109 protein-coding genes, 1 tRNA gene and 3 pseudogenes (1 of these 113 running past the window's edge) are annotated in these 115,343 nt (G+C 66.8%); 43 read left to right on the top strand and 70 right to left on the bottom strand.

Going from position 1 to position 115,343, the window contains the following annotated elements; translation table 11 throughout:
• A protein-coding gene (gene ctaD, locus A9310_RS03505; RefSeq protein ID WP_055476897.1) for a cytochrome c oxidase subunit I crosses the window boundary here: on the top strand, positions 1 to 1,419 show its 3' portion. Its footprint begins 372 nt before the window's first position; the window shows 1,419 of its 1,791 coding nt (coding positions 373–1,791); its start codon lies off the left edge, out of view; its stop codon occupies positions 1,417 to 1,419.
• Positions 1,416 to 1,691, top strand: coding sequence for a hypothetical protein (locus A9310_RS03500; protein WP_055476898.1), 276 nt, complete (start codon positions 1,416 to 1,418; stop codon positions 1,689 to 1,691). Before ctaD ends, A9310_RS03500 begins: the two co-directional genes overlap by 4 nt.
• A 357-nt stretch (positions 1,692 to 2,048) precedes the next feature.
• On the opposite strand, the gene A9310_RS03495 is transcribed toward A9310_RS03500, so the two are convergent.
• A complete protein-coding gene (locus A9310_RS03495; RefSeq protein ID WP_055476899.1) occupies positions 2,049 to 2,981 on the bottom strand; it encodes a M56 family metallopeptidase in 933 nt (310 codons plus the stop codon).
• A gap of 4 nt (positions 2,982 to 2,985) precedes the next feature.
• On the bottom strand, positions 2,986 to 3,357 hold the full coding sequence (locus tag A9310_RS03490) for a BlaI/MecI/CopY family transcriptional regulator (protein ID WP_055476900.1): 372 nt from the start codon (positions 3,355 to 3,357) through the stop codon (positions 2,986 to 2,988).
• Between the two features lie 162 nt (positions 3,358 to 3,519).
• Between A9310_RS03490 and A9310_RS03485 the strand changes: the two genes are divergently transcribed.
• A complete protein-coding gene (locus tag A9310_RS03485; protein ID WP_055476901.1) occupies positions 3,520 to 5,766 on the top strand; it encodes a cation-translocating P-type ATPase in 2,247 nt (748 codons plus the stop codon).
• On the opposite strand, the gene A9310_RS03480 is transcribed toward A9310_RS03485, so the two are convergent.
• Positions 5,704 to 7,767, bottom strand: a complete 2,064-nt coding sequence (locus tag A9310_RS03480) for a cytochrome c oxidase assembly protein (RefSeq protein ID WP_223258964.1) — start codon at positions 7,765 to 7,767, stop codon at positions 5,704 to 5,706. The two genes, A9310_RS03485 and A9310_RS03480, sit on opposite strands and share 63 nt — an antisense overlap.
• A 55-nt stretch (positions 7,768 to 7,822) precedes the next feature.
• On the opposite strand from A9310_RS03480, the gene A9310_RS03475 reads away from it, so the two are divergent.
• The gene (locus tag A9310_RS03475; protein ID WP_055476902.1) at positions 7,823 to 8,482 is read left to right on the top strand and encodes a DUF5134 domain-containing protein; all 660 of its coding nucleotides are present in this window, start codon (positions 7,823 to 7,825) and stop codon (positions 8,480 to 8,482) included.
• A gap of 92 nt (positions 8,483 to 8,574) precedes the next feature.
• On the opposite strand, the gene A9310_RS03470 is transcribed toward A9310_RS03475, so the two are convergent.
• Together A9310_RS03470 and A9310_RS24970 are read right to left on the bottom strand one after the other, a co-directional pair.
• Positions 8,575 to 8,916, bottom strand: a complete 342-nt coding sequence (locus tag A9310_RS03470) for a DUF3703 domain-containing protein (protein ID WP_055476920.1) — start codon at positions 8,914 to 8,916, stop codon at positions 8,575 to 8,577.
• Positions 8,903 to 9,253, bottom strand: a complete 351-nt coding sequence (locus tag A9310_RS24970; RefSeq protein WP_078111946.1) for a helix-turn-helix transcriptional regulator — start codon at positions 9,251 to 9,253, stop codon at positions 8,903 to 8,905. The genes A9310_RS03470 and A9310_RS24970 overlap by 14 nt, the downstream gene beginning before the upstream one ends.
• A 212-nt stretch (positions 9,254 to 9,465) precedes the next feature.
• Between A9310_RS24970 and A9310_RS03465 the strand changes: the two genes are divergently transcribed.
• From A9310_RS03465 to A9310_RS03445, 4 genes and pseudogenes are all read left to right on the top strand, one after another.
• A complete protein-coding gene (locus A9310_RS03465) occupies positions 9,466 to 10,185 on the top strand; it encodes a TetR/AcrR family transcriptional regulator (RefSeq protein WP_254661161.1) in 720 nt (239 codons plus the stop codon).
• Positions 10,182 to 11,052: pseudogene (locus A9310_RS03460) on the top strand (3-hydroxyacyl-CoA dehydrogenase). The gene A9310_RS03465 and the pseudogene A9310_RS03460 overlap by 4 nt, the downstream one beginning before the upstream one ends.
• A gap of 1 nt (position 11,053) precedes the next feature.
• Positions 11,054 to 12,859, top strand: a complete 1,806-nt coding sequence (locus A9310_RS03455) for an oleate hydratase (RefSeq protein ID WP_065629396.1) — start codon at positions 11,054 to 11,056, stop codon at positions 12,857 to 12,859.
• Between the two features lie 626 nt (positions 12,860 to 13,485).
• Positions 13,486 to 14,505 carry an IS481 family transposase gene (locus tag A9310_RS03445; RefSeq protein ID WP_065629394.1) on the top strand — a complete coding sequence of 340 codons (1,020 nt, stop codon included), beginning with the start codon at positions 13,486 to 13,488 and terminating at the stop codon, positions 14,503 to 14,505.
• Here the strand turns inward: A9310_RS03445 and A9310_RS03440 are convergent.
• Together A9310_RS03440 and A9310_RS03435 are read right to left on the bottom strand one after the other, a co-directional pair.
• Positions 14,461 to 14,721, bottom strand: coding sequence for a hypothetical protein (locus A9310_RS03440; RefSeq protein ID WP_065629393.1), 261 nt, complete (start codon positions 14,719 to 14,721; stop codon positions 14,461 to 14,463). The genes A9310_RS03445 and A9310_RS03440 overlap by 45 nt on opposite strands.
• Positions 14,722 to 14,820: 99 nt before the next feature.
• Complete coding sequence (locus A9310_RS03435) at positions 14,821 to 15,027, bottom strand: helix-turn-helix transcriptional regulator (RefSeq protein ID WP_238995120.1); 207 nt, start codon at positions 15,025 to 15,027, stop codon at positions 14,821 to 14,823.
• 368 nt (positions 15,028 to 15,395) lie between these two features.
• On the opposite strand from A9310_RS03435, the gene A9310_RS03425 reads away from it, so the two are divergent.
• The 3 genes from A9310_RS03425 to A9310_RS03415 all read left to right on the top strand — a co-directional run bounded on the left by A9310_RS03425 (position 15,396) and on the right by A9310_RS03415 (position 17,273).
• Positions 15,396 to 16,406 carry a hypothetical protein gene (locus tag A9310_RS03425; RefSeq protein WP_065629391.1) on the top strand — a complete coding sequence of 337 codons (1,011 nt, stop codon included), beginning with the start codon at positions 15,396 to 15,398 and terminating at the stop codon, positions 16,404 to 16,406.
• A gap of 124 nt (positions 16,407 to 16,530) precedes the next feature.
• Complete coding sequence (locus A9310_RS03420) at positions 16,531 to 16,902, top strand: hypothetical protein (protein WP_058253460.1); 372 nt, start codon at positions 16,531 to 16,533, stop codon at positions 16,900 to 16,902.
• A 101-nt stretch (positions 16,903 to 17,003) separates the two neighbouring features.
• Positions 17,004 to 17,273: a hypothetical protein gene (locus tag A9310_RS03415; protein ID WP_058253459.1), complete on the top strand. Its 270-nt coding sequence runs from the start codon at positions 17,004 to 17,006 to the stop codon at positions 17,271 to 17,273.
• A gap of 188 nt (positions 17,274 to 17,461) precedes the next feature.
• On the opposite strand, the gene A9310_RS03410 is transcribed toward A9310_RS03415, so the two are convergent.
• Entirely contained in the window at positions 17,462 to 17,698 is a 237-nt protein-coding gene (locus A9310_RS03410) for a helix-turn-helix domain-containing protein (RefSeq protein ID WP_058253458.1), read from the bottom strand.
• Between the two features lie 125 nt (positions 17,699 to 17,823).
• The gene (locus tag A9310_RS03405) at positions 17,824 to 18,201 is read right to left on the bottom strand and encodes a hypothetical protein (RefSeq protein ID WP_139104528.1); all 378 of its coding nucleotides are present in this window, start codon (positions 18,199 to 18,201) and stop codon (positions 17,824 to 17,826) included.
• Positions 18,202 to 18,286: 85 nt separating this feature from the next.
• Here A9310_RS03405 and A9310_RS03400 point away from each other — a divergent pair, with 85 nt between their 5' ends.
• The 3 genes from A9310_RS03400 to A9310_RS03390 all read left to right on the top strand — a co-directional run bounded on the left by A9310_RS03400 (position 18,287) and on the right by A9310_RS03390 (position 21,884).
• Positions 18,287 to 20,077: a DNA cytosine methyltransferase gene (locus A9310_RS03400; protein ID WP_254661160.1), complete on the top strand. Its 1,791-nt coding sequence runs from the start codon at positions 18,287 to 18,289 to the stop codon at positions 20,075 to 20,077.
• A gap of 107 nt (positions 20,078 to 20,184) precedes the next feature.
• Complete coding sequence (locus A9310_RS03395; protein WP_065629389.1) at positions 20,185 to 20,853, top strand: type IV toxin-antitoxin system AbiEi family antitoxin domain-containing protein; 669 nt, start codon at positions 20,185 to 20,187, stop codon at positions 20,851 to 20,853.
• Complete coding sequence (locus tag A9310_RS03390; RefSeq protein ID WP_065629388.1) at positions 20,853 to 21,884, top strand: nucleotidyl transferase AbiEii/AbiGii toxin family protein; 1,032 nt, start codon at positions 20,853 to 20,855, stop codon at positions 21,882 to 21,884. Before A9310_RS03395 ends, A9310_RS03390 begins: the two co-directional genes overlap by 1 nt.
• Before the next feature lie 81 nt (positions 21,885 to 21,965).
• Here A9310_RS03390 and A9310_RS03385 read toward each other — a convergent pair whose 3' ends face one another.
• Together A9310_RS03385 and A9310_RS03380 are read right to left on the bottom strand one after the other, a co-directional pair.
• On the bottom strand, positions 21,966 to 22,916 hold the full coding sequence (locus A9310_RS03385) for a nuclease-related domain-containing protein (RefSeq protein ID WP_139104527.1): 951 nt from the start codon (positions 22,914 to 22,916) through the stop codon (positions 21,966 to 21,968).
• 545 nt (positions 22,917 to 23,461) lie between these two features.
• Positions 23,462 to 23,716: a hypothetical protein gene (locus A9310_RS03380; protein ID WP_065629386.1), complete on the bottom strand. Its 255-nt coding sequence runs from the start codon at positions 23,714 to 23,716 to the stop codon at positions 23,462 to 23,464.
• Between the two features lie 118 nt (positions 23,717 to 23,834).
• On the opposite strand from A9310_RS03380, the gene A9310_RS03375 reads away from it, so the two are divergent.
• The 8 genes from A9310_RS03375 (at position 23,835) to A9310_RS03340 (ending at position 27,760) form a co-directional block, all read left to right on the top strand.
• Positions 23,835 to 24,509, top strand: a complete 675-nt coding sequence (locus A9310_RS03375) for a DUF6349 family protein (RefSeq protein WP_139104526.1) — start codon at positions 23,835 to 23,837, stop codon at positions 24,507 to 24,509.
• 123 nt (positions 24,510 to 24,632) lie between these two features.
• Positions 24,633 to 24,881 carry a helix-turn-helix domain-containing protein gene (locus tag A9310_RS03370; RefSeq protein ID WP_065629384.1) on the top strand — a complete coding sequence of 83 codons (249 nt, stop codon included), beginning with the start codon at positions 24,633 to 24,635 and terminating at the stop codon, positions 24,879 to 24,881.
• A gap of 302 nt (positions 24,882 to 25,183) precedes the next feature.
• Positions 25,184 to 25,414 carry a redoxin NrdH gene (locus A9310_RS03365; RefSeq protein ID WP_065629383.1) on the top strand — a complete coding sequence of 77 codons (231 nt, stop codon included), beginning with the start codon at positions 25,184 to 25,186 and terminating at the stop codon, positions 25,412 to 25,414.
• Positions 25,415 to 25,493: 79 nt separating this feature from the next.
• Complete coding sequence (locus A9310_RS03360; RefSeq protein ID WP_065629382.1) at positions 25,494 to 25,907, top strand: hypothetical protein; 414 nt, start codon at positions 25,494 to 25,496, stop codon at positions 25,905 to 25,907.
• Positions 25,904 to 26,326 (top strand): hypothetical protein, encoded by a 423-nt coding sequence (locus A9310_RS03355; RefSeq protein WP_065629381.1) that lies wholly within the window; start codon positions 25,904 to 25,906, stop codon positions 26,324 to 26,326. Before A9310_RS03360 ends, A9310_RS03355 begins: the two co-directional genes overlap by 4 nt.
• A gap of 3 nt (positions 26,327 to 26,329) precedes the next feature.
• The gene (locus A9310_RS03350; protein WP_065629380.1) at positions 26,330 to 26,893 is read left to right on the top strand and encodes a DnaB-like helicase N-terminal domain-containing protein; all 564 of its coding nucleotides are present in this window, start codon (positions 26,330 to 26,332) and stop codon (positions 26,891 to 26,893) included.
• Positions 26,894 to 26,910: 17 nt separating this feature from the next.
• Entirely contained in the window at positions 26,911 to 27,123 is a 213-nt protein-coding gene (locus tag A9310_RS03345) for a hypothetical protein (protein ID WP_065629379.1), read from the top strand.
• Positions 27,124 to 27,166: 43 nt separating this feature from the next.
• A complete protein-coding gene (locus A9310_RS03340) occupies positions 27,167 to 27,760 on the top strand; it encodes a thermonuclease family protein (RefSeq protein ID WP_065629378.1) in 594 nt (197 codons plus the stop codon).
• 7 nt (positions 27,761 to 27,767) lie between these two features.
• Here the strand turns inward: A9310_RS03340 and A9310_RS25495 are convergent, their stop codons facing one another.
• The 3 genes from A9310_RS25495 to A9310_RS03325 form a co-directional block, all read right to left on the bottom strand.
• Positions 27,768 to 28,313: a hypothetical protein gene (locus A9310_RS25495; RefSeq protein WP_139104525.1), complete on the bottom strand. Its 546-nt coding sequence runs from the start codon at positions 28,311 to 28,313 to the stop codon at positions 27,768 to 27,770.
• Positions 28,314 to 28,742: 429 nt separating this feature from the next.
• Complete coding sequence (locus A9310_RS03330; RefSeq protein ID WP_065629376.1) at positions 28,743 to 29,318, bottom strand: hypothetical protein; 576 nt, start codon at positions 29,316 to 29,318, stop codon at positions 28,743 to 28,745.
• A gap of 17 nt (positions 29,319 to 29,335) precedes the next feature.
• Positions 29,336 to 29,812, bottom strand: a complete 477-nt coding sequence (locus tag A9310_RS03325) for a hypothetical protein (RefSeq protein WP_139104524.1) — start codon at positions 29,810 to 29,812, stop codon at positions 29,336 to 29,338.
• 250 nt (positions 29,813 to 30,062) lie between these two features.
• Here A9310_RS03325 and A9310_RS24965 point away from each other — a divergent pair, with 250 nt between their 5' ends.
• The 3 genes from A9310_RS24965 (at position 30,063) to A9310_RS03310 (ending at position 37,072) form a co-directional block, all read left to right on the top strand.
• Positions 30,063 to 30,422 (top strand): hypothetical protein, encoded by a 360-nt coding sequence (locus A9310_RS24965; protein ID WP_083207242.1) that lies wholly within the window; start codon positions 30,063 to 30,065, stop codon positions 30,420 to 30,422.
• Positions 30,423 to 30,427: 5 nt separating this feature from the next.
• Positions 30,428 to 36,649 (top strand): MobF family relaxase, encoded by a 6,222-nt coding sequence (gene mobF, locus A9310_RS03315; RefSeq protein WP_254661159.1) that lies wholly within the window; start codon positions 30,428 to 30,430, stop codon positions 36,647 to 36,649.
• Positions 36,650 to 36,754: 105 nt separating this feature from the next.
• Complete coding sequence (locus tag A9310_RS03310; RefSeq protein ID WP_139104523.1) at positions 36,755 to 37,072, top strand: hypothetical protein; 318 nt, start codon at positions 36,755 to 36,757, stop codon at positions 37,070 to 37,072.
• A gap of 68 nt (positions 37,073 to 37,140) precedes the next feature.
• On the opposite strand, the gene A9310_RS03305 is transcribed toward A9310_RS03310, so the two are convergent.
• The 30 genes from A9310_RS03305 to A9310_RS03165 all read right to left on the bottom strand — a co-directional run bounded on the left by A9310_RS03305 (position 37,141) and on the right by A9310_RS03165 (position 71,154).
• The gene (locus A9310_RS03305) at positions 37,141 to 38,160 is read right to left on the bottom strand and encodes a DUF2971 domain-containing protein (protein WP_083207241.1); all 1,020 of its coding nucleotides are present in this window, start codon (positions 38,158 to 38,160) and stop codon (positions 37,141 to 37,143) included.
• Positions 38,161 to 38,227: 67 nt separating this feature from the next.
• A complete protein-coding gene (locus A9310_RS03300; protein ID WP_065629419.1) occupies positions 38,228 to 38,623 on the bottom strand; it encodes a PLD nuclease N-terminal domain-containing protein in 396 nt (131 codons plus the stop codon).
• Positions 38,624 to 38,648: 25 nt separating this feature from the next.
• On the bottom strand, positions 38,649 to 39,080 hold the full coding sequence (locus A9310_RS03295) for a hypothetical protein (RefSeq protein ID WP_139104522.1): 432 nt from the start codon (positions 39,078 to 39,080) through the stop codon (positions 38,649 to 38,651).
• Between the two features lie 194 nt (positions 39,081 to 39,274).
• Positions 39,275 to 39,691, bottom strand: coding sequence for a hypothetical protein (locus A9310_RS03290; protein WP_035755709.1), 417 nt, complete (start codon positions 39,689 to 39,691; stop codon positions 39,275 to 39,277).
• Positions 39,692 to 39,906: 215 nt separating this feature from the next.
• Positions 39,907 to 45,642 (bottom strand): DEAD/DEAH box helicase family protein, encoded by a 5,736-nt coding sequence (locus A9310_RS03285; protein WP_254661158.1) that lies wholly within the window; start codon positions 45,640 to 45,642, stop codon positions 39,907 to 39,909.
• 41 nt (positions 45,643 to 45,683) lie between these two features.
• Positions 45,684 to 46,268, bottom strand: coding sequence for a hypothetical protein (locus tag A9310_RS03280; protein WP_065629370.1), 585 nt, complete (start codon positions 46,266 to 46,268; stop codon positions 45,684 to 45,686).
• 283 nt (positions 46,269 to 46,551) lie between these two features.
• Positions 46,552 to 46,821 carry a hypothetical protein gene (locus A9310_RS03275; RefSeq protein WP_139104521.1) on the bottom strand — a complete coding sequence of 90 codons (270 nt, stop codon included), beginning with the start codon at positions 46,819 to 46,821 and terminating at the stop codon, positions 46,552 to 46,554.
• Between the two features lie 119 nt (positions 46,822 to 46,940).
• Positions 46,941 to 47,873, bottom strand: a complete 933-nt coding sequence (locus tag A9310_RS03270; RefSeq protein WP_065629368.1) for a hypothetical protein — start codon at positions 47,871 to 47,873, stop codon at positions 46,941 to 46,943.
• Between the two features lie 114 nt (positions 47,874 to 47,987).
• Complete coding sequence (locus A9310_RS25490; protein ID WP_139104520.1) at positions 47,988 to 48,167, bottom strand: hypothetical protein; 180 nt, start codon at positions 48,165 to 48,167, stop codon at positions 47,988 to 47,990.
• 20 nt (positions 48,168 to 48,187) lie between these two features.
• Positions 48,188 to 48,595 carry a DUF4913 domain-containing protein gene (locus A9310_RS03265; protein WP_065629367.1) on the bottom strand — a complete coding sequence of 136 codons (408 nt, stop codon included), beginning with the start codon at positions 48,593 to 48,595 and terminating at the stop codon, positions 48,188 to 48,190.
• Positions 48,595 to 50,529 (bottom strand): type IV secretory system conjugative DNA transfer family protein, encoded by a 1,935-nt coding sequence (locus tag A9310_RS03260; protein ID WP_065629366.1) that lies wholly within the window; start codon positions 50,527 to 50,529, stop codon positions 48,595 to 48,597. The genes A9310_RS03265 and A9310_RS03260 overlap by 1 nt, the downstream gene beginning before the upstream one ends.
• Entirely contained in the window at positions 50,526 to 51,227 is a 702-nt protein-coding gene (locus A9310_RS03255) for a hypothetical protein (RefSeq protein WP_065629365.1), read from the bottom strand. The genes A9310_RS03260 and A9310_RS03255 overlap by 4 nt, the downstream gene beginning before the upstream one ends.
• 39 nt (positions 51,228 to 51,266) lie before the next feature.
• Positions 51,267 to 51,812, bottom strand: coding sequence for a hypothetical protein (locus tag A9310_RS03250; protein ID WP_065629364.1), 546 nt, complete (start codon positions 51,810 to 51,812; stop codon positions 51,267 to 51,269).
• A complete protein-coding gene (locus A9310_RS03245; RefSeq protein WP_065629363.1) occupies positions 51,809 to 53,833 on the bottom strand; it encodes a transglycosylase family protein in 2,025 nt (674 codons plus the stop codon). The genes A9310_RS03250 and A9310_RS03245 overlap by 4 nt, the downstream gene beginning before the upstream one ends.
• Complete coding sequence (locus tag A9310_RS03240) at positions 53,826 to 54,224, bottom strand: hypothetical protein (RefSeq protein WP_065629362.1); 399 nt, start codon at positions 54,222 to 54,224, stop codon at positions 53,826 to 53,828. The genes A9310_RS03245 and A9310_RS03240 overlap by 8 nt, the downstream gene beginning before the upstream one ends.
• Positions 54,221 to 56,185 (bottom strand): hypothetical protein, encoded by a 1,965-nt coding sequence (locus A9310_RS03235; protein WP_065629361.1) that lies wholly within the window; start codon positions 56,183 to 56,185, stop codon positions 54,221 to 54,223. Before A9310_RS03235 ends, A9310_RS03240 begins: the two co-directional genes overlap by 4 nt.
• Before the next feature lie 20 nt (positions 56,186 to 56,205).
• Positions 56,206 to 57,264, bottom strand: a complete 1,059-nt coding sequence (locus A9310_RS03230) for a hypothetical protein (protein WP_065629360.1) — start codon at positions 57,262 to 57,264, stop codon at positions 56,206 to 56,208.
• 28 nt (positions 57,265 to 57,292) lie between these two features.
• On the bottom strand, positions 57,293 to 58,789 hold the full coding sequence (locus tag A9310_RS03225) for an SCO6880 family protein (RefSeq protein WP_065629359.1): 1,497 nt from the start codon (positions 58,787 to 58,789) through the stop codon (positions 57,293 to 57,295).
• Positions 58,790 to 58,832: 43 nt separating this feature from the next.
• A complete protein-coding gene (locus A9310_RS03220; protein WP_139104519.1) occupies positions 58,833 to 60,287 on the bottom strand; it encodes a hypothetical protein in 1,455 nt (484 codons plus the stop codon).
• Positions 60,288 to 60,340: 53 nt separating this feature from the next.
• Complete coding sequence (locus A9310_RS03215) at positions 60,341 to 61,243, bottom strand: hypothetical protein (RefSeq protein WP_065629357.1); 903 nt, start codon at positions 61,241 to 61,243, stop codon at positions 60,341 to 60,343.
• A 4-nt stretch (positions 61,244 to 61,247) separates the two neighbouring features.
• Complete coding sequence (locus A9310_RS03210) at positions 61,248 to 61,934, bottom strand: hypothetical protein (protein ID WP_139104518.1); 687 nt, start codon at positions 61,932 to 61,934, stop codon at positions 61,248 to 61,250.
• Complete coding sequence (locus A9310_RS03205; RefSeq protein WP_011161191.1) at positions 61,880 to 62,149, bottom strand: hypothetical protein; 270 nt, start codon at positions 62,147 to 62,149, stop codon at positions 61,880 to 61,882. Before A9310_RS03205 ends, A9310_RS03210 begins: the two co-directional genes overlap by 55 nt.
• 25 nt (positions 62,150 to 62,174) lie before the next feature.
• Complete coding sequence (locus tag A9310_RS03200) at positions 62,175 to 62,465, bottom strand: hypothetical protein (RefSeq protein WP_065629356.1); 291 nt, start codon at positions 62,463 to 62,465, stop codon at positions 62,175 to 62,177.
• Between the two features lie 43 nt (positions 62,466 to 62,508).
• Entirely contained in the window at positions 62,509 to 63,138 is a 630-nt protein-coding gene (locus tag A9310_RS03195) for a hypothetical protein (RefSeq protein WP_065629355.1), read from the bottom strand.
• Positions 63,139 to 63,143: 5 nt separating this feature from the next.
• On the bottom strand, positions 63,144 to 64,511 hold the full coding sequence (locus A9310_RS03190; protein ID WP_065629354.1) for a hypothetical protein: 1,368 nt from the start codon (positions 64,509 to 64,511) through the stop codon (positions 63,144 to 63,146).
• A gap of 17 nt (positions 64,512 to 64,528) precedes the next feature.
• The gene (locus A9310_RS03185; RefSeq protein ID WP_065629353.1) at positions 64,529 to 65,365 is read right to left on the bottom strand and encodes a hypothetical protein; all 837 of its coding nucleotides are present in this window, start codon (positions 65,363 to 65,365) and stop codon (positions 64,529 to 64,531) included.
• Complete coding sequence (locus A9310_RS03180; RefSeq protein ID WP_065629352.1) at positions 65,362 to 65,787, bottom strand: hypothetical protein; 426 nt, start codon at positions 65,785 to 65,787, stop codon at positions 65,362 to 65,364. Before A9310_RS03180 ends, A9310_RS03185 begins: the two co-directional genes overlap by 4 nt.
• A 245-nt stretch (positions 65,788 to 66,032) precedes the next feature.
• Positions 66,033 to 67,682 (bottom strand): cutinase family protein, encoded by a 1,650-nt coding sequence (locus tag A9310_RS03175; RefSeq protein ID WP_254661157.1) that lies wholly within the window; start codon positions 67,680 to 67,682, stop codon positions 66,033 to 66,035.
• 1,922 nt (positions 67,683 to 69,604) lie between these two features.
• Positions 69,605 to 69,955 carry a hypothetical protein gene (locus A9310_RS03170; protein ID WP_139104517.1) on the bottom strand — a complete coding sequence of 117 codons (351 nt, stop codon included), beginning with the start codon at positions 69,953 to 69,955 and terminating at the stop codon, positions 69,605 to 69,607.
• A 227-nt stretch (positions 69,956 to 70,182) separates the two neighbouring features.
• Positions 70,183 to 71,154 (bottom strand): ParA family protein, encoded by a 972-nt coding sequence (locus A9310_RS03165; RefSeq protein ID WP_065629415.1) that lies wholly within the window; start codon positions 71,152 to 71,154, stop codon positions 70,183 to 70,185.
• Between the two features lie 3,344 nt (positions 71,155 to 74,498).
• Here A9310_RS03165 and A9310_RS26545 point away from each other — a divergent pair.
• Complete coding sequence (locus A9310_RS26545) at positions 74,499 to 76,280, top strand: MarR family transcriptional regulator (RefSeq protein WP_350339599.1); 1,782 nt, start codon at positions 74,499 to 74,501, stop codon at positions 76,278 to 76,280.
• A gap of 617 nt (positions 76,281 to 76,897) precedes the next feature.
• Here the strand turns inward: A9310_RS26545 and A9310_RS03150 are convergent.
• Both A9310_RS03150 and A9310_RS03145 read right to left on the bottom strand, forming a co-directional pair.
• Positions 76,898 to 78,109 (bottom strand): hypothetical protein, encoded by a 1,212-nt coding sequence (locus A9310_RS03150; protein WP_065629348.1) that lies wholly within the window; start codon positions 78,107 to 78,109, stop codon positions 76,898 to 76,900.
• 18 nt (positions 78,110 to 78,127) lie between these two features.
• Positions 78,128 to 79,426, bottom strand: coding sequence for a hypothetical protein (locus A9310_RS03145; RefSeq protein WP_139104515.1), 1,299 nt, complete (start codon positions 79,424 to 79,426; stop codon positions 78,128 to 78,130).
• A gap of 332 nt (positions 79,427 to 79,758) precedes the next feature.
• On the opposite strand from A9310_RS03145, the gene A9310_RS03140 reads away from it, so the two are divergent.
• Genes A9310_RS03140 through A9310_RS03130 form a run of 3 tightly spaced genes read left to right on the top strand, consistent with a single transcriptional unit; the run spans position 79,759 to position 84,864 of the window.
• Complete coding sequence (locus A9310_RS03140) at positions 79,759 to 81,585, top strand: dynamin family protein (protein WP_065629346.1); 1,827 nt, start codon at positions 79,759 to 79,761, stop codon at positions 81,583 to 81,585.
• Complete coding sequence (locus A9310_RS03135; RefSeq protein ID WP_065629345.1) at positions 81,582 to 83,006, top strand: GTPase; 1,425 nt, start codon at positions 81,582 to 81,584, stop codon at positions 83,004 to 83,006. The genes A9310_RS03140 and A9310_RS03135 overlap by 4 nt, the downstream gene beginning before the upstream one ends.
• A gap of 31 nt (positions 83,007 to 83,037) precedes the next feature.
• A complete protein-coding gene (locus A9310_RS03130; protein WP_065629344.1) occupies positions 83,038 to 84,864 on the top strand; it encodes an Hsp70 family protein in 1,827 nt (608 codons plus the stop codon).
• Between the two features lie 60 nt (positions 84,865 to 84,924).
• On the opposite strand, the gene A9310_RS03125 is transcribed toward A9310_RS03130, so the two are convergent.
• The 3 genes from A9310_RS03125 to A9310_RS03115 all read right to left on the bottom strand — a co-directional run bounded on the left by A9310_RS03125 (position 84,925) and on the right by A9310_RS03115 (position 87,060).
• Positions 84,925 to 85,824, bottom strand: coding sequence for an SHOCT domain-containing protein (locus A9310_RS03125; protein ID WP_065629343.1), 900 nt, complete (start codon positions 85,822 to 85,824; stop codon positions 84,925 to 84,927).
• Positions 85,825 to 86,025: 201 nt separating this feature from the next.
• Positions 86,026 to 86,217 (bottom strand): hypothetical protein, encoded by a 192-nt coding sequence (locus A9310_RS03120; protein WP_065629342.1) that lies wholly within the window; start codon positions 86,215 to 86,217, stop codon positions 86,026 to 86,028.
• 186 nt (positions 86,218 to 86,403) lie between these two features.
• On the bottom strand, positions 86,404 to 87,060 hold the full coding sequence (locus A9310_RS03115) for an MspA family porin (RefSeq protein ID WP_065629341.1): 657 nt from the start codon (positions 87,058 to 87,060) through the stop codon (positions 86,404 to 86,406).
• Positions 87,061 to 87,336: 276 nt separating this feature from the next.
• On the opposite strand from A9310_RS03115, the gene A9310_RS24955 reads away from it, so the two are divergent.
• The gene (locus tag A9310_RS24955) at positions 87,337 to 88,386 is read left to right on the top strand and encodes a hypothetical protein (protein WP_139104514.1); all 1,050 of its coding nucleotides are present in this window, start codon (positions 87,337 to 87,339) and stop codon (positions 88,384 to 88,386) included.
• Positions 88,387 to 88,471: 85 nt separating this feature from the next.
• Here A9310_RS24955 and A9310_RS03105 read toward each other — a convergent pair whose 3' ends face one another.
• Entirely contained in the window at positions 88,472 to 89,170 is a 699-nt protein-coding gene (locus tag A9310_RS03105) for a hypothetical protein (protein ID WP_065629340.1), read from the bottom strand.
• A 183-nt stretch (positions 89,171 to 89,353) separates the two neighbouring features.
• Here A9310_RS03105 and A9310_RS03100 point away from each other — a divergent pair, with 183 nt between their 5' ends.
• Both A9310_RS03100 and A9310_RS03095 read left to right on the top strand, forming a co-directional pair.
• Positions 89,354 to 89,794 carry a hypothetical protein gene (locus tag A9310_RS03100; protein WP_065629339.1) on the top strand — a complete coding sequence of 147 codons (441 nt, stop codon included), beginning with the start codon at positions 89,354 to 89,356 and terminating at the stop codon, positions 89,792 to 89,794.
• A 20-nt stretch (positions 89,795 to 89,814) separates the two neighbouring features.
• Positions 89,815 to 90,375 (top strand): RNA polymerase sigma factor, encoded by a 561-nt coding sequence (locus A9310_RS03095; RefSeq protein WP_065629338.1) that lies wholly within the window; start codon positions 89,815 to 89,817, stop codon positions 90,373 to 90,375.
• 18 nt (positions 90,376 to 90,393) lie between these two features.
• Here the strand turns inward: A9310_RS03095 and A9310_RS03090 are convergent, their stop codons facing one another.
• Complete coding sequence (locus tag A9310_RS03090) at positions 90,394 to 92,346, bottom strand: MucR family transcriptional regulator (protein WP_175401066.1); 1,953 nt, start codon at positions 92,344 to 92,346, stop codon at positions 90,394 to 90,396.
• Positions 92,347 to 92,401: 55 nt separating this feature from the next.
• Positions 92,402 to 92,827 (bottom strand): Rv3235 family protein, encoded by a 426-nt coding sequence (locus A9310_RS26540; protein WP_368072713.1) that lies wholly within the window; start codon positions 92,825 to 92,827, stop codon positions 92,402 to 92,404.
• Positions 92,828 to 93,202: 375 nt separating this feature from the next.
• Here A9310_RS26540 and A9310_RS03075 point away from each other — a divergent pair, with 375 nt between their 5' ends.
• Complete coding sequence (locus A9310_RS03075; RefSeq protein WP_139104513.1) at positions 93,203 to 93,703, top strand: lipoprotein LpqH; 501 nt, start codon at positions 93,203 to 93,205, stop codon at positions 93,701 to 93,703.
• A gap of 403 nt (positions 93,704 to 94,106) precedes the next feature.
• Positions 94,107 to 94,634, top strand: coding sequence for a hypothetical protein (locus tag A9310_RS03070; RefSeq protein ID WP_065629333.1), 528 nt, complete (start codon positions 94,107 to 94,109; stop codon positions 94,632 to 94,634).
• Between the two features lie 173 nt (positions 94,635 to 94,807).
• On the opposite strand, the gene A9310_RS03065 is transcribed toward A9310_RS03070, so the two are convergent.
• Complete coding sequence (locus A9310_RS03065; RefSeq protein ID WP_065629332.1) at positions 94,808 to 95,125, bottom strand: hypothetical protein; 318 nt, start codon at positions 95,123 to 95,125, stop codon at positions 94,808 to 94,810.
• 134 nt (positions 95,126 to 95,259) lie between these two features.
• Here A9310_RS03065 and A9310_RS03060 point away from each other — a divergent pair, with 134 nt between their 5' ends.
• Positions 95,260 to 95,586, top strand: a complete 327-nt coding sequence (locus A9310_RS03060; RefSeq protein WP_058253253.1) for a hypothetical protein — start codon at positions 95,260 to 95,262, stop codon at positions 95,584 to 95,586.
• The gene (locus A9310_RS03055; protein WP_065629331.1) at positions 95,583 to 95,795 is read left to right on the top strand and encodes a hypothetical protein; all 213 of its coding nucleotides are present in this window, start codon (positions 95,583 to 95,585) and stop codon (positions 95,793 to 95,795) included. The genes A9310_RS03060 and A9310_RS03055 overlap by 4 nt, the downstream gene beginning before the upstream one ends.
• 96 nt (positions 95,796 to 95,891) lie before the next feature.
• On the opposite strand, the gene ligD is transcribed toward A9310_RS03055, so the two are convergent.
• The 9 genes from ligD to A9310_RS03015 form a co-directional block, all read right to left on the bottom strand.
• Positions 95,892 to 96,827, bottom strand: coding sequence for a non-homologous end-joining DNA ligase (ligD, locus tag A9310_RS03050; RefSeq protein ID WP_083207235.1), 936 nt, complete (start codon positions 96,825 to 96,827; stop codon positions 95,892 to 95,894).
• A gap of 238 nt (positions 96,828 to 97,065) precedes the next feature.
• Positions 97,066 to 97,272 carry a hypothetical protein gene (locus A9310_RS03045; protein ID WP_044508856.1) on the bottom strand — a complete coding sequence of 69 codons (207 nt, stop codon included), beginning with the start codon at positions 97,270 to 97,272 and terminating at the stop codon, positions 97,066 to 97,068.
• Between the two features lie 116 nt (positions 97,273 to 97,388).
• Positions 97,389 to 97,667, bottom strand: coding sequence for a hypothetical protein (locus tag A9310_RS03040; protein WP_139104512.1), 279 nt, complete (start codon positions 97,665 to 97,667; stop codon positions 97,389 to 97,391).
• 97 nt (positions 97,668 to 97,764) lie between these two features.
• Positions 97,765 to 98,898 (bottom strand): DUF1524 domain-containing protein, encoded by a 1,134-nt coding sequence (locus A9310_RS03035; protein WP_083207234.1) that lies wholly within the window; start codon positions 98,896 to 98,898, stop codon positions 97,765 to 97,767.
• Positions 98,899 to 98,982: 84 nt separating this feature from the next.
• Positions 98,983 to 99,064: transfer RNA gene (locus A9310_RS25810), tRNA-Leu, on the bottom strand.
• Positions 99,057 to 99,725: a helicase associated domain-containing protein gene (locus A9310_RS03030; RefSeq protein ID WP_005179528.1), complete on the bottom strand. Its 669-nt coding sequence runs from the start codon at positions 99,723 to 99,725 to the stop codon at positions 99,057 to 99,059. The genes A9310_RS25810 and A9310_RS03030 overlap by 8 nt, the downstream gene beginning before the upstream one ends.
• Entirely contained in the window at positions 99,725 to 100,414 is a 690-nt protein-coding gene (locus A9310_RS03025) for a helicase associated domain-containing protein (protein WP_005179533.1), read from the bottom strand. Before A9310_RS03025 ends, A9310_RS03030 begins: the two co-directional genes overlap by 1 nt.
• Positions 100,415 to 100,471: 57 nt before the next feature.
• Positions 100,472 to 100,660 carry a hypothetical protein gene (locus tag A9310_RS03020; RefSeq protein WP_005179548.1) on the bottom strand — a complete coding sequence of 63 codons (189 nt, stop codon included), beginning with the start codon at positions 100,658 to 100,660 and terminating at the stop codon, positions 100,472 to 100,474.
• The gene (locus A9310_RS03015) at positions 100,657 to 101,373 is read right to left on the bottom strand and encodes a helix-turn-helix domain-containing protein (protein WP_254661155.1); all 717 of its coding nucleotides are present in this window, start codon (positions 101,371 to 101,373) and stop codon (positions 100,657 to 100,659) included. Before A9310_RS03015 ends, A9310_RS03020 begins: the two co-directional genes overlap by 4 nt.
• 831 nt (positions 101,374 to 102,204) lie before the next feature.
• On the opposite strand from A9310_RS03015, the gene A9310_RS26190 reads away from it, so the two are divergent.
• Positions 102,205 to 102,762 (top strand): hypothetical protein, encoded by a 558-nt coding sequence (locus A9310_RS26190; RefSeq protein ID WP_005179554.1) that lies wholly within the window; start codon positions 102,205 to 102,207, stop codon positions 102,760 to 102,762.
• Positions 102,763 to 102,905: 143 nt separating this feature from the next.
• Here the strand turns inward: A9310_RS26190 and A9310_RS03005 are convergent, their stop codons facing one another.
• The 6 genes and pseudogenes from A9310_RS03005 to A9310_RS02980 form a co-directional block, all read right to left on the bottom strand.
• Positions 102,906 to 103,247: a hypothetical protein gene (locus A9310_RS03005; RefSeq protein WP_005179558.1), complete on the bottom strand. Its 342-nt coding sequence runs from the start codon at positions 103,245 to 103,247 to the stop codon at positions 102,906 to 102,908.
• Between the two features lie 312 nt (positions 103,248 to 103,559).
• Positions 103,560 to 104,150, bottom strand: coding sequence for a cadmium resistance transporter (locus A9310_RS03000; RefSeq protein WP_005179560.1), 591 nt, complete (start codon positions 104,148 to 104,150; stop codon positions 103,560 to 103,562).
• Between the two features lie 93 nt (positions 104,151 to 104,243).
• A pseudogene (locus A9310_RS02995) lies at positions 104,244 to 105,441 on the bottom strand (MFS transporter).
• A gap of 73 nt (positions 105,442 to 105,514) precedes the next feature.
• Entirely contained in the window at positions 105,515 to 106,045 is a 531-nt protein-coding gene (gene lspA, locus A9310_RS02990; protein WP_065629327.1) for a signal peptidase II, read from the bottom strand.
• On the bottom strand, positions 106,042 to 108,006 hold the full coding sequence (locus A9310_RS02985; protein WP_006902503.1) for a cation-translocating P-type ATPase: 1,965 nt from the start codon (positions 108,004 to 108,006) through the stop codon (positions 106,042 to 106,044). The genes lspA and A9310_RS02985 overlap by 4 nt, the downstream gene beginning before the upstream one ends.
• Positions 108,003 to 108,392 carry a helix-turn-helix transcriptional regulator gene (locus A9310_RS02980; RefSeq protein WP_005179570.1) on the bottom strand — a complete coding sequence of 130 codons (390 nt, stop codon included), beginning with the start codon at positions 108,390 to 108,392 and terminating at the stop codon, positions 108,003 to 108,005. The genes A9310_RS02985 and A9310_RS02980 overlap by 4 nt, the downstream gene beginning before the upstream one ends.
• Positions 108,393 to 108,507: 115 nt before the next feature.
• Between A9310_RS02980 and A9310_RS02975 the strand changes: the two genes are divergently transcribed.
• The 3 genes from A9310_RS02975 to A9310_RS02970 all read left to right on the top strand — a co-directional run bounded on the left by A9310_RS02975 (position 108,508) and on the right by A9310_RS02970 (position 111,128).
• Positions 108,508 to 110,283, top strand: a complete 1,776-nt coding sequence (locus tag A9310_RS02975; RefSeq protein ID WP_254661154.1) for an MMPL family transporter — start codon at positions 108,508 to 108,510, stop codon at positions 110,281 to 110,283.
• Complete coding sequence (locus A9310_RS26185; RefSeq protein ID WP_254661153.1) at positions 110,280 to 110,771, top strand: MMPL family transporter; 492 nt, start codon at positions 110,280 to 110,282, stop codon at positions 110,769 to 110,771. Before A9310_RS02975 ends, A9310_RS26185 begins: the two co-directional genes overlap by 4 nt.
• Positions 110,772 to 110,903: 132 nt before the next feature.
• The gene (locus A9310_RS02970) at positions 110,904 to 111,128 is read left to right on the top strand and encodes a hypothetical protein (protein ID WP_223374213.1); all 225 of its coding nucleotides are present in this window, start codon (positions 110,904 to 110,906) and stop codon (positions 111,126 to 111,128) included.
• A 612-nt stretch (positions 111,129 to 111,740) separates the two neighbouring features.
• Here A9310_RS02970 and A9310_RS02960 read toward each other — a convergent pair.
• On the bottom strand, positions 111,741 to 112,118 hold the full coding sequence (locus A9310_RS02960; RefSeq protein ID WP_065629326.1) for a helix-turn-helix transcriptional regulator: 378 nt from the start codon (positions 112,116 to 112,118) through the stop codon (positions 111,741 to 111,743).
• Between the two features lie 124 nt (positions 112,119 to 112,242).
• Here A9310_RS02960 and merA point away from each other — a divergent pair, with 124 nt between their 5' ends.
• From merA to merB, 3 genes are read left to right on the top strand one after another with little or no spacing between them, the layout of a single operon-like run.
• Positions 112,243 to 113,679, top strand: coding sequence for a mercury(II) reductase (merA, locus tag A9310_RS02955; RefSeq protein WP_007240196.1), 1,437 nt, complete (start codon positions 112,243 to 112,245; stop codon positions 113,677 to 113,679).
• Positions 113,680 to 113,703: 24 nt separating this feature from the next.
• Positions 113,704 to 114,255, top strand: coding sequence for a MerR family transcriptional regulator (locus tag A9310_RS02950; RefSeq protein WP_005179589.1), 552 nt, complete (start codon positions 113,704 to 113,706; stop codon positions 114,253 to 114,255).
• Entirely contained in the window at positions 114,197 to 114,838 is a 642-nt protein-coding gene (merB, locus tag A9310_RS02945) for an organomercurial lyase MerB (protein WP_005179592.1), read from the top strand. The genes A9310_RS02950 and merB overlap by 59 nt, the downstream gene beginning before the upstream one ends.
• Before the next feature lie 119 nt (positions 114,839 to 114,957).
• Here merB and A9310_RS26180 read toward each other — a convergent pair.
• Positions 114,958 to 115,343, bottom strand: a pseudogene (locus A9310_RS26180) (transposase); the annotation flags it as partial.

Genomic DNA, 115,343 nt, shown 5'->3' with positions numbered 1-115,343 from the left:
GGCTTCTGGCTGTTCGTCTTCGGCTCGACCATCGCGATCGCCGGCTTCATCACCCCCGGTGGTGCCGCCGACTTCGGCTGGACCGCCTACACCCCGCTCAGCGATGCCATTCACTCACCCGGCGTCGGCTCGGACATGTGGTTTCTCGGACTGACAGTGTCCGGCTTGGGCACCATCCTGGGCGCGGTCAATATGGTCACCACGGTCATCTGTCTGCGCGCACCGGGAATGACGATGTTTCGCATGCCGATCTTCACGTGGAACATCCTGGTCACCAGTGTCCTGATCTTGCTGGTGTTCCCGCTGCTCACCGCGGCACTGCTCGGCGCCGAAGTCGACCGTCAATTCGGCGCGAATCTGTTCGATCCGTCCAACGGCGGCGCCATTCTCTGGCAGCACATGTTCTGGTTCTTCGGCCACCCCGAGGTCTACATCATCGCGCTGCCGTTCTTCGGCATCGTCTCCGAGATTTTCCCGGTCTTCAGCCGTAAACCGTTGTTCGGGTACTCAGGACTGGTCTACGCCACCCTCGCCATCGCCGCCCTATCGGTCGCGGTGTGGGCACACCATATGTATGTCACCGGCGCCGTGCTGTTGCCGTTCTTCTCCTTCATGACGTTCCTGATCGCGGTGCCGACGGGCGTAAAGTTTTTCAACTGGATCGGCACAATGTGGCGGGGCCACATGACGTTCGAGACACCGATGTTGTTCTCGGTCGGCTTCATGGTCACCTTCCTCTTCGGCGGACTCACCGGTGTGCTCCTGGCCAGCCCACCCATCGACTTTCAACTCTCCGACAGCTACTTTGTGGTGGCCCACTTCCACTACGTCCTCTTCGGCACCATCGTGTTCGCCACCTACGCCGGCATCTACTTCTGGTTCCCGAAGATGACCGGACGTCTGCTCGACGAACGCCTGGGCAAGATCCATTTCTGGCTGACGTTCATCGGCTTCCACCTCACCTTCTTGGTGCAACACTGGCTCGGAGCAGAAGGCATGCCCCGCCGGTACGCCGACTACCTGCCCTCAGACGGCTTCACCACGCTCAACATCATCTCCACCGCCGGCGCGTTCGTCCTCGGCATCTCGACCTTGCCGTTCCTGTGGAACGTCTTCCGCAGCTACCGCTACGGCGAGGTCGTCACCGTCGACGATCCATGGGGCTTCGGCAACTCCCTGGAATGGGCCACCAGTTGCCCACCGCCGCGCCACAACTTCACCGAACTCCCCCGCATCCGGTCGGAGCGTCCAGCGTTTGAACTGCACTACCCGCACATGGTGGAGCGGATGCGCGCCGAAGCTCACGTCGGCACACGGCACGGTGAACCCAGCGAGACCGCAGAAGAAGTCCGCCGTGCGCCGCTGACCACCGGAGACCATGAAGCATCTACAGATCCCGACCCGGAGAGCCGACCGTGAACAACTCCCCCTTCCCTGCCCTCGACCAGGCCGCCGTCCCGCGATCGCGCCGCCCGCTGACCGTTCCTCGATGGTTCGCCATCCTCGCAGTCGGCTACACCGCGTTGATGACCTTTGCGTTGACCCTGCTCGCGGGTTCTGTCCTCGCTCAGGGCACTCCCCTGCTGCTGTGGCTGATCGCGGCGACCGCGGCAGCCTGCGCGGCCCGCGGAGCAGCCGCGATCGCGGCCCGCACAGCACAACCAGCGCGCGGCCGTGCGCTGCGGCGGTAGCCGGTCGCGTCATCCATCGGCCCAACTCTGCGTGATCAGAGCCTTGCCTGCGGGGCGTGGTGCTGCACAGCGCCACGTGGGCCATGTCGAGACTGCACGCCCCGATGCATAGCTGACGCGATCCCGGTATGACCCTGGTGACGTGGATTATGCATCCTGTTGCGACAGTCTCTCGGCTGGCGGGTCCGATGGCGAAGATGCACTCTGGGCCTCGCGGGGGCGGCGCGCGCGGGGCGTGCGCGCAACACCATGAGACACGCGCCGGTGAAGGTCGTCGTTACCGGTGGCGCAGATGAACGAAACGTCACCGGGTTTGCGACACTAACTGCTGAAGAGTGAACGTGGCGGTGCGGGGACTCACGCGGTGAGCCCATGCGCAACAACTGAGAGCACCGGAAGTGCTGCAACGGTACACAATGCGGCACCCAGAAGTGGCAGTACACTCGCCGCTGCGTACTTCGATTTGGTCGGCTCGATCACGCCATTGTCGAGCATGCGCAGCCGGTAGCGCGTGGAGTGCTGCATGGGGGTCCCGGGGCCTACGCCCTGACCGGTGACATGGGCCAGTGCGCTGCGTACCGCAGCCGTGCTGGTGACCCGGGCTGCCGACATGTCGGCATCCACTTCGATCAGGGCCGCGACCGCCGCTGGCGCCCGCCGAAACAGCGGTACGAAGGGCAGAGCACGTGCCATGACGTCGCAGACCGCCAGGACCCGGTCGTGACGAGACCTTAGATGGGCGAACTCGTGTGCCAGTACTGCTGCCCGCGCCTCGGCCGGCACGCGTGTGCGCAGCGCGCTGGTGGCTACCACGAAACCGCTGCGTCCGCCGACGCAGTAGGCCATGGGGTGGGGATGATCGATCCAGAGTACGTCGGGGGTATCGGGTTCGGTGCTGCCTACCACCGCAACGACGTCGCGATGAAGGCGTTGCACACGTTGCACATCGCGCGTGTGACGAGCGCACGACATCGCGGTGCGAGCGACCACGGCGAACAGCACGACGGCGACGGTGATGCCATACACCTGGCTGAAATCGTCGCGCACCGCATGCAGGACAGCGCCAGCGCACCGAGCCAACGTGTCGACGAAACGCTCCGCAGGCGGCGCATCGGGCCATAAGGCCGACAGCGCCGACAGGAGAAGCAGTCCCACCGCAGTGGCAATGCTGCTGACCCATGCGGTGATCACTACCCGCGGTGACCATCGCTGTGGCAATCGGTCGAGAACGTAAGGACCCAACACACCCAGCACGGCCGCGCCCACCAGGTGGGCCAAAGCAACGCTCACACTCTCAGCGCCTTCTCGGACGATCCGTCCGCGTCCGGGACAAGTGTTCGCTAAGGACCTCGCGCTCCTCGGGGGTAACCATCCGCGCGAAATGCATCAGGACCGCCGTGGAATCGCCGCTGGCATCGAGCACCCGTCGCAGTGTCTGCGACGTCGCCTCCTCCCGCGACTGCAACGGGAAGTACCTGTAGGCGCGGCTGATCTTCTCGCGTCCGGCGAAGCCCTTCTTGTGCAGATTGGTTACCACGGTCAACACCGTCGTGTACGCCAGATCGCGATCGGCCAACGCATCGACAATGTCGTGCACACTCATCGCCGCAGAAGCGCCCCACAGCACGTCCATCACTGCGCGTTCCAACGAACCCAATTGAGTCACCGTCGCCTGCCTGATCGCCTTGTCTTTGCTGCCAGTCTAGAACAAACTACCCTGCTTAGTAGCCGAAGGTGGCTTCGCCAGGTTGGCCGCCACCATCTGACACACTTTTCGCATTTCCTGCGGTGCCATGACTCACCTCACCGCCTACTGAAAGCGCCACTCGTGACCGACCTCGTTGACGACACGTACTCGACCCGCCGCATCCAACTCGATGTAGGTGGCATGACCTGCGGTGCGTGCGCAGCCCGAGTGGAACGCAAACTCAACAAGATTGACGGCGTACGCGCCTCGGTGAACTACGCTACTCGGCGGGCCACCGTGGAACTCGATAGCCACGCAGGCGTGGCCGATGCGATCGACGCTGTTCACACGGCAGGCTATTCGGCTACGGAACTGACCGAGCAGGCTCCTCCTGTCAACGAGGATGCGTCGACGGCGAAGGCGCTGTTCACCCGACTGATCGTCGCGCTGGCCCTGTTCGTGCCGCTGGCCAACCTCTCCGTAGTGCTCGCCGTCATCCCGGACCTGCGTTTTCCCGGGTGGCAAGCGGTGTTGGTGGCGCTTGCCGCACCAGTCGTGACCTATTGTGCGTGGCCGTTCTACCGCACCGCGGTGCGTACGTTGCGGACCGGTGTGGCCACGATGGACACGCTCGTCTCCCTGGGAGTGCTGGCCGCGACCGCCCTGTCGATGTATTCGATGTTCTCGGCCGATGCGATGTCTGCCGCGGGTCAGGGGGTGTGGTCAGCGATCTTCTCCAGTGACTCGATCTACCTCGAAGTTGCCGCCGGCGTGACGGTCTTCGTGCTGGCGGGACGCTACTACGAAGCGCGTGCCCGCACACAAGCTGTCCAGGCATTGAGCGCGCTGGCCGCGCTACGCGCAACCGAGGCCCGCGTCGAGTGTGCAGGGGGTACGAGCATGCTCATACCCCTGGCGGAACTCAAAGTCGGTCAACGACTCATCGTGCTGCCGGGTGAGACCATTCCCTCGGACGGGCATGTGATCGAGGGCACAGCCAGTGTGGACCTCAGTGCGATGACCGGAGAGACGACGCCGGTGCAAGTATCAGCCAACCACCGCTCCACCGCAGTCGGGGGCACTACCTGCCTCGACGGGCGATTACGGGTGGAAGTCACTGCAGTCGGTGACGACACACGCCTTGCGGAGATGATCGCGCTGGTCGATAGCGCACAGATGGCCAAGGCCCGCGCTCAACGGGTCGCTGACCGTATCGCCGCGATCTTCGTACCATGCGTCATCGCCCTGGCTGTGAGCACTGTCGTGGGCTGGTCACTAACCGGAGCGTCCTGGGAGCACGCCGTGAGCGCCGCGGTGGCCGTGCTGGTCATCGCCTGCCCGTGCGCGCTGGGCCTGGCCATGCCGATGGCCCTGGTGATCGCCACCGGGCGCGGCGCCCAACTGGGAATCTTCCTCAAAGGGCATTCCGCATTGGAACTGTCCGGGACGATCGATGTGGTGGTCTTCGACAAGACCGGCACTCTCACCAATGGGCGACCTCAGGTCAGCGGCGTGTACACCGTCGACAACAACAGCACGGAGTTGATCCTTGGCTGGGCCGCGACACTCGAGCAGCACACCAGCCACCCCATCGCTACCGCTATCGCCGCAGCGGCCGGTCCGCAGTCCCTTCCTGCACCGGTCGAGGTGGTCACCGACGTCGGCAGTGGCGTGCGTGGAGTGATCGACGGCCTGAGGGTGCAGGTGGGCTCGCCGACGTGGATTGCCCGTACCGCTGCGGTGCCTGCCGCGCTCGACGCGCAGCGCGCTGACGTCGAACGCTCTGGTGGCACCGCGGTGTACGTCGCGGTCGACGATGCAGTTCGGGGCCTCATCGACATTCGCGATAGCGCCAAACCCTCTGCTCGCCAGGCAGTCGATGAGTTGCACCGCATGGGACTTCGCACGTTGTTGGTCACCGGCGACAACGCCGGCGCAGCGCAGCGCGTAGCAGCGCAGGTCGGCATCGATGACGTGACCGCCGGGGTGCTCCCGGCTGAGAAAGTGGCCATCATCGACGACGCGCGCAGGAGCGGTGCCTGTGTGGCGATGGTCGGTGACGGCATTAACGACGGGCCCGCTCTGGCTTCGGCGGATCTGGGCATTGCTATCGGTGGCGGTACCGATGTCGCTATCGGCGCCGCCGACATCGTGTTGGTGCGCGACGATCTCACCACCGTCGCGTTGGCCCTGCACCTCGCCTCGGCCACCCGACGGACGATGCGCACCAATCTGGCATGGGCGTTCGGTTACAACATCGCCGCACTGCCGCTTGCTGCCGCTGGACTGCTCAACCCCCTGATCGCCGGGGCGGCAATGGCCTTGTCATCGTTTTTCGTCGTCTCCAACAGCCTGCGTCTGCAGAACTTCGCGCGTGTAGACCACTGAGGGTGACAGTTGCTGGGTCGGTGCCAGCTGAGACACCATCGCTGCGACGGTTCGAGAGTCGCTGCCATCAATGGCGACGGACTCGGGCAGATCGGGCCGGCGTTCGGCACGCACCCACTGCACCAACAGCACCAGGCAGACCACCACCATCGGAATCTCGCTGATCACTGCGGCCACCACACCGCCCGCCCACTGCGTGCGCGCGAGGTCGGGACCCCACGGCAGTTGCAACTGGCTGTAGAAGGATTCACCGATCACCGTCGTGGAGGTCATCAGTGCGATACCAAAAATGGCGTGAAAAGGCATGACGGCGAACAGCAGACCTAGGCGCGCCAGAATCGGCAACTGCTTGGGGCCCGGGTCGATCCCCACAGAGACCCAAAAGAACAGGTACCCAAGGGTGATAAACAGCACGCTCATCAAGACGTGCCCCCAGTGGTAGCGGACGAGTACGTCGAACACCGGTGTGAAGTACACCAGAAACGACGAGCCCACAAACAACGCGAACGCGACAACTGGATTGAGCAGTAGGTGCACGCCTCCAGAGCCGAGCAGAGTCAGCAGTCCCCGCCGGCACGCCGCTCCACCAGTGTTACCTGCCGTTGGCAGCACCCTCAACAGCAACGTGATCGGTGCGCCACCCACCAGCAGAATAGGTGCGATCATGGTCAAAGCCGTGTGTTCGGCCATGTGCACGCTGAACAGAGCATTGCCGTAGGCCTTCAATCCGGAGCTGGTGGATACCACCACCACAGCGCAGCCCGTGACCCATGACGCGGTCCGCCGTATCGGCCAGCGATGTCCACCGCCCCGCTCCCGCCTGGCGGCTACGACATATCCCACGGCGCTCACCACCGCTGCCACACCCACCACAAGATCAACACGCCACAACGACACCAGCGACCCGACACCGGGCGGGCCAGGAAGCGAATAACCCAGGTACACGTCCCACGCAGTGAATGGGTGGGCAATCAACCCGGGTGCGACCCGGGTGTCCATCACCGCCCAACACGCCACCGCTGCCAGCGCAGCCCCCGCGGCAAGGGAAGAAGCAGTTGCCGACATCGGCACACCCCGGCGCAGGCGCACAACATCGGCGATCACAAGCACCGCCAGTACACCCACCAACAGCCCCGCAGCGCGACCGAAAGCCGACGACCACACGCCCGGAGTCCGCAGCAGCACCACCACACACACCGCGCCCACCAGAGCTGTCACATCGGCGCCCAAGACGACATAGCTGACACGTCGGTCGGCCGCCCTGTCGATGGTCGCCGACCCCAAACCACGAGCCCTAAACCGGTCGGCCCACCGCAGCCCCACCGACACCGCCAAGCTCGCCGCGAACACAATCACCGCGCCGGTCGTGTAATCGTGGTCAGGCCCCTGCGCGGCATTACCGACCACAGGCAGCGCGAGCACCCCGACCGTCGCGGGAACCACCAGCGCCACCTGGACCGACCACCGCAGCGACACCGAACCGACCAGCACCACGACACCCGCTGCCGCCACAACCAGCCACGCCAGCGCCGGCAAACTCACACTGAACGCGTAACCAACCTTGCCGCTGGACACCATCGCGCCCACGGACACACCAGTGGTGTCCGCGGCCGACGTAACCGCCATCAGCACCGCAACAACCACACCAAACCCTGCAGCGCGGCGGACGCGGCGAAACACCGGATACACCGCAGCGTCAATGAACCCCTGCGAGTCGGGAGACGCGGTGAGCACCACCGAAACTAACCCTCCGAGGACCGCCGCAGCCAACGCAAAGCCAGCAAAATTGCCGACCACATCGGCCACAGCCGTACCCATCCCCGGGTAAGGATCCGCACTCTCGACATAGCGAGTGGCCCCGGACGCCCAGGCGTACACCGCCAACACCAGCATCAGCCCACCGACCAGCAACGGCGCCACCACCCGAAGAGGAACTGCGCGCAGCAGTCGCGACTGGATTGACGAGGTGTCAGCCTCCGGCAACGCCTTTGATTCGCCCACCAACCGTATGCTACTACTGCGCATAGTAGTTAACTCACATGGATCGAGGGCCGCGGTGATCGACGACCTACTCCTGCGGTGGATCGTCACCGCCATGTTCGCGATCGGAGCGATCGACAGCATTCGCACCCTAGCCGCCCACCGCAGCGACCTGCGGCTCTCAGTCGTGCACTGCCTCATGCTCCTGATGTCGCTGGCGATGATCGTCATGGCGTGGCCACAAGGCAATCAGCTCCCACTGCTGCCTCTGATGCTGCTCTTCGCTCTCGCCACAGCAATCGCGGTCGTCTTCGCGGTGCCGAAGACGACCGCGCGGCGGCTTTACGTCTCTACCGCAGTGATGATGGCCTCGATGGTGTGGATGTATGCGGTGATGAGCCGGCACAATTCCACATCCGCCGTTCCCGCTGCCACCGCCCCCGCACACCACGGAGGCCCGTCGGGGGCCGACGCCATCAACGAGATGACACCGCTGCACGGCCCGTCATCAGATCCCATGTGGATGGGGTCGGTCACCTTGCTACTCGTGCTCGGCTTCCTCGCGCTCACCCTCTACTGCGCAGCCCGGTCAATTCAGCTGCCACGCACCGCGGCCCCAGCGCCACCACTGTCAAACGCTGTAGCGACGCTTCGCCGCCCGCATCTAGAGTTCTCGTGGATATGCCACACGTTAACCGCCGGTGGGACAGGAATCATGTTCGCCGCTCTACTCTGACAGGCCACCCGAGCCTCAGAGTGAGCGGTCATTCCCGATATCGCTACGGCCGCCGCGCAGCGCATGCTCATCACTGTCGCGTCTGCGGCTGTTCATGACCGTAACGCAGAAGCGATATCGCCGGGAACCGGCATCGGGCGCATCAGACCGGCGGCAACACGTCCGGTGTTGCCCTCGGGGTAGCGTCCGCTCAGCGATCCGGGAGCGGAAACGATGATGCGCACCACCTGGCCGAGCGCTTCGCGCCGATCATGTTGGTGCACAGCGAATCTGAACATCGAAATGTGGTTCTGAGTATGCAACCACGGGTCCGGCTGGGACACGATGTGGGCGCGTTCAAGATGGTGCCAGCGCTGCTCTGCCACCTCGGCGGCGGCGGCCGCTGCCATCTCTGCCCGGTAGAGGTCACGGGCTGCCTCACTAATGCGAGCCATCGCCAGCCTCCTCGGCGCAGCACGGATCATCCAACGCAAGTACCAGCCCGAGTAGATCGTCGAGTGCATGACCAATCCGGCTATTAGCCAGTTCATACCGACTCCGTCGACCCTCAGGTACCGCGACCACCAAACCGCATCCCCGTAGGCAGGCCAGGTGATTCGACAACGTTTGCCGCGACACCCCAATCGCCTCAGCCAAGTCCGCCGGATAGGCTCCACCATGGCGCAACCGAACCAACACCTGCGTTCGCGTCGAATCGGATAGTGCGTATCCAAACCTCGTCAACGCGTCATGCTGCGCTTCTACCACCGTGCTCACGCCAAAATGATACATGACTCGATGTATTCACGCACATCTGAACAGTAAAGGTCAGGACTTCCGTCCGGCTCGATTAAGGCATAATCCTTTGCCTGTGCCTGACATAGCCCAACATTATCGGCTGTTATCTAGGACGAGTCGAAACAGATGAGAGAACCGAGACACTCATGACCGGTCAATCGCACGTATCGGACGTGCGCGTGCGGACCCTACGACAGCGAGGTCGCATGGGTTGCGCGCTCCTCGATAATGAGTACGCTCATTCTTGTGGACGAAAGGGCGATCTCATGACGGCGCCGCAGGTCCTGGGCCGTCGCGAAAGGAACATGCAGCTCAAGCACGAGCGAATCTTCGCCGCGGCGGCTGAGCTGTTCGCCGAGCGCGGCTTCGCGGCCGCGACGACGCAGGAAGTGGCCGACCGCGCCGGAGTTGCAGCGGGCACCGTGTTTCGATACGCGGCGTCCAAGAGCGAACTGCTTCTCATGATCTATAACCGCATGTTCCGTGAGGCCATCGCTGAAGGCGTCGGCTCCGCGGCGAGACCGATGGACGCCGTGGACGCGGTCCAATCGATTGTCATGGCGGTTTTCGACGCGTCGATGGCGTCGCCGGAGAACAGTGCTGCGTATCAGCGAGAGCTGCTCTTCGGCCCCGCATCCGAGCGATACCGTGCCGAGGGACTCGCGATCGTCGCCGAAATGGAGGACACGATCGCGACACGACTGCTCGCTGCCGCCCCCGAGATGGATGCCGACTCCGCGCGACTGACCGCAGCCTCCGTGTTCGCGGTCCTGCACCTGGGCATCGCGCGCTCATCGACCCAGGCACATCCAGGGCGCGATGCCCGCCAAGACCTGCACGATCAGGTCCACCTCATTCTCGCCGGGCCGGCGTCGTCGAAGACGCAGGCTGGTGCCAACCAACAACAGAAGGGCAACCAACGATGACTGATATCACTCATGTGACCGGTTCTAGGGACGGGAGTGCTGGGCTCCCAGATCGCCTTCCAGACCGCCTACAGCGGTTTCGCGGTGACGGCCTACGACATCAGCGACGAGGTGTTGGAGAAGGCGCGGCAGCGTTTCGCCGGCCTCGCCGACACCTACCGGGTGGACGGTGTCGCGGGCGATGCCGGAGGCAAAGCTGTCGCAGCGCTGGATCGCGTCCGCTACAGTGCCGACCTGGCCGACGCGGTGAAGGACGCTGACCTCGTCATCGAGGCGATCCCGGAGATCCTCTCGCTCAAGCAGGAGACCTACGAGAAGCTCGGGAAGGTCGCGCCCGAGAAGACGATCTTCGCGACGAACTCGTCGACGCTGCTGCCCAGCGATCTCAAGGACTTCACCGGACGTCCGGAGAAGTTCCTCGCGCTCCACTTCGCCAACCAGGTGTGGAAGTACAACACCGCCGAGGTGATGGGGACCGCCGACACGGACCCGGCCGTCTTCGACGAGATCGTCGCCTTCGCCGGAGAGATCGGCATGGTGCCGATCCCAATCCACAAGGAGAAGGCCGGCTACGTCCTCAACTCCCTCCTGGTGCCCTTCCTCAACGCGAGCTACGCACTCGCGGCCGGCGGTTATGCCGAGCCAAAGGACATCGACAACGTGTGGCGGATCGCCACCGGAGCCCCGCTCGGCCCCCTCCAGATCACCGACATCATCGGTCTCACCACTCCGTACAACATCCTCTCCAACGCGGGACCGGAGGCGAAGCCCCTCGCGGAGTGGCTGAAGGCGACCTACATCGACCAGGGCAAGCTCGGCATCGCGACCGGCCACGGCTTCTACGACTACACGAACACGGGAGAGTGACATGTACTACAGCAGCGGCAACTACGAGGCCTTCGCCCGCCCCCGTAAGCCCGAAGACGTCGAGAAAAAAACCGCCTGGTTCGTCGGGGCGGGTCTGACCTCGATGGCGTCGGCGGTGTTCATGATCCGCGACGGACAGCTCCCCGGGAACAGGATCACGATCCTGGAACGGCTCGACCTGCCAGGCGGGGCGCTCGACGGCATTCGCAAGCCCGAGAAGGGCTTCGTCATCCGCGGCGGCAGGGAGATGGAGGACCACATGGAGTGCCTGTGGGACCTCTTCCGCACCATCCCGTCGCTCGAGGTCGACGGGTCGGTGCTCGACGAGTTCTACTGGCTCAACAAGGACGACCCCAACTACTCCCTCAACCGCGTCACGCACAACCAGGGCGAGGAGTTCGTCACGAACAACGAGTTCGGGCTGACCGACAAGGCACAGAAGGACATGGTCAAGGTCTTCCTCGCCTCCCGCGAGGAGATGGAGGACAAGCGCATCGACGAGGTGTTCGGGGAAGACTTCCTCGACAGCAAGTTCTGGCTGTACTGGCGCACCATGTTCGCGTTCGAGAACTGGCACTCCGCCCTGGAGATGAAGCTCTACCTCCACCGCTTCGTGCACCACATCGGCGGCCTGCCCGACCTGTCGGCGCTGAAGTTCACCAAGTACAACCAGTACGAGTCGCTCGTGCTCCCGATGTACAAGTGGCTGCTCGACCAGGGCGTGAGGTTCGAGTTCTCCACCGAGGTCACCGACATCGACTTCGCCTTCGACGGCGACCGCAAGCAGGCCACCCGCATCCACTGGATCAAGGACGGAGTCGAAGGCGGCGTCGACCTCGGTGCGGACGACCTCGTCCTCGCGACGATCGGCTCGCTCACCGAGAACTCCGACGACGGCAACCACCACCGCGCCGCGAAGCTCGACGAAGGCCCGGCGTCGGCCTGGGACCTGTGGCGACGGATCGCAGCCAAGCATCCCTCCTTCGGGCGTCCCGACGTGTTCGCCGGCGACATCCCCAAGACCAAGTGGGAGTCCGCGACCGTCACCACCGTCGGCCCCGAGATCCCCTCCTACATCGAGAAGATCGCCAAGCGCGACCCGTTCGCAGGCAAGGTCGTCACCGGCGGCATCGTCACCGCGAAGGACTCCGCCTGGCTGATGAGCTGGACCGTGAACCGGCAGCCGCACTTCAAGGCGCAGGCGGATGACGAGATCGTCGTCTGGGTGTACGGACTGTTCGTCGATGTCCCCGGCGACTACACGGGCAAGACGATGCAGGAGTCGACCGGCGAGGAGATCACCCAGGAGTGGCTGTACCACATGGGCGTGCCCGCCTCGGACATCCCGAGGCTGGCTGCCGACGGTGCCAAGACGGTGCCCGTCATGATGCCCTACGTCACCTCGTTCTTCATGCCCCGCAAAGCCGGCGACCGTCCCGACGTCGTGCCCGAGGGAGCCGTGAACTTCGCGTTCATCGGACAGTTCGCCGAGACGACCCGCGACACCATCTTCACCACCGAGTACTCCGTGCGCACCGGCATGGAAGCCGCCTACCAGCTGCTCGGCATCGACCGCGGAATCCCCGAGGTGTTCAACTCCACCTACGACCTCCGCTTCCTGCTCAAGGCCACCGCACGCCTCCGAGACGGCAACGAAGTGGAACTGCCCGGCCCGAAGTTCGTCGGCAATCGCATCATTGAGCGCCTCGACCACACCCAGATCGGCCAGCTCCTCACCGACTTCGGCTTGATCCCCGAAGTCGCCGACACCGTGAGGCGGAACCGCTCCGACGACGCGATCTCGTAGCCTCACCGAGGACCTGGATCAGGTACTTCGGCCCGTTCGCCTTGACGTAGTCCAGCAGCCAGTTCAGAGTGTGGCTGAGCTGGACACGGCCGTTCTGGTTGTTCCCGGAACCCTTGATGTCGATCGACTTCGCCTCCGCATATGCCTTGATCGACTTCTCCAGTACGGCTCGGATCATGAGGAAAGTGGCGTTGGGAAACTTCTGCACGTCGACCTCGGATAGTTCGCCGAGCAGCAGTTTCAACCCTTCGGGGTAACTCGCGGGAGCCTTGATCTGCCCGAGGTCGAGGTTCCTGAGCTTCTTCTTGGCCGGCGGCTTCGGCGGAGGCTGTCCGGGACCGGGCGATCCCGTGGGCGGGGTCGGGGTAGCGCCAGGGCCTCCGGAAGGCGGGTTTCCCCTCCACCCGGATTCGTCCCTGTAGTTGGGGTCGTGGGGCCAGACGGAGCTGCTTCGGCTGCGTCGGCAACGATCTGACGCAGTTCCTTCATGAGTTGCGTGTAGCGAGGACTAGATGTACTGACCCGGGACGTTAGGTACGGCGTTCGGCGAGTCGACGTGACATAGGGAAGACCTCCGAGTGAGGTGTGGAGCTGTCTAGGAACCGCTCCTCAACCCGGAGGTCTTCGTGTCTCACCGTAATTCACCGTTGTCCCCGACTGGCCGGTTGCGTCTGGCTCGGTGTGTTGTCGAAGATGGGTGGCCCTTGCGCCGCGCGGCTAACCGGTTCAACGTGTCGGTCACCACGGCCAAGCGATGGGCGGATCGCTACCGCGAATCGGGGCCGGCCGGGATGGGTGATCGGTCCAGCCGGCCCCGATCGTGTCCGCATCGCACCCGCCGGCGCCGGGAACGCCGGGTCGTCGGGTTACGCGTCTCCCGTCGCTGGGGGCCGGCCCGGATCGCGTTTCACCTGGGGTTGAACGTCTCCACGGTGCACCGCATCCTGACCCGGTACCGATGCCTGCGGTTGTCGTGGATCGACCCGGCGACCGGGGCGCCGGTACGTGCCCGCCGGCGCGAGGTCCGCCGGTATGAACGTGAAGCGCCCGGAGACTTGATCCACGTCGACATCAAAAAGCTCGGGAGAATCCCCGACGGAGGTGGACATCGCGTACACGGCCGCGCCCAGGGCGCCCGCAACTCCAGTGCCCACCGCGAGCCTGGGCGAACCCGCAAAGTTGCTGGCCGCCCGAACCTGGGGTACGCGTATCTGCATCACGCCGTCGACGACCATTCCCGCTACGCCTACTCCGAGATCCTCGCTGATGAGAAGAAGGAAACCGCGACCGCGTTCATGACTCGGGCGTTGGCGCACTTCGCCTCGATCGGTGTCACCACCGCGCGAGTGATGACCGACAACGGCTCTTGTTACCGGTCCCGGGTATTCCGGGACTTGTTGGACGAAAACGGGATTAGACACAAGTGGACCAGACCGTACCGGCCGCAAACCAATGGCAAGGTCGAACGATTCAACCGGACCCTGCAGGAGGAATGGGCCTACGCCCGTCCCTACCTCAGTGAAACCGAACGCGTCGCAGCCTTCCCCGAGTTCCTTCGCATCTACAATCACGAACGCGGCCACACCGCACTCCGAGGCAACTCACCCGCCGACCGCGTACCCAACCTGGCGGGTCAGTACAGCTAGCGATGCGGACGTCCCGTCACACCGTTCCACGCTTGTCGTCGAGCACGCGCCTGTCCGGTCGTTGTGTCCATTGGCTTCGATTGCGACGTGTCCGCCGGCCACATAGAACATCGCCATCCGATAGCCAGCCTCCATGGCCTTGGCACCCGACTCACCGCCAAACTCACCGCCAGGGGTGAAGAGGTTGACGATGGTGTTGGTCAATCCGGTGAACATCAGGTTCCTCCTGCGTCGGTTTGTTGCCTGCTGTGCGGCGTTGTCCCAGGTCGTCGACTCGCAGTTACCTTCTCACGAAGGTCCGACAGTCTCGCCGAATCAGTCGGGCAGCAGGTGCGAGGCGGCAATGCCGAAGTGGTCGGCGATCCGGTAGAGCGTTCCGATGGTGATGTTTTCGCGTCCGGCCTCGATCGCCGACAGGTGGGTTCGGTGCACGCCAACAGCTTTGGCTACTTCGGCCTGCGTCTGACCGCAGCTGGTTCGCGCGTCGCGCACACGCTTGCCCAGCTCCTGAAGTCTCTCCACGGTGTTGACTATATCCCACACGCATGTAGACTAAAACCATCACCGCTGATGATGGGGTGAACCTTCGCTGCCGACTCGGGCAGAAACAAAAGTGGTCCGTGGGTGCTGGAACACCCACGGACCCGACGCACACCACGGAAAGGGCCGTGACATGCACCAATGCGCCACTCTAATCGAACAAGCCTCGGGCTATCTTGCCGCCGACCACACCATCCGCCGCATCACCCCGAGCGCCCGGGCGAGCGCCGCAGCGGCGATCCTCGCCCACTACCCGCCGACCTCGGCGTTCGATGATGGATTCCGGCAGCGGCTTGTTGAGTTCACTCCCCCCATGGCATCTGCCGATCACCGAAAGGGGATGTAGAACAATGGAGTTCACAACTCTCGGAGTCCTGGCCGACGCAACCCCCCTCAAGCCGGAAGCCCCTGAGGGCCTCATGCAGCTGGCGTCCGACCTCGGATGGGGGGCCTCGATCCTCGGGGTGGTCATCCTGCTGGGGGCAGGCCTGCGGGCCGCCATCGCGAAGCAAACGGGCGAAGTCGCCGCCACCGTCGCTCCACTTGCGATCGGCGGTGTCATCCTCTCCTCCGTCGGGGCCGTTCTGACTCTGGTCGGCCCCGACCCGGATCAGGACAGGCAGCCAACCACCGACGCGCCCCCCGCGCCGACGCCGCCGGCCCCCGCCCCGACCGAGCAGAACCCGATCGAGCAGACACCGTCGGCACCCGAGGCGCCCACCGACTACACGACGCTGTGGATCATCTGCGGAGCCGTCGCGGCCAGCCTCATCGTCATCGCTGTCGCGGTTCTCGCCTACCACAAAGTGAGCCAAGCACGTTCTCGCCGAGACGTTCTCGTCAAGAGCACACGCGCTCAGTGGGTCAAGGCGGCCGACGTCCTCGGCATCATCGACGCCGACTACGCCGCCTATCACGCCGACCTCGCAGACCGGCTCTTCACCCGCCCACTCCTCGACGACACCAACGACCCCCACACCGCGGCGTTCCTCGACGCCTACACCGCCGCCCGCGCCGCCGCCTACGACTCCCGGCCCCTGGACAGAGACCTCGCCGAGCGAGCCGTCACCACCGCCCTGGCAGCCCGCGACGCATGGAACACCGCCTCACGCCACGCCCGCGACACCGGCCTGAGCCTCCAACCCGCCAAACGCGAAAAACTCACCCGAGCACGCAAACTGCTCGACCAGGCGCTCGACCCCACCATCACCGACGCCTACCGCGACAACCTGCTCGACCGCATCACTACACTCATCGCCGAAGCCGGCGCACGACGCATCCCGCCGGTCCGGGCGCTCGTCGCCGAGTCCGTGCAACGCCAACTCGACACCCAGGCCAAGCGCCCGCAACTGCAACGATGACCCAGCTGACGGGCGATTCGGGCGCGCGATGCACGCCACGGCGTCGGTGCGGCATGTTATGCACACACAAAGACAACACCCGAATCGCTCTCGAAGAAGGGCCCTTCGACCTACAAGGAGAAACATGAACTGGGTGATCTGGTCCCTCAACGTGGCCGTCATAGTCCTCGCGATCGCCGTCATCGCCTTATGGAGATTCCCCATCGGCAACTTCGGTTGGTTCCAACGCCTACTCCGCGCCCGGAAGCGAGCCCTCGCCGAAGGCCACACAGAAGACTGGCATGACGACGCCTGGTACGACGCACTCGCCGCACACGGTATGCGCATCAACGATCCAGACGCCCCGCTCGCACCCGCCGGCCACGAGGCAGAGTTCACCAGGCGCCACCCTGGGCCGACACCGCCGCCGCGGCAGCCCGCAAGCATGGTCAACCCCATCCTCGCGCTCATCGCTGTAGCCATCGTGGCCACGGTCAGCACGCTGGCGCTCAACTAGACCATCAGGAGACCACCATGTGGACTTATCAGTGACCAGCAACAGGTTTGCTCTCAAAGGCCACGCGAACTGTCACCCACCCCGCGAGGAGAGATCCCCTCATGAACTTGCCTTCGGCCCACAGCGTCCTGACACCCCGTGAGTTCGCGGCTCTCCTGCGCGTTGACGCCCGAGCCCGTCGACGACGAGTCCGTCTCACTCATAACCTCGACTACGAGACGTTCTACGCCGGGCTCGCCAGCTCGATCGACGACCAGCCCGACAACGTCGAGTTGGCCCGTAAAGTGCTCACGCTCTGGAACAAGGACCAGAACTGGTTGCGAGCACGTCGCACACGAACCTTCGCGATCGCCTCGACCGGCGACATCTGACCACCGATCACCACCACCGATCACGAAGGACGTTCTTCTGAGTTGCCACACCCAAACCGAAGATCGTTCCTCACAGGATAGGAGGGGAGGGCGGCGAGCTCCCCCGAATGTGCAGCCCCCTCCCCTCCGTCCTGGTTACGCGCGACGGCGACCAGCCGGTGTGGGTCTTCACTGAGGGTCGTGGAGGGTTAGTGCCCGATCTGGTGAAGTAGTTGCGAGATCGGCACTTTCAGCGCTTCGGCGATGCGCGCCAGGGTGATGATGGTTGCTCGCCGCGATCCGTCTTCCACGCCGCGTAGCATGTTGCGCTCGACGCCGGCCTCGAGACCCAGGGCCCGCTGACTGAGGCCCAGTTCCTCGCGGCGAGTCGTGATCGCTTCTCCGAGAGCGCGTAGCAATGCAGGTTCGTCGATGTCGACGGCCATGACGGCTCCTCCTCCCCTGTCGCCCGCCAGGTCGGCGGGCGCACTCGGCGTGGCTGAGCCTACCGGCGAGGTCGCCACGGGCGGCAGCACGACGGCGGTGCGCCCGGTCGGCGCGGGACAGCTGCTCACTGCGCGGGTTTCACGATCGTCAGAGTCAGCTGGTCGTCGTCGATGTGCTCGTCGAACTCCTCGACAGCCGGCCAGTGGTCACAGACGTACTGGTCGCGCTCGGAATCGTCCATCGCTGCCCACTGCTCGGGCAGCGGGCCGACGTAGCGCTGCACCCGGCGTACCAGATACGACCGCTCGACAACCTCGGTGCGCGCCAGTTCGGGCATCGCTTGCTCGACCAGCCCGACGAGGGCGGCGGCCGCGTCATGTTCAGCGTCGACATTGCCTGCGAGGTCGCAGGCTTGGCGCCACCGCTCGATGCCTGCGGCGATTGCTCGCGCATGAACGCTCATCGGTGTTGCCGCGCAGGTGTTTTCGGTGGTCGTGGCCATGTGCTGCTCCTTCTTTCCTCCGTACCTCAGTGGCTGCCTATAGGCTACCGTTAATGGTAGTCTATAGGCAACCACTAAGGATGGAATGAGCGAGGAAACGACGATCATGGGGCACATCATCTCGAAGACAGCGGAACACCGACCGGCGCTGCGCCGCAGACGATTCCGCCACGACAATCCGACCGCGCTGGACTTGTTCTCAGGATTTGGCGGATTCACCCAGGGCATCGAGGCCGCCGGTTTCGACACCATCGTCGGGGCCAACCACAACCGCTACAAGGTCGAGGTGCACGAGGCCAACCATCCGCACGTCGAGCACTGGATCGCTGATCTGATCAACACCGACTCCGACACCTACCACTCGGTGCGTGAACTCCCGGCAGCCGACCTACTGGTCGCCGGGGTGACCTGCACCAACCACTCCCAGGCCAACACCCAGCGTGCCTACGAACAGGGACTGACGTTGTTCGACCTCGACGACCCCGAGTTCGAGGAACGCGCCACCCGGTCCGAGCGGGACCGCGCAACGGCCAACTGCGTGCTGCACTACGCCGATCAGCACCACCCCCTGCTGATCCTGGTCGAATGCACCACCGAATTGCAGTCCTGGGGACCAGCGGTCCCCGGCCGACGCAAGGTCGGCGACGGGTCGACGTATCGGTGGTGGCTGCGCGAGATCACCAAGCTCGGCTACGAACACAAGGTGCTCTACCTCAACTCGATGTTCTTCGGCGTCCCCCAGAGCCGGGACCGGCTCTACATCGTGTTCTGGGACCGCACACTGCCCGCCCCCGACCTCGACCACCGCCCCCAGGCGTGGTGCGGTCCCTGCGATGAGGCCGTCGAGGCGATGTGGGCGTGGAAGACCGGCGTGCCCGCCAGCGGATCGGTGCGCTACGGCAAGCAGTACAACTACCGCTGCCCGCGCTGCTTCGGCGAGGTCTCCCCCACCGCCACACCCTCGCTGACCGCCTTGGACCTCACCCACCTGGGCACCCGGATCGGCGAGCGGACCAAACCGCTGGCCCCGGCGACCATGGCCCGCGCCGAGCGGTGCCGTCAGAAGTTCGCCGAGTTCCCCGCCGTGCTGATGCCGGCCAAAGCCCAACGCGGCGTGGAACGCCACCCGCTGCAACCGATGGCCACCCAGACCTCGCAGCAAGAGACCGCGCTGCTCAGTACCGGCGCCATCATGGTCGCCGCCGGAAATACCTTCGAGCGCCCCGGATCGCAGTGCCGGACCCGAACCCTGGGGCAGCCGCTGTGGACCCAGACCGCCACCAACGCCACCGGCCTGCTCACACCCCCAGTCGCCATGGCCATCAACAACTTCCAAGGCGCACCACGCGGCCTCGACGAGGCCCTGCCCACCCAGGGCGGCTCGGAAACCCTGAGCATCGTGTCCTCGGGTGTGGTGCCCTTCCGCAAACACACCACCCCGACCAGCCACGCCCAGGCCATGCCGACAGTCACCGCCGAACAGAGACCCGGCCTGCTCACCGCGACCGGCGACCCCGCCCTGCTCGCAGGCTGGTTCAAACAGAACGGCAGCACCGGCACCGAAACCGCCGCGCACCCGCTCACCGACCCACTGGGCACCCTGACCAGCCGCGACACCACCGCCCTGCTGGCCTCCCACTGGCGCGACGCCCTCGCCGAGATCCCGCTCGATGAGTGCTTCTTCCGCATGATGACCCCGCACGAGGTCGGCCGCGGCTGCGGATTCGACCCCGACTTCGGCGACCACAAAGGCACCTTCACCGTCTGGGGCAAAGGCCGCGACCAGATCGACGGCTACGGCAACGCCGTCACCCCACCCGTGCCCCTGTGGATCGGCACCCGCCTACGCGAAGTCCTGCACCCCACCAGCGGATGACGACGTCGACCGCCCCGGCACACCGTGACCACCGGGCCGGGGCACGCGGCCCAGGCAGGCCGCGCTCGGGAAACTTCGCCGACCACACCCGTTGCTATTATTGCTGCATGATCGACGCTGGCCGGTGGGGCGCGATCCGCGACCTGGCGGATCGCCAGTTCGGGCTGTTCACCACTGCTCAAGCCCGCCACCTCGGCGTGGCGCCGTACGTCCTGGCTCGCCTCGCTTCGCGTGAGGCCATCGTCCGGATTCACCACGGCGTCTACGAGGTCCCCGAGTCCTCGGCCTGGACCACGGTCGGTGACTGGGCGGCACAGTGGTTGGCGCTGCACCCCGCCGCCGACATCGAGGACCGCCGCACGCGCCCCGACAGCGTCGTGAGCCACGCCGCCGCCGCCCAAGTCCTGCGCCTGGGCACGATCACCGCATCCGGTCTCGAGCTGAGCAGCCCGCACCGCATCAACGTCCGCGACCCGTCGGTGCGCACCTGGCGCCGGCCGATCGGGGAACGCGGCCGCGACTGGGACCTCGTCGACGGGCTACCGGTGACCACCCCCGCACGCACCGTGGCCGAACTGCTCCTCACCCACGGCGACGGCGGACACCTCGGGACCGCGCTACACACCTGCCTGAGCGAGTCGCTGGTCGACGCCGACGAGCTGATCGCGGCATGTGATCGGGCCGCTCCGCGATGGAACTACGCCTCCGGTGCTGAGCTGTTCGCCGCGCTGCTCGATCAGGCCCAGATGCCGGCCGAACCGGTGCTGGTCGGCTGATGCCCTATGCGTCCGAAGAGGCCTTCCGCGCCGGGCTGAAAGCCCGCCTGTCGGCCGAGGCTCGGACGAGCAGGTTCAGCCGTGACGAGCTCGCTCAGACCGTGACCCTTCAGTTGTTCCTGGCGCGGCTGTTCCGCTCCCCCGACGCCGACCAGTGGATCCTCACCGGCGGTACCGCCCTGCAATTCCGGGCGCCGACGCAGGCGCGGCCGACTGCCGACGCCGACCTGGCCACCCGCCTCGACGCCGAACACATGCAGCACTCGCTGCGCCAGGCCGCCCACCCCGGACCCGGCGACTTCGGCGAGTTCGACATCACGATCACCGCGACCCGCAGCCCCGGCTTGTTCGCCGGACGTATCCGCTACAACATCGCCGGACAACGGTTCTCCGACGCCACGCTCGACCTCGCCACCCACCGGGAGATGCTGCTACCGCCCGAGACGATCAGCCCGCGCCCGGCGCTCGCGCTCGACGAACTCGACCCCATGCCCGTGATTCGGATGCAGGCCGCCGCCGAAGCGGTCGCCGACAAGGTCGCGGCCCTCTACGAGCTGCACGGACCTCGCGGCGACAGCCCCTCGACTCGCGCTCACGATTTGGTCGACCTCGCCATCCTCGCCCGCACCCAGTCGTTCGATGCCGAGCAGCTGCGCGCCGCGATCCGCCACCAAGAACAGCGCCGTGGACTGACGGTCCCGGTGCCGTTGATCCTGCCCAACCCGACCTGGGAACGTGACTACCCCCAACGCGCCGCGCACAGCGGCCTACCGGCGCACCTGCACCAGGCCGACGCCGCGCTCGCGGCCGCCAACAGCCTCATCGAACCAATCCTGGCGGGTACGGCTGGGCACGGCCGATGGAACCCCGACGACGGTGCGTGGACTTCGGAGAGACCACGCTCGATCGGAGAACTGCTCGGCGACACTCGCGCTCCACACGCGGCGCCCCGCACACCCGCCCCGGAGACGTCCAGCGGGCCGCCGGCGCCGAGCACGGAACGCTCCCGCGACTACGGGCCCGAGCTGTAGCCGCGAACGTCGAACGAGGGTGTCCAGTCGCGTAACGCCGCTCGACGACGTGCCTGCTTCGGGAAGTCCAGTGTGGTGGCCTTACCACCAGGACTTTCGTTTCCATCCGGGCCGCTCTTTGTTCAGCGCGTCGTGTTGCATGCGGAGTACCTGATCCTGGCGGCGTTGCCGACGTTTCTGCTCGAACTGTTGCTGTTGTCGGGCGAGATCCGCTTTCTTCTTCTGCTTCTTGGACTTTCGGCTGTCCAGCCAGTCTTGGGCGACCTGCTGGCGTGCTTCGCGGCGTTGCTGCTGGGCCGCGCGCTGTTCATCGCGTGCCCGCAGGAGGGCCTGGTGTTGTTCGACCCTGTGGGCTTGCGGTGTCCCCGGCTTTTGCTCGAGGACGCGCGTCATGGTGATCGTTTGCCACTGCTGGTACTGCTGGACGTGAACGGCGTTGCCGTTTCGTGGGATTCCCGCCGCCAGCCACGTGATCACGTCGTCGAGACCGTCTGCGGCGAGGCGCATAGGTGGGTGGTGACCAGCCAGCGTGTTGTCGACCGTGAGGCGCCCGGGTCGGCTGGCATGAACGAGGATTGCCGCGTTGACTTTCGCCGGCGCCACGATGGTCGCGAATTTGGCAACGGCATCGCCGAAACTGCTCCGGATCAGGCGTGGGTTGTCGGCAGGACCAGCGAGGATAGCGTCGCCGTACCAGCGGTAGTCATCGGGCATCCACAGTTCCGAGTCGATCAGAAACACCCGGTCACCACAGACGAGGGCATGGTCGATATCGGCGTGCTCGGTGCCTGGATATCGGAGACCGTGAACGATCTGGACCCCATCTGTTGCATGGAACCGTGCCAACTCCGCGATGAACAGATCGTGCGACTTCTGCTCGCCGACCAACCCTTTGAGCAACGCTTCCTCGTCCATCGAGGACCGCAGCGCTGAATTCGACACAAGCCCCTCGCCGGGGTTTCCGTAGACCCGTTGCGCAAGAATCTGCACGTCGATAGACGCCTGACCAGGCTGTCCAGAAGGAGTCGACACGTTCGTACCGTAGCGGACGCGGTCCCCTGCATGCAGCGACCTGATGGTGAGAACTCAGGTGGACGGCTCCCGGTAGATCGGGCAGCCGCACGAGGTGTTGCAGGCGAAGCTCCAGGTGGGGTGGGCGGCGTGGGTGTGTACTCCCCAGGGGTGCCCGCATTCGCAGTCGGGAAAGAACTGGCGGTCCCAGCGGTCGCAGAGGTCCTCGACGATGAGCGTGCTTGACGGGTAGCGTGGGGTCGACCTCGACCGGGCAGCCGAGGTAGCCCAGGTCGTGGTTGATGACCAGCCCGTAGTCGAAGGTGTTCTGCCCGCAGCGCCCACACCAGTCCTCGCCGGTCGGCACGGGTTGGCCGTCGGGTCGACCGGCGCGACGCTGCTCCCACAGCTGACGCAGGGTCGCGATTTCGGCCTCGAGGCGACGTTGCTCCTCGATGCGCTCGGCGGTGCCGTCGAGCAGATCGAGCAGGTCGATGTCGTCGTGGTCGGACGATGTGCGGCGCGTCATGGGGTGTCCTCTCAGATGACGTCGTGGCGTAGCGGCGTCAGTTGGCGGCGTAGATCGGTGTGCGGGCCAGGAACAGGCATTCGCGGTTCTCGTCATCGGCCAGGACGATCCCGATACCGGTGGTGAGGATTTCGGCGAGACCAAGCGCCCACTGGGACCACGTCAGATCAACCATGGCGTGCACGTGCTCGATGGGTACCAACTCGTGATGTCCGCTCTGGAGCACGTTGGTGGCGCGGATGATCTCGCGTGCGCTCGGGCTGGCGGCGATGTTGCTGTAGCTCCACGACATGCGAGGCTCCCTTTGTGTCGAATGTTGCTGTGGTGGTGCATGTTCTGGGCGTCTAACCCGCCGTAGTTCTGCACCTTATAGGGTTCACAATATGCACCCTATGGGGTACAGTCAAGTCATGACCACAACCACTCTCCCGACGACGCCGACCGCGCCGTCCTCGCAGGGCCTACAGCTCGACATGTTCGCCGAGGCGGCACGCGATGAGCGTGCGCACGCCGAGCGCACAACTGGTGTCCCTCGCTTGTATGCCCTGCGGTGCACCACGATTGCCGACTACGAGCACGCGATGACGCAGTGGAGGAAGGCATGGCCTGATCTCGCCTGCCTGCGAGACTCGCACGGCTGGCACGTCGCGATCGGTGAGTACGCGAGCAGCCGCGAACCGACCGACACGTGCATCCCGATCACCCTGCAAACCGACCTCCGATGCAACCGGGCATCGCACCGCGGTTGCCTGTGCGTGGGTGATCTGGTCTCGCGCAGCTTCTGCCGAGGATGCGGCTGGCATTCCGAGGTCGTCGACGACGACACCGACGCGGCGCTGTTGGGCCTGGACCACTGCTTCCCGGGATGGCGCGACGACCCGATCGTGCCCTCGGCGCCCTACGACGACGGCCCCAAGCGCCGCACCCGCATCAACTGGGAAACCACCGTCACCGAGCTACACGGCACCGATCGCCCCCAGGGCTATCCGATGATCACCCGCCGCGGACCGCACGGGTGGCGGGCAGTGCCTGGCCGATCGTTGTGGGGAGGCTACGACGTCGCCGCCGAAACGCTCGGCCGATGACCGACACCACCGATCGTGGCGTGCCCGGCCTGCGTTGCCGGGCACGGCACGCACTCGCCTTCGGTCGGCTCTGGCAAGCTCGACACCACACAACCACCCACCGCCCCCGAGAGGCCCGCGTCCATGTCGAGCGACCCGTCCGCCATCAGCGTCGACGAGACCGCCGTCATGGCCGCTGTCGGTGCGGCGATCGTCGCCCGCCGCACCGAACTCAAGATCAGCCAGCAAGCCCTGGCGCGCACCGTCGGCACCAGCCGGACCTTCCTGCGCGGCATCGAGGCGGGTGAGCGCGCGCCGACCGTGGTCACCCTCACCCGGATCGCTCGCGCCCTGCACACCMCCCCCAGCGCACTCATCACCACCATCCGCTGACCCGGCCCCGCCACTCTCAGCTCGCCCGCGGCCATCCCACGAGGGCCAGAGCCCTCTTGCCTACCGGCGCAGTCACGCAACTCCCTGCAATTCCGAAGTTATTCGGTGCGCGTTTCTGTGGAGATTTCCGAACGTATAAAAAGAATCCCGGAATAGACGAGGTGGGGGCATTCAAAGGACCCCTAACAGCATGTCTCGGTGCATTTCTTTGAACTTTGAACGACGTTGCAGCCCTTGCCTATACAGCCCATTAGGTATAGAATAGAAGAAAGCAAACAGCCACCGAAAGAAAGGTTTCAGAAATGACGATCACCGTGTACACCAAGCCCGCCTGCGTCCAGTGCCACGCCACCTACAAGGCGTTGGACAAGCAGGGTTTGACTTATCAGGTGGTCGACATCAGCGCCGACGACGAGGCTCGCGACTACGTGATGAGCCTGGGCTACCAGCAGGCCCCGGTCGTGGTTGCCGGCGACACGCACTGGTCGGGGTTCCGCCCAGACCGAGTCAAGGCTCTCGCCACCGCAGCCTGACCCGCCAGTCCCCCCAGAAACGGGGTGTCGCACTTGCCGTCGACGACACCCACCAGCACACCGACCAAGGAGAACCAGGATGAGCCGTCCATCCGACTACCGCGCCATCAACCACACCGGCCAGTGGAGCTTCGGTGGTCTCGCGATCACCGCCGACAATGCCTCCCTGTGGGCAACCCCCGCCGCCGCGGATCCCGCCGACACGTCAGCACCCCAGGTGCAGACCAGCCTCGCAAACGTCGACGACGATCTCGTCATCACCATCGACGTCCCCGCCGGACACATTCACGCCGTCACCGTCACCGACGCGGGCCTTCAGATCACCATCGCCGACATCGGCCCGGACTGCTGCCGCATGTGCGGAGAACACTTCAGCAACCCGCACACTCCTGGATGCACGGTTGGAGCCGCCGACGAGGCCGCGCTCGCCGCCCAGGACGACACAGCCATGCTCGCCGCCCTCCGTACCAATGCCGAACGGAGGCCCCGATGAGCTACACCCTCGACGCCGCTCTCGCCGACATCACGGCCGCCACCGGGCTGGTGTTCACCCGCACCGCTTTCGGCGCGCAGCGCAGCGGGCACCTCGCCTACACCCGCACGCGCGACGCCGTGGTGATCATCGACGACAACTGGCAAGCACTCATCGACAACGGCGCCGGCGTCTTCGTGCCGAGCAACCCGCACCGCCCGCCCGTCCACCCGATCGTCATCGCCGTCTACGAAGACGGCGACCTCACCCGCCTCCCGCTCACAGAGGTGAACACCCGCCTCGCCGACATCGATGTGCTTCCCCATCTGCTCGACCAGGCCCTCGAACTGGCCGAGCGCGCCCGCCGAGAGTGCGGCCACTACCTCAACTACGACTACGACGGCCGCGGCGACACCGAACGACGCCACCAGGTGATCTGAACCATGCCCGCCGAGACCCCACCCGACCCGTCGGCGAGCGCCGCCCACCACGACGCGGTACTCACCGACGGCCACGGGTGGGCCAGCGACACCGGCCACGCCGAGGTCCTGTTCCTCTCGGCGCTGCTGTGGGCCACACCCGCCCACCACGACGACCTCGCCGCCATCGTCGGCCTGGTCCGCGCCGAGGACTTCTACGTGCCCGCCCACGGCGCACTGTTCACGATCATCGCCGAACTCATCGCCGACGGCGCCCGCCGCGCGCACGACGCCACCACCGTCGCCCACGAACTACGTCGCCAGGGACGTGCGGCCACCCTCGGCGCCGAGCACCTCACCCGTGCGCTCGTCGCGGCGACCGCCGCCGGCGCCGACGGTATCCAGGCCCGCCACTACGCGGCGATGGTCGTCGCCGACGCCTACCGCCGCCGCTACCGCGCCGCCGGAGACGGCATCACCCACGCCGCCGACCACCTCCCCGAGGCCGAACTGTGGGACTACATGTGCGCCCACGGCATCGCACTCCGCGAGCACCGCACCCGCCTGTCAGCCCTGCGCCCGAACTGAACCGAAAGGACACCGCCATGCCCACCGACACCGACACCCGTTACCCGGCCGCCGATCTGGCCAAGCTCCACGCCGACGCCTACACCCTGCGCCACGTCGACAACCTCACCTGGGACCAAGTCGCCGCAGCACTCGACGAACCCGTCGCGGTGGTCAAGGACTGGGCGCAGACCTACATCGACCGCACCGACGCCGCCGCCGCCGAACAGCAAATGTCGCTGTTCGACTGACCCATCCAACTGCCCTCGCTCGACGTCGTTCGGAGCCCGCCCCATGCGCACCCTCGCCCGTTTCGTCTCCCGCACCGTGCTGCGCCTCGCGGTGCTCGCCGCACTCGTGGTGGCAGCGTTCGTGGCCCTCAGTGGTGTCGTCGACGCCCTCCCCGCACCCGCCGACCTGTGGACACGGGCGACCACTGTTGCCGAGCCGTCGCGACCCTCAGGCGACACCATGCCCGCAGTAGTCACTCGCGTCGTCGACGGCGACACGATCGTCGTCTCCACCGACACCGATCCCGCGCTCACCGTGCGGCTGCTCGGCATCGACACCCCCGAGGTCCGCAAACCCCACACCCCGGTCCAGCCGTGCGGCCCGCAAGCCAGCGACCGCACCCGCACCCTCGCGCCTGCTGGCACCGCCGTGCGTCTCGAGTACGACCCCACCCAAGACCACACCGACCGCTACGGCCGCGCCCTGGCCTACGTCTGGATCGGCGACACGATGCTCAATTGCACACTCGTCGCCGAAGGGTGGGCACGCACCTACGTCTACAACCACCAACCCGGCCGCCACGCCGACGCCCTCGCCGACGCCCAACGCGACGCGCAGACAGCCCGAGCCGGTGTCTGGGGCCAGTGCCCGCGATAGCCGAACCTCAGACGCGCACAGGGATGGGCACCCGCAGCGGCGGTGCCATGGTGATCCACCGTCCGGTCCGGACCCGATGCGCCAGCACGAGCGCGACCACGCACGCCGCAGCAACACCGACTAACCCCCAGAAAGCCAACGCGTAGCCCTCGCAGATGTTGTATGCCGCGTGCGCCAACGCGAACCCGATCACGAGCCGGTAGTCACGCCACCGCCAGACCATGTACGCCGACACCACTGCCCACAGGGCCATGCTCACCCAGAGGCCGGCCCCGTAGTACACGTGATAGGCCAGCCGCATCGGAACGAGCACGCACAACGCCGCGATCAAGCCTGCGCGAGTCGACGGCAGCCACATCGCCAGCGCCGCGATCGGCACCGCGACAACGAACACTTCCTCACCGAACCCGGCCCTCAGTCCCGCGATGACCGCGGCCGCCAACGGACGCTGCGCTGCCGTGCTCGCGTCGTCGACGGCAAGCGCTGGCAGCGCGAGTTCGACGAGCCACCGAACGCCGAGAGTGGCGTACACGCTCAGTACGTACACGCTCACGCACGCCAGGTAGGTCGAGCGCGACAATGGCGCTCGGCGTGTCCACTTCGGCCAGGTCCACCACGGCCGACTGGCGGTATCGCTCAGCACCAGAGTGCCGAGGACAAACACAAGCACTCCGGCGATCGGCCACACCCATAGGTTCTTCTCGTTAGACCAGGCAAACGGTTGCGAGGTGGGTCCTTCGCCGAAGCCAGCAACCGCGGAGTAGATGCTCACGCCGAACGCGGCGAGGTATGACCCCGCGGCGACCACGAGCGCACCGCCACGCAAAGCGTTGAACCGCTGACGCTCGCTCAGTCTCTGCGAGCCAGTCGATTTGAGTTCGAGCATCGAAGTTTCCCAATCTGGGCTCGGGCGGGGGTACGGCGCAATGCTGTGAGGAGCACGGTGTGAGCGCCGGGCACTAACACAAGGCGGGTTGTTGTTTCAGAACAGGCCGAGTTGGTCGGCGGGTGTGGACGGTACGGGTTGGAACAGTCGGTGTGCGTGGTCGGGGTCGCCGCCGTCGCGTAGGTAGGTGCGCAGCATGATCGAGCGCGCGGCGCGGTCGATGGCGGTGGTTGGTCGTGATCCGCGGTGGCGGCCGAGGCCGACGGCGTAGGTGAGGTTGTTGGTCTGGGTGCCGATGCGCACGTGGGCGGAATCGACGCGCACGCACAGTGGTTCGTTGCAGTAGTGCTCGCCGATGTCGGCGGCGTCGGCGCCGAGGTCGGGGTGCACCAGCAGCAGTGCGAAACGGTGCGCACTGATCGCTCGTTGGCGGTTGTTTCGGCGGAAGGTGAATCGGCCGTACCCGTCGGGGGAGCTGATCGCGCCGATCCAGTACCAGCAGCCACGGGGTGTGAGTACGACGTGCTGCCAGAAGTGTTGCTCGGCGCGAGCATCGGGCATCAGCGTCGGGTCGGTGACCACACCCGGCGACGGTGTCGCGGTGCCGACCGCCAGGTGGGTGGCCGGCACCGCGAACAGGCCGAGTTGATCGTGGTCGGGGTCGACACTCATGGCCGAACCGTAGAACCCTAGGCCGACATCACCGCGGGATCAGAGGGCTCGGCGCGGGTCTCATCGGGGGCCGCATCCGGATCGCCGGGGGTCGGTGCTGGCTCCGAGCTGTTGGTGGCTTTCTTGGTCCCGACGGACAGGCCCGCCTCACGCAGCAGCGTCTTGGCCTTCGCGGCACTGATCTCCACGAGATCGGCCGCTCCACTAACACTTCCTACCCGCTCGGCGATCGCGGCGAGCGCGGCGGCTTTCGCCTTCGCTGACCGCTCGGTGATCACGCGCAGTTCCGCTTCGGCAGCGGCGAGTTCGGAGTCGGCTTGCAGGAACTCGGCGATGTTGGCCTCGTTGGCTTCCATCACCCGCAACTCGGCTTCGAGTTTGCGTTCGAGTTTCTCGCGTTCCTCGGCTCGACGCGTCTCCAACGCCCCGAGGGTTCGTTTGCGCGCAGCAGCACGCGCCTGACTGGCAGTGAGTTTTGAATTGTTCGACGGCATACCCGACACGATAACGCCGGCCAACGCCCCCTCGCCGCCGCCACACGCCCACTCTCGGTGCACTTTTCACCCTCACTCCCCCTCACCTCGCCACCATTTCCGCCTTCCCGCTTCCGCCCCTCAGCCTTCTCACCTGCACCACACCCCGAACCGGCTCACACCACACCTCACCCCACACCTCACCCCACGAACCTACAACCGCTTTAACTCCAACACACCTCTTGCATTCCGGATTCGTCCGACGAAATTAATGTGCCAGAATGCAGCCATGGCCGCTGCCGGGACGTGCGATCACTGCGGTGGTGTGCTGCCCGGAGACGGCGCGCCGCGGCGCGGTCGGCCGCGCCGCTGGTGCTCGACGGACTGCCGTCGCGCGGCGTGGGTCCGCCGCCACGACCGGCCCGCCGCGACTGGGATGACCGCCCAGGATGCGGTGGCCCAGGTGCTGGCCTCCCCCACCGCCACCGCGGAACTTCTCGGGACGTTGGCCGAGCGGATCGAGGGCGGCGACGAGGTTGCCAGCGGAGTCATTACCGAGCTGGTCCGGGCGCACCGCGCCAGCATCCATGCGGTGGCCCGGACCAACGAGCTGCGCCCATTCCGGCGGTGACCTGAGTGACCGCAACCATCCACAAGCTCACCGCCGGCGACGGGTATGAGTACCTGACGAAATCCGTTGCGGCGATGGACGCCACCGACAAAGGTCGGGTCTCACTGGCCGACTACTACAGCGCCAAAGGTGACTCGCCGGGGCAGTGGATCGGGTCCGGGCTGGCCGGGCTGAGCGACGTCGGATCGAGCCTGGACGTCGCTGATGAGCTCGCCGAAGCACGCACCGTCGAGGCGGGGTCGATGGTGTCGGCGGCGCAGATGAAGGCACTGTTCGGTGAGGGTCGCCACCCCAACGCCACCGCGATCGAGCAGCACGCCGTGGCCTCCTCGGACTGCCGCGCTGCCCAGGCGTTGGCGGCGACGAAACTGGGCAACGCCTACGCCGTCTACAACGAATTCCCGGAGTTCCTACAGGAACTCGCGGTGGTATTCCGTGACCACAACCTCGCCCGCGGCGAGCGGTGGGATGCTGTCATCGACGACGACACCCGGGCGGCGTTGCGCACGGAGTTGGGCCGCGAGCGATTCACGAAAACCTACCGTCGGCCGCCGCGGGATTCGCGCGAGCTGTCGGGCTTCATCGCGCAGGAAAGCCGTCGGCGTCAGTCGGCGGTTGCCGGGTACGACATGACGTTCAGTCCGGTGAAATCGGTGTCGGCGTTGTGGGCGGTTGCGCCGCTGCCGATGGCCGAGAAGATCGAGGCCGCCCACCGTCAGGCGGTCGCTGATGCGCTGGCGTTCATCGAACGCGAAGCGTGCCTGTCGCGGTTGGGAACCGACGGCATCGCCCAGGTCGACACCGACGGTCTGATCGCCGCAGCCTTTACCCACCGCGACTCCCGAGCCGGGGACCCGGACCTGCACACCCACGTCGCCATCTCCAACAAGGTGCGGGTGCGTGACGCTGCCGGGATCACCCGGTGGATGGCCCTGGACGGTACCCCGTTGTTCAAGGCCACCGTGTCGGCGTCGGAGGTGTACAACTCGCGCATCGAGCTGTACCTCCAGCGCGATTTGGGGGTGTCGTTCAGCGAACGGTTCTCGGCCGATGTGCGCAAGCGACCTGTCCGCGAGATCGACGGTGTGTCCGCCGAACTGATGGCCCGGTGGTCGTCGCGGCGTGCGGCGATCGAGGACCGGATCGGTGAACTGTCGAAGCAGTTCCTCGCCGATCACGGCCGTGAACCCACCACCGGTGAGGCGTTCGATCTGGCCCAGCAGGCCACCCTGGACACCCGCGAAGCCAAGCACGAACCCCGCTCCTATGCCGAGCAGCGGCAGGCGTGGCGGGCCGATGCGCGACGCATCCTCGGCGGCGATCGGGCGATCAGCGACCTCGTGCACGAGGCCACCAATCCTCGCCCCCACACTCGCGAGCATCCGGAGTTCACTGACGAGTTGTGCACCGAGCTCGCCGGCAATTGCGTCGAGAACATCTCGGCCACGCGCGCCCGCTGGCAGCGTCCGCATCTGCGCGCCGAAGCCGAACGTCAACTGCGTGCCCGCGACTTCGCCGGCATCACCGACACCGACGAACTCGCCGCCGCCGTCGAGCGCATCGTCGACACCGCACTGGCCGCTGACACCAGCGTCGCGGTGTCCTCTGACGCCCTCGACGGCGACCTCAACGAACCCGAGGTGTTGCGTCGCGCGAACGGCGAATCAGTGTTCGTGCGACACGACGTCGCGCTGCACACCAGCACTGACATCCTCGCCGCCGAGCACCGGATTGTGGCCGCCGCCAAGCGCTCCGATGGCCGCCGACTCGACGAGACCACCGTCGAGATCGCGTTGCTCGAGCAGGCCGCCAACGGCCGCGAACTCAACGCCGGACAGGCCGCCATGGTGCGCGAGCTGGCGACCTCCGGGCGCCGTGTGCAACTGGTCCTGGCGCCCGCCGGTACCGGTAAGACCACCGCCATGCGCACCCTCGCACGGGCGTGGACCGACAGTGGCGGAACCCTCATCGGCTTGGCCCCCACCGCTGCCGCCGCGGCGGTGCTGCGCGAGGAACTGGACACCACCACCGACACTGCCGCCAAACTCGTCCAACTCGCCACTGCGGAGCGCGAACTCGCCCAGACCCGCGCCCTGGCCGCCACACCACGCTGGCGCACCATCGGTAAACCCGAGCTCGCCAACAAGGTCGCCGCCGCCAAGAAAACGCTGGCCGACCCGACATATCAGAACCTCAAACTGCCCGACTGGTACACCCAGATCGGCCCCAACACCCTCGTCGTGGTCGACGAAGCCGGGATGGCCTCCACCTCCGATCTCGATGAGGTCATTCGGTGCGTGGCCGCCCGCGGTGGCAGTGTGCGTTTGGTTGGCGACGACCAGCAGCTCGCGTCCATCTCGGCCGGCGGTGTGCTGCGCGACGTCGCCCACGAGACCGGCGCTCTCACCCTGAGCCAGGTGGTGCGGTTCTCCGATGCCGCTGAAGGTGCGGCGTCGCTGGCGCTGCGTGACGGTGACCCCGCCGCCCTCGGTTTCTACGCCGACCACGGCCGCATCCACGTCGAATCCGATGCTGCCGCCGCCGATGACGCCTACCGGGCATGGGCACGTGACCGCGCACAGGGCCGCGACACCGTGATGATTGCCGCCACCCGCGACACCGTCAACGCTCTCAACGAACGCGCCCGCGCCGACCGCCTGGCGGCCATCGACCCACACCTGCACGGGCCGGAACTGCGGCTGTCGGACGGGTTGTCGGCCAGCGTCGGCGACATCATCAGCACCCGCAGCAACCGCCGCGACCTACGCGTGTCGGCCACCGACTGGGTCCGCAACGGCGACCGGTGGCGGGTCACCCACATCGGCGCCGACGGCACCCTGACCGCCCAGCACCTCGACCTCAACCGGCACGTCCAGCTACCCGCTGACTACGTCGCCGAACACACCACCCTCGGCTACGCCTCCACCATCCATGCCGCCCAGGGCATGACCGCCGACACCTGCCACGTCATCGGCTCCGACGCCCTAGACCGCCAGCTGCTCTACGTCGCGATGACCCGCGGCCGCCACGGCAACCACATCTACCTGCCCACCACCGAAACCGACCCACACAACGCCACCACCCCCAAGGCCCGCCACCCCCAGACGGGGCTGGAAACCCTGGCGGCGATCCTCGGCCGCGACGGCGCCCAACAGTCGGCGACCACCGCCCAACGCGAAGCCGCCGACCCGTTCCTGCGCCTGGCCCGCGCCGCGGCCGCCTACGACCACGCCCTCGGTGCCGCCGCCGAACACACCCTCGGCGCCAAGGCGCTGCGCGACCTCGAACACGACGCCGACGCCCTCTACAGCACCCACACCGGCACCCCCGCGGGCACGCTCACCGCGTGCGCGGCCTGGCCCACCCTGCGCACCCACCTCGCCACGCTGGCCCTCGGTGGCGACGACCCGATCGCGCGGCTGCAGGCCGCGATCACCCACCGCGAACTGGCCACCGCCGCCGACCCGGCCGCCGTGCTCGACTGGCGACTGGACCCCACCCAACACCACTCCGCAGGCGGCGGGCCCCTGCCCTGGCTGCCGCGGGTCCCCGACGGGTTCGACGACCCCCAGTGGGCGCCCTACCTCACCCGCCGCGACGCCCTCGTCACTGACCTCGCCGCCGCCGTCACCGAACGCGCCACCGCCTGGGACGCCACCACCGCCCCCGTATGGGCCCGTCCGCTGCTACTGGCTGACCCCGAACGCGGCCGCGAGCTCGTCGCCGAACTCGCCGTGTTCCGCGCAGCCCGCGGCGTCGACGACACCGACCGCCGTCCTGCCGGACCGCGACCAGATTCCATCGCCCTGGCACGGCGGCACGCCGCGCTGACCGAGCGCGCCGACGCGCTCATCACCACCACCGCCGAGGCCGCCCGCTACGCCGACCTCGCCCGCGACCTCGACCCCCACCTCCTCGCCGACCCGTACTGGCCCGAACTCGCCGACCACCTGGCGCTGGCCGCCCGCGCCGGCCTCGACGTGCATGCCCTGGCCCACGACGCCCTCGCCGATAACCCGCTGCCCACCGAAATGCCCGCCGCCGCACTGTGGTGGCGCCTGTCCGGACAGTTGGCCCCCGCCGCCGCCGAAGCCACCAACACCGGACTGCGCCCCAACTGGGCCGACATGCTCGTCGGGATCGTCGGCGACCGCGCCGCCGACGCGATCCTCACCGACCGCGCCTGGCCCGCACTCGTGGCCGCGGTCAACGCCGCCGACCCCGCCCAGTGGAACCCCCACGAGCTACTCGACCTCGCCGACACCCTGCTCCACCACGGCGCCGACGACGACGACCACCACGCCGTCCGCCTCGACGAATACGCCCGCCTGCTCACCTGGCGAGTCGAACTGCTCGTCACCCACAGCAGCCACGCCACCGACGCTGTACCTCCGGCCGACGCTCCCCCCACCCCCGACGACGAAGCCGCCGCCGAAGCCGCCGCCGAAGCCGCCGGACTGTCCGACCCCTGGGCCGATACCCTCACCGGCCAGCCCACCGTCGACACCGACCACGAGCTCGCCGCGGTCGACGAGGACTACCTCGCTGCGCTCACCGCCACCGAACCGCCACCCGAACCCGGCGTGGACCTCGGCGCCGAGGAGTTGGACCGCTACGAGGACCTGGACTTCGACGACTTCGCCGCCGACGTTCTCGCTGCACCCGATCGGTTCGCCGCGCCGAGTGACCTCGCCGAATGCATCGCGCTGCGTTACGAACTGACCGCCCAGCTTGCCGAACTCGACACCGACATGGCGCAGCTACGCGAAGCGATCAACACCGGCACCAGCGCCCACCAGCAAGCCATGGCGCCGCACGTGCTCGCGTTGCGGGCCGCCGCCGATCACCAGTTCGCCGCGGCCTCCGACACCGCCGGCCACCACCACGACCTGATGATGGCCGAACAACTCATCGAAGATCTCACGAACCAGGCCACCGCCCTGCGCCGCACCGCCGCTCAACTGCGCGCCGCCGACACCACCGACCTCGACCCCCTCAGCGACGACGAGGCCCCCGACCTCGCTGCACTACGCGCCGAGGCCGACGCCACCGCTCTGGACTGGCGCATCACTGCCGCGGTCGCCGACCGCGACGCCCTCGCCGCCGTCTACGCCGACGCCAACACCCGCCTCGAGGAAGCGATCGCCGAATCCGGTGGTGTCCGCGTCACCGACACCGACGTCGAACTCATGCGCCTACAAGCCAGCGAACTCGACGAACTCAACCTCGCCGACCTCCGTGCCCGCCGCGCCGACCTCACCACCCGCATCTACCGAATCGACAACCGCCTCAACCACGTCCACGCACTCACCCACACCGCCCACCACCACCGCGACACCTACCTCATGCCCACCCCGGCCACCGGGCCTGTCGCTACCCCCGACGTGGTCGCACCGTCGGCGACCCAACCCGCCACCGAAGCCACCGCCACCGCGGTCGTTGAAGACGTCGATGCCGAGCTGCGCGACTGGCTGCGCGCGGACCCCCTCCGCGCCATGAGCGACGACCAGCTCACCGCGCACCTACGCACCCTCACCCGCCGCCACACCCTCGCAGTCGACGATCTGAGGACCAGCCGGCCAGCGCCCGAGCGGACGCCGCGGGTGCGCGCCGAGCACGCCGAACTCGCCGACACCGTCGACCGCATCACCACCGCCCGCACCGCAGGACTCGCCCTCGCCGACGCCGCCGACCGCGTCACCGACGCACGCACCGAGCTGGCGGTACTGCCGCCGGCCGGGCGCGGCCGCAAAGCGCGCGCCGAGCACGACCAGCACCACCAGCGTCTCGCCGAGGCGGTAGCCGCGGCCGAGCGTCAGCATCAGTACCTCGCCGCCGCCCACGAACAGACCCGTCGGGACGTCGGTGTTCCCGAACACCAATGGGACGAACTGACCGCCCGCGCCGCCGACACCGCCACGCTTGCACGCGAACTCGCAGCCGCCGAGCAGACCGATGCCCGTGCCCGCCAGCTCCACCAGACGGCCATCGACGATCGCGACGCCGCAGCCGCCGCCATAGCTCACGCCCGAGCCGAAGTGGCCCGCCGCCACGACCTTCCCGACGAGGCCCGGGCCGTCGAAGACTCGATCCGCACGGCACTTGACCACACAGGAACCCAAGCTGAACCTACGACCGTCCCTTCCGCGTCGGCCGCGCTGCCGCCCCGCACCAGCGATCTACCGCCGGACACTGCGCCTCGCCGAGACTCCGGATACGACATCTGAGCTGAGCTGACGGCGAAGATCCTGCTGTAAGCCATCGCGTACACGCGCCGTGTCTGCATCCCCAGCTAACCTCTCGGGCAGCCGAAACACCCGAAGGAGCGCGCAATGACCGAACCCGTGCCTGTACCCGTTCTTAACGATGGAGGCGACTGGTGGATGCTGATCGAGGTTAGATACACCGACAGTCCGGACCCCGTCCAGAACTACTGCAAGGTGCTGCAATGGGAACGCACCGTCGACCCGCACGGCCAGCCGATGATCGCCGCCTGGCTGGCCGGCTCCCCGCCAGTTCGATCTGACCGCGACGTGACACAGGGCAGGACGGGGGTGCGATACATCCACAGAAGGCAGTTCGTCCGCCTCACCCGAGACGACATTGAGCGTCTCAGACAGACCACCCAGTGGCGCACTTTCGAGTTCTGAAAGCTCCCCCGGCGCAACACCGAGGGAAATCGTCATTGACTACGCGGCACTTGGGGCTACCTCTCCGGTTATCCCCGGAATGGAACCTCGGACCCCCTTACTACACGGGGGTCGTGCCCCTGCATCTTCAATAGCTCACGGGCCGCGGCTATCTGGCCATCCTGTACTGCATGTGGGCCTACAATCAGTGCTCCGATTGTAGGATGCGTGTGATCATCGAACCGCAAGTTGACGCCCACCTCAAGGTAAGGCACTAGACCGGAACGGCCCGAACGGACGTTCACCGGATATTTCGCCTCGCTGATCGCCCAGAGCCGCCACTCCTGTTCCTCAGCGAATGCATCGTCCTTTACCGTCGCGATCTCACGGAATACCTGCTCAGCCAGAAACTGAAGATGCGGTGCATCACCCTCTCGAATGAGTCCTCCCATTCCGGTGGTATGCCAGCGAGCGATCGTGGACGACACAAAGAGTTCTGCTCGGCGCTCGGCCTCTGTTTCGCCGTAGCCGACTTTGCGCAGCTCGGTGCGGAAGGCGGTTGTCCCCATCGCGGTTGACTTGGGATGGAAGGCGAAAGTGTGACCGGCCAGCGCATCCCAGGTAAAACCGATCGCGAAGCCGCCCGTACCGCCACCGTAGCCACGCCACTGTGACAAGAGGTCGGGCTCCGCGCTCAACGACACCGCGAAGCACCCAAACTCCCAGTCGTAGACCGACAGATTCGCAAAGGCGTCCGCGACCGCAGTGAACGCGTTCCCCAGAACGTCGTCGACGCCGGGCCGGCTGGCCGCGCGACGGAGGTGGCGGTGAAAGATCTTGGCTCCAAAGAGCAGTTCTTGCTCGTCATTCATGTAGCGGGCATCCGATGCCCACAATTTCGCAGCCGACGCATGAACTGCCGAGTCCGGGTATTCGATCGGCCATCCCCCCGGAGCGATGATCCCTGTTAGCGCAGCGGAATCGGTGTAGTGGTACAGCAGATCTGGTCCGAGTTCGTCATCAGGTAGGGATTCGTTAGGGCCGGATTGCGCAGCGAACAGCTGACTTATCGGAAAACTGCTCTCCGCTGTGGGATCACCGAACACCATCGCCTGATTATGACGTACCTACCCCGCACTGGTGGTTGCGATCCGCCATGCGCATCGATTCTGACCCTCACGTGGAGGCCGGCGGCGGGCCCATGTCGTCTGGGCGGTCAGATCGGTCGGCGGCGCGTTGCTGCTTGCGGGCGGTCTGGCGTTGCTGTTCGGCTCGATCGCGCAACTGCTGCAGGAATTCCCGGTCTGCCTCAGGATCTTGCGGGACGTAGCGGCCCGGGTGGTCGTATTCCGGGAACTCGCTGGCCGCACTCGTGTGCTGCCGGTGTGGTCGCTCATCAGTGGCCGGGCGTCCGACCGCCAGCCACACCAGCGCACCGACCAACGGCAGCATCACCACCAGGATTACCCAGGCGAACTTGGGTAGCCCGCGCACGGCGGCGTCGTCGGTGTTGATGATGTCGATCAGTGCGATCACTAGGATCACCAGGTAGATCAACCCGAGATACGGCACGTCCACTCCCTCTTCGTCACGCCGGTCACCAGACCTGCTGTATCCACAGCGGATGTCCGTTCAGGCTCTTGGTTCGGTCAACGTAGACCGCGATCACGACCCTCCCGCCTGGGTGGGCGGCGGCCTCGGAGATGACCTGATGACCGGTCACGTCATTCCAGCTGGCGGCCTTGTCCGGACGGTAGTACGCCCCGGCGCGATAGCGGGAGTCGGTTTCCAGGATGACGCCCCAGTAATCGTTGCCCAGGACGGCGTTGATGACCCGACCGGCGCCGAGGTGGGCGGCGGCCACGGTGTCGGCGTGGCTGAGTTCGATCACCACCATCCCCGGTTGCGACGTCTCGACGATCCGCGCGGCCTGCGCCGGCGGACTGGACAGCACCACCCCACCGGTAGCTACCGCGAGACTGAGCGCCGCACCCGCCACCCCCGCGCGTATCCCCGACCTCGTCAGCATCGTGTATTCCCTTTAATAACCCCGACCTTTGTCATCGCGAATGGTAGTGCCAGGACGTCCACCCCGTCGACGCCTCAGTCGGAACGCGGTGAACGTCACTGTTTGCCAGCACCGCCCGCCCGACAGCGTCGTCCGTCCGATCGACCGAACGACAAAGGGTCGCACAAGCAATTCCTGCGCGACCCTTGGTGTCGTCAGCGGACTTTACGTAGGTAGACGTCGCCGGTGGGGACGCCGCCGGCGAACAGAACACCTTTGTAACCGTGTGGTGTCTTGCGTAGTTCGATGCGGGAGTACCAGTGCGCGACTGGGTCACCGGCGATCGAGACGATGCCGCCGTTTCGGGTCTGGGTGATGTGGCTGTTGGTGGCATTCCACGGCCCGACGCCGTAGATGTCTTGGAACAGACGGTTGCCGATCACTCGCGCGTTGGATTCCGGGTAGGGGATGACGCCGTACATGACCAGCTGGTACTTATATCGGCCGTCGTCGATCTTCGCGTGCGCTTGCCCACTACCTAGGCCGAGACCCGTGGCGAGGCCGGCGGTGATGAGAAGTCCGGCGACGATGGTCTTGACGGCGGTGGAGAGTCGAGCTGTTTGCAAAGGCATGAAGTCACGTCCTGTTCGGTATCGGTTGCTGGTGATGGGTGCGCGGGTGGTTTGGCGGTTCGCTTCTATCACGAACCTGGGACAGGCGTGGCCGGGTCCGAGGCGGCCTGCTCGACCTGCTTGCCAGGCCGGGCCGAGAACCGCATCGGGGGTGCGACAGCGAGCTCGCACCCGCCATCGTCTGCGTCTGAGCGCGGTGAACGTCACTGTCGCGCTCACAGGTCCAGGTCCGGGTCGCGTTGGGGCTGTGGCCCGTTATCGAGTGGGTCGTGTGGCGGGGGCTGCGATCCGGTGTTCTCTGTGCGTTCTGCCTCTGGTGGGGGTCGGGTGTCGGCGAGCAGTGTCCCGATCCCCGGTTCTGCTGTGGTGGTGTCCTTCTCGTTCTTCTCGGCCTGGTAGAGCTCTGCTCGGTGTTGGTGGGAGCGTTTCATCACGGCGACGTAGTCGGCGGCATGGTCGAGTCCTGCTTCTTCGACCATGACCGGTGTCGGGTTGAGTTCCAGACTCCAGCCGGGTTCACGACCGGCGCTACGCATCCGTTCCTCGGCGGCCTGGCGGGCGGCGACAGCTTCCTCGGACTGTTGGGCCCGTTCGATCTCCATCCGCAGTTGTCGTAGCCGAACCTGTTTGGTCTGCAACTCATCCGCCCGGGCGAACGGTGCGTCGATACGCGGCGCATTGACCTCGACTTCGCGACGGTAGCTGGCGATGTCGGCGACCAGTTGAGCACGGGTGTCGTCGAGTCCGGTGTACAGATTCTCCAGACGGGTGGCGAGCCCAGACGCCGTGGCGGTGCGCCGCTCGGCGGAGGTGAACACCTGAGAGGCGTCCACAGTGAACCCCGGCCGCCCAGGGCAATCGAGCCACACATGCACTTTGTCCTGGGCGAACTCGCGTGAGGCGTGCGCTTGCAGCCCCGACGGTATTGACGCGATCGGCATGGATTGCTTCATGCCAGCACCTTTGAGCTCGTGGTAGACCGCGGTGACCCGCGACAACAGCGCCTCGGACCGTTCCGGACGTTTCGACCGGGGCCGGTCTCCGGTGACGACGAACTCCTTGCCGGCGTCAATCCACTCCTGGTGACCGGCCAGCAGAAGATCGAGTTTCTCGATGCTGCCTTCCAGCCGTGGGATGGCCCGGTCCGCTGCGGCCACGACCCGCCGCGCGTGGGAGCGGGAGTCGGCGTGGGCGCTGGCCAGTGCGGACAGGCTTTTCACCTCGTCTTCCAGGGTGGCCATTTCGAGGAACCGTTCGTCGCCGGTCGCGGCGGCTTTGGTCGCCGCGGCCGCCTCAGACAGTGAGTCGTCGGCGATGTCGTCGACTTCGGCGACGTCGTCGAGTTGCCCGCGTTTGGCCTGTTCGATGAACGCCGCCTTGGATTCGACTTTCGACCACATGACGGTGTCGGTGGTGCCTGCGGTGACGTAGTTCAGAATCTCGATCTGCGGATTCTGGTTGCCTTGGCGGATGATCCGGCCTTCGCGTTGCTCGAGATCGGCGGGTCGCCACGGCACGTCCATGTGGTGCAGGCCGATGAGGCGGCCTTGGACGTTCATGCCGGTGCCCATCTTCGAGGTCGACCCGACCAGCACTGCGATCCGACCAGCGCGGCAGTCGGCCTGCAACGCCAGTTTCTGCGACGGCGACTTGGCGTCGTGGATGAACGCGATCTTCTCCGCGGGCACCTGATACTGCTCGACGAGAAGGTCTTTGAGGTTGGAGTACACCGACGGGCCGTCGGGTCGCGGGGTGCCACGGTCACAGAACACCAGCTGCAACGCTCCTCGGATTGGGGACCGCTCCCCTTCCTCGGTGAGGTATTCGTTGTCGGCGGTGGCGTGGTAGATGCGGGCGACTTGTTCGGCCACGGCATCGGCGCGGGTGTTTCCCGGATCCGGTTCGAGGTTGGCCAGCGCCGGGTCGAGGGCGACGTTGCGGCCGTCGTTGAGGATCTTGAGCACGTTGTCGATGTCGGCGCGTCGCGGGTCGAGATGGTCGGCCCGATAGTCGAGGTCGGCGATGAAATCGCGCCGCTCTTGACCGGGGGTGCTGGTGATGATCTGCCGCCCGTCATGGGTGGGCAGATTGGCTGGGACCTGTTCACGGACAACGACGTCGGTGTACTGGGCGGCCATGGCGAACATCTCTTTCGGGTTCGCGAACGCCGACACCTTCGACACGACACGCAGTTTGGTGCCGGTGGCGTTGGGAATCGTCTCCGAGCGGGTCGCGGTGAACGACGCCGCCCAGTCGGTGATCGAGCGGACCCCGGCCGCCTCCAGCACATCCGGGCGTAGGTATTGCTGCATCACCCACGACTCGGCGAGCGAGTTCGCGATCGGGGTGCCGGTGGCGAACGTCGCGACCCGCTCAGCGCCCGGGGTAATGACCCGCCCGGCCGCGGCCGCCTGGTGTTGGCGGCGTTCACGCAGGTAGTCCAGCTTCAACGACAGGTCCTCGGCCTTGTTCGACCCGGTCAGTGACAGCGAGTCGATCGTGCACTGGCGGCCCTTGTTTTTGTACTCGTGGGCCTCGTCGACGAACAGATAGTCCGCGCCGGTGTCTTCGAACAACACCCCGTGGTCCTTCTTGGCCTGATCGGTCGCGGCGTCGAGTCGTTTCTGGAGCTGCTTCTTTGCCTGTTCGATCTTCTTGACCGTTGCCTGGGTCATGTCGCCCGCGCTCGCAGACAATTCGGCGTCGAGTTCGGCGAGCTGGCCGGCGATGTAGTCGACACGGCGTTGCGGGTGGACCCGGATCGCGGAGAACACCGAGGCTGGGATGATGACCATGTCCCAGTCGCTGGTCGCGGTCTGGGCGGCGAACACGCGACGGTCCTCAGGCGACATGCCTTTGCGTCCCACGAGCACGTTGGCCGCGGGGTACCACATCTTCACTTCGCGGCCGAACTGCTCGATCAGATGGGTGGGCACCACGATCCACGGCTGATTGACCAGGCCGCGGCGTTTGAGCTCCATCGCCGACATGAACATCGTGCCGGTCTTGCCCGCGCCGACCACGTGATCGAGCAGCACCGTCGGCTCGGCGAGAATCCGCGCCACCGCATCGCGTTGGTAGGGGTGCGGCTCGAACACCGGGGACAACCCGGGCAGCACCAGCCTGGACCCGTCGTGCTCGGGGCGGACCCAGGTGTTGAAGCGGCGATTCCACTCAGCGACGAGGCGGTCACGGCGCTCATCATCCGACCACAGCCACGACCGGAACTCGGTGGAGATCTTCTCCGCTTGGACCTGGGCGAGGATGGTGGCCTGGGCATCGACTTCCGGTGCCCCCTCTTCCTGCGCCGGCCCCGAGTTCTTGACCACGATCGACCGTTGGTTGAGCAGCATCTCGGTGAGGTCGATCGCATCGAGCGCCTTGTTCCTCCTGTCGGCATTGTCGGCGCCGTACTCGGTGCGCATCAGCGCGCTGTTGCGTTCGTCAGGTGGCACCTCGACGCCCCACGAACCGGCCGCGCGCGTCACTCGGGCACTCGTGGCGCCGAAGGTCTCGCGCACGAACGCTTCGTAGTCGCGCGGCTCGATCCAGGTCGGTCCGAGCTTGACCGACCCGATCTGGGAGGGTTGCTTGTCGTCCGGAATCACCTGCGCCAGTGCTTGTGTTAGCTCTGCCCAGTCCCGGTTCCCGGGATCGGTGCGGGCAGCTTCGGCGGCGCGGGCGTGTTTGGCGCGCACGTTGCCCGACAACGCTGTGGGTGCGGGTATCAGATCTTCGGGCATGTCGGGATCGGCGTAGACCAGCCCACGGATCGACTCGCGCGCTTGGGCGGCGGGTTGGTCGAGCAGTTCGGCGACACGGTCGAGATCGACTCGCCCGCGTTCACCGAGACTGATCGCGACGGCTTCGGCCGGGGTGTCCGCGCGTGACACCGGGACCGGGGCGACGACGACGTCGCGGGAGAACACCGCGGTCTTGCTGACCGTGCCGGTCTGGTCGTCGTAGCGTTCCAACGCCAGCACGCCGGCCATCCCCGGATCGGCGCGGACCGCCTCGAGATGGGTTTGGCGCCGCGAGGGTGCGCTGACCTGCCATGCCTTCTCATCGAGCTCGGCCGCCACGTCCTCGGGCAGCGGGCCGGGATAGTCGGCGCCGTCGGCGTCGCGATTGGCAGTACGCCACTTGCCTTCGAGTTCTGCGAACTTCTTCGCGGCTTCCTCGGCGGTGCGTTCCTTGCCGCCCACCAGCTTCGCCCGGTTCACCGGGCCGTAGGTGTTCAGGTATGCGTCGTAGACCTCGTTGAGGTCCGCGCGCAGCGCATCCCGCTCGGCGCGGCTGCTCTGGGTGCGCTGGGCGGCGATCGTGGCCGCGAACAGATCGCGCAGCCGCAACAGGTGCCGGGTCTCGGTGGTGCGGGTCGCGGGCACCTTCATCGGCTCATCGCCGTCGATTCCGCGGCGGGTGAACACCCCGGTGGTCTCGTCGTAGTTGACGTGCCCGATCGGGATGTCCTCGCCGTAGAGGGCGGCGGCGTCCAGGGCGCCGGCGGTGAACTCCATCCCGGCTGTGGCGGTGTCGTCGGCGAGAAACAGTCCGTCGCCGCGTTCCAGTGCGGCGTCGACGATGTTGGTCAGTCGGTCGTCGAGGTCGGCGGCGACATCGCTGCCGGTTTCGGCGGACACGACGAGCATCCCGTCGCGGTAGAGCCCGCGATCGACACGCATCGTGCCCAGCACATGCTCGGGGTGGGTGGTGAAGTAGCGGTTCACCCCGATCTCGGTGGTCTCGCCGGTCCGGTCGGTGAGGGCTACGAGGTCAGAATGCAGCCAGTCGGCGTCCGCAGGTGCGGCGACGTCGGGTTCGCGGCGGCGGAACACCAGCACGTCGGTGACGACCTGGGTGCCGGCGACCCGTTCGAATGCGGTCGAGGGCAACCGCACCGCGCCGACGAGATCGGCGACGGCGTGCATGTCGCGGCGCGCCTTGTCCGAGGCCGCGTCCAAGGTCCCGGCGGTGGTGATCGCCATGACGTAGCCGCCGGGGGCGGTGAGGTTGAGCGACTTGAGCAAGAAGTGGTTGTGGATGCGGTGGCGGGCCGGATTGTGGATCGGGTCGTGCACCGTGAACCCACCGAACGGCACATTGCCGATCACCGCGGCGAACGAGCCGTCCGGGACGCGCGTGGTCTCGAAACCCTCCAACCGCACCTGGGCGTCGGGGTAGAGAAGATGGGCGATCTGGGCGGTCGTCGGGTCGAGCTCCACCCCCACCATCTGCGCGCCGGGCGGTGCCAGACCGATGAACGTGCCGCTGCCACAACCCGGTTCGAGCACCAGCCCGTCGTCGAAACCAGCGCGAGTCATCGCCGACCACATCGCTTGGGCGATCGCCGGATCGGTGTAGTGGGCGTTGAGTGTGGAGGCCTTCGCCTGACGCCACTGCTCCGAATCCAACAGGGCGCGCAACTGGTCGCGTTCGGGTGCCCACTCCGGCTTGGACTCGTCGAAGATGTCGGCCGCGGCACCCCACCCCGACCACTGCGCCAGGACCTCGTGCTCGGCGGGCGTCGCCGGGCGTCCGGTGCGCGCTGTCTCGGTGAGGACCTCGAGTGCGGCGATATTGGCGCGGGCGCGGGACTTGGCCCCGGAGGGCACCAGCACCGTCCCCGGATGGGTGAACCGGGTCGCAGCCACCACCTCGGTCGGTGCCGGGGTGGTGGCCTCGTCGAGGGCCGCGATGCTCGGCGGCTCCGGTTCCGGTGCCTCCGAGTCGGGGATGGGGTCGGGTTCGAGGCCGGCCACCACATGGTCGGCCTTGACGTAGACGACCGAGCCGTCCGGGCGGCGTGCGGGGGCGACTCGGGTGCTCGCCCACGCTGTCAGCGGCAACCCGGTCTCGGACTGCGGCACCTGCGGCAGTGCGTCGTCGGCCTTCGGTGGCAGCGGCGTGCCGCCGGGGTCGACGACGGCCGGGTCAGTGGGGATCCGCAAATCGTCCAGAGACTCAAACAGCAGTCCCTGGCCGTCGTCGACTACCTCCGCACGCGCTCGGCGTCGGCGCGATCCTGATCGGCCAGCGCTGCGTCCACCATCGCGGTCAGCTCCGGAACCAGCGGATGTGCCGGCCCGTCGGGCACCGGCAGTCCGTCGGTCAGACGTGCTTCCAGCAGTTGCTCGGCCCACACCTGAAACCGTGGTGTCTGATCCGGCCACACCTGCTCGGTCAGTCGTTCGGTCTCTCGGCTCGCCTCGATCGCCCACTGCGTCAGCCACCGCTGCATCCCGGTCATCGTGTCCGGGTTCGGCTCGTCGTCCGGCTGATCGTCGTCCTCGGGACTGCTGAATCCCTCCCACAGCGTCGCCAGCACCGTCTCCTCCGCCGAGTACCGGGCCTGCTGATACAGCCGCTGCGTCGTCAGCACGTCCGGGTCGTTGCCCCCGTGCTGGTCCCTCCACGCCGCGATCGTCGCCAGCTCGGTCTGTGACTGCGTCTGAGCGATCTCGGCCTGCAGCCGTGTCACTTCCGCGGTCAGGAAGTCCTCGAACTGCGTGCGGTCCATCTGCGTCAGTTCCTGGGCGTACCGCTCGGTCAGTGCCGTGCGCAGATCGTGAAACATCGGTGTCCTCCTCGGTGTGGGTATCCATAGTGCTCTGCGGTGCCGACATCCGCTGCCCGGATGGGTCGGTGTCGGCGAGTAGATCGAACAGATTGGGGGTGTTGTCCTCAGGGGTGGCGTTGCGTGCCATGCGTCGAGCTCCTACCAAAGTGAGGTCCACTCCCCGCCCGGACTGCGCCGGTGCAAGGGTGGGTGGCTATCGTTTCTCACTGGTCAGAGGCTCGATCTCTGACCGATCAGTGCCCTGGCAGGTGTGTCCAGCACCTGCCAGGGCCTGAATCAGTCAGATGGTCTCGCCCCAGAAGTACCACCGGTTATCCGGCGCGGACCAGAAGCACGGAGACACCCGGATGTAGGCACCCTTGTGGTTGTCGCACAGCGATTGCGAGGCGAACGGCCCGACGCGGTAGTTGGGCCAGTCCGGGCTGTCTCCGGACACCGGGGGCAGGGCTTCGGCGGCGCCGGCTCCTACGAGTGAGCCCAGGGCAATTGAGGCCCCGGCGCTCACCGCAACGGTCGCCGCGACGAAGCGGGTCGTCATGTTTTTGGTCATGGTGTCTCCAATCGGTAGCTGGTGAATTGTTCTGTGTTGGTGCTGTTGGCGGTGCATCACTCGTCGTGGGCGGCGCACGCGAATCAAGTTGCACAACAGGCATTCCCGTCTCGACCTGATCAGTCAACGTGATGCCCATTGGCCGTCTCAGTTCTTAGCGGTTGCTCCCCCTTGACGTGATCGTCGGAATCGGAGCCGCCGGACGTCCCCGAACCGCCTGCCGACGTGCCGCTCGAGTTGCCGTCCGCCCCGTGTCCGGCAAGCCCGCCTGAGGAACCACCACCGGTTGTTCCGTCTGAGGTCTTGCCGGCCATGCCCCCGGTAGCGCCGCGGCCGGACATCGTCACCGAGCCTGCGGCGCAGCCGCGCACACAAACGTCGCGGTCGAGATCGGCGGTCGCGTAGCTTTCGTAGTCGGCGGCCGGGAGGTACCGAGCGACGTTGACCGTCCGGTAATCCAGACGCCCACGGTGACGGCCTCGCATGCGGGGTCCGCAGACGATGCTCAGTGAGACCGCCGCCGCCACGTACAACCATGGCCGCGCGGAGCGAAGGTCGGCGGTGATGTCAGCAGACAGCGCTGGTGTGTGATCGTTGAGCAACGCAGACAGTGAACTGGACATCCACCACGAGGTCGCCGGGAGCGCTTGCCCGACACCGATGAACGCAGCCGCCGCACCCGCGGCGGCCAGGGCGACCGCAAGGGCACCGACCAGCCGCGAGCACTGGCCTTTCGCAGTCTCGACACACCAGATCGCTGCGTAGGCAACGGGTACGGGTAGGACGAGCATCTGTGCGAACCACACAGTCAACGCCGCGATGGTGTTGAGCAGAGCCCCGTCGGATTGCAGATTGTCGGGGGTGATCGAGAAGTAGCTGGCCGCCACAACTGCCAGCAGCGCACCCGCGACGACGGCGCCGCTCCAGTGCAGTAGCCACCCCATCTTGGCTCGACGGAGGGTGTCGTCGGTGACGTCATCACGGCCAGCCAGTTGCAGTGTCGGACCCGCAAAGGTGGTGCCGCACCCGCCAACAGCAGGAAAGACGAACATGGGTATCGGTCCTCTCAATGGATGGTGGCGGTGGTGGGAAGAGCCGCTTTGGTGGCTCTCACATGACGGTGGAGGGCCAGCTCGTAGATGCGATGTGGGGCGGTCGAATCGTGGTCAGCGGTCATGGTGCGATCCCTCGTCGAGGTCAGGTTTGCGGTGGTGATCAGGTGGTCGTGGTCGGCGGCGTTGGCGGAGGACTGCTCTGGTGACGACGACGGCGCCGGTGATGGCCAGGACCACCAGCAGCACGACGCAGCCGACGAGCGCCCAGTGCACTAGCGGCGTTGGTGGCATGACTGGCTTGTCTCGTCGTGTTACGCGGCGGTGGTGTGGTCGGCGGGTGGGTCGAACCATCCGGGCGGGGGTGGGGTGCTCGCGTCGGTGAGTGTGTCTGTGGTGGTGTGTTTTTCGGGGGTGCATAGGTAGAGCGGTCCGTTTTCGGCGGTGAGGGTGCGCCAGTGGGCGTCGAGGTGGGCGGTCCACCACGACGACAGTGCGGCGGGGTCTTCGCTCAGGCGGGCGGTCTCCCACGCTTTCCACAGCTCCTCGAGGCGGATGACGACTTCGTCGTGGCGCCACCACTGCGCGCACCAGCGGGTGTCGCGGTCGAAGCGTCCGGCTTTGATGTGGCTGAGCCAGTTGGTGAACCAGTCGGCGCCGGAGGTGAACCGCCAGTGCGCGCGGGGATCGTCGTCGGGGGTGTCGGTGTCGTGGGTGGTCATCAGAAGGTCCTTTCCCGGGTGGTGGCGGCGAGGGGCGGTGCAGCGGTCAGTGCTGTTTGCTGGGCTGCGCGTTCAGTCGCGCAGGCCTTCTTGGAGGCGTCGATCAGCTCGGCGTAGGGGCCGAGCCAGTAGGAGTTCTTGGTGGTGACGACGGTGCGGTTGCCGGAGGTGGCCAGCACTGCGCGCTCGGCGGGGAGTGCTTTGAGGTCGTCGATACCGAGAATGGGTTCGCTGGACCAGGATTCGCTGGTGCTGGTCGATCCCAGACCGGAGTTGGAGTGCGAGCGGCTGCGGCGACGGACGTCGCGTTGGCCGATCATGCGGCTCAGGCCCGAGAGGTAGGACTCGTTGTTCGATGATCCGGCGTAGATGTAGACGTTCGAGGAGTCCACGAGCATGTCGAGTTTGTCCTTGGACCACACTTTCGCGGCCTGGGCCAGCGATTGCAGCATCGTGACGATGACGATGCCCTGGCTGCCGAAGTGGGAGTACCAGTCGGGTAGTTCGGGCAGCTTGCACACGTTCGCGGCCTCATCGAGCACTGCCACGACGGGCACCGGCAGACGTCCACCGTTGCGCCGTGCTTGGGCGACGGAGGCTTTGAAGATGGTGTCGGCCAGGGCGGTGGTCAACGCGGTGGCCGATCCTGCCCCTTCCATCGACAGGGCATACATGGTGTCGGTGGAGGTGACGAACGCTTGCGGATCGAACTTGGGCAGGTCGTGGCGAATGTCGTTGCTGCCGACGGTGTTGTCGCCGTCGAACCGCACACGTTGGGGCGGGAGGACCGATCGGGCGTAGGCGGGCACGGTCATGACGTTGATGAACCGTCGCGCCATGTCGTAGAGGCCGTCTTGCTGGCGGGGGTTGAGGTTGGCGGCGGTGTCGATCTTGGCCGCGGCGTCGTGGTGGCCGTGGCGGGTCAACACCTGGCGGGCGACTTTGAGTTTGGGGTCGGTGAGCCAGCCGTCGACGTGTTTGAGGTCTCCCCCACCGACGGCTGCGGCCAGAATGTGCAGAGCGAGCAGTTCTTTGGCGCCGCCGTCGAAGTAGGCGTCCAGGCGTGATCCTTCGGCGGTTTCGGCGGCGGCGAAGATCGCGGCGAGCTCTCGGGCGTCGGAGAGTTCGTGCACGCACCAGAACGGGTCCCACCACCACTGCTGGCCCTGAGTACCGGCGATGTGCTGGAGGTCCGAGAGCCAGATGGTGCCGCGGGTGCGTGGCGGTTCGCGCCGTTGGGTGCGATAGGCCCACAGTGCGCGCAGCCCTTGTCGGCTGATGTCGGCCTTGGCGGCGGGAGCGGTGTCGAGGTCGTTGCGGTCACGGACCCAGCGGGTGGCGTCGTAGATGTCGGGCTTGTTGGAGGTGGCGAACACGGCGCCAGGCGCCTGGCAGATCATCGGGATGGCGTAGCCGGTGGTCTTGCCGCATCGGGGTCCGCCGATGACGAGTCCGACCCACTCCCAGCTCATGTAGAGCGCGGAGGTGCCCGCGCCGATCAGCGATCCCAGCACCAGCCCGTAGTCGAGGTGCCCGGTGATGGCGTCGCGGCCGCGGAGGCGCTGCGCGGAGTGCTTGGCGTCGCGGGCGGTGATGGCGTGCAGTTCCCGGGGACGAGGAAGAAACTGTGCCACCTGGTCGAACTCGCGCAGCACGGCGGTCGCGGCGCGATGACGTCCCACCACGACCGCGATCGCGGCGGCGGCGATGACCGCGACCACCAGGAGCACGGTGGAGGCCACCGGCCACTGGAAGGTGCCGTCGACGGCGGCGGTGGCCGGGTTGATCAGCACCGGGCCGGGCTGGCCGGTGAGCCAGCACCCGGCCCGCCAGCACACGTAGATGATCCCCAGCAGCGCGAACACGGCTGCGGCGAGGTAGTAGCCGACCATGGATTCGTGTTGGCCGCGGTCGCGGCGATGGGTGGTGCTCACAGCTGGGCTCCGGTGTCGAGGGTGACGCTGGCCCCGATCTCGTGGACCGGGGTGGTCTGCCAGTCGCTGTCGCCGGCGGCGATCAACGCGGCTTCGGGGGCGGGTTCGGTGTCGGCGATGAGTTCACTCATCGAGCGGTGTCCGCCCGCGGCCGCGGCGTCGTCGACGTCGATGGCATAGTTCGCGGCCGAGGTCGACACCTGGTCGAGCAGATCGGTGTCGGCGACCTCGCCGAGGTCCTTGTCGCGGTCGCGGCCGCCGATGCTGTCGGGGTCGACGCCGGCCTCACGCAGCCGCTCATCCCAGGCGTGCGCCCATTGCTCGGCGCGCTGCGCGGTGGCGTTGGTCTGGGCTTGCCGGGCGGTGTCACCGTCGCGGGCGGCCTCGGCCGCGGCTTCGCGCGCCAGATCAGCGGCGGCGTGTGCCCCGGCCCAGCGGGCCATCAAATCCGGTGTCAGCGGGTGAGGTTCGGCGCTGGTGTCGGTGTAGCGGGGCTGGTGGGCGCCAGTGTGGCGCGCGAAGTTCAGGCGCTGCTGGGCGCGGGTCTGCCGGGCACGTCGTTTGTGCTGCTGGTTGCGGACCTCACGCAGCGCTTCGTCGGCGCGACGTCGGGAGTGCCGCATGATGGTGCGGATTTCGTCGAAGATGTCGTCGACTTCGCGGCTGTTGTCCTGGGGGACGCTTTGTGGGTCGAGCATGGTGTGCCTTCCTTCGAGGGGTGATGGGAGGTAGGTGGGTCAGGTGTCGGCGCGGGGGTAGGTGGCGACCTTCCACTGGCCGTCGACGCGGACGAGGTCGGCGGTGACGGTGAACTTCCGGAACGAGGTCACCGTGGCGTCGATGCCGAGCACGGTCTGGATGACGGTGCCGCGCGCGCTGGCCTTGTCCGGTGAGATCAGCACTGCCGAGGCGTTGTCGACGCGGGCGGTGATGACGTCGAGAGATTGCTTCCATGCGCCCCACTGGGCGCTGGGACGCACCGTTGCCGAGCTGTCGGCGGAGTCCAATGCCTGGCCGGTGAGGGTGGCGCGGGTGCGGCGCAGCGCATCGGTGGGTGAGGTGTCTGCGGCGGGTTGCCAGCTGAACATGGTGGTGACCGTGGTGGTGAATACCCCGATGGGTTCGGCGCGATCGGGCAGGCCGGGCGGGCTGCTGTAGTGCTCGCCGTGGTCATGGTCGTGTGCGGGTTCGGTGGTGTCGTCGCTGCCGGAGCATCCGGCCAGTGCGGCGATCAGCACGATTGCGAGGACGACCAGGAGGTGGTGGTGTCGGTGGTGGTTCATCGGTTCTTCTCCGGAAGTCCTTGATCGGCGAACTGTTTGGCGTAGGCGATGACTTTCTGGCCGTACGGGCGGGTCTGGGTGTCGTAGTCGCCGCCGGTGGGTGTTCCGCCGGCGTTGAGGACCGCGCCGACTCCGGCGTTGTAGGCGTAGGCATAGAGAATTTCGCGGCCTTCGGCGGGTTCTTTGACTCGCCCGGAGGCGATCGCGGCGTCGATCTGTTTGGCGTTGGCGCAGGAGAACCGTCCGGCGGCCATGACGGCGTCGCCGATGTCGGTGGCCGAGGCGCGGCCGTTGCCGTCGTCGTCTTTGGCCCAGGACGGGTAGGTGTAGTCCATGAACTGCATCGGTCCCTTCGCGCCTCTCGGGGACACCAGGGAGGCGTTGAACCCGGTCTCTTGCTTGCCGATTCCGCCGAGGAATGCCGAGCTGATCTGCGGGCACAGCAGTCCGGCTTTGCGGAACCATGGCTCGTAGGCCGGTGGGACCCGTCCGGCGGCGAGGTTGTCGACTCCCCCGCCGTGCTGGTCCTCGACCGGGCCGCAGTCGGCGCTCTCGTCGGCGCTGATCCCGCCGGTGATCCCGGGTGCGGTGTAAACCTCATTGCCGCGGGGCATGCCGTGGCCTTCGACGGTGGCGTGGACGTGGTCGAAGTGGTTCTGGGTGGGGTCGCCGCGGTCGTCCATGACGTTGGACTTGCCGACCACCGGGTAGTAGGTCTGGCGCCAGATCGTGTACTCGAGCTTGAAGTGCTTCTTGTTGTCGAGGATGTACTTGTTGACGGCGTTGCCGAGCGCGATCCCTTGCGCGGAGGTGTAGTTGGGGATCATGACGTCGACGGCGCGGCCAGACGGGTGGTCGTTGTAGCCGCCGCCGTCGGCGCGCCAACCGCCGATGGTCTGGATCTGGGGGAACTTGGCGGCGATCGCGCGGGCCAGGCGGATCGTGTCGACCTGGAAGTGCGCTTCGGAGCCCTTGGACTTCGGCAGCGGCGGCAGCGGACCCGACGGCCCGGACGGTGCGGGCGGGCCGCTGGGGGCGCCTGCCGGTGGGGGCACCGCGGCGGCGTTGAGGAACGTGCCTGCGGGTGCGGGTTTCTTGCCGGTGACCCCGGCGGTCTTGGAGGTGGTCGGCCAGGCGCCCCAGCCTTGGGAACCCAGGACCCGGTTGGCGACCTCCATCTGCTGTTCGCGGGTGGCTTTGTCGGCGGTCGGCGCGTACTGGCCGCCGCCGGCGCCGGTCCAGGTCGAGGCCGAGAACTGCAATCCGCCGTAGTAGCCGTTGCCGGTGTTGATCTTCCAGTTGCCGCCGGATTCGTGCTTGGCCACGGCATCCCAGTCGGCGGCGGTGACGACGTCGGCGGCGGGGATCACCCGGGGTGCGGTGAGCACCCGCGGTCCGCCCGGTTGGGCGGGCGCTCGCCCGGCGGGGGCGGCTCCGGGTTCGGGGCTGGTGGACACCCACCCGGCCGGGTCGACCGAGTGGCCGCCGGTGAAGTCGCGGTGCCCGCCATCCCACACCTCGAAATGCAGGTGCGGGCCGGTGGATTGGCCGTCGTTGCCGAGCTTGGCGATGTGTTGTCCGGCGGTGACTTTCTGGCCGGCTTTGACCAGAACGCCGTCGGCGAACATGTGCCCGTACACCGTGGACCACACGTGGCCGTTGATGTTGTGGGTGAGCACGATCCAGTGCCCGAACCCCGAGGCGGTCCCGGCGGCGGTGACGGTGCCGTCGGCGGCAGCGTAGATCGGCGCGCCGATCGCCCCGGCGAGGTCGATACCTTCGTGCATCGCGCCATCGCGCGGGCCGTAGCCCGACGTGATCTGAAAGTCCTTGACTTTCATCGGCTTGACCTTGGCGCCGGGTGAGAGGGAGGCGTCGGCGGGTTGGTCGACACCGCCGGTCAGCGGCAGGCAGGAGTCGTCGTCGCCGGCCACGGAGATGATGAGAGTGCACGAGGCGAAGAACCCCATGACCAGTGCCAGCAGCGGCACCAGCAGTTTGGAGGCGTTGCCCTCACCCACGAGGCAGGTCCCGGTCGGCGGCGGTGTCGCGGTCGAGGTCGCGGACGTGTTCGGTCAGCGCCTTGTTCATCGAGCGCACGACCTCGAGGCGGGTAGCCCATTCGCGGTCTCGGGCGGTGACATCGCGGCCGACCCCGGCCGCCCGGCACCACCGCATGACGCTGTTGGTGCCGGCGCCGATGCTCGCCGCGACGTCGGCGGCCGCGGCGGTCAGCGACAGCGAGGTGCGGGCGAGCAGCTCGGCCACCGCACGCACCGCCAACCGCCGGACTTCCTCGGGGTGGGCGGTGCGGCGCGGGTTGGGTTCGACAACCCAGTCCTGCACCTGTTCCCAGGCGCTGGGTAGCGGGTCGAGCGGGGCGGCTGTGCCCGGGTCGCTGTCGGTGCTCATGCCGCGGCTCCGGACTTGGCGCCGCGGCCGCGGTTGAAGCGCTTGTTGGTGTTGTGCATCTCGGTGGCGCGCTCGGTGGCGGTCAACCGCATCTGCACCGGGATACCGGGCTGCTCACCCTCTTTGATCAGGAATTTGCCCATACCCGGCGGTACGGTGTTGGTTTCGGTGCCGGTGGCGCGGACCCCGTCGGCCCAGTCGGTTTCGTTGATCTCGGAGACGACGGGGTCGTCGATGCCGCGGGGGGTGGTGGCCCACTCGGCGAGGGTGGCGGCTTCTTTCTCGTTGAGGTTGACCTTGCCTTCCATCAGCGAGGCTTCGTCCTCGGGTAGCGGGAAGCACACCTTGACCCGGGCGCGGTCGAGGAAGCCCATGGCGCGCTGGCGATCTTCCATCGAGTCGAACGCCTGGAGGTCTTTGACGGTGTGGGTGGTGAACAGGCTGCCGGTGCCCTGTTCGCGCTGGACGCGGGTGACTTCGTCGACCCGCCAGACGATGCCGTTGCCGACACCGAGCACCAGCGAGAACTCGTCGCACACCAGGTCGTAGTTGCGGGGCTCTTGCAGGCCGTGATCGGAGAGCAGGTGGGAGGCTTCGACGGCGGAGAATCCGTCGGACCAGCACGCCAGGAGTACCGCGGCGCGCAGCTTGCGGGCGTTGGCCGGTAGCCGGGACATGTCCACGCACACCCCGAGGGCGTCGATGTCGATGGGTTCTTTGGTGGGGGCGTTGAAGATCTCGCCGAACTGTCCCGACACCAGCTGATCGAGCGACTGGCGCAGGTTCTCGGTCAGCAGCAGGTAGCGGTCGACGGCGATCGCGTCATGCGGGCGACGCCCCAGGGCGCCGGAGGCATCGAGGAGGTCCTGGTGGGCGCGACGCAACTCCGGATTGGTGTCGGCGTCGCGGGCGGTGGCGTCGATGAGAGTTTGCGGGACCTGGCGCAGCAGGTTGAGCACATCGCCGGGCAGGGGCGCATTGGTCAGGGTGAACTCGTTGGCCGTGCCGTAGAGCACCCGCAACGCGGTGGTCAGCAGCGTCTCCTCGTGCGGGGCGATCGGCCGTCCGGAGCTGATCTCGAGTAGCCCGGTCGCTGCGGTGACCTGGCGGGCCCGCATTTCGCGTTCGGCGAGTTGGCGTGCGGCGGTGGGCAACCGGGCGATGAGGTTGCCGAAGGTGCCCACGGCCAGGGGGTTCATCGGCGAGTCGAACCCGACGCTGGTGACCTGCGGGGTGACCGGTGTGATGCCGTCCTCGCGGTACTGAACCCGGCCGTCGCTGTCGTGGAGGACCATCTGGCGCATCATGTTGACGAAGTCGGGGCGGTGATCGCCCATGATGAGCGGGCGGACCCCGGTGGCCAGGTCGTGGCACACAATGCGCCGGTTGAGGGTGCTTTTGCCGAATCCGTTGAGCCCGAACACCATCGCTGAGGGTGCGGTGATCTGGCCGGCCTCGAACCAACCGATCTGATCGAACCCGACGGGCTGTCCGGTGTCGAGGTGCGAGCCGACGGGGGCGCCGTCCAGAGGTGCCGAGGCGCCGATGGGAAACGGGTAGAACCCCGGCACGTGCGCGGTGGTGCCGCGCAGCTCGTTGGGGCGGCGCACATGGGCGACGCGGCCGCCGCCACGCCCGTCGAAGCCCCGGTTGGTGCGGATCAGGGTGGGCACGTCGAACTGGATCGGGCGGGCGACGGCGGCTTCGTGGCGTTCCCGGCGGCGGGTGTCGTTGTCGAGCTTCTGGCGGGCGAGGTAGCCGCTGATCCCACCGCTGCGGGCGGTGTCGAGCAGGTCCTCGCGGGTGTCGTCGTCGTAGAACGTGGTCGGCTTCGTCGAGCGTTCCTTGGTGCTCGGCCGGGTGGCCGAGGCCGCACCAGCATTCAGGCGCAACGTCGACGGCGTGGTGTCGCCGCCGGTGGCGGCGGTGGTGGCGGCCTTGTGGAGGTCAGTGACAGTCATGGTGGGTGTCTCGCAATCGGTTAGCGGTGGCGGTGGCGCAGGGCTTCGTCGGTGATGTCGCCGTGTTCGGGCAGCAGCACCCCCAGCCCGGTTCCGGCGGCGAACAGTTCGGCGTGGCGGTCGTAGCCGTTGCGCACGCCGAGGCGGGCGAACAGCGGCAACCGGGTGCGTAGGGCGTCCACCGACGGCGTGCGGGGACGCGGCTCGGTGATCGTCAGCGTGGCGCCGAAGCGCTGCAGCACGGGCTCGAAGGTGAGCCGAATGGGGTCGTCGGGGTGAATGGTGTCGGCGATGCAGGTCGCCCGCCAGGTGATCGCCAGCCGGGTGCGCGGTGTGGTCGGATCACGCTCGAGAAGCTGGGCCAGGACCGAACCCATCGCGTGTGGCGGTTCCAGCACGTGCGGGGCGATCACCCACGTCGCCGACAGCAGGTCGTTGTGGCAGAACACATCCCGCACCCGGTGTGGTGTCGAGTCCGGTGCGATGTCGGCGAACGTGGGCGAGGCGTCATCGGCCAGGCCGCCGCGGTAGGCCCGTACCCCGACCGCGGCGACCTGCGCTGCGGTCAGCGGCGTGGTGTCCAGCCCGGCGGCGTGCAGGGACCCGATCAGAGTGTGCAGGCGTCGGCCCACTTCCACGGCCATCTCGTCGGGGGTGGTCTTCATTGCCGAGGTGGCCGCGACGAAGGTGACCGCGAGATAGGTGTCGGTGGCGAGGTCGGCGACGTCGAGGTGGTGATGGCCCTCGGGGACAATCCACTGCCGGTGGGCGATGTCGGTGCGGGGGAAGGTGTCGGCGACGGCGGTGACCGCGACGACATCCCAGGCGTCGGCGCCGAAGTCGATGCGGGTGTAGTCGCACAGTTGTTGCCAATCGCGCAGCGTCGCGCCGGTCGCGGTGAGGATCACCGTGTAGTGGCCGGTGGCGTGGGCGCGGATCAGACCGTAGTCGTGGCCGCCGGCCGAGCGGTGCTCGGTGATCGACAGGACGGTGTTGATCTGGGGCAGGGATGCCGCCGAGGAGGACAGGCGGGCGCGCGAGCGCTGAAGCAGCGAGGTCAGGGCGGGAAGCGTCGGCATCGCGGGGGTGGTCCTTTCTGGCCCGGGTTTAGGCGGCGAGCTTGTCGGAGACGGTGCTCTCTTCGGAGAGCACGACACCGAAACCCAGTCCGGCGCAGAAGGTGACGAGTTGTTCGTCACGGGTCGGTTCGAGTGGGGTGGCCGCCGAGAGGCCCAGATCGGTGACGAGGGTTTCGATCTTCTGGGTGTCGGCACCGATGGGGCAGGTGGCGGTCACGATCATCGACACCCGCGTCACGCCGGCACCGCGGGCCTGTTCCTGTCGGGCGCCTTCGGCGCTGTCGAGGCGCACGAGTGCGCGTTCGGGCAGTTTGCCGACGTTGGTGCGCACGGCCTGGCGGGCATCGTTGTGGTCCTTGTTGACGATGGTGGTGGCTTGGGCCGGGGTGTAGGGCTGGTAGACGAAGGTGACGCGTTTGCGCGGTACGTCGCTGTTCGGGGACAGCRGATCGGCGAGCACATTGGAGTCGAACGGCGCCTCGGGTTCGTTGCGCATCGTCCACGACATCGACTGCGCCGCATCGTGAAGCAGGCGGCCATGCTGGTCAGACGCTGAGGTCGGTCCGCAGTCTTCCCACCGCAGGCGCATCGGTTCACCGCTCATCAGACCGATTTCGAGGTCGAGCTCGTCGGCCGGGGAGAAACTGCGGCGGGCGATGGCGCAGATTTCGCGTTCGAGCATCGGCCGTACTCGCAGACCGGCGGCGTGGCAGTAGTCCCGAATCCGGCCGAGGCGGCGCGCCAACTCGTTGCCCATGTCGGTGGCGTCGCGTTTGCGGTGCATGGTGTCCGCGCGCCAGGTCAACCCGATCCTGGCTTCCAGGCGCACTTCGGCGGTCGGTACCGCTTCGGTGGCCTCGATGATGATCTTGCGGGCCAGCGCCGGAGCGGTGTCTTTGAGTCGCGACCGCACGATGCTGGAGGCCCGCATCCCTGATTCGGGAAGGGTTTCCATGGTGACCGTGGCGGCCACGAAGTCTGGTGATTGCCCGAGGAAGGTGAGCATGTCGCCGAGGCGGGCGACCCAGCGGTCTCGCACGGGCTGGTCATTCCACTCCCCGCCCTGGGGCCAGGTCCGCAGGACCAGGGTGTAGAAGTTCCTCGACGACAACTTGATCAGGCCGAACGGTGCCGATCCGTCGCCGGGTGAGAAGTTGAACGTCTCGGCGGTGGCCAGCGGTCCCGGTGGTGGGGTGCCGTCGGGGATCATGGTGAACGGCCCGGACCGCACCAGGGTCTCACCGGCACGGCGCGACTTCGACACCGCCCGTGCACCCATGCCCAGCTCCCACGCCGACCGGCCGCGCAGCGACACCACCAGCGGCACGAACAGCACAGCCAGCGTGAACGGCAGCCCGAAGAACTTGATCACCCCGGGCAGCGGCAGCATCAGCCCGACGACGGCGATGAACAGGAACCCGAGCAGCACCATCGTCGAGAACATGGTGAACCCGAATGCGCCGGAGGACCGGAACGCCGCCGCGGGGCGGTACAGCAGTCGGCGGGTGCCGGCTTTGTCGGTCATGACAACCTCTTTCGACAGTCAGAGAGAGATGGGTCGGTGGCGGCTAGTGCGCCATGGCGTGTTCGTTCCAGCCCGAACGCATCGGCGGTGGACTGCTCAGGGACGGGTCAGAGCTGGTGGTGGCTTCGACCTCGGATTCGACGCTGTCGCTGACGGTTTGCATTGCTGCCCCGGCGAGTCCGCCGGCCGATCCCATCGCGTCGCCCAGGCCGGAGGTGGGACCGCCGCCTCCTCCCCCGCCGCCGGAGCTGGCCTGGCCGCCCTGGCCACCGGAGAGGGCGGGTTGGGCGCCCGGCCCGCCGCCACCGGATGGCGGTGGTGGTGAGGGTGCCGATGCCGTGGAGATACCGCCCGAGGGTCCACCGCCGCCGCGACCGGCGATCGAGGACATCCCGCCCGCGCTCGCGCCGCCGCTGGCCCCGGCGGTCGCCCCACCCGAGGCGGCCGCGGCCGCGACCTTGCCCGCCGCGACACCGGCACCGATGGCCGCACCCGCTGCTGCGGCACCTGATCCGCCGCCGCCCATGCTTGCCACGGCGGGGGCGATCAGGCGCATGAGCGCGGGTAACACGAACGCGCACAGCATCATCAGCACCATGCCCAGGACCACCTGTTGGGCGTTGTCTTTGGAGGCTCCGGCGCGAAAGGCCACGAAGTAGGTCAGCGCGCCCACGGGTTTGAACAGCAGGAATGCCACCGACCACGCGACGAGCCGCTGGTAGCTCTGCGAGCCGGGTCCGGTGCCGGAGAATGCGGCGGCCACCGGTAGCGCGGCGACGACCAGCAGCAGCATCGCCTCGCGCACCACCAGCAACGCCAACTGCAAGAAGGCTCCGAGGAATCCAACGAGGGCGAAGATGCCGATGGCGGTGGTGCCCAGCGCGGAGTTGGTCAGCAGGTTGAGTTTGAGGAAGTTCTTGATGACGTCGCCGTTGCCGCCGCCGGCGGTCACCGATTCGCTGACCAGCCAGTTGGAGATGCCGTCGGCGATGCGGCCGCCCACGGTCAGTGCCAGCGGGATCGCGGCGGTGGCCATCGCTGAGCGGAAGATCAGTTTGAAGCCCTCTTCGGCGTCATCGGCCAGGGAGCGTTTGCGGTCGATCATCATCCGCAGGCCGAAGAACATCAGCGAGAACGTCAAACCCACGATCTGGATTTGCAGGGTGTGGTCGTGCACTTCCTGCATGAGGGAGGACTTGTTGTCCAACTGGGGGTTCGGCAGTTTGATCCACCACGCCATCGCCCACGTCAGAACGGTCTGGTAGCCCTCGAGTAGCGAGTTGACGATCTTCTCGAATGTTCCGCCGACCACGCTGCCGGCCACATTGCTCGCGGCGTTGCCCGCGGCGCCGCAGACGGTCCGCGTCAACGGTCCCAGGGCGTCGCACAGCGGGTTCGCTGCGGCCGTGCCCGCACCGGCCCACGAGGACACTGTCGCGGCGATCAGCGCCACCACGACCGCGGCGTGGGTGCGTCGGCCGGTCAGGGCAGCGCGCACACGCCCCAGTCGGCCGGAACGCGGTTCCCGGAGGTGAGAGTCGTTGCGGTGGTTCACCATGGGGTCCACCCATCGCCGGTGGTCGAGATGAGCAGTCGGCTCGGTTCGTTGCCGGGTTCGGGGACCACCCATTTCCACTGACCGTCGCGCCAGACCATGTCGACGCCGACCGAGATGGCGGTGAAGCCGTCGTCGCGGTTGAGAGGTTGGGCGAACTCGACGTGGGCGAAGTCGGTGGAGTATGTGGTGACGCGGACCGCGACCGGCACATCCCGGATCTGCGCGGGCAACTCAGGGTTTCCGGCATAGACCTGCGCGCCGTTGGTGCGCAGGTTGTCGGCCTCGGGACGGGCGGCCTCGGAGACCACGGCCGCGCGATCGAGCAGGGCGACGTTCTGGTCATCGGGTGCCCAGGTAGCGCGCTGGCCGATCTGCCAGGCCGCCAGCGCCGCGCCCTGCGGGGTGTGGGCAAATCCGGTGGGTACACCGTCGGTGCTGATCGCGGTCGGACCATCGGAGGTGGAGAATGGGATGGTCGCGCCGTACACGCGCTGCCACATCAATCCCTTCGGCGGTGGGAGCACGGCCTCAGGGTCAGCGGTGTCGGCGGGATCGGTGGTCTGTGGGAGGACCTGGCCGAGCGGGTTGGTCGGGGTTTCCACCCGGCGGCCGCGGGTGTCGGTGGTGGGCACCCCGAACGCGTCGTCGGGCAGCCGGGTCACCGGGGTTTGCGGCGGCAGCGACGTCGGTGTGTCCGTGGCGGTGACCTGTGGCGGCGGTGCTGACGAATCGCCATCATCGCCGCGGATGGCGACCAGCACGGCCGCGCCGATGACCATGGTCAACACCAGCAGCGACAGCACCAGCGTGGTGCTCTTGTAGCCACCGGACTGGCGCAGTGAGTGCACCGCTGCCAGTCGGCCGAGGTCGTCGTCGCGAGGATCGGGGGTGCTCATGGGGTTACGCTCCTGTCAGTGCGACCATGTCGGTCGGCGTGGCCGAGATCGCGTCCACCGGTGAGGCACCCGCCGCGGCGTCGGGCAGCAGCAGTCGCCAGTCACCGAACGCCGGTGCCCACACGACCGTGGTGTGATTGACCGTCATCGAGCGGTCCGGCAGCCGGGTGTAGATGTCGACGGATGCCTTGTCGGGGGTGAACGCGGTCAGTTTCCAGCCCTGCACCTGCGGCGCCTGACCGGCTGGTACGCCGGACGTGGTCGACAGCTGAATGCGGTTGGTGATGAAGTCATCTCGCGCTTGTCCCGGTGCGAGGAGTTCACGCACAACCTGGGGCCACTGGTCATCGAGCGCGACCGACAGACGCACGATGGCATTGACCGCCGCCAGCCCAGCGCCCGGAGGGGTGCGGTCGAACCCTCCCGGGGCGATGACATCGGACATCTCGTGGGGGCCTTCGGCGGCTTGGGGAAGGCGCATCCCGTTGAACTCCACCCACCGCAGATCGGTGGGCGGCGCGGTCAGCGGAATCTGTTGCGGCGTCGACGGCGTGGCCGTGTCGGGCTCTGATCCGCACCCGGCCAGCAGGCCGATCACCGTGCACACCAGGCCGAGGAGGGTGATCGGTGTGGTGATCAGCCGAATACCAGCACCGCCGCCGCGATGTTGCCGGCGATCGCGACCACCCACACCCCGAAGATGATCTTGGTGAACCACTCCCCCGCGGGGATCTGGGAGAACGGATGCTCGCGCACCTTGTCGAAGGCGATCGAGGCGCCCAGAAAGACCAGGTGCAGCAGCGCGAGCATGTTGGCTACGAACACGAACCAGCCGCCGATCAGGGTGATGTTGCTCATCACCTCGGGGGGTAGTTTCGCGTAGGCCACTGTCATGGTGGTGTTCATCGCTGTAGCTTTCGGTCCGCACGGCTCACTGCCCGCCCGCGGCCTGCAGGATCGTGGCGCCCGTCGCGATCACCATCGTCCCGACGATCGCGCCGATCGCGATCTTCACGCCCTTGCTGTCGCCGCGATCGGTGATCTTGTCCCATGCGATGAAGCCGCCGCCGACGACGATCGCCACCGCGCAGGCGAAGTAGGCCAGGAAGGTGGCCCACCCGCCGAAGGTGTTGAGCCGATCCGACAGGCCGGGAATCGGGATGGGGTTGAACGCCACGTAGGTGGTGGTGGCTGTGGCCGTAGCCAGGGTGGACTGGAGCATGATCTCTTCCTTCTCGTGAGGTGGAGGTTGTGGAATTGAGCCGTTACGGGGTTGTGCCGTTGTCGTTCGACATCACCGCGACCGCGGCGTCTCGCAGGCCCTGGCCGACGGCGGCGATGTCCGGGGCGACGACGGTGCGCGGATCGGCCCGCCGCGCCGCCGGCGCGGGATCGGGGCCGGTCGAGGGCAGCTCGTTGAGCGGGGTGTCGACGAGGAAGTCGTGCCAGGAGATGTGCCACACGTTCGCGAAAAGGCCCGACCCGACCAGCAATTCGCGGTCGCGCCGGAGCCGGGCGGTCGGCTTTCCCTTCCGCCCGGCTACCAGCACCAAACCCAGCAACTGCACATGGGCTGGCGCATTGTTCGTCGCGTACTGGCGGGCGGCCAGCGACGCCGCGGCCAGGCCGCGCGCCGATTCTCGCGCAACGAGTACCGCGAACGGTGGCTCGTCGGCCCGCCCGGGCCACAACTGGCCGGAATCGCCGACATGGTCGAGCTGGGCCGCGAGCGTGGATACACCAGCACCGCCGTGGCAGCCCACGGCCGCCACCAGATGCGCCGGTAACCGGGTCGTGCGCCGCCCCAACATCTCCGATGCGCTCGGCGGCAAAATCGACGCACCCCGAATCGCTCCGGCGTTGTGCGCCGACACCTTCTCCACACTCGCGGCCATCGTTGTTATGCCCCCTTCGGCGTGAGCTGCGGGAAGGTGACCTTGAGACCCGGGACGGCCTTCTCTGCCTGTCGGGAGAGGTCGACCGCGGCGTCGGTGACGGTCGTGCGCACCTGATCGGCGGCACCGCCCAGTGCCTTGTAGGGGGCGTCGGCCTGCTCCGCGGTCCAGTTCGCGGTGTAGGTCTGGCCACCAATGGTGGTCTCGGCGTTGACATCTCCACCGACGTTGACCTGGTAATGCACCGCCGGTAGACCAGCCTTGGTCGCCTGGTCGGCAGGAAGGTGCAGCTCGAACTGGTTGGCGCCGGGGTTGGGCAGCGGCGCCGGTTGCGGGCGCGGTGGCTGCGGGGCGCGTCGGTTCGGGTCGGGCTGGCCGGGCAGTCCGGGCTGACGCGGGTTCGCACCCGGATCTCCGGCGCCCAGGGCGTGCGCGAGGAGTCCACCGGCCGTTCCGCCGGCCACACCACCGACGATCGCCGCGGGGATACCCAGGGCCGCCGCACCGATCGCCGCACCCGCGGCCGCACCGATCGCCGCACCCGGGCCGGTGTTCGCGCCTGGGAAGGGCACCACCATCGCCGAGCCGATGGCCGCGCCCACGCCGGTACCGATCAGCGCACCACCCACACCGCCGGTCACCGCGGCGGGCACGCCGAGGGCGACCGCACCCGCGGTCCCGCCGAGAGCCACACCGATGATGGTGGCCGCGGCCTGGCGGGACGCTTCGTCTTCGGGGACGCCGACCGAGATGAGGCCCTGGGCGATCTTCGCTTCGCCATAGGCCGACCACTCGTTGATCGAGACCCGCTGACGGTCGGTCAGCCAGGGAGCATCACGTTTGAGCTGGTCTTCCTCGACGAGGAAGTTGCCCACGCGCAACGTCTTCGGGGGCGGGGCAATAGGCCTGACGGGCGCGACCGGGCGGGGCAAGGTGTAAGCCCGCGGCGGTGCCGGGTTGTAGACGGTGTCGTAGTTGGGCTGGTTGTACGCCTGCGGATCGGAGTAGGGCCGATACGGCGCTTCCCGGGGCGGTGCCGGAATTGCGCCCGGACCGGGGTTGTAGTTGTAGCTCGGCGCAGTCTGCTGCGGAGGTGCGACCGGTGGGGTTGCGTCGTCGCCACCGCCGCCGACCCCGCCCTGCTCGAATCCATCGTCGGTCTCGCCCTGGTCGACGCCGCCCTGTTCGTAGGCTGCGGCCGGGCTGTCGACCAGGAGTGTGGCGCCGAAGGAGCCGGAAACCATCAGCGCGGCGAGCACTGTCCCGACGAACGGGGTGACGGGTGGGGCGGTGCGGTGCCGGCGTTGTGCCCGCGACCGCCGGGGCGGGGTGTCGAACCGCGGAGACGTGACCGCTGGTGAGGTGAGGTACATGGGAGGGGGTGACCTTTCTATTTCTTGTTTCGTGTGACAGACGCGATGTAGGTGCGTTCGCCGATCTGGGTGGTGGTGATGTTCTGGACATCGGGGTCGGGGTCGCGGGTGCCGTCGGGCAGGATCAACGTGACCTCTGTGCGGTAGGTGTTGGCGCCGGTCTCGGTGATCGACAGGCAATACCGCGCTTGGGGATTGAGCGTGTCGATGCTCGATTGCAGATCGACCGCGCTGCCGATGCCCTCAACGGTGGATGAGGCCAGTGCCCGCGCGGCCGGCCCGGAACGCCAGTGAAAGTAGGCGTAGTTGAACGCCTTGATCACGTTCGGCCCGGACGTCAGGTCACCCGGGTCGCGGCCGGTGGTGGTCGCTCCTTCGGTGGTCGAGGGGCATTCCACTGCATCGGAGAACGGGTCCGGGGTGTCCATCGCGGCGACCGGATCGGTGATGCCGTCGCCTCCCCCGCCGCCAACGACCGCCTTGATCGAGAACACGATCACCAGCACCGCAACGACGATCACGCCCACCGAGGCGCCCACGATCAGCAACCACCGACGTTGCCCCCGTGCCGGAGGAGTCGGAGGTGGAGTGCTTCGAGCGACAGTCGGTGTGGGATAAACAGTCTCGACGTAAGGGTCGTCCTCGACATCCTCAAACTCGACGACCTGGGGCTCCTCGTGGGCGGCGTAGCTGTAGCGGTTGTCGTCGAGGGGTTCGACGTCATCGATGGGTGCGGTGATGTCCTGCTCAGCAGGCGCCGGCTCGTCGTTCCACTCGGTGGGCTGGTCCGGGTGAGATTCGGCGGTGTGCAGCCAGGACTGCACACTCGGATCGTTCTGCCAACCGGTACTCATCCGAACCTCACCTCGCCCCCGGGGCGGTATGCGCGGGTCCAGCGATCGCAGGCGGCGAGGTGCCAGTGCAGAGGGTGTTCATCGCCGAACACACCGCGCCGGACCGCGGTCAGCGAGAACGGGTCGATGGTGTGCAGCGTGTTGTCGAACACGTCGCGGTAGGTGGCGCCGACCAGAAGCTCTTCCGGCAACGAACCGTTCGAACCGACCACCAGCACAACGCTGTTCGCGTCGAGACGGTAACCGCGGTCACCGGGCAGTACGCACCGCGCCCGTTCGTCGTACGCCTCTTTGAGACGCGTGATGCTGTGGCCGTTACCCATCCCCCATCGAGTCGACGCGCAACCGTTCTCATCGGTCAGGATCACCGAGATGGCCGGGTCGGTGACTGCCGTGACCAGATCGACGGGACTCAACCACACCGGCTCACCTGCATGCGGGCTGATAGGACGGCCCGGGTAGTCCGGGTTGTGAGAGGCACGTCCCCCGAACGGGGGTCGGATTGCACTGTCACTGAACATGTACTCGCTCCTTCCGGAGTGATTCGCTGAGTGCGTAAGTGGAAGAGAAAGGGCCTAGCTGGCGGTGGTGGTTCGACCACCACCACAAGCGCGGCACAACCCGCGCCCGCACACGCGGGAAGGGTTGGCCGAGAGGACGATCAGACTCATTGCGAGGCCCCGCTGAGGAACGGCGGCAACCCGGACGCGCCGCCGGGAGGCGTGGTTTGCGGGACCGGCGAGGCCCCCGAGGGAACTGTCTCGGACGGAGCCGATGGTGACGAGGTGTCGAGCTCCCACGGATACGCTGGTTCCGACGCCGCAGCGCTCGGCGGCAACGACGTCGTGGTCAACGACGGAAGTGTCGACGAACCAGCAGACCCCTCCCCGAACAGCCACGAGAAGTCATCGCCGCCGCTGCCGCTATCGGGCGAGTTCGACGACCCGCCATCCTTGCCGGCGATGTCGCGTGCGGCCGCCACAATCCAGTCCCCGATCAACTTCGTCGGGGGCTGGCCTGTCGGTGTCGCCGAGACCTCCGAGTACGAGGCGTGCTGCTTGGCCGCATCCCAGTACTTCAACAGCGAGGACACCTTGAACAGGTCGGAGTTCGCTTGGAACTCGGACTTGAACGCGGTAAACGCCTCGGAGACAAGACGTTCCTGGGTTGCCGGTGGGACCAGCGTGACCGCGGCCTGGCCCAGCTTCGCGCCCAGAATGCCGACGATGGCCAGCGGATTCGCAGCACCCGCCGTAGCGATCGCAGCGATGGTGCCGGGGGTGGCGACCGTCTGCACAACGGTCTTCACGGCGTTGAACCCGATCGTGCCCACCTTAATCACCGCCGACAGCGCGTCCTGCACACTCGGCAATGGCGTACGAGGGTCCGAGGCCACCGCCAACCGCTCCGACAGCGTCTGGCGCGGTAGGTAACTCAACGATTCGAGGTTGTTCTCCGACGCCTGGACATCCTCATTGACCACCGGCACCGCGGTCTTCACTGCGGTCAATGCCAGCGCTTCGGCGATCGTCGACAACGACCCGATCGGATCGTCCGGGTTGAGTTCCGACTGACCCGCGATGTTGGTGACCAACCGCGCCAGCGGAGCATTCGCCGGGGCATCGCAGGCGAGATCGCCAGGCGTGCACGCGGACAGATAGCGCCCCGCGATGGCCTCATACGACGTGTCCTCGACATCGCCGACCGGAGCGATACCGCCACCCGGCGCGTTGGTCGTCGACACCGCCACGACCTTGGATACATTCGCGCCGCTGGTCCCCGGCACCGGGTCAGGAGAAGTTTGCCCCGGCTTACCGGGGAACAACGGTGCACCCTCAGGTCGGCCGGGATCGCCGAGATTGGCCAGCAGAGCCAGCTTGTCGGCGCCGATCGCTGCTTTGCCACCGACGATGTCGTTCAACACGATCCGCGTGACGTGAGCGCCCTGGGAGTAGCCGACCAGACCGAACTTCGTGGCCGGGCACGCGGCGGCTTTGTCCTTGATCCAGGACAGTGTCTTGGCGACCGCGCCCTGAACGGACTGCTCGTACGGGACCTTGCCGCCCGCTACAGCACCACCGAAGCCGGCGTCATACGGCACATACGCACGGTCCATATCACCGCGGGCGGCCGTGATCGCCGGATGAAGTACCTGAGACAGGAAGCCCGCATCCTTCGACGGATCGGCGTCTGGCGACGACTGGCCGGTGCCCTGCACCGCATACACCATCAGACCAGGGCAGCCCCCCGGCTGCGCCGGCGCGGCAGACACGTTCCCGACCCCGACATTGGCCAGGGCGATGACGGCCGTCGCCATGACTGCCAAGGTCGTCGCCCAGATCGAATGTCGCGACTCCTGTCCACCCCTCTGGACAGGACGATGCATCTCTACACTGGTCACCGGGACAGCCCCCCATCGACAGACAGGGAGCTGTCTCCTCGGGTGACCACGCGTGAGCCGTTCGACGGCAAATCAATCGCGCTCGCGCGTAGTCGCCAACCACCACTCCGGAGAGGGACTGTTCGACGGCAATCTGACCGTCCCTCTCCGGAGCCTGGGACCTGTGCCATCGATCGAAAGTCGACAGCGACACGCCCAGACCAATCTGGCCCACGAGGATCGGGCTCAAGAAGGTTCGTCATGCGAGTTCCTTCACTCCAAGGGTTTCCTCGAAGCTGTAGGAGCAGCCCACCCAGACGACCGTTGTCAGCGCATACCCGCAGGTACACTGAGCAACGCCCGCCTCGATGCCCGCACTTACCGCATCGAGCTGGTAATCACCCGGTCCGGACGCCGTTCGAGTCGCCAAACTTTGCAGCGTCCGGCCGGGGTCAAACTTCGAGACAGAGACCCTGTGCCTACGTGGTGTACATGGGTCTCGCCAGGTGCCAAAGCCGCTCAATCGGCAACTTAAACCGTGCAGTAACCGATCAAATATCGAGCGTCGATACCAACTATAACCCGACAGTAGACCGATTGAAAACCGAAGTTAGACGATCATTGGTGGCATACCGTAGGGGGCACGCCCCGGAACGGTCTATAGCGCCTAGAGTGCGGGTGTGGCCGATGCTTTGCGCTTTGGGCGCCTCGTGCAACGGCGCCGGCAGGAACTGGGAATGTCGCAAGCCGATGTAAGTCTCGCCGGCGGGCCGAGTGACCCGACTATGCGACGCCTTGAGCAAGGTTTAATGGCCAAGCCGAGGTTCGTCACGTTGACCAAGCTGGACGCTCCGCTGCGGTGGTCCCCCGGAAGCGCCGCGCGCGCTTTCGAGGGAGGTGACCCGGTACCTCTGCAGGACGAACCCACGACCGATCTGGCCCCGGGTACGAATGATCCGGTCTCTTCTCGCCCCACACGTCCTCTGACGCCCTCTGCTTACGGCGTGTTCATTCGAACCGACGCGCTGGCCGAACTCGCTCGGAAGGTGCGCGCAGTCGATGACCTGTCGCCTTCGCTCGACGAGGACCAGCGCGTTGTGGTTGCGAATCTTCGTCATGCGACCGACAGGTTGACCCGAGCGTGGATAATCAGGCAAGCAGAAATAGCGCGTCGTGATGACACTCTCGCTGATCTAATCCTTGTTCTTGACGATCATCTACGCATGCCACCACCGGAAGGCGAGTCCACCTCTGACAGCGATGACCTCAACTACTTGAGGTGGCTAGCCGGCTACCCGGTGTCAATGCCTCAGGTTCGGCGATACGAAGCGCGGTTCGCTGAGTTCGTAGCGAGTCAGTCAGAGCAAGCTGACTGACACAAACTTGGAGTTCTCCTCAGGTGTTGCTAGGTGCGGTGGCCCAGCGGGCCGGGTTGGTCTACTGCAACCTCCAACCCGACCCGCGAGCACGATCCGGCAAGACCAGTCTTTAGGCTGCGCAGTCATTGGACATCGCGCCGCGCCACAAGACGCCATTGGTGGTGGCAAACCGACGTTACACCGATATTAGACCAAAATAAAGGGCGTGCACTCTGCGCGTCCGTCGAAGCGGGTGAGTCCCAGGCTGGCCCGCAACGGTATGGACTGGCAATTCCCTGCGTGCCCGTTGCTTCGTTCTGATACGTACCCAGATATCAGACGCCCTTCGGCGACCCTCACCTATCGAACTGCGTTTGGTCGCGCGGACCCATCACCCCTCCCCCGCGTGACTGCAGGGACGCCGCGGGTTTGGGTGTGCAGCTCGTGCCTGCGAACCGCCAGCCGGCAGGGATGAACCGTCCGAGGATTGGGTGTACCGGCTTACTCCGAATCCACCGACTGAGACTGGAGGTGGGCTTCTAGAGCCGCCCTGCACAGCTGCGAGCGATTCTCGGCACCAACTTCGACAACTAAGCGATCGATGACAGTCAGGTTGCGACCAAGCATCCGGAACGTCAGCGAAGATCGCTCTTCGTCTGGTCTGGCTTCGATTCGTACGAACAGCCCATCGTCGTGGTGCTGGCGTTTGAGCTTCTCTACTAACGCCGGCAAGCGGTCGTGATTGGCGACAATCGCGTCCATCAATGTCCCGGCAATGGTTGTTTCGTTCTGTTTGTTGTGTGCCTTGGTGGCTGTGCAGAGTGGCGTGGGAAGCGACAGGGTGACTGACACCAGCATCTCGTCTGGGCGGGTTTCGACGCGTTTCGGGCGTCGGGCACCTCGCGAGACAGGCCGAGTGGACGCTGCCGGTTGCGGTCGATTGTGCGGTAGCGCTGGGCCGTCGGGTACTGCTGGGGTCGCCGCCGGTGCCGCTGTAGGAGCGGTTGGTCTACGGGGCGGCGGCCCCGGGACGCTACCGGTCCTCGCGAGACCGGTGACAGGCTTGCGATCGGTGGTCATCAGGCAGATGCTCCTTCGTGTGCCGGCTCCGCGGAGGAATCTTGTTCGGTCTCGCGTCGGTCGATCTCCTGGAGGATCTCTTGGGCGAGGAGGACGTAGTCTTCTGCGAGAGACGGCGCGGTGCCTGGCACACGGTCGGGCCGCCTGCCTTCCTTGAGGGCCTTCCAGTACGGCTCGGCGTTGTCGACTTGCTCGGCCAGCTCGTGGGCAAGCAAGCCCTTCTCCCGTACCTGAACCGAGGTCATGGTGCTATGGCGCACAACAGAATTGAACAGCGGGGCCACTCCTCCGAGCGCTGCGTCTAGCTTGGCCCGCGCCTCTCTACGAATGGCTTTCGCAGCGGCCTCGATACCGAAAAGCACGGCGCCCAGGACCTCGATGTCGGGGTTTGTTGATCTGGCACTAACCAGTTCGTCAGCGAGTTTTTGCAGGCCGTCGATGCTCGAGTCGTCCGGTTTCGTCGGGATGACGATCCAACGTGTTGCAGCCAGCGCTAACCGTAGAAGATGGGGTCGTGTAGGTGGGGTATCGATGATGATGAGGTCGTAATCATCTGCGATGGGGCTTAATGCATCTGCGAGTTGCCTGTGTGAACCTGGCGAACGCTGAGAACGACCGATCAGTATCGCTTCAAGATCGTCGAGTCCGCTCCCACCTGGAAGTACGTCCAAGTTGGGTCGGTAGTTGACAAGACTGGGTCGTAGAGGCTTCTCCTGCATGATCGCGTCGAAGATCTGTTGTCCGGAGTCGCCTGACCCATCCATCTCGTAGCCGAGGTCGCGTCCCGCGTTGCCCTGCGGATCGAGCTCAATGAACAGGACGTGCCAACCGGCGGCAGCGGCCAAACCAGCGACATTTGTCGCCGTTGACGTCTTACCGACGCCACCCTTGCCGTTTGCGATCGTGACAACCCGAGCTAGTGCGGGTTGAGATAGGTGTTGCACTGAGTCCTCCAATGGGGTGGTGCGCATGGACCGCAGGAAGGCAGTGCCTCCCGGGCGCATTGGGGTCCGCTATGCGCAGAGGATAACAGCGCACATCGGTTCGCGCGGTGTACGACACGCTACGGACGACTTGGCGTTCTACCGCGAGGTCTCCCGTGCGCGACGCCGCAGATACTCACTTGAGCGTGGCAATGATCGAGGCGTTAACAACGACGATGTCGCTGGTCGGCGGGCAACATCTACGTCCTGCGTTACGTATAGACATAACTGCTTGGACAGAGCTGCCATGTATGTGTTCAGTAGTTTGGTATGTACATCGATCTACATGCACCGCATCAGCGGAGCTGGTAGATGGTGAAACATCTTGACACACAACGCTTGCGACGTGGGACAAGATATGGCGATGCATGCGGACATGAGTGCTCTGTGCCGCATAGAGCGCCTTGCCAGCGTCCGCAAGCAGCCCAGTACGTAGCACTTCACAGCACCGTGTACTGAGTGCGACATGGTGTCTCGCAGTTGAGTGGGTACGTGTCTTACTGCTCCGCAGCGTATGGGGGTAAGGACGCTGAGGCCCATCCCGTACATCGGTGCGGCACTTCACGCTGTATGTATGGCGCGCCGAACAGTGCAGGGTACGGACCGGTACACGTAGGAACGTATTTGCTGGCGTGTGGTCTGACTGGTGGCGCCCATTAACGCAGAAGATCCGGGCGGCCACCATCGAGGGTGCACTGTCTCGAGTGTTGTAGTTCGTGCTATGAGGCCCATTGCTTGGCGTAGCGCGTAGCTCCGTGACCACAGTGTTGTCGCGATTCACCTAGACGGTCTCGTCAACTGCACTGAGCGCGTGACTGCGCGCAGTGCAGCGTGAAGTAATGCGTGCATTATTACGAGCTGAACAGGCCGTTTGTGCGCACGGCAGTCGCCATCGACGCGGTCGGTAGCCACGTGTGCGGGGAACGAAAGTCGGAGACCAGGATCGCGGATACGATACCCAGGGACGAACAGAAGCATCGTGTCTGCACCCGGGAGAGATTCGCGCTCTCGACTAGACCCGTGAAAGACCAAGGCGCCGGGTGACATAGCCACACAGCACGGCTGTCGGCCAAGTGGCTTGTGAGCCGACAGCTCAACGAAGCGGTCCCCGCGCAGACTTGCGCGTCTGCGTGACCTGACCCGGTGGGACGGGTTTTGACCGTTCGCGACACGGGTGCACAGAGCCATAAAGACATGAGACCACAGCGCAGCTCGTTCACGACGAGTTTCGTCCCACCAATGATGACCGGGGGATGGCATCCGCCTTGCTCGATCGCTCGTCTACCTCGACGCAGCCATCCGCCAACATGTAACAGCGGCCCTCGAAGTCTTTGGAATGGCCGGGCGGACCACATTGTTGGGTCACGACACAGACATCGGCCGCTCTTGTGGGTCCACAACTGAACCGGGCTGACTTAGGACGACCTGATGGCTGACCGGGGAACCAGTGCCACAACTACATGCGGCAGCTCAGGCGGGCACCTACAATCCGTGCTCTACGTAGATCACCGAGTCGTCTCACTCCCCCGGGGGCACCGGTGTCGCCGCCGGCCCCTCGAGTTCCGCCGCTAGGCCCAATGCCACAAAGCTCTCGGCACTTCGGGAGACTCCCTGAGTTATGGCTGCGGTGGGGTTCCGAGAACTGATCCGACGTCGTCACCAACCGGATGACACCCGTATGGGTCGGCGGTATGGGCCGGCGGGAGAATGTTCGACTCTGAAGGTGGGCCATCGTGTATCGACGACCCGTTGGGGCTGAGGATCAAGAATGAACGCTTAGTGCGGCTGACAGGAGTCCTGGCAATCGCGCTGAGACCGACAGACTTACGTAAACGGCTCCAGATCGCACCGTGACGAGCTGCCACCCATTTTGGCCCTAGGGGATAGGACAACTCAGTTTCGTCGTTCTGCGGGAAACTGGGAGGCAGCTTCGATTTGCGCAGGTCACGGTGCTCAAATGTTGTCGTGATCCGATAATCGTAGTCACGCGCTGGCTCTCGACCGGCACCGCTGGCCGGTGGGGGAGCGGAGAACCGCGGCGGAGTAGATCTTTCAGACCCATCAACGAACTACTGCTGATGGCCCGCTTGAGGCGCGCCTGTGCCTCAGTCGGTACCGCTTCTACCGACAGGCCGACGGCTTGTCGATTGCCTGCCGGTTAGCCCGCTCGATGTTGCTGCTGCGAGGGCTGCGCAGCACGAACTGCGTCCAGCAAGCGAGTGAACTCGCTTGCCAGAACACTCCCGTCTGAAAGCCCCAAGAGCACACCTTCCGCGCGGGCAACGGCTGTGTCTAAGCCAGCCACTGACGAGGGCTCCGCGGCGGACTTGGGTGACGCGGACGAATCGAACGCCGCAAGGTCGCGTTCGAGCATCTGCGCCATCTCGCGATGATGCTGAAGTTGCGCGGAAATTCGTCGAGCGGCGTTCTCGGCGGAGCGCCGGCAGGCATCCGAGCAATAGATCCGAGGCCGACCACGACCCGCGGTCCTACGAAACTCCTTTCGGCACTGCGGGTCAGCGCAGTACGCCGTCACTACCGGAGCTTTGGTCGACCGGTTCTCGATAGCTGCCGGAACTGGCGTGGGTGCGCCAAGGCGCCCACGCCGGCCGTCAGCGGACCGATCCATCCACCCAGTGTGGCATAAATTCGCGCGAAAATACAGCCGAACAACGCCCATGACCTGCGGAGATGAGAGAACCGCCCTACTTGATGTCCCCTGACCCGCCGTCCAACACCAACATAAAATCGCGCGGAAATGGCGCTCATACAATTACACCGATGTGATTCGAGCCAGCAAGGGGGTGTGATGACTGCAGGACGCGCAGGTAGCGCCGGTCCTAGCGTGGCCACTGCACCGCGGCTCGATCGTCCCTGCGGAAGATCGTGCTCGAGCTTGCGCAGTTCTTCAGCCCAGCGCCACGGTCGGTCCCTACTACCGACGAGGGTCGATCAACGCCGGCGCCGCGCCTTCGGCGCGAACCAGATCTTTCCTACCCTGCGCCAGCTTCGTGCTGCGCGCCTAGCATCGCCAACCCAGAAGGGAGCCTCCGAACCTTCCGAACGCTGACATCTGAATAACGCGCGAGGTCCAACACAAGGACCCCCCGATTACCAGTCGGAGGGTCCTTGATCTGAAGTTTCGAGACTGAGTTACCAGCTCGGTCTCACGGGCTCTCGCCCATCCCCGAAGGGACTGTCTTGCCGGACAGATCTCAGGGTAGCGTGCGCCCTCTCGGAGTGCCCGCAATCCCTGTGCTCCGCGTGTCGCACAACCACACGCGGGGAATCGACTGCATTCGTCCGCAGCACTCACCCACTAGTGGGTGGACATGCTGAGTGAATGGAGGCAGTGGTCGCCCCGCTCCACAGTGCGTGTCGACGCAACAAATGAACACAGATACCGATCAGCACCATGGCCAGAACGAATGCCACCGGTGCCTATCGCGACGTATCTAGCGGACCGCCATTCCCGGTACACGCTGCTCGCATTCGACCTGGATGCAGGACCGTACGGTCCCGAGGCCGTTGCTGTGGATGCCAACGTACTTACCGGCGTCCTAACCGACTTGGGTGTGAGCCACCTGCAAGTGCAGTCGGGGCCCTCAGGAGGGCGGCACATCTGGGTGCGCGTCATTGACCCAGGGATACCCGCGGAAAAAGTCGCCGACCTTGCTCGTAGGCTGCGCGCACACCTTCCAACCCTCGACATCTCACCGCTTACCAACCCCGTGTCGGGCGCAGTTCGGATCCCCGGGTCTGTGCACCGGTCGGGCGGAAACGCGAGCCCACTATTGACCGGACGGGAACTGGGCAACGCCGTCAGGGACATGCAGGCTCGGCCGGCGCCACCCGACCTAGCTGAGTGGCTGATAGCGAGGTTCCCAACAACCGCGCGGCAAAACTCCACGCAGCGAACGACGACTATCGGCCTACGGCTGGTCGGGCAGGGGCCTGCCACACGGGTTGATCGCGCGCGAACCGAACTATCCACAACTACGGCTGAGCGCCTAGCCACGCGGCTCACAGCCGCCGACGATCGCTCGGCACACGCGTGGTCGATCATGCTCGGGATGGCCGCTAGCGGTTGGTGCTGGACTGATGTGCTTCAACATCTGCACAAGCCTGGACTCGTCCGCTTGCGCGAAGACCTCCGCCAGAACGAGGCGCACGCCCTCACGCAATGGCACAAAGCTCTGCGCACTGCTGCCGAGACAGCGTGGCCAAGAGCGCAAGGCGACCACACCGTCGACGACCCAGTCCGCACTCACATTGAGGCTGTCTTCGCTGCAGCGAACTCAGATCCCGCAACTTGGGCACGGAAGGGGTGGGCCAGTGCTGAACGGGTCCTGCACAGCCTCCTCGTTGTGTGCGCTCAGGCGCACACAACGACCGTGAACATCGACGTTCGCCGGCTAGCCGAAGCCGCTAACGTTCACGCCGCAACAGCATCGAGGGCACTCCACCGCCTCCAGGCAGAAGGCTGGATCAGACGAGTCGCTGAGGCGCAGGGGACAGAGTCGGCAACTTGGGAGCTCGCACATGTTGCGCATGACACAGCTGCAACACAAGGGGAAACACGCCCCCCGTTTGCCAGCTCCACCCTGAGACTCCACCATGCCCACCACGACATCTGGGTCTGGCGAGAAGGTTTAGGCGGAATCGCCGAGAGGATCCACGCAGCCTGGCAGGGTGGTCACGTATCTGTGCTCGGCCTTGTGAGTGCCACGGGTTACTCCAGCCGGTGCGTCCGTGCGTGGCTTCGCTACTTCAGGGAGCTGAACCTACTGACTCCCTACAGAAATAGGTGGGACGAAGTAGCCGTCGCATTCGGATCTTACGGCGCAATGGTCCGACGGGCGCAGAGCCATCTTGTCGATCGACTGGTTCGGGACTGGTGGGATGAAGAACTTCGCTGGCGAAAGCAAAGAGGGAAGCGAAGGTATCGAGGACCGGGCAGAGTGGCAACGGATCCGCAAGCAATCGCACTGCCAATCGCAGCGCCCTCGCGGACACGGTATGGGCGGTTCCCGACGCGGCCCAGCGGAAAGGTCGACTATCCGTCGGCTCGTTCGTTGGTGCGTAGTCACATGCAGACAAGTAACGCTGCTTAGGTGTCACCGCGATCATCAGGACTCCGCGTGACAGTTCAACGTCACGCCACAGCGAAGTTCCCGCGGGGTTTAAGGAGATAGTGCTGGGCCGGATTGGACGCCTGCTCACGCCGGCACACCTCCGTTGGCGGGCCGTTGATGGTCGGCCGGGTGTCGGGCGTCGAAACTCGGGAACATTTAGGTGACGACACAGCAACTGACGGGTGTAAGGGTCGCCGCAGCGGCCACCTCTCACCCGATTGGAGAACCAACCTATGGCAACAACCTCGACTCGTCTGCTCGCCGGCGCTGTGCTTGCAGCGGGCCTCGCGGGACTCGGAGCGGGTGTCGCGACCGCGGCGACGGGCCCGTTCGTTTCGGACTTCGGAATCCACCAAGTGCACGGCGGTGCCACCGAAAGTCAGGAGCCCTTCACCTTCAAATTCGGTGCTGAGTACGGCGATCCAGTTGACAACGACGACTTCACCCGCCGTGGCTACGGCGATCCGATCGGTGACGCTGGGCAGCCGAAGGTTTTCCGCCCCTGACATCCGGGGTGAGTTCGGTGCCCGGACCCGCAGTGGCGGGTCCGGGCACCTCTGTCTGCGAGGAGATGACGACGTGCGCGATGTCGTCGGTCAGTGTGCTCGTTGGTCGGCGGTCGTCAGGATCAGGTATTGGGCCGAGGCCTGTTGGTGAGTATCGGTTTTGGTGTTGCCGATGACCTGGGCGCCATATCGCCCGACAGTCAGTGCGCAGCTGTGTGCTTGGCTTGTCGGGTGCTTTTGGCAGGTGGCGGTGGGCAAGCCTGGTGGGCTGTCGGCGCCGGTCCAGCCTCGGGTGCGGTTGGATCCGAGGAAGCTGTCGAGATAGGTGCGCGCGCCCTCGGCGGTGTCCGCGCGGAAGACCGCCGAGTTCTCCACTGCGTTGGCATCCGAGCCAATCTTGGTCAGTACCTCGAAGTCGGTGACGGGGTCGGTGCTGGTGTGGGCGATGCCGCGGGGCCCGTACACCGCTCCGCGGTCAGGGGATTCGGGGTTCGCCCGCAGGTAGGCCGCGGTGAACGGCAGCGCGTAGATGAGGATGACGTCGGGGTCGATCAGCGGAGTTTCACCGTCGGGGGTGGGCGTGAACTCGTCGATGAAAATCTTCTGCTGAGTGATCGCGTTGGCCATACGCACCAACGACTCTCCGCTACGGAACTGCGTCGTGGGGCCGTAGTACCGATCGAAGAACACATACGAGTCGTGAGCGGTGACAGCCAGGATCGCTGTGGACGCACCGAAATCTTGGATGACAGTTCGGGTGCCCGGCGCCCCGTCGAGCGGCACGATGGGCTTGTTGTCGATTTCGGCGACCGCGGCACTCATTTGCTCAGCGGCGGCCGAGGCGTCGGCAGGGCTGCGATATCTCAGGACCGCATGCCGCAGCAGGTGACGAGCAGCCCCGACGTTGGCATCCCCGTTGTCGGCGGTGGTGACAAATCCGGTGACGAACTCCGCGTTGGCCGGAACGTCGGCCGCGCCCGGGACGACCGCGCGACCGATCCCGGCAGCGTCGTCGAACTCGCCGACAGGCCATTGCCCATGTGTGAGATCGGGATTGACCTCGAACGGTGCCAGCACGAATTGCGCCATCCGGGTCGCCTCGACCCGCTCGGGGTCGGTGACCGCGCGTCCGAACGCCGCTCGCGCCCGGGTGGGGTAGTCGCCGGTGTCGAGGGCCACAACCTGCACGGCAGGGTCGGTGAATGTTGCCGAACTGGGCTGCCCGTCGACCGTGCAGCCGGCCAGCACTGCGGTCACCGCCGCGGCCGCGGCGATGGAGCGACCGAGGTAACTGCGCGTCATCGTCGCCTCTCGTCCCGTCTACTTGGCGTTCTGGTCGGCCTTGGTGAGGATCATATACTGAGCCGCGGCTTGCTGGTAGACGTCAGTCTTGTTGGGCGACTGCACTTCTCCGACGTAGCGGCCGACCTGCACCTTGCAGTGATAAATCGTGTACTTGCCGTCGGCGCTGGATTGGGCAGAGCAGTTGGCGGTCGGCAGCCCGGGCGGTGCGTCGATCTTCTGATCGTCGGCTTCGCTCGTAGCGGCCAGCGTGGCGGCCTGCTCCTCGGTGTCGGCGCGGTAGACGATGGAACGCTCGATCGCGTTCGCGGTCGATCCGGCCGCACGAAGGTCGTTGAAGATGCCGGCCGGGTCGCTGGAGAAGTGCGACAAGCCGCGCGGCCCGTACACCGCGCGCATGCTCTGCTGTGGTCGGCCGGTGATGCCGTTTTCCATCTCGGTGTCGGTGTAGGGCAGGGCGTAGATGAGGATGCTGTTCTCGTCCATCTTTGGCGGCTGGAAACCTTCGCCGTTGCCGCGGGCGGCGTTCTCCGCAGCCGTTGGGGTGCGCGGGAATTGGTCGATCAGCGCCGACTGCAACGTGATTGCTTTGCGGGCCATCGGCTCGAGCTGGTCGGAGTGGGCCGCCAGGGAGGAGGCGAACTCATAGATCACGTACACCCCGTGCGGGGTGTAGGTCGTGAAGTAGCTCTTGTCGTTGCGGGTGGTCTCGAGGGCGTAGGCGCCCTCCACACCCGGCAGGCTGGTGACGGGGCTGTTCTGCTGGCGGGCGCTGACCTGGGCGAGTTGCTGTGCGGCGGCGCGGGCATCAGCGGCGGTTTCGTAGCGCAGCACCATGTTGTGCAGGCCACGCGGGTTGTCACGTTCGGTCGGCGCGGTGGTGAATAGTGACGAGAAGCCGCCGAGCAGTGCGTCGTTGGCCGGGACCGCCGCCGCGTCGGCGTTGATGTGGGACACCAGGTTGCGGCGGCTGGTGATCGGTGCGTTGGATTTGTCCGGGGCGGTCAGGTCCGGGTCGACCTCGAAGGGCACCACGATGAACTGCGCCATTCGCTGGCTTTCGACCTGCACCACTTGTGAGTCGTCGGCAACGCCGAACGGTGGGCGCGGTTCGGTGGGGTAGGCGCCCGGATCGAGCGCGGTCAGATCGACCGTCGGCTCAGCGCTACCGGTTGTGGAGGAGTCGGGGGCGGGTTCGCCGCCGGTGGAGCATGCGGCCAGCATGCCCGCGGTGACCGCGGCTGCGGCCGCGAGTGGGTACCAACGCTTCATCAGGGTCTCGTTTCTCTCCTGCAGCCCCTGCCGCGGGAGGACCAACGACCTCACCCGGGCTAGCGCTGCACACTGGTGTTGTTCCAGTGTGTTGCTGCGCGAACCCCGAACGGTTCCCCCGAAACCCGGATCTGCACGATCCTCTTGTTCGGCTGCAGAATAGTGCGCCCACCTTCGCGCCCCCACAGTCGGGTCTGCCATCGCGGGCGAACGGTCCGCGGCGGTAGCCGCGGACAGTGAGTCCGGGCCGGGGTCCCGCACGATCATCTGGGCCTGCACCGCCGGCGCCTGACGCCCAGCGTTTTGCGTTGCCCTGCCGCTTCGACCAGCATGCTTTCCATGACCGGTCGGGGGAACGGCGGCACCGCTACGAGACGATGGTCGGCGTGAACGCGCCCGCAGCACCCCAGACGGGGGTTGATGCGGCCGCGGCGGCGGTCGTGGCTGAGGCGGGAAAAGTGCTGCGCGCCTACAAACACGACGCCGTCGCCGACCTCGCCGAGACGAAACTGCATCGGGCCCCGCAGCGCACCGTGGTGGTGGCCGGCGAGGTGCAGCGCGGCAAAAGTTCGCTGGTCAACGCCCTGGTCGGCTACCGTGACCTGTGCCCGGTGGGGGTTGATGCCACCTCCTCGGTTGCGGTGTCGGTCACCACCACCGGTGATCTGCCCGCCGCTTATGCCGCCGAGTTGTTCTTTCCCTCCGGCCCGCGGCCGGCTGAGATCGGCGAGCTGGCCGACTGGGTGACCACTGGCGGGCGCATGGTGTGTGATCGCAGCGTTGAGGAGCTGCCCACCGCGGCGGCGATCGCGCTGCGTGAGGCGGCGGTGGCCGATATGACCCTCATCGACACCCCCGGTGTCGGCGGCCTGGACCCCGGTTTGGCGAAACTGGCCGCGCACTCCACCCAGCAGGCGTGCGTGCTGGTGCTGGTCTGTGATGCCTCCGCCCCGATCACGGCCCCGGAGATGACCTTCGTTCGCGAGGCCAGCGCTGGTGTCGATGCCGTCGTCGTGGCCGTGACGAAAACCGACAAACACCTGGGCCGCTGGCGGGCGATCGTCGCCGAGAACCAGCGGCTGATTGCCGAGCACCTGGGGCGCACGGTGCCGGTGATCGGGGTGTCGAGCCTGCTCGCCGTCCTGGCTGCCGAGACCCCCGACCCGCAGGCGCGTCACCGCCTCGAGGTCGACTCCGGGATCGCCGCCCTGCGCGCGGCGATCACCGACCGACTCGATGCCGCCGCGGCGGCCCCGCACCTGGATGCGGTCCGCACCTGTCTGGACGGGCTGCGTACTGTGCGCACGACCATCACCGACGAGCTCGCCGCGCTGACCGCTGGGGCGAAAGCGTTGCCGGATCTGACCGCCGAACGCGACCGGCTCACCGACCTGCAAGCCCAGTCACGCCAGTGGGAGCAATACCTCGCCCGGGACCTGACCCTGTTGCGGCAATCGGCGGTCGATGACCTCGAACGCCGCCTCGATGGGGTGCGCGAGAAGTGGACCACCTACATCAACAGCAATGGTATGCAGGTGTTGCGGCGCAGCGAACAGAAGTTCACCGCCGACATGCAGGTCGATCTGCAGATGGCGATGGCCGAAACCCTCGCCGGGTTTCTGCACGAGCTGCACGACACGATCATCACCCCACGCTTCGCCGACGACCCCGCGGTGTGGGAACAGATCAGCGACCGCATCGTCGCCTCGATGCAGGACAAGAAGATCGAAACCCACCAGGTCACAAGCAAACGCCAAGGACTGCTCGACCCGACGTTGCTGACCATGGGTGTGGTCGGGTCCTCCACCCTCGGTGGGCTTGTCGGGCTGTCGGCGCTGATGGGTGTCGGCGCCGTCATCGGCGCGGTGTGGGTCGGAGTGAACTTGAGCTTCCGGGCGATCCGCGCCGGCAAAACCAACCTGCTGGCCTGGCTGCGAGAAACCCTGGCCGCCACCAAGACCGCCACCGGCCGACTCCTCGACAGCGCCGTCGCCCAAGCCCGCCCCGACATCGTCATCCGCTACCGAGATCACCTGCGCGCCACCATCGACCAGCTCCAGACCACCATCACCCACGTCCAAGAGGCCGCAGCCGCCGACGCCGCCACCCGCGAGAAATCCACTCAACGTCTCACCTCGAACCTGGCCATCGTCGACAAACGCATCACCGCCGCCCAAGCACTGCTCGACGGAGACCCGACATGAGTAGCGCGACACCAGATTCGGTACACACCACGCTCGACCGCGGCCTGCACCAGCTGGCCGCGCTCGGCGGGGACTGCATCGACCACGCCAACGCGATCGGCACCATCTTGTGGTCACCGCCGCGCGTCGTCGTTGTCGGCCGACTCAAAGCAGGCAAATCCACGCTGGTCAACGCGCTGATCGGCGCCCCGGTCGCCGAGACCGCCGCCCTTGAGGCCACCAACGTCGTCACCGTCTACCGCGACGGGTCCCCGTCCCGGGCCGAGGTCCTCGCCCTCGACAGCACCCGCCACCGCGCCGCGCTGCGCCCCGGAGCCGGGATCGAGTTACCGATCCCGTCAGCCGAGGTCGCCTACGTCGACCGGTGGCTGCCCTCAGCGGCGCTGCGTGAACTCACCCTCATCGACACCCCCGGCCTGTCGACGCTGACCGCCGCCAACGACGCCGCCACCCGCCGGGTGATGATCGACGGCTTCGAACAGACCCGCACCGCCTCCATCGATGCCGATGCCGCGGTGTTCCTCTTCGACGCCGCACCCCGCGTCGATGAGATCGAGTTCCTGCACCGGCTGCCGTTCACCCCGTTGACCATGCTCGGGGTGCTCTCGCGCGCCGACTCCTTCGGCGAAGGCGCCTTCGGCCGCCGCGACCCGCTCACCCACGCCGCCGCCCACGCCGCCACCATGGCCGGCCCGCTGGCCGGGATCGTCCACGCGATCGTCCCGGTGTCCGGGCTGATGGCGCAAACCAGCCACACCGGCATGCTGACCGAACGCCACGCCGCGCTGCTCGCCCAGCTCCGCGACGTCCCACCGCTGGACGTGCTGCGGATCTTCGACTCCGAGGACCCCACCAGCGGGGGAGTACCGCCGGCCGACCGGCGTGAACTCCTCGCCCTGCTCGGCGAGTACGGCGTCCTCAACGGTCGCCGGGTYGCCGCCGACGGCGCCGCAGCGCTCAACGCCTGGCTGGCTGAGCGATCGGGGATCGCCGCCCTGCGCCACGCCCTGACCGCGGCCACCGGACGGTTCGCCGTGCTGCACCGCGCCCACCGCATCCTGGCCCGCCTCGATCAACTGGCGTTCACCCATCCCGCCCGCGACCACATCCGCACCCTGACCGCCGGATTGCGCGCCGACCCGGCCCTGGCCGCGGTGACCGTGCTCGAGGACTACCAACGCATGCTCGACGTCGACCCCGACGCCGCGGTCACCGACGAACTGCGCACCATCCTCACCGCCACCACCCCCGCCGGCCGCGTCGGCCTCGACGGCCACCCACCACCGGCCGCCGTCACCGCCGAAGCCCACCGCCGCCTGGCCGCCGCCCAGCAACGCACCCTGGCCACCCGGTCGGCGGCCGAGGACGCCGCCCTGGTCACCCTCATCCGCACCTACACCGCTCTGGCCGCCGGCCACTGACACCCCCTCCCGCACAGGACGATCCGACACCATGACATCTGCCACCCATGCCTGGTCTCTGGCCATCGACTTCGGCACCAGCAACTCCGCGGCCGCGCATTCGGGCGCCACCAGCCGCAGCATCGAAGCGCTCTCGCTGACCCACACCAGCAACCTGATGCCCTCGGCGGTGTTCGTCGACACCGCAGGCACCGTCCTCGTCGGGGGCGCCGCCCTCAACTTCGCCGCACAGAGCCCGGCCGGGTTCATCGCCTCACCCAAACGCCTCATCGGTGCGCAACCGGCGATCGCAGCCAACGGGCACACCCTGCCGATCTACGCGCTCGTCGCCGCCGTGATGCGCACCATCATCGGCCGCGGGGTCGCCGCACACGCCGGCACCATGCCCGACCGGGTCGTGCTCACCCACCCCGAAGCGTGGGCGCCCCAACAGATCCAGGTCCTCACCGACGCCGCCAGGGCTGCCGGCATCCCGGCCGAACGGATCACCACAATCTCCGAACCCCGCGCCGCGGCCGGGCACTACTCCCGCTCCCACGCCCTGCAACACGGCACCAGGATCGCGGTGTTCGACTTCGGCGGCGGCACCCTCGACATCGCCGTCCTCGAGGTCACCCCCACCAACACCTTCCAAGTCATCGCCGCCCGCGGCGACAACGGCCTGGGCGGCAAGAACTTCGACGCCCTGCTGCAACGCTGGGTCGAGGACCGCCTCGCCGACCGCGACCCCGACCACGCCGCCTGGCTGCGCCGCACCGCCCCCACCGACGCCATCCAGTCCCTGCAGGACTCCATCCAGCAGGCCAAAGAGCTGCTGTCCGAAACGCCGTCGGCCACCATCACCGTGCCCGGCCCGAGCGAACGCACAACCCTGCAGATCACCCGTGACGAGTTCGATGAACTCATCACCCCCGCCGTCGACGCCGCCGTCCACCTCACCCGAACCACCCTCGCCGACGCCGGCCTCACCCACCCCGACCAGCTCACCGCCCTCTACCTCACCGGCGGCTCCTCCCGCATCCCCCTCATCCAGCAACGCCTCGGCGAACTCGGCCCCGTCGCCACCCTCGACGACCCCAAAACCGTTGTCGCCCAAGGTGCGCTGCTCACCGTGTTGGCGGACTCAGCGCCCACCCAGCCACGCGGCATTCCCGAAGCCGCCGACCTCATGCCGACCTGGCACACCCAACCCCGCACGCTGCGCTCCCCAGCACACCCCGACCAGCCCGCCGGAACGCGGCGTCGCTGGCTGCGGATCGGCGCCGCAGCGGCCGCCGTCATCGCCGCCGCCGCGATCGTGACCACCATCGTCACCACCGCCAGCGGCAGCGACGACCCCACCGATGTACCCCAGGCCACCCAAACCCTAGGCACCGACACCACCACCGCCGCCGGACCCACCGGCGAAGACGGCGGACCGATCCTCACCGACCCCGACCAGATCCGCCAGCAACTCCCCGGCGCCCTGCAAGCGCAGATCACCGACTGCACCAACGGCAGTTTCACCGACAACGGCGCCCTCAAGCTGGACTGCAACCTCAACGAGAGCGGGACCCTTAGTGGCCTCAAGATTGCGGGCGGCCTCTCACCCTCGTTGCGGATCCACATCAACGTCGACGACAACGAAGCGGCCCGCGAGGTTCGTAACCTGCGTAACGGGGTCTACAGCGGAGGAAAGGGCACCGTCGTCGAAGACACCAACCGCCAAGCGGCCGCCGAGATCGCGCCGAGCCTGAGCGACGACGAATACGACATCAGCTACGCCAACACCGCTACAGGAGTGATCCTCTCGGTCTCCGAACTGTCGTCGGTAGAGAATGCCCGCACATTCCTCACCCGCTCAGGGCTTATCAGCTGAGTACCTGCCCGCTGCCTCGCATGACGAGGAACCGCGAAGCCCGCAGAAGGCGCGATAGCTCTACATTCGGTCGAGCAGCTCGGTCTTCTTGCGGCCGTACTCCTCGTCGGAGATCAAGCCCTCTGCGTAGAGATCGGCGAGATGACGGAGTGTAGAAGCAATATCGACACGTGGACCAGTGCCTGTCCGGCCAGTCTGGGTGTTCTGTCTGCGCGCGCTCTCTCGGGCGGCTGTGGTCTCGACGACTAGTTCCTCGACGAGTTGCGTCGGGCGAGGCTCGCTGAAGAGCGCGACGTGTGATGCCATGTTGATGGCGATATCCGAAGTGATGAGACCTCTTCGGAAGCCCAATGATTCAATCGCGTCGAACGGGAACACCTCGACACGTGGTCCGAGGTACTCACCCACGTACAGCAGACGCTCGGTGGTAAGGCACAGCAATCCCAACTTCAGCTCGTAACTCCCGTGGAGAACGATGCGCACCCGTTCATCGGGCGCGAGGAGCACGTTGAGGCGGTGAACGGCCCGCCCCAGGACAGGGTCGCTCTCGCCGAAGTTCGCGAGAGCTACGGCAGCTTCAACGTCTGCTCTGAGCGCTCGAGTCGAAGGCGAGACGGCAGGCTGGGGCGCGGACGCCTCCGTTGGGTTCGGTACTTCGGGACCAACAGCGGCCTGGATCGGCATACCAGCCACAACCTCGTCGAGGACGAGGTGATGCTGACGGCCCTTGGTGTCGATACTCCAGTCGACCAGGGTGATGGTGTCGGTCGCAGGGCGGACTCCTGCTGTCAACGTGGCGGCCCACCGATTCTTGAGAATGGCACGTGACGAGTGCGCGGTGATGGGGTTATCGCGGCTCTCGTAGGTGAAGCCGGCCGCAGTTAGACCAGTAAGCAATGCCTGATAGACAACGTCGTAAGGACCGTCGAACTGATCTGTTCGACTCATTTTGCTGCCCATAGGCCATGGACTATAGCTGTCGCCGCAAAGTTCAGAGATCATGTTGCGACCGCTGCCACCGCCCCGGGTCTCTCAATCGCCGAGTGGTCGGACTAGTGGGCTCGTGGCAGTCGGTAGTCGGCGGCGGGGGCGAAGAGCGATCTGCGGGCGGACGTAGAACGTCCACCCGCAGTCATCGGTTCAGCTCTGTCGAGCTGGCTGTCAGGGCCAGGTGAAGTTGCCGGTGCCGCCGACGATGACGTCCTGACCGTCGACGCCGAAGTCGTAGGTCGTCAGCCCGTCGTCGCCGTGCTGCAGCTCAATCGGGGCGGCCGAGGCCAGCCCGCCGCCCAGCAGCGATAGTGCACCGGCCGCCGCGACGGCCGCCACGGTGGACCCGATCGTCTTACGCACTCGCGTCTTACCTACTCGCATCTGAGTGTGCCTTTCGTCATGCCAGCTCTTTGGCTGGACTTCGGTGTTGTGCACGTCTGCGGTCGCAGACCGTGCGCGGCGCACCGACGGTGGTGCGTCCACAGATGGGTTGCTCCCGGGGTGGTGGAATGTTCCCGCCGAACAGCAGATTTGGGGCCGATTGATTTACAGGTAGACGACGCGGCCGTAGACAGCGTTGCCGTCGTTGGCTTTCGGGGTGCTGGTCTTGAGGACGGCGTAGGAGCGGACCGCGACCGGGCCCGCACACCCGTCGATGCTGATGTGGCCTTCGCGGGTGGTGGTCGACGCACGTCCGGCACCGACGGCCTTCTTGTCGAAGGTGACGGTGGTGATCTTGCCCGGTGACATCGTCACCGACAGGCTTGGCTGCAGCAGGGCCTGCGGACTGATCGACAGGTTGCCGCTGGGGCCGGCCGCGCTGACACCGCCGCCGCCGCTACCGCCGATGCCCAGGCTCGCCCCGACACTGCCGGTCACCGATTCCAGCTGCACCGCGCACCCGATCATGTACCCGGCCTCGAGTTCACCGGTGATCGGCGCGCCGGCCTGCCCGGCCGGTGGCGTCAGCGTGGACACCGCCCGCATCGACATGAACGCTTCCCGCGACGTCGGCACCGAGGACAGCGGCGCGACTTTCTGCACTTTCTCGTGGGTGGAGGCGATCGAGGCCCTCCAGCCGTCGTCGGTGACCCAGCTGCGCTGATGCCCCGGCTGGGCCTCGGCGGTGCCGGCGGCGAACCCGCTCGCGACGGCGCCCATCGACACGGCGGCAACGGCAATGGTCATGACGGTCTTGTTCATCGGAGTGTCCTCTGGTCCTGTCGCAGCGAATCGCCACGCCCTTGTGCTGGCAGTCCCGCCTCGTTCATCGGGGCGAGAAATGTGCTCTGCGTGAGCAACTGAGGATTGGTTGCCACGGGGAACCGAGAATGTTCCCGGCAGCACGATGCAGGATCAACGCCGTTGGGCAGGCGGGTGTGTCGTCGGCGCGATCACGGGCAGTTCGGCCCTAGGGTGGCGGCTGGGGCAGCCGCTAGAAGAGCGTGCTGTGGGGGTCAACAGCAACGAGGAGTGGTTGTGGCGCACGTACAGTACGAACATCGGAATGCTGGATTGATCGCCCTCACTGGCGCATTCGCATCCCGCCAGTCCGAGCAGTATCAGAGCTGGCACAACGGCCAGCATCTGCTGAGCATCGGCATTCAGGACGACAAGGACTACACGCTCAACTACGAACCCGGTAAGCCGGGGTTCGACCCACCGCGGCTTCCCGAGTTGACGTTCCTGATCCCTGATGCGTCGGCGCCGATGGTCGTCGATCTCGAAACCCACGACGTCGAGCCCCCGTTGCTGGCTGCTGGCGACGGCTGGGTTCATGTCGAGCAGGGTGGCGCCGAATTCGGCTACCTACCTGTGACGATGCAGCCGTTGGTATGGTCGTCGCAGAGCGAACATGACCGCATCGTCGGCCCGGTGCTGGCATCGATCCCCGACGGCTGGAACATGGTTCGCGTGTCCTGTCGGGACCGGCGGCCCACCGATCCCGCCTTGCAGGTGCGTGTCGACATCTGGCCGATCCCCGGGCCGGCCGGCCTCGAGGTCATCCGCTACACGCCGTCCGGGTCGCGAGCCTCGTTCGAGGACGCTGAGGTGCAGGAACGCATCGACGCCGCCATGACGACCGACACCGCGACCTCTGTGTCTGGACCGCTCGACGCCGACCACTTGGCCAACCTGTCACTGCTGATCCGCGGCGATTTCAGCGATCCCGAGGCCTGGACGACGGTGTCGAATGCGGCGCTGGCTCCCGATCCTGTCGACGGGTTCTCTGCCGATCTCACCCTGGTCGATGACCCCACCTACGACAACATCACCGTCGACGAGCTCGTGAACGCGATCGGGGAACCGCCGCCGTTCTACGTGTTCCTGTGCGATACCCAGACTCTGTCCCATCCCGACCACCCGATCCTGGCCATCAATCTTGACGGCGAGGACACTTCGAATCGGAGCGTGCGGGTCGTGCCCGCTGCGATGTGGTCGATCGAGAACAACCTCGCCCTGGCCAACATGGACTTCGCCGAGTTCGTCGATGCCGCCGACACCGACGGCATCTTCCGCGGATTCTGACGCCGAGGCGGTCAAGCCCACACGCAGCGATGCCCGACCCCCAGCTGGGGGTCGGGCATTCGCTGTGGTTGACCTCGGGCGGGGGTCAGACGAGGGCGTCGCTGTCGTGGCCGCCGGGGGTGGTGTCTTCGGGGGCGTCCGGGGTGTCGCTGTAGGTGCCGGTGTCGTCGCTGTAGAGGTCGAGCTCGCCGTCACCGTCGGTGTCCTGGCCGTAGACGTCGGCCTGGCCGTCGAAGTCGGTGTCGAGCGCGACGGCGTCGAATTGCCCGTCGCCGTCGGTGTCGACAGCGACGGCGTCGATGGCCCCGTCGGCGTTGGTGTCGACGAGCAGGGTGTCGGGTGCGCCGTCGCGGTCGGTGTCGGTCAGCACGGTGTCGGGGGCGCCGTCGGCGTCGGTGTCGAGGGTCTGGGTGACCAGTTGCCCGTCTTCGTAGGAATCGACCTGGGTGAGGTCGCCGTCGGCGTTGAGGTGGGCGACTTCGTCGACGACGCCGTCGCTGTCGAGGTCGCTGGCGATGACGGCGCCGCCGTCGGCGGTCGGTGCCGCTGCGGTGTCGATCTGGCCGTCGCCATCGGTGTCGGCCTCGATCAGGACCACTTCGCCGGCTTCGTCGTAGTGCACGTCGATGGCGTTGCCGGCGTCGTCGGTGGTGTGCACCACCTCGCCGGCCGGGCCGTCGGCGGCTTCCGGGGCGGGGGCGGGTGCATCGGCGGGGGTGGCGTCGGGGTTGTAGGGCTCGTCGGGGCTGATGATGGGGGCGTCGCTGCTGGGGGTACCGGACATGGTGGGTCCTCTTTCGAACTCGGTCTGTGAGCGTGTCGGGAATCTGTTGCCACCAGGAATGAGGAATGTTCCCGCCCACGATCGCCGCGACCCCGAATCCGCGTCTATCTGGCGAGGAGGATTACATCACAGCTGTCGGGACCTGGTCGGGAACACCGTGGGTGGGCCGTAACATCTCACCTGGTGACCGGGCCGACGGCGACCTTCGTCGGCGACCACCTCACCAGAAACGGAGGTCAACACATGCAGGAGGACGAACCGTCGCCGGTTCTGGCGTCACTCGGCATCGACCCCGCCACCCTCGCCGCCGATCTGCCGCCGGGAGTGTGGGACAGCGCGTTGCAGGCCGCCTTCGACCCCGACGCCGTCGCCGACCCCGACACCGTCCCCGACATGGATGACACCACGCCGACCGACGTCGATGAGGACATCGACCTGGGCGACGACGACCCCGACGGCCCGCCCGAGGCGCCGGCTGATCCGCCGGTCGCTCACGCCGCCCAAGACGCCGCCGAGGAGGGACAGCTCCCGCCCGCCGAGGAGGGCAGCGCGAGTGTCGACCTCGCCGACGCGGGTGTCGAGGACCCGCACCCTGGTGCCCACGACACGCACGACGACATCTGAGAATCGGGTTGGGGGAGTTGATGGACGAAGCACGTCTGCTGCTGCAAGCACGTAACGGCGACCAGCACGCCTTCGCCGAGCTCGTCGGCGCTCACCGCACGCACGTGTGGGCGGTGTGCCTCAACATCTGTTCCAACCCCCATGACGCCGAGGACGCCCTGCAGAACACCCTCGTCGCGGCGTGGCAGAACCTGCACAAGTTCCGCGGTGAGTCGAAGTTCAGCACCTGGTTGCACCGGGTGGCCGCGAACAACGCCCTGATGGTCGTGCGGCGCCGCAAAGCCAACACCACCATCACCGACTTCACCGACCCTGACCAGCCGATCCAACTCGTCGACGACGCCCACCAGTCAGCGTTTGATGACCAGATCGCGCTGCGCGACGCGGTACGCGAAGCTCTGGCACAGCTACCCGAGGATTTCCGAGAAGCCGTGGTGCTGCGTGAATTCGGTGATCTCACCTACGCCGATATCGCCGCCCACCAGGGCGTTGGTGTTCAGACCGTCAAATCCCGATTGAACCGAGCCCGCACCCAACTCGCCGAGCTGCTACGCGACACCGCCGCAGCGACAGGTCAATAGCGTCGAACGAGACGTCAATCAGCGAGATTGGTCGTCGAGGAGGGCTGACGGTAGATCGGTCAGGCGTGGCGCGTTCGGGTTGCGGCGGAACCGCTCCGAGTAGCGGGGGTTGGTGGCGACCTGGTGCTGCTGCCGCTCGCGAATCTCGGTGGAGACCAACCCGATGCGCTGTTCGATGCCGTGGCGTTGTTTGTACTCGCGGGCGGTCAGGTCGTGGGTTTCCAGATGGGTGCGGGTCAGCGCACGGAAACGCTCACCGCATTCATGGCACGCGATTGTCTCGCCGTCGTCGTCGAGGTGGCCCCACCAGCCATGTCCTGACCGGCGAGGAGTCGGCGTGGTGGAGGAATCGACGCCTGCGGGGTCGAGTAGCACGCGCTCGCGTCGCCGCTGGATCGAGTGTTCATAACAACGGTCTTGTTTCACCGCCCACCATTCGCATTCGGGTACAACACATTTACGCGCTTGTCCGTTGCGTTCTAACATCTGAATCAGGGTGGCGGACAGATCGTCTTCGGCTTGGTCGGCGATGGTGTCGAGGGCGACCGACAGCGCAGTAGCCACGATGTGCTGGACCCGCTCGGCGGTGAAGCGCCGCTGCCACTGGCCACCCCAAATGGTGGCCGCCAACAGGTCGTCGTCGCAGACACCCGCGGTGCGGTAGACCCGGTCGAGGATGGCGCGCGCATCGCAGACCACCGTGCGCAGGCGGGCGCCGCAGGCAGCGATCGCCGCCACGATGGCGTCGCGATCGGGGCGGTCGGCAGCAGCGATGGCGATGTCGGCGAAGTAGCCGGCGAGGTCATCGACGAGCCGACCACGGCTGTCTTGGCCCAGGTCGCGGATCGCCGCAGCCGGGGTGAACACCGGCAGGCCATCGACGATATCGACGTCGTCCCACGACAACGCCGTCGAGCGGCCTAGATATCGGGCGGTCGTGGTCGTACGTCCACCGTTCTTCGGTGCCTTGGTGATCGCGAGCTGCGGCAGTCCCTCACCGGGCTGGCCGAGGCCATGGATGGCCACGGCGGTCGTGCCGGTGACCACACAGTCAGGACGGGGCGCCGCTAACCGTTGAGCAGGGGTCGAATCCCGCACGGCCGCTACCCAGGCCAGCTGCGCCGCGGGAAGGACGCCCTCACCGGGACGGTCGGCTTCGCGCATCACTCCGTTGGCGACGGGAACCACTAGGCCCGCGTTGCGCAGCTGCACGTGATCGCTGCGGGTCACGCCCTGCTGCTGGAGCTGGGCGCTGGTGATCAGGCCCCACTGGGCCGTCCGCAGCGACGCGGTATCGGCCCATTTGCCAGCCAGCAGTGGGGGCAGGGGAGACGACGGGGCGTCCAGGCGGACACCGGTGGCCGCGATCGCGGCGACGATGGCGGCACGATCGGGGTGCCCCGCCGCGGCTCCGGCGATAGCAGTGAAGTAGTCGGCCAGGTCGTCGGCGAACCGGGCGCCACCGTGTGCGGCGAGATCGCGGATCGCCGCGGCTGGGGTGAAGACGGGCAGTCCGTCGAGGACCGCCACGTCATCCCACGACAGATCTGCCTGGCGAGGAACGATCGCGTAGGTGGCGGTCTGCCGGTGCTGGAAGCGCCCGGTAACTGCCAGCTGCGGCAGCGTCTCGACTGGGGGATCGGCGAGTCCATGCAGGGCCAGCGCGGTGTACGCGGTGACCACATAGTCTGGCCGCTCAGCCGAAAGCCGTTCTTCCGGAGTCGAACCCGGCGCTGCTGACACCCAGGCCAGCTGGGCTGCGGCCAGCAGGTCGTCCGCCGGCGGGCGGGGTTCACGCATCACACCTCTGGCCACCGACACCAGCAATCCGTTGCGCCGGAGCAGAAGCTGACTCGACCCGCTCACGCCGAGGCGCTGGAGTTGGGCGCTGGTGATCAGGCCCCACTGCTGGGCACGCAACGGTGCAGAATCGGCCCATCTCCGAGCCAACACCGACGACTGCGCAACCACCGGGAAAGGATAGGTCACGCCGAGCCGATGACAGATGTCAGCGCCAGCCGTGGACTCAGCGGAACTCGAGAGCAACCAGCTGCCACCGATAGGCGACACGGCCCAGAGTGGATCGGCTGCCCGGCCGCGCGGCGGCACGTATCCGACATGGTCTGCGCTCGACGCGGGCGGCGAATGGCCGCACCTGGCCGTCCGTGGTGACGGAACCGAAGATCTCGGCGCCGCAGGGGTCACACAGCTGTACATGCAGTCGATGCACCGATGGCCCGATCGAGGACTTCTGGGTCCTATCTGCCGTCGCGGCAACCGTCTTCGCGATATGGAAGGCGTCGTGACGGACCAGTACCGCGATCTGGTCCGCGATGGCCGGAGCGACCGTCTCGCCAAGACGAGAAGGTCCTCGATGGCGTCCGATCACCTCGCACACCAGCTGCATGACTGCAACCGAGAAACGGTGGGCCTCCCTCGCGGCTGACGACATCGCCAGTGACGTATTGCCCCTGTGCGCGAGCGGGTCTCGCACTCGGACGGTGCCGCTCGGGGCCGCCGCGCGCACGGACGTGTGCGCAGAAGCCGACCGCATTCGGGGGTGCGGCGGCAGGGATATCCCTGTCGGTGACGCGCGAATCAATGGCTGCACGGTGATGAGTTGCAGCAAGGACCCCGCCTGGTTCCCAGCCGGTGTGTGTTTCGTCGTCGGCGACCCCGGCGGTATGTGACCGATCGGCGCTGCGGCGATCCGGTGCCTTCCCTTCGCGGTCTCGGCCGGTACAGTCCCGCAGCAAGCAAGCAGATCGTGAGCCTCACGACCAGCCCAGGGGGAGACAGAGTTATGGCTAGCCGTCAGCGTTTCGTGGTGCCACTGCTGGTGGCATCGTGGGTAGGCCTCGTAGTAGCCAGATGTTCGGAATCCGATGCCTCCGAAGCCGCGGATACGCGGCCGGAGTTGTCCAAGATCGACATCCCCTACGCCGAACTCAGCGTCACCGTCGACGGCCAGCCACTTCCGGGCATCGACCCGGCTGAGTTCATGTGCTACCGACAGAGCGATTCCATCAGCATCACCGGACAGGACCCCACCGACGGGCAGCCCGGGCTCATTGCCGATCTCCAAGCGGGCAATCCACCGAAACTCGTGAGGGTGTCGTTCGGACTCGATGGGGTCCTTTACACCGCCAAGCGAGGCAAAGGATCGGTCGAAGACGTCTACGAAGACGGTTCCCGAATACGGTTCGCGGGACCGCGGAAAGCTGGGATCTTGCCGTACCTATCACCAAGCAATTCGAGTTCTCGGCAACCTGCAACTGACACCGCACAAGCCTTGGATCGCCGGGTCGCCCGCGGGCGTGGGCAGTGATCGACTCCGCGGCCATCACCCAGCTTCCCGGCGGTCAGTGATCAGCTCGACGTAACACCTGAGGAGCTCAGTTCCACCGACGCCGTGGGCCAGGCATGTCCGGCTGATCGGTCTGAGCGGAACATCACGGCAGCCCCAATGCATCAGACCCTCCGAACAGCCAGCCGATCCGCGGCGGCTCCGGACGGTAAGGACTCGCGATGCCAGGCTGCGTTCCCGCGCTACCCACGCAGGGAAAAGTCGACCGCCGATCGACAGGACCGATGTGACAGCGACGTCGAGGCGAGAGCGCGTCTACCAGCGCCTCGCCGCCGACCTCGCACACGCCGATTCTTCGCCACACTCGCGTGGACACCTCGGCGTAGCCGACACGCGACGGATGTCCTGTCCAACGTGCGTTCTCGTGGACTGGTTGCGCCATGTCGAGGAACGATCCGGGTTCACCGACAGCAGCGAGGTCGATCAACTCCGGATCGATCTCTGCCGGTCGTTGGCCAGCACCGGCACCCGCGATTGCGGCGCCGCCGAGGTTCTCATCGACCAGTTCTACCTTCAGCCACCAGTGAGCGCTGAAGTTTTGACCGAAGCGGCGCAAGCGCTGCGGGAGTTGGCATCCCGCGACCATCGCGACGAACTATCGAGACTCGCAGCAGACCGCGGATTGGGTGCCTGTCGATCGGGGATCCTCGAGTGCCTGACCGAGCATGGCCAGCACGGGGATGTGCATCTCATTGCCGACCAAATCGGCGATCCCAGCGTGCGGGCGACAGCGATAGCCTGCCTTCGACGGTTCCGACCGACCCCAGTCCATCTCATCGGCACGGTCGAGGCCTACCTCTACGACCCCGACAGCGCTGTCCGCGAGCAAGCATCCCGGACCGTGGCAGTCCTCTACGCCGCGATGTTCGCGGCGAACAGCGGCGCAATCTGAGTCCCCGGGGCACCGTCGCGATACCTCTGTCCAACGGCCCGGCAGGCCGGCCCGGCCACGCCCTCTCAGTAGGTCGCATGACGATACACTACTGCGGCGAAGATCTGCGGTGTCGAGTCCCACCGCTGCATCAGCGGACAGAGCTGGGGCCGTCAGGCGGCAGACGTCAGGGGTCAGTCCTGGTCGAAATAGGTCTCCATCGCCTCGATCGTCCGATCCTCGTAGGCCTCCTGGTTGATGAAACGCGCCTCGAAACCCTCTTCGGTGTAGCTGCCCTGGGCGGCCTGCTCCCCGAGGGAGATGATGCGTGCGGCGCGCTCGTCGTCGTAGAGGAGTGATTCGAGCTTCTCGCGCAGACGTTGGAGACCGTCTTCTTCGGAATCCGCTGTCACAGACCAGTTTTCTCCGCCATAGCGGCCCGTCCAGACACCGTTGTCGTCCTCGGTGAGGATGGCACGTTGGGTCACGTGCAACCGTGGTCGCGCATCCACCGATTCACCTCCCGCGGTGGGAACGGCGGGGGTGCGTACAGTTCCGGACTTCCCTTCCGGTCACACCCCCGCCTACCCGTACAAACTACACGACCATCGAACACCTATTCGACCCGTGGGGTTAAACTGTGAGCATGTTCGATCGCTGGCCCGACACCCGAACACTACGCGTGGTCGACCCGCCCAGGCCCGTGTTGATCGACATGGCGATCGCTGACCCGTCCTGCGGACGGTCGTATGCCGCCGGTGGGGGAGTGTCGCTGCGGGTGCGTGCCTCCGGTGCACGTATCGAGCCGACCATGCCGGCGCTTCTTTTGGCGTGGTTGCAGGTCTCAAATGGTCTGTGGCGCGGTATTTGTCAGATGCCGGTCGAAAGCGCCAATCACGTCTCGTCGGCCGTCATCACGATGTGGGTGCCGCCTGAGGCGCTGCAACCGCGAGAGGACGCCGCCGAGCGATGACCGAGAACAACGATGCCGGGGCCGGGCCCACGAATCGCGTCGCACCCACACGCGGCCGCGTCGCGATCGGGGAACTGACGTTGATCGTGCGGCCGCCCGGTAGGCCGGCCGGTGTTCGGGTCTACACCGACGACGAAGCCACCGAGGCCCAGGCGTACGCCGATGAGGTCGGCGGACAGGTCGAACGACTCGGAGAAGCCACGAGCTGACTCCGCTGGCGCTGCGCTGCCGCCCTCCCCGGCGGGTCGGTTGCCACAGGGCCATCGTGGTTGCGTTGTGCAGGTGGGTGAGCGACGTCCGAGTAGTCAGGGCTGGGTGTCGGGTTCGGGCCAGATCACCTCATCCGGGGTTTTGTCGGTGCGCAAGCCTTTCCACGAGGGATGTCGCAGCCGGCGGCTGAGTTCGCGGTACTCGATGGTGCCGATCAACACCGGTCGCACCCACCGCACGTTTCTGATCCTGGTGGGGGAGTGTTCTGCAGTGAACGGATGCTCGGGGCGCGCTATCGCCGCGAGTTGTTCGGCGATCTCGCGGCGGTGCCGCTGGGTGAACCCGGTACCGACCTCGCCGAGGTAGACCAACTCACCCGAGGGTCGGTAGCCGCCCACCAGCAGCGACCGCACCATGGCCGCGCGGCCGGTCCACCCGCACACGATCACTTCGGCGCTGAGCCGCAACGGGACCTTGACCCACGCCGGGGACCGCTGCCCCCGCACGTATCTCGACGTTGCTCGCTTGGCGACCACACCCTCCAGGCCGAACGTCGTCGCGAGCTCGAGCATCGGTTCGGCGGAGCTGTCAGGCCAGTACGGGGTGACCTGCACCGCGCCGATATTGGTGAGCGAGGTGTCGAGCAGTTCGCGGCGCGCGAGGTAGGGCAGTGATCCGACGTCGGCGCCGTCGAGCTCCAGGAGGTCAAACAGATAGAACGCCGCCGGAACGTCGGCGCGCAACCGCCGGCCCGGCCGCGGGGTGTGCATGCGTCGTTGTAGAAGCGAGAACGACGGCCGCCCGGCGGCGTCGAGAGCCACGATTTCGCCGTCGACCACGACGTCGCGGCCACCACTGGCGTTCACCAGGGCGGCCGTGATCTCGGGGTAGGTCGAGGTGATCGGGCTGAGGTTGCGGCTCAACAGCAACACCTCATCACCGGCGACTCGGGCAATACAGCGCTGACCATCGAACTTCATCTCCCAGGACCAGCCTGAACCCGACGGGGGAGGACCAGGAGTCGCGAGCATTGGCGCCATTCCCGCCATCTGCCCTCCTGATCGTCTGTTTGCCGTGTCACGACTGAGGCCGTCGACCCGTATCGGGTCGACGGCCTCAGTGTGTAGGTGGACGGTGCCGGTCAGTGCGCCTCTCGGCGAGTGGCCGCACGCAGCGGCGGAAAGGGGTGAGGCCCGGGGCAATGAGCCCGCCACCGTCACACCAGTCAACGGTGACCCCGCCCGCGGTATTCCGCGCGGGCTGGCCGGTCTACTCAGCGAGCTTGGCAACCGCCTGGGCCCAGAGGAAGAACTTGTTGGTGCCCAGGTCCCGCACGGTCTTGATATTGAACGCCGCCTGAAGTTTTTCGGCGTCGCCGTCGCTGACGCCTTGCAGCGCCGCGACAGGTGCGTCGGCCAGCTCGGCCAACGACTTGTCTTCGTATGCCTTGTCGAACTTGTCCGCAATTCCAGCCATGACCACTCCTTGAGAGTTCTCGACGACAGGGTTCGCAGCACCCGGGAAGGGAGCCGCGACCGCAGCCTAAACCGCCGTCACCACGATTCGAAAGGACCGCCGTGACGGCGTGTGGGCTACCGGCCAGGGTCAGGTTCCTTGCGTAGCGAGGGTCCGTCGTGCTGGGCCACCACCATTGCTTGTGCCTCGTGACGGCGCCGCTTGAGCAGGCCGATCAGCAGTCCGATGAGCGCTCCGATTGCAGCGACTCCGAGGGCAATCAGGAACGAGCCGATGGCAAGGCCAACGGTGAAGCTGCTCTGCTCAACCGTGGTATCTCCAGCCTCGTCGTATACCTGCCCCGCATCCGCCAGGAGCGAGACGATGGCGAGAGTGCCGCCGAGCACGAAACCCACGAGGGCGCCCCACCAGACGTAGCGGGACCTGTTTTTCGGGGCGCTAATCATTGCGCTTTTCTCCTCGTAGGTGTGTCGATGCCGCTGGCGGTCAGCGCTATTCGCAGGCGACGCCGTCGCCGTCGCGGTCGAGCTTGCGGCTGTATCCGGGCTGGCCGGCGTAGATCGGGGCCGCGCCCGCGGCGCGGACTGCCGAGCAGTTGGCGTAGTAGACCGACGAGGGTGCCTCAGCCGCAGGTGGCGGGGTGTAGGTCGTCGTCGGCGGCGTGTAGGCCGGTTCCGGGAGCGGAGCCGCCGTCGAGGTGCGGGTGTTGGGGACCTGGCGGGTCGTCGGTGCCGGAACCGCGGCGCCGCAGCTACCGAGGACGCGGGTGATGGCGTCCTTCTCGGCCTGGGTCACCCACAGCTGGTAGGCGGCTTTGACCTCGACCTGACGGGCGACGTAGGTGCAGCGGTAGGAACGGTTCGGCGGCAGCCAGGTCGCGGCATCACCGTCGCCCTTCTGCTGGTTGGTGGGGCCGTCGGTGGCTTGCAGGTTGCGCGGATCGTTGGCGAAGTCCGCTCGCTGAGCCGCGGAGAGCTGCTGGGCGCCCTTCTGCCATGCATCCGACAAGGCGACGACGTGGTCGATCTGCACCGCCGACGAGGTCTGGGGGCCACGCACGAACGGGATGGTGGTGCCGGTGTAGGGGTCGGCAAGGGTCCCGGACTGCACCGCGCAGCCGTTCGAGCCGGGCTTAAGCACGATGTTGGTGAGGTCGCGGCGCAGGATGTCGTTGCGGGTGTCGCAGCCGTTGTGGCCACTGTCGACGTTCACGTCATCGGTCCAGGCCAGCCCGAACAAGGCACGGTCATACCCCGTCTTGGGTGCGCGACCCTTCACCTCGAGCGTGTCCAGCGTCGCCAGCGCCTTGTTCGCGGCCGGCGCCGCCGACACCGTGACGACCGGCGTCGCCGTGGGCAGCGACACCACCTCCGACGCCGTCGCGGCCGACGTCGTCGTCGCAGGCAGGGTCGAGGTGTCAGCGACACGCTCGGTGGTCGTGTCGGTCGTCCCGCACGCCCCCAGCGCCAGGGCAAGCACAGCCGCGCAGCTGCCGACCAAGACCCGCTTGCGAGTCCTGCGAGGTGACGGGGTGGCAGGCGACTCTGGAGAGGAGACGGCAGGGGGGAGCGGAGGCATAGCCATTGAGCGGGAGAGCCTTTCACACAAGCGGCGACCGGCACGCACTGGCCGATCGAATGTCAACTACCTATAGCAACCCACTCGGACATCGTTACCGAACCGGACAATCCCGTCTCACGTTTACTGCGGTGCCCCCGGGTCAGACTCGAACTGACACTGGACGGGTTTTGAATCCGTTGCCTCACCGCGCGCCGTATGTCGGATCAGGAGCGGCGTTGTGCGGTCCACTGCCAGTCCGGGAACTCGGCCTCGATGCGGCGGATCCGCTCGGTGGCGAGCTGACCTCTACGGTAGTCGGCGCGGCGGTTGGCGACCCACTGTCCGATCGCGAATCCTTCGATCACCGCCCGATTTCGGGCGTTGCTGGTGCCGTGCGCGGCGACATACCGATGCAGGTGCGCGATCCCGACCTCGAATGCGGCGGCCGCCGCCGTGGCCTGAGGCGACCACTGCCAGTCAGGAAACTCGCGCTCAAACACCTCGATCCGCTCCGCCGACAGTCGGCCTTTGCGGTAGTCGGCGCGACGATTCGTCACCCACTGTCCGAGGGCGAATCCGTCGAACACCTCATGCTGACTCACGGTGCTCGTCCCATGTGCGGCGACGTAGCGGCGCAGATGCGCCAGGCCGACGTCGAACTGCGCGTCGCGCACACTCCACTGCCAGTCCGGGAACTCGGTCGCGAGCCGTTCGATCCGCTCGGCCGACAGTCGGCCCTTGCGGTAGTCGGTGCGTCTGCTGGCCACCCACACGTCGATCGGGAACCCGTCGATCCTTGCGCCGCGCGGGGGAGAGCTCGAACCCTGTGCGGCGACGTAGCGATGCAGATGCGCGAGCCCGACCTCGAACCGTCGGTCATCAGGACCACCCATTACAGGCCACCGATCGTGCCCTGAGTCGAGCTGGTTCGGATGGTCCACTGCCAGTCCGGGAACTCGGTCTCGATACGGCGGATCCGCTCGGCCGACAACCGGCCTTTGCGGTAGTCGGCGCGGCGGCTCTGGATCCAGGTGCCGATCGGGAATCCGTCGATCACATCACGCCGGGGGGCGTTGGGGGTGCCGTGCGCGGCGACATACCGATGCAGGTGCCCGATCCCGGTCTCGAACGCGGCCGCGAATACTGCGGTCTGAGGGGTCCATTGCCAGTCAGGGAATTCGCGCTCAAACACCTCGATCCGCTCCGCAGACAGTCGGCCTGTGCGGAAGTCGGCGCGACGATCCCTCGTCCACTGCCCCAACGGGAATCCGTCGACCACCTCGTCGTAACCCACGCGGCTCGTCCCATGGGTGGCGACGTAGCGGCGCAGATGCGCCAGGCCGACGTCGAACATCGCCTCCCGTACGTTCCACCGCCAGTCCGGGAACTCGGTCTCGATACGGCGGATCCGCTCGGCCGATAACCGGCCCCTGCGGTACTCGGTGCGCCGGCTGCCGACCCAACTCCCGATCAGAAATCCGTCGATCGTCGAACCGTGCGGCGGCGAGCTCGAACCGTGCGCGGCGACGTAGCGATGCAGATGCGCGAGCCCGGCCTCGAACCGCTCCTCATAACTACTCATTCGAAGCTCTCCAGCTCACTCGATCAGCACCCCGGATCAGCGTCATCGGTTCCAGTCCTAGAAGTACACGGAACGGACGATCACGAACGAGATCGCAGCGGCAACGCTGGGCAGCACGAAGATCGCTGCCAAGATCGCCACGAAACGGACGGTTGTGGCCGTCGACCGCATCGCCTGGCCGATCGTTTTCCATGCGTACTTCGACCACGTGTGCGGCGGCCACGGTGGCGGTGTGCTCGCAGTCATGATTTCGCCTCCTGGGCAGCCTTTTTGGACTTCTTGCGTTCGTTCAACCTGCGCTTGCGCCGCGCTACGCGTCGTCGCGCCGCCCTCTCCTCGGTGCTGAAAACACCCGTCAACCCATAGTGGTGATGCTTGACGTACCCGAGCTTCGCGGACAGGTCTTCCTCCCACCGCAGTCGCTCCTCTATCAGGCCAGCGGCCATCAGCTCCTGGATACCCTTTGTCACCGTCTTGCCTGAGATCCCGTACCAGTCCTGCATCTTCTCCCGGAGGAGCTCGACGTCAGGCTTCTTCGTTGTCTCCTTCAAGACGATCAGCAGCACCGCGAGGGCGGCAGGACTCAGCGTCGCGAAGTGCTGCTCTGTCCAGAACTCATGAGGGAGGGTGAAGTAGGCGTTGTACCAATCCTTCTTCTGACCAGCCGGTGCAACGTAGTCGTCCTTCCCGTCCTCGCGACGCGGGACGATGCGGGTCAGTCGTCCTTCCCTTTTACGTTCGACCAGTCCCAGTTCCTCGAGCTCGCCCCACGTTCGCGACAACGTAGACGGCGACCAGGTGAGCGCGTTCGCTGTCCCCGGCCCCTCCGCGGTCAGTGCGCGAACCCACACCTCGGCCGCCAGCGGAGTGTGTCGCAAGGAGAGCCACGGCCACCACGTCAGCAGCAGCAGATAGAGGACCAGCGCGCGGTGATGCCGACCCTTCGTCAGCACGCCCACCGTGCTCGGCCGCGGCTTCGTCTCATCAGGCTGTTGGACGAGGACAAACCGGTTGACTGAGTACCTGCGCGGCGACCAAGAGAGCAACTTCTCCCGCGTCGCACCTGGGCTCGGTGCGGGTGGGGGAGGCGAGGGGACCGTGCCAGATCCAGACGCCGGAATTTGCTTGTCCATGAGCGTCAGCTTGCCACGAAACGGGAACCTATCGAATCCGGATCGGAAGCCTGCCGATTGCGGTGCCGTTCCATCTCATAGGGAATGCGATACTTAGTGCGATGCTAAGTGCGACACTTATGCGACGCTGATGCGAGATGCCACACCTCGATTTTGCAGATACGCGTAGTCGCTTGTTTCGCGACAAGACCATTGAGGTGATCTCAGATTTCTGTCGATCCGGCGTTGGTAACCCGGCGGATTGGGCATGTAGGCGTCCGGCGGTGCGCTTCGCGACTCGCTATCAGTGCGAGGAGCCGGTCGCCGATCCGTAGCTGATGTAGAGGCGGCGGGATCGTGTTGCGGTGGGAACCTCGGCAACGCGGCCGCGTCGAGCTGGCGACCTGGCCCTCATCGTGCGGGCGGCCACCCGGCCAACCCGCCGGGAGCTCCGTACTACACCGCTGATGAGCTCGACGAGGCCCAGGCCCAGGCCCAGGCGCACGCCGACCAGACCGGAGGACGGGTCGACCGGCTCGCGTAAGTCGTAAACCCGTCTCCGGTGCGCTCTGCCGCCCTCCCTCGACGGTCGGTTGCCGCAGAAGTGGCGTCGTCACGTCCGGTAGCCGTCTCGACGTTTTCAGGCCGCGTCGGACCCCTCGCATAAGGTTGTTCCCCATGCTGACAGCCTGGGCCGACGAAAGCGGGTCGCGGCCGGACATGGACCCCGGCGCGTACTTGATGTCGGCCGCCCTGTGCGATGAAGAAGACGTAGACGCCCTCCGTCACAGGATGGAAGCTCTACGCCTAGCCGAGCCTAAAGTGCACTGGCACGGCAGCAGCGAACAACGCCGAACTGAGCTCGTCACTGCGGTCGCGCAGCTCCCTCTGACCGGGTTCGTTGTTGTGCACGTTGACAAGGACTCCTCGGATCGGCGACACCGACGAAAGTGTATGGAGTTCCTACTCCCACATCTCGCTGATATGCCGTGCTCCACGATCACTCTCGAATCACGCGGTCAACAGGACGCCAGCGATATGGACATGCTGCAAAAGCTCCGCGCGCAACGCGCCGTGGCCTCGACACTGCGGATCGATCATGCTGTCGGTCGTAACGAACCGGCCCTGTGGGTTGCCGATATCGTGTGCGGCGCCGTCGTGCAACATCGCTGCGGCCGCGGGGACTACCTCGACATACTCGGCGCCGGAGTCGAAATACACACCATCGGCCCCTAAAAGACCGCGAGCCACAGGCCTCGTCGTCCGGCGAGTAATCCTGTGGCTCACTTCCAAACCCACCGCAATGGGCTGGCTACGGCTCCGATTGTAGCCTCACTACGTGGCTACACGCCACCCACGCCCGACGCCGTGAAGGCTTGTCACACCCTGTCCCTCCAGCGCTCGTTCGCCGACTGCCGTGTCATCCCGGCCGCTGCCCCGATGTCAGCCCATGACCGGCCCAAACGGCGAGCCCTAGCCACCGCGACGTCGAGTCGCGCGTCAGCCTCCCTGCGGGCATCCGCGGCGGCGCGGATCTCGGCCTCGACATCGAGAGGGTCGAGATGGTCACGCTGCCACACCGCGCGTGCGGCCTCCGCGACCTCAGGCCGATCGTCGGCATCGACGTCGCTGTCGGGGGCGAACACGCGATGCCGGGCGAGGTCCTCGAGGGACGCTGAGGGCACCCGCGCCCACTGCACCGGATCGGTCCAGGTCGACACCGCGGAACTGGACCGGCTGGCGCAATCGCACCGCAACAACCAGCCGACAATCTCGGCCGACGGCCGACGACGATCATCGTTCGGCCGCCGCTAGGCGCGGTAGAAGCCCCACGTTGCCGGAGGCCTTGAACTACGTCGATGGTAGTAGTGCCACAGTGGTAGTAGTGCCACAACGGTGCAGCGCCCCTGAGCACAACCATGGACCAACCGAAGGACGGCTGTCTACCGGTTACGGCCTCGAATAGCACTTCATTCTTTGGAGCCGATCGCCGCTGTCCTCCGTGATCTGGGCCGTGCAGACCGGGACGACGGTCAGAGGCCGAATGCGCCGCCGCTGACGAGGATGACGATTCCGAGAACGATCAGCACGAGCGGGAACAGGATGTGTTCCCACCGTTCCAAGATCTCGGCGATGGCCTTGCGGGTGGTGAGGAACTTCGCGGTGAACACCAGCACGGCGACCAAGAGCAGGAACACGACCGAGTAGGCGACGATCGCCGCTGTACCCACGGTCGCGAAGACCGGGACGTAGACGCCGATGTTGTCGCCGCCGTTGGCGAAGGTCACCGCCGCCACCGTCCAGACCGCGACCTTCTTGCCCTCGAACCGTTCATCGTCGTCGCCGTTGTTGCGCCATGCTCTCCAGGCGGCGAGCAGACCGAGCAGCAGAGGAATGAGCCCGAAGTAGGCGATGGCTTCTTCGGGCAGCAGCGCCGTGACTCCCAGCGCTACGAGGACCGACGCGGCGAGGATCGCTCCGAAACCGAGATATTGTCCGGTCGCGATGGCGGCCGTTGTTCCGCGGGTTCCCGCGCCGCGGGCGAAGAACAGCGAAAGCACGATGATGTCGTCGATGTTGGTCACCAGGAAGAGTCCGATGGCCTGCAGGATCGAGGTAACCATTCCGGCGGATGCCCTTTCTCTGGGAGTGCACTGCTGCTCGGCTGACACGCAGTTGTGTCGCGTGCCGTAGCCGCTGTCATGGGAGTGGCTATTTCAGTTTCGATCACGCGCCGGTGATGTCGGCGCGGGCGCAGGAGTGTGGTTGGGGAGTTTGGCGGCGATGGCCGCGGCCAGTAGTGCGCTGATGGCGGCGCTGGCAAGGAACACTGCGGACATGGCGTGGCTGTAGGCGTGGGCGCTGGACGCGGCCAGATCGGCGCCCGCTGGGCCGGGAATCTGGGTCGCGGCAAGTTGCGCTCCGGCGATGTTGTCACGCGCCGCGCTGACCACTGGTTCGGGCAGGCCGCTCAGGTGGGGGTCGAGGTCGCGGGTGTAAACGACGGTGAGCAGGGTGCCCAGGATCGCGACGCTGAACGCGGCACCGACCTGTCGAATGGCCATCAGCAACCCAGCTCCTGCGGCGCTGCGATGCTCGGGCAGGCTCGCCATGACCGCGTCGACAGCCGGCGCCAACGCCAGCCCGGCTCCCAGGCCCACGGTCGCCAGGCACACCGCGACGAAGCCGTAGCCGGAGTCGACGGTGATGCGGGATGCGAGCACGAATCCGGCCGCGGCGATCACCATGCCGGTGGCGATCGGGATTTTGGCGCCGAGTCGGGTCACGATCTTGTCCACAGCGGCTGCGGCGACGATGATCGCCAGCACCAGAGGCGCCAAGCGCAGGCCGGTGCCGAAGGCGTCGTGGTAGCGCAGTATCTGCAGGTATTGCGGCAGCACGAACAGCACGCCGACCAGGGTGAAGGTGCCCGCGGTTGCGGCCAGGGTGGGCCAGGTGAAGGCCGGATTGGTGAACAGTGCCAGATCGACCAATGGGTCGCGGGCACGGCTTTCCCACACCAGAAATCCCGCGATCAGCCACACACCGGCCGCCAGAGCCGCGAGCACGACGGGATCGGTCCACCCGTACGCGGCGACGCTGGTCGGGGCCGAACAGGGTCGGCAGGATCCCCAGCGACAGCGGCACGATGATCGCGGCCCCGATGCCCATGACCGCGCGGGCGGCGATCAGCGAGCCGGTGGACCCGCTGAAAGCGGCCCAGGCCGAGGCGGCGACGAAGGCGACCAAACCTATCAGCAGCAGCCGTTTGCGACCGTAGCGGTCACCGAAGCCGCCGGCGGGCAGCATGAGCGCGGCGAAGACCAGGGTGTAGGCGTTGACGATCCACTGCAACTGGGTGGTGCTCGCGCCGAGGTCTTGGGCCAGGGTGGGCAGGGCGACGTTGAGAACCATCAGGTCCAGCCCGACGGTGAGCAGGGCGACGACCAGCGCCGCCAGCCCTGCCCACCGACGTGACGGGCCCGGCTCAGTCCCGGTCGTCGGCGTGGTGTTCGGGTGAGAGTGGTTCTCGCTCATCGGAGTTTCCGATCAGAGTGGCGATGATGAGGGCGGTCGCGCCGAGCACGATGAAGGTGTCGGCGAGGTTGAAGGTGGGCCACCAGCCGGTGTGCAGGTAGTCGGTGACCACACCGTCGGGGGCCCGGTCGATGACGTTGGCGGCGGCACCGCCCAGGATCGCGGCGAGCGCGACGCGGGTGAGCAGGTTCGCGCGCGGCGCGACCACCCATCCGCCGACCGCGACCGCGGTGGTGATCACCGTGGTGAGCGTGAGCATCACCCAGCTCGGTGCGTCGGCGGCGATCGAGAACGCCGCTCCCGGGTTGAACGCCAACTTAAGGTCCACCGGACCCGCCTCGATCGGGGCCCCGGCCAGCGTGGTCTGCGCCCACGCTTTGAGCRTGAGGTCGATACCGGCCAGCGCGGCCGCGGCAGCGACCCACCGCAGTCGCCGCCCCCACCGCGACACGGTGGGAGCAGACGACGCGGTGGCGGTCACGCGGGCGCTCCGGCCAGTACCGGTGCGGGCTTTGCYGCCGAATCGGTCAGCGAGGCCAGGGGTTTGGTGCGTCCGGCGCGGACACCGTTGGCGATGACGACGATCTCGGCGAGTTCGTGCACCAGCACCACCGCCGCCAACCCGAGAATCCCGAACAGCGCGAGCGGGATCAAGATCGTGATCAACCCCAACGACAAACCGACGTTTTGCAACATGATCCGGCGAGCCCGACGAGCGTGCTCGAGAGCCCGCGGCAGGTGCCGCAGGTCCTCACCCATCAACGCCACATCCGCGGTTTCGATAGCGACATCGGTGCCCATCGCGCCCATCGCCACACCGAGGTCGGCGGTTGCCAGTGCGGGGGCGTCGTTGACGCCGTCGCCGACCATCGCGGTGAACCGGTCGCTGCGCAGTTCGCCCACGATGTGGGCCTTGTCCTCCGGGCGCAGATCCGCGTGCACGTCCTCGATCCCCGCCTCAGCGGCCAGAGCGGCGGCGGTGCGGGCGTTGTCACCGGTGAGCATCGAGACCCGGATTCCCAGCGCGTGCAATCGGTCGATGACCTCGTGTGCCTCGGGCCGCAGTTCGTCGCGCACAGCGATCGCACCGATCACCTGGCCGTCGAGCTCGATCAGCACCGCGGTCGCCCCCGCGTGCTGCATCCGTTCCACATCGGCGGCCAGAACACCCGGTTCGATCCAGCCCGGACGGCCCAGCCGCGCCCGGCGTCCGTCGACGCGGCCGGTCAACCCGGCACCGGTGACCGCCTCGACGTCGGTGGCGGGAGTGACGGTGTCGACGGCGGCGAGGATGGCGCGGGCGAGGGGATGTTCACTGCGCGATTCCAGCGCGGCCGCGACCGCCAGCACCCGGTCCCCGTGCACACCGCCGGTGGCGGCGATCTCGACGACGGCAGGCTTGTTCGCCGTCAGCGTGCCGGTCTTGTCCAGCGCGACCTCGCGCACCCGGCCCATCGCCTCGAGTGCGGCACCGCCCTTGACCAGCACACCCAGCTTGCTCGCCGCACCGATCGCGGCGACCACGGTCACCGGCACCGAGATCGCCAGCGCGCACGGTGAGGCGGCGACCAGCACCACCAGCGCACGTTCGATCCAGGTGACCGGATCCCCGAAGAGCGCGCCAATCACCGCGATGGCTGTGGCGGCGATCATGATGCCGGGCACCAGCGGTTTGGCGATCTTGTCGGCCAAGCGTTGAGCGTCGCCCTTGCGGGCCTGCTCGGCCTCCACGATCCGCACGATCCGTGCCAGGGAGTTGTCCTCGGCGGTCGTGGTGACCTCGACGGTCAGCACACCGGTGCCGTTGATCGCCCCGGCGAACACCTCCGCGCCCGGCCCGGCTTCTACCGGTACCGATTCGCCGGTGATCGCCGAAACATCCAGCGCGCTACGCCCGTCGACGATCACCCCGTCGGTCGCGACCCGCTCACCGGGGCGCACCAGCATCCGATCCCCGACGCGCAGCTCGGCAGGGGCGATGACGGTTTCGGTGCCGTCGCGTAGCACGGTGGCCCGGTCCGGTACCAGGTTCAACAGGGCGCGCAGCCCGCGGCGGGTGCGCGCGACCGCGTACTCCTCGAGGCCCTCGCTGATGGAGAACAGGAACGCCAGCATGGCGGCTTCGCCGACCTCGCCGAGGATCACCGCGCCGATCGCGGCGATCGTCATCAGCGTGCCGACACCGATCTTGCCCTTGGCCAGCCGTTTGAGCGTGGAGGGGACGAAGGTGTATGCACCGACGAGCAGTGCGGCGATCTCCAACCCCAACTCGACGGCGCGTGGGCCGCCGGTCCAGCCGACGATCAGTGCCGCGACCAGCAGCACTCCGGCGACCGCGGCGGCGCGCAGTTCACTGACTTCCCAGAGCTTTTCGGGTTCGCGTTCCTCGGCCTCGCCGTCACCGGCGGGTTCGTCGTGGCCGCAGCCGCATGCGTCGCTCATGCTCGTACCTCCGCGCTCTCCGTCTCGGTGGTGGAGTCGGTGCCGTAGTTCGGGCACAACGCCACCGCATTGCCTGTCGCCGCGAGCAAGGTCTCTGCCGAGGCGAGTAGGTCCATCAACTCCGGGCGGGCCAGGCTGTAGAACACCTGCCGCCCTTGCGGGCGGCCCACGACCAGCCCGCAGTCGCGCAGGCACGCTACGTGCGCCGATACCGTTGACTGAGCCAGTCCGAGCCCGGCCATCAGGTCCAAGACCCGCGCTTCCCCGCACGCCAGCCGGTGCACGATCGCCAACCGTGTCGCATCGGAGAGGCTGTGGAACAGGGCCACCGCCGGATCCAACCCCTGCGTCTCGACGAGGCAACCCCCGCCATCATTAATCGCCATAAAGCGATGATAGCGGCGAAAGCTATTGATATCGAGTGAGAGTGAGATTAATCTCGTTTCAACGATTACATCGTGATATGGCGATCAATTCGTGGTCGCTACGGAGGGAGAACGCGTGAACCAGCAGAAGTCCGCCGTCGTCGAGAACTCGCCTCAGCAACCATCGCCGCCGGGCTCGCCCGGAGTGCTATATCGGTGGGGCGTTCTGATGGCCCGGCGCAGACGTGCGGTCCTGGCGGTCTGGGGACTGCTGCTGGTGGTGTGCGCGGTGGCCTACCCGCTGCTCGAGAACCGGCTCGGTGCGATGGATTTCGGTGTCGAGGGCTCGGAGTCCACCGAGGTGGATCGCCTGGTTGCCCGGCACTTCCCGCAGTTCGGTACGGAACAGGCGGTCATCGTGCTGCAGTCTGGCGCGGTCACCGCCACCGACGCCGAGTTCCGTGCAGCGGTGGCTCGCACGATCACCGCCGCCACCGCGGTCGAGGGCGTGGTCGACGTCGTCGGCCCCTACGACGGGCTGCCCGGATCCCAGATCTCGGCCGACGGTCACGTCGCGATCGCGCTCGCCGGCATGGACGGCGACATGGCCGAACGCGCGAAAGTCGCGCGCGACCTGCAAGACGCCATCGCCACCACCGGCGACGATTCCATCGACGTAGGGGTCACCGGGTACTCGGCGGTACAGAACGCGGCCACCGAACTGCAGAACGCCGACCTGGCCCGCGCCGAGGCAATCGGCATCCCGGTCGCGCTGGTCCTGCTCGTCCTCGCCCTCGGCGCCCTGGCCGCAGCGGCGGTCCCGATCGCAGTGGCCATCGCCGGGATGCTGACCGCGGTCGGAGTGTTGTTCACCCTCACTGCTGTGACCGCGTTCGATTCGCTGAYCGTGGCCATGGCCACCATGGTGGGCCTCGGCGTCGGTATCGACTACGCGATGTTCATCGTCAGCCGCTTCCGCGAAGAACTCACCCACCACACCGGGCCAGACCATGCCGCGATCAGCGGCGCCGTCGGTCGCTCCCTCGCCACAGCAGGCAAAACGATTCTGGTCTCGGGCTTGGTGGTGATGATCTCGCTGTGCGCGTTGATCATCATCCAGGCACCGATCTTCCGTGGCATCGCCATCGGCGTCGCCACCGCCGTCACCAGTATGCTCACCGTCGCCGTCACCCTGCTACCCGCCCTGCTCGCCGCCTTGGGCCCGGCTGTCAACCGCGGTAGTCTCCCGGCCCGCTGGCGCCCTGCCGACAGCGCCACCGACGCTCCCGGCGTTCTCGGTGGCCGCTGGGCGCGCTGGGCGTATCTCGTCATGCGCCGACCCGTCCTCTTCGGCACCGCGGCCGCAGCGGTGCTGGTCCTCGCCGCGCTGCCGGTATTCGGGATCCGCTACGGCCTCGACATGGGCACCACCGCCCTCGACGACACCCCGACCGGACGCGCCAGCACCGCATTGAACACCAACTTCCCGCCCGGAGCACTCTCCCCGGTCGAGATCATCGCCACCGGCCCCAGCGACACCCCACTCACCGCAGACGCCGAAGCACGGGTCAACCGATTCCTGACCGAGATCGACGGCGACGCCCGCATCGACACCGTCCTGCCCGCCCAGCTCAATGACGGTCGAATGCTCGCGATGGCGATCCCCTCGGTCACCTTCGACTCGATGGCCGCCACCGACCTCGTCCGCGACCTGCGCAACACAGCCGCCGGCGCAGCCGGAGCCGAGATCCGCATCGGCGGCAGCACCGCCGAATTCGTCGATCTCTCCGACGAAATGACCACCAAACTTCCGCTGGTCGTAGCCCTGGTGCTGACCGCCTCGCTGGTCTTCCTCATCGCCGCTTTCCGCAGTATCGCCTCATCGCCTCACCCCTCAAGGCCATCGCGATGAACCTGCTCGCCACCGGCGCCGCCCTCGGTATCACCGTCGCGGTGTTCCAGTGGGGTCTGGGCGAGAACGTCCTCGACTTCACCAGCCCCGGATTCGTGCAGGTCTACCTACCCACCGTGGTGTTCGCGCTACTGTTCGGGCTCTCGATGGACTACGAGGTGTTCCTGATTCGTCGCATCCGCGAATACTGGGACGCCAGCGGCGACAACCAGCGCGCCGTCGCGGCCGGGCTCACCCACACCGCACGCCCCATCACCGCGGCCGCCGCGATCATGATCGCCATCTTCGCAAGCTTCCTCACCGCCGACATCCTCGAACTCAAACAACTCGGACTCGCCCTTGCCGTCGCCGTCGCCATCGACGCCGTCCTCATCCGCCTCGTCCTCGTCCCCGCCCTCATGCGCCTGCTCGGCGGCTGGAACTGGTGGCTGCCCGCCCTCAGGTTTCGCCCACCCAACACTCGCGCACCACGGGCCGCCGCTGAGTAGCGCGGCGATCAGACCAGGTTGATTCGTCGCGGACACGGGACCGGCCGCCGGGGCCACACCGCCCTCGGGGGCAACCGTCACGGCCGGTCTGACCTTCGAGTCGAGTCGAAGGTTCAGGGTCGCGGGGTGGTGATGATGCGTATTACCCAGCTGGCGCGGCGGAGCGGTGTCCCTGCCACCAGCTGCGGCTCTACGTCGGATCTGGCCGAGTTCGTGGAGGCCGGACCGTTCCTGGAAGCGTTCCTCGTGTTGATCGTCATCCCACTGACGCTGGCGTGGCTCACCCCAGGTGTACCGCGCGCCGGGACCGGGCAGCGGGTCTCGGCGCGCGGTGAGCACCGGCGATGGCGCCGTTGATGGCTACGGTGCTGATCACCGTGGTGGCCTCGCAGGCGCCAAACTCGGTGACGGCCTGAGCCAGGTCGCGGCGGTGGTGCGGGCCGGAGTGCCCGCGTCGCCGGAAGGTGTGGCTGCGCAGCCCTCATCGCAGCCGCGGGCGCGAGTCATTGGCGGGACCAGATCAGTCCGAGGAGCCCGAGTCCGATGGGCGAATCCGAGCGGTTGGAGCCATGACAGGCTCACCAGCAGCGTGCCGCTGCTCAGTGCTACGGCCGCGATCAGCAGCGGGGCACCACCGCGCAACAGCCCAGGCAGCAGTGCCGCGGTCCCGATGCAAGCCCGCCAGCGGCGTGTCTAGGTCGCAGCAGCCACAACGGCCTCCCCCGCAGCTCGCCGAGCCACCGCTGCCTGGCGCTGGGTTCGGTGTCGATGGGACAGGGCAGCAGGGGGATTCGCTGCGCTCGAGCAGGTCTTCGCGTCCGGCCGCCAGCGCGGCGGCCAGGGTGTCGCCGGACCGCGGTGAGTTCGGCGAGCTCGGCATCGACCTCGGCGAGCTTGACACCCAGTCCCAGCCGCGGTGAACCCGCCGACGGTGAGCGGCTGCCGAGACGTGAGGGCTGTCGAGGGCGTTCATGTCCGGTCACCGTCCGGTACCTCGTCGATGCGGGTGCAGCACGTCAGGGCGGCGGCGTTGTCGGCCGCGAGCAACCGGGCGAGCAGCACCAGTTCGGCCACGCGCGGGTCTCCGACCGTGTACCGCAGCTTCTTGCCGTCGCGGCGCGCGACGATGTATCCGCAATCGGCCAGACACGACAGGTGCACCGACACCCGCGGCTGGGAGATGCCGGCGTGGGCGACGCAGTCGGCCGAGGTGCGTTCGCCGGCGAGGATGTATTCCAGCAGCTTCAACCGGGTCGGATCCGACAGGGCGCGAAAGAACTTCGCCGTCGTATCCAGATGTGTGCACGCCAGCTCGTCGCCGGGCACGGCGGTCGTGGACCGGGACATGGGGCACCTCCACACCACTTGAACTATTCGCTTAAGCGCATAGTATGAGCCCTGTAGGTATTCGTCAATGCGAATAGCAGCCGTTGGCTGGCGACGCGGTTGCTCAACCCCTCAGGAGGCAGGCGTGGCCACGACACAATCCCGTCCGGATCTGGCGATCGTCGGGTCCGGTTCGGCGGCGTTCGCCGCCGCTATCGCCGCGGTCGGCCACGGCAGGTCCGTGGTGATGATCGAGCGCGACACCGTCGGTGGCACCTGCGTGAACGTCGGGTGTGTGCCGTCGAAGACGTTGCTGGCCGCCGCGGAGGCCCGCCACGCCGCAGCCGCCGCCGACCGGTTTCCCGGCCTGGGTGCCGCTGCGGTGCCGCTGGATTTTCCGGGCCTGATCGCCGGTAAGGACGCGCTGGTCGCGCAGCTGCGGGCAAACAAGTACATCGAGCTGGCGGGCGAGTACGGGTGGGAGATCGTCTCCGGCACGGCAGTGTTCGACGGCACGAGTGCGGCGCCGGGGTTGCGGGTCGGAGCGAACGACGGCGGGACCCGGGTGATCGAGGCTGGCCATTACCTGATCGCGACCGGTGCGACGCCGTGGATCCCGCCGATCGACGGTCTGGTCGAGGCCGGGTATCTGACCTCGACCACCGCCATGGACCTGAAGCGGCTCCCGGAGTCGCTGATCGTGATCGGCGGCAACACTGTCGGGCTCGAACAAGCCCAGTTGTTCGCCCGCCTCGGCACCCGGGTGACGGTGATCGAGGCCCTGGGGCGGCTGGCGCCGGGCGAGGAACCGGAAATCTCGGCCGCGATCGAGGCTGTCTTCGCCGATGAGCATATCGCCGTGTTGACCGCGGCCACCGTCGAGAAGGTCCTGGCCGGTGGCGGCCACAAGCTGGTGAGCGTGCGCACTCGGGCCGGGGTCAGCGAGCTGCGGGCCGAACACGTGTTGGTCGCGACCGGTCGCCGCCCGAACACCGCGGGGCTGGGCCTGGAGGCGGTCGGGGTCGGTGTCGACGGGCGCGGCGCGGTGATCGTCGATGACCGTCAGCGCACCGACAATGCCCGGATCTGGGCGGCCGGGGACGTGGCCGGGGGCCCGCAGTTCGTGTATGTGGCCGCCGCGCAGGGAACGCTGGTGGCCGACAACGCGTTCGCCGACGCGGATCGGGTCCTGGACTACGCCACAGTGCCGCGGCTGACGTTCACCAGCCCCGCCATCGCCGCCGTGGGGCTCACCGAGGCCGAGGCGGTGACGGCCGGATACCGGTGCCGGTGCCGGACGCTGGCGTTGTCGAGTGTGGCGCGGGCGCTGGTCAATCGCGATACCCGTGGCCTGGCCAAGATCGTCGCCGACGCCGATACCGGCCGGATCTTGGGCGTGCACGCGCTGGCCGAGGGTGCCGGAGACCTGATCACCGCCGCCGGATACGCGATGACCGCGGGTATGACCGTCGACCGGCTCGCCCACAGCTGGGCGCCGTATCTGACCATGGCCGAAGCGTTGAAACTGACCGCCCAGACCTTCACCACCGACGTGACGAAACTGTCCTGCTGCGCAGGCTGACGATCTCCTCCAGGAAAGGCCGAGATGAACGGGCACATGACGATCGGCGTGTTGTCGGCGCGGACCGGGGTGAGGGTGAAGGCGTTGCGTGAATACACCGACCTCGGGCTCATCCACACCCTGGGGCGCAGCGCGGCCGGCTACCGCCTGTACACCGATGACGCACTGTGGTGTGTGCGGTTCATCGGCGAGCTGCGCGGGCTTGGGCTCACCATCGCCGAGATCTGCCAGCTCACCGATGACGCCGTCGATAGTGGAGACGGAGCGGTCGGCGCGCGTCTGGCCGAGCTACTGGAGCGGTCGCGACAGCGGCTGCACCGCCGGATCAGCGACGCCCAGCAGATCCTCGACCGCATCGACGACTTCACCAGCATCCACCGTGCGCGGTGGGCCGCCGACGATGTGTGCTGGACCGAGGTCCGTGCCGATGCCCGACGCGGGCTTGACTCTGCCCCCGGGGGCAGACCCTACCGTCATCGACATCGCACCCGACGCATTCTCGGAAAGGCTGACTCTCATGAGCACCGACTCCATTCCCGCCGACGTTTTCGCCACGATCGCACCAGCCGACCGTGACCGGGCGCTGCTGCGGGCCGCGCTGCGGCTGCTGGCCCACGGAGCGCCGGTCACCGTCACGGAGTTGGCGGCCGCAGCCGGTGTCGACGCCGGAGATCTCGAAGAGACACCGATCGGCGCCGACATCGAATACGACGAGCAGGGCCGGGTCCTCGGGTGGGGATTGACCCTGAATCCGACCCCGCACCGATTCACCGTCGCAGGCCATCAGCTCTACACCTGGTGTGCGCCCGACACGCTCGTCTTCCCCGCCGTGATCGGGGCGAGCGCACACGTCGAATCCGAGTGCCCGGTTACCGTCAGCGCCGTGCGATTGACCGTCGATCCAGTCACGGGAGTCACCGACCTGCAACCGGCCGCCGCGATGGTGGCCTTCGTCGACCCCGCCGGGATCCGGGGCGGGCAGGTCCGCGCCACCTGCTGCAATCCGCAGATGTTCCTGGCCACTCCCGACGCCGCCGAGCAGTGGCGATCCGAGCATCCTGGGATGACCGTGCTACCGGTCGCCGACGCCTACACCCAGCTCGCACGCCCACTGGCCGAGGCGCTCATCGACCCGGCCGGCGAGGCGCCGTGCTGCTGACTCAGAACAGGGTGTCGCGCACCCACAAGGGCCGGTACCCGGTCGGGCCGAGCTGGGCGAGTTCGGCGTCGATATCGGTCTTGAACGCGCCGAAGAAGACCTCCGATCACACCAAGAGGTCAAGCCGCGATCTCGAAGGACGCGTCCTGAGCGGGCCCGAACGCCTTGATCGGGTCGTAGTGCTGACCGGTTTGCAAGCAGTAGTGGAGCTGCCCGAGCAAGCGGTCGAAGAGGTGCCGAAGCGCAGCGGCGTGCCGATCGCCGCGGTCGCGTCCTCGGCGTTAATGGTCTTGGGGTGCGCCGGCTTTCGCCATCGCGGCGAACGCCCAAAGGAATCCTGCAGCGTTGAGTCGGTTGTTCTTCACCACGCGGCGGGTAATCGAGATGCTGCGCCCGGAGGCCCGCGTGATCAGCACAGAACCGGCGTAGGTCCTTCAGCGAACGGGCGTCGGTGAACCGCTCGCGGTCGTCGCCGATCTCGCCGAGCACCCGAGCGCCGGAGAGG

This window comes from Gordonia sp. UCD-TK1 (assembly GCF_001691435.1).
GTDB classification, from domain to species: domain Bacteria; phylum Actinomycetota; class Actinomycetes; order Mycobacteriales; family Mycobacteriaceae; genus Gordonia; species Gordonia hongkongensis.
The sequence above is the reverse complement of the archived record's forward strand: the minus strand, read 5'-3'. Positions and strand labels throughout refer to the sequence as shown.

Coding starts and splice junctions, on each gene's coding strand:
- A9310_RS03470 (WP_055476920.1), bottom strand. CDS start 8,916: ATGGCTCGCATTAGTGAGGCAGCCCGTGACCTCTACCGGGCAGAGATG.
- A9310_RS24970 (WP_078111946.1), bottom strand. CDS start 9,253: ATGTATCATTTTGGCGTGAGCACGGTGGTAGAAGCGCAGCATGACGCG.
- A9310_RS03465 (WP_254661161.1), top strand. CDS start 9,466: ATGGGTTGCGCGCTCCTCGATAATGAGTACGCTCATTCTTGTGGACGA.
- A9310_RS03455 (WP_065629396.1), top strand. CDS start 11,054: ATGTACTACAGCAGCGGCAACTACGAGGCCTTCGCCCGCCCCCGTAAG.
- A9310_RS03440 (WP_065629393.1), bottom strand. CDS start 14,721: ATGTTCACCGGATTGACCAACACCATCGTCAACCTCTTCACCCCTGGC.
- A9310_RS03425 (WP_065629391.1), top strand. CDS start 15,396: ATGGAGTTCACAACTCTCGGAGTCCTGGCCGACGCAACCCCCCTCAAG.
- A9310_RS03420 (WP_058253460.1), top strand. CDS start 16,531: ATGAACTGGGTGATCTGGTCCCTCAACGTGGCCGTCATAGTCCTCGCG.
- A9310_RS03415 (WP_058253459.1), top strand. CDS start 17,004: ATGAACTTGCCTTCGGCCCACAGCGTCCTGACACCCCGTGAGTTCGCG.
- A9310_RS03410 (WP_058253458.1), bottom strand. CDS start 17,698: ATGGCCGTCGACATCGACGAACCTGCATTGCTACGCGCTCTCGGAGAA.
- A9310_RS03405 (WP_139104528.1), bottom strand. CDS start 18,201: ATGGCCACGACCACCGAAAACACCTGCGCGGCAACACCGATGAGCGTT.
- A9310_RS03400 (WP_254661160.1), top strand. CDS start 18,287: ATGAGCGAGGAAACGACGATCATGGGGCACATCATCTCGAAGACAGCG.
- A9310_RS03395 (WP_065629389.1), top strand. CDS start 20,185: ATGATCGACGCTGGCCGGTGGGGCGCGATCCGCGACCTGGCGGATCGC.
- A9310_RS03390 (WP_065629388.1), top strand. CDS start 20,853: ATGCCCTATGCGTCCGAAGAGGCCTTCCGCGCCGGGCTGAAAGCCCGC.
- A9310_RS03380 (WP_065629386.1), bottom strand. CDS start 23,716: ATGTCGTGGAGCTACAGCAACATCGCCGCCAGCCCGAGCGCACGCGAG.
- A9310_RS03375 (WP_139104526.1), top strand. CDS start 23,835: ATGACCACAACCACTCTCCCGACGACGCCGACCGCGCCGTCCTCGCAG.
- A9310_RS03365 (WP_065629383.1), top strand. CDS start 25,184: ATGACGATCACCGTGTACACCAAGCCCGCCTGCGTCCAGTGCCACGCC.
- A9310_RS03360 (WP_065629382.1), top strand. CDS start 25,494: ATGAGCCGTCCATCCGACTACCGCGCCATCAACCACACCGGCCAGTGG.
- A9310_RS03355 (WP_065629381.1), top strand. CDS start 25,904: ATGAGCTACACCCTCGACGCCGCTCTCGCCGACATCACGGCCGCCACC.
- A9310_RS03350 (WP_065629380.1), top strand. CDS start 26,330: ATGCCCGCCGAGACCCCACCCGACCCGTCGGCGAGCGCCGCCCACCAC.
- A9310_RS03345 (WP_065629379.1), top strand. CDS start 26,911: ATGCCCACCGACACCGACACCCGTTACCCGGCCGCCGATCTGGCCAAG.
- A9310_RS03340 (WP_065629378.1), top strand. CDS start 27,167: ATGCGCACCCTCGCCCGTTTCGTCTCCCGCACCGTGCTGCGCCTCGCG.
- A9310_RS03330 (WP_065629376.1), bottom strand. CDS start 29,318: ATGAGTGTCGACCCCGACCACGATCAACTCGGCCTGTTCGCGGTGCCG.
- A9310_RS03325 (WP_139104524.1), bottom strand. CDS start 29,812: ATGCCGTCGAACAATTCAAAACTCACTGCCAGTCAGGCGCGTGCTGCT.
- A9310_RS24965 (WP_083207242.1), top strand. CDS start 30,063: ATGTGCCAGAATGCAGCCATGGCCGCTGCCGGGACGTGCGATCACTGC.
- A9310_RS03310 (WP_139104523.1), top strand. CDS start 36,755: ATGACCGAACCCGTGCCTGTACCCGTTCTTAACGATGGAGGCGACTGG.
- A9310_RS03305 (WP_083207241.1), bottom strand. CDS start 38,160: ATGGTGTTCGGTGATCCCACAGCGGAGAGCAGTTTTCCGATAAGTCAG.
- A9310_RS03295 (WP_139104522.1), bottom strand. CDS start 39,080: ATGCTGACGAGGTCGGGGATACGCGCGGGGGTGGCGGGTGCGGCGCTC.
- A9310_RS03290 (WP_035755709.1), bottom strand. CDS start 39,691: ATGCCTTTGCAAACAGCTCGACTCTCCACCGCCGTCAAGACCATCGTC.
- A9310_RS03280 (WP_065629370.1), bottom strand. CDS start 46,268: ATGTTTCACGATCTGCGCACGGCACTGACCGAGCGGTACGCCCAGGAA.
- A9310_RS03275 (WP_139104521.1), bottom strand. CDS start 46,821: ATGACCAAAAACATGACGACCCGCTTCGTCGCGGCGACCGTTGCGGTG.
- A9310_RS03270 (WP_065629368.1), bottom strand. CDS start 47,873: ATGTTCGTCTTTCCTGCTGTTGGCGGGTGCGGCACCACCTTTGCGGGT.
- A9310_RS25490 (WP_139104520.1), bottom strand. CDS start 48,167: ATGCCACCAACGCCGCTAGTGCACTGGGCGCTCGTCGGCTGCGTCGTG.
- A9310_RS03265 (WP_065629367.1), bottom strand. CDS start 48,595: ATGACCACCCACGACACCGACACCCCCGACGACGATCCCCGCGCGCAC.
- A9310_RS03255 (WP_065629365.1), bottom strand. CDS start 51,227: ATGCTCGACCCACAAAGCGTCCCCCAGGACAACAGCCGCGAAGTCGAC.
- A9310_RS03250 (WP_065629364.1), bottom strand. CDS start 51,812: ATGAACCACCACCGACACCACCACCTCCTGGTCGTCCTCGCAATCGTG.
- A9310_RS03240 (WP_065629362.1), bottom strand. CDS start 54,224: ATGAGCACCGACAGCGACCCGGGCACAGCCGCCCCGCTCGACCCGCTA.
- A9310_RS03235 (WP_065629361.1), bottom strand. CDS start 56,185: ATGACTGTCACTGACCTCCACAAGGCCGCCACCACCGCCGCCACCGGC.
- A9310_RS03230 (WP_065629360.1), bottom strand. CDS start 57,264: ATGCCGACGCTTCCCGCCCTGACCTCGCTGCTTCAGCGCTCGCGCGCC.
- A9310_RS03215 (WP_065629357.1), bottom strand. CDS start 61,243: ATGAGCACCCCCGATCCTCGCGACGACGACCTCGGCCGACTGGCAGCG.
- A9310_RS03205 (WP_011161191.1), bottom strand. CDS start 62,149: ATGAACACCACCATGACAGTGGCCTACGCGAAACTACCCCCCGAGGTG.
- A9310_RS03200 (WP_065629356.1), bottom strand. CDS start 62,465: ATGCTCCAGTCCACCCTGGCTACGGCCACAGCCACCACCACCTACGTG.
- A9310_RS03195 (WP_065629355.1), bottom strand. CDS start 63,138: ATGGCCGCGAGTGTGGAGAAGGTGTCGGCGCACAACGCCGGAGCGATT.
- A9310_RS03190 (WP_065629354.1), bottom strand. CDS start 64,511: ATGTACCTCACCTCACCAGCGGTCACGTCTCCGCGGTTCGACACCCCG.
- A9310_RS03185 (WP_065629353.1), bottom strand. CDS start 65,365: ATGAGTACCGGTTGGCAGAACGATCCGAGTGTGCAGTCCTGGCTGCAC.
- A9310_RS03175 (WP_254661157.1), bottom strand. CDS start 67,682: ATGGCGACGGCCGTCATCGCCCTGGCCAATGTCGGGGTCGGGAACGTG.
- A9310_RS03165 (WP_065629415.1), bottom strand. CDS start 71,154: ATGCGCACCACCCCATTGGAGGACTCAGTGCAACACCTATCTCAACCC.
- A9310_RS26545 (WP_350339599.1), top strand. CDS start 74,499: ATGCTGAGTGAATGGAGGCAGTGGTCGCCCCGCTCCACAGTGCGTGTC.
- A9310_RS03150 (WP_065629348.1), bottom strand. CDS start 78,109: ATGACGCGCAGTTACCTCGGTCGCTCCATCGCCGCGGCCGCGGCGGTG.
- A9310_RS03140 (WP_065629346.1), top strand. CDS start 79,759: ATGGTCGGCGTGAACGCGCCCGCAGCACCCCAGACGGGGGTTGATGCG.
- A9310_RS03130 (WP_065629344.1), top strand. CDS start 83,038: ATGACATCTGCCACCCATGCCTGGTCTCTGGCCATCGACTTCGGCACC.
- A9310_RS03125 (WP_065629343.1), bottom strand. CDS start 85,824: ATGGGCAGCAAAATGAGTCGAACAGATCAGTTCGACGGTCCTTACGAC.
- A9310_RS03115 (WP_065629341.1), bottom strand. CDS start 87,060: ATGAACAAGACCGTCATGACCATTGCCGTTGCCGCCGTGTCGATGGGC.
- A9310_RS03105 (WP_065629340.1), bottom strand. CDS start 89,170: ATGTCCGGTACCCCCAGCAGCGACGCCCCCATCATCAGCCCCGACGAG.
- A9310_RS03095 (WP_065629338.1), top strand. CDS start 89,815: ATGGACGAAGCACGTCTGCTGCTGCAAGCACGTAACGGCGACCAGCAC.
- A9310_RS26540 (WP_368072713.1), bottom strand. CDS start 92,827: ATGTCGTCAGCCGCGAGGGAGGCCCACCGTTTCTCGGTTGCAGTCATG.
- A9310_RS03060 (WP_058253253.1), top strand. CDS start 95,260: ATGTTCGATCGCTGGCCCGACACCCGAACACTACGCGTGGTCGACCCG.
- A9310_RS03055 (WP_065629331.1), top strand. CDS start 95,583: ATGACCGAGAACAACGATGCCGGGGCCGGGCCCACGAATCGCGTCGCA.
- ligD (WP_083207235.1), bottom strand. CDS start 96,827: ATGCTCGCGACTCCTGGTCCTCCCCCGTCGGGTTCAGGCTGGTCCTGG.
- A9310_RS03045 (WP_044508856.1), bottom strand. CDS start 97,272: ATGGCTGGAATTGCGGACAAGTTCGACAAGGCATACGAAGACAAGTCG.
- A9310_RS03030 (WP_005179528.1), bottom strand. CDS start 99,725: ATGGGTGGTCCTGATGACCGACGGTTCGAGGTCGGGCTCGCGCATCTG.
- A9310_RS03025 (WP_005179533.1), bottom strand. CDS start 100,414: ATGAGTAGTTATGAGGAGCGGTTCGAGGCCGGGCTCGCGCATCTGCAT.
- A9310_RS03020 (WP_005179548.1), bottom strand. CDS start 100,660: ATGACTGCGAGCACACCGCCACCGTGGCCGCCGCACACGTGGTCGAAG.
- A9310_RS26190 (WP_005179554.1), top strand. CDS start 102,205: ATGCTGACAGCCTGGGCCGACGAAAGCGGGTCGCGGCCGGACATGGAC.
- A9310_RS03000 (WP_005179560.1), bottom strand. CDS start 104,150: ATGGTTACCTCGATCCTGCAGGCCATCGGACTCTTCCTGGTGACCAAC.
- A9310_RS02980 (WP_005179570.1), bottom strand. CDS start 108,392: ATGGCGATTAATGATGGCGGGGGTTGCCTCGTCGAGACGCAGGGGTTG.
- A9310_RS26185 (WP_254661153.1), top strand. CDS start 110,280: ATGAACCTGCTCGCCACCGGCGCCGCCCTCGGTATCACCGTCGCGGTG.
- A9310_RS02970 (WP_223374213.1), top strand. CDS start 110,904: ATGATGCGTATTACCCAGCTGGCGCGGCGGAGCGGTGTCCCTGCCACC.
- A9310_RS02960 (WP_065629326.1), bottom strand. CDS start 112,118: ATGTCCCGGTCCACGACCGCCGTGCCCGGCGACGAGCTGGCGTGCACA.
- A9310_RS02950 (WP_005179589.1), top strand. CDS start 113,704: ATGAACGGGCACATGACGATCGGCGTGTTGTCGGCGCGGACCGGGGTG.
- merB (WP_005179592.1), top strand. CDS start 114,197: ATGAGCACCGACTCCATTCCCGCCGACGTTTTCGCCACGATCGCACCA.